Annotated in this window: 83 protein-coding genes and 2 pseudogenes (2 of these 85 cut by a window edge); 39 read left to right on the top strand and 46 right to left on the bottom strand. The window is 38.5% G+C overall.

Annotation, left to right across the window (positions count from 1 at the left end; translation table 11 throughout):
• From E6H07_13890 to E6H07_13900, 3 genes are all read right to left on the bottom strand, one after another.
• Positions 1-1,146: the 5' portion of a sigma-70 family RNA polymerase sigma factor gene (locus tag E6H07_13890; GenBank protein ID TMI62505.1), read on the bottom strand. It extends 123 nt beyond the left edge of the window; the window shows 1,146 of its 1,269 coding nt (coding positions 1-1,146); it begins with the start codon at positions 1,144-1,146; its stop codon lies beyond the left edge, outside the window.
• A 29-nt stretch (positions 1,147-1,175) separates the two neighbouring features.
• Entirely contained in the window at positions 1,176-1,628 is a 453-nt protein-coding gene (locus tag E6H07_13895; GenBank protein ID TMI62506.1) for a DinB family protein, read from the bottom strand.
• A gap of 95 nt (positions 1,629-1,723) precedes the next feature.
• Positions 1,724-2,059: a hypothetical protein gene (locus tag E6H07_13900; protein TMI62507.1), complete on the bottom strand. Its 336-nt coding sequence runs from the start codon at positions 2,057-2,059 to the stop codon at positions 1,724-1,726.
• A gap of 140 nt (positions 2,060-2,199) precedes the next feature.
• On the opposite strand from E6H07_13900, the gene pulA reads away from it, so the two are divergent.
• Positions 2,200-4,161, top strand: a complete 1,962-nt coding sequence (gene pulA, locus E6H07_13905) for a type I pullulanase (GenBank protein ID TMI62508.1) — start codon at positions 2,200-2,202, stop codon at positions 4,159-4,161.
• A 5-nt stretch (positions 4,162-4,166) separates the two neighbouring features.
• Here pulA and E6H07_13910 read toward each other — a convergent pair whose 3' ends face one another.
• The 5 genes from E6H07_13910 to E6H07_13930 form a co-directional block, all read right to left on the bottom strand.
• Positions 4,167-4,415, bottom strand: a complete 249-nt coding sequence (locus E6H07_13910; GenBank protein ID TMI62509.1) for an NAD(P)(+) transhydrogenase (Re/Si-specific) subunit beta — start codon at positions 4,413-4,415, stop codon at positions 4,167-4,169.
• A gap of 67 nt (positions 4,416-4,482) precedes the next feature.
• On the bottom strand, positions 4,483-5,106 hold the full coding sequence (gene tmk, locus E6H07_13915; GenBank protein TMI62510.1) for a dTMP kinase: 624 nt from the start codon (positions 5,104-5,106) through the stop codon (positions 4,483-4,485).
• 71 nt (positions 5,107-5,177) lie between these two features.
• Positions 5,178-6,206 (bottom strand): DUF3472 domain-containing protein, encoded by a 1,029-nt coding sequence (locus tag E6H07_13920; protein TMI62511.1) that lies wholly within the window; start codon positions 6,204-6,206, stop codon positions 5,178-5,180.
• 47 nt (positions 6,207-6,253) lie between these two features.
• Positions 6,254-6,820, bottom strand: coding sequence for a hypothetical protein (locus E6H07_13925; GenBank protein ID TMI62512.1), 567 nt, complete (start codon positions 6,818-6,820; stop codon positions 6,254-6,256).
• A gap of 130 nt (positions 6,821-6,950) precedes the next feature.
• Positions 6,951-7,784 (bottom strand): MBL fold metallo-hydrolase, encoded by an 834-nt coding sequence (locus tag E6H07_13930; GenBank protein ID TMI62513.1) that lies wholly within the window; start codon positions 7,782-7,784, stop codon positions 6,951-6,953.
• A 128-nt stretch (positions 7,785-7,912) separates the two neighbouring features.
• Between E6H07_13930 and E6H07_13935 the strand changes: the two genes are divergently transcribed.
• A complete protein-coding gene (locus tag E6H07_13935; GenBank protein TMI62514.1) occupies positions 7,913-9,097 on the top strand; it encodes an acetyl-CoA C-acyltransferase in 1,185 nt (394 codons plus the stop codon).
• A 28-nt stretch (positions 9,098-9,125) separates the two neighbouring features.
• Complete coding sequence (locus E6H07_13940; GenBank protein TMI62515.1) at positions 9,126-9,644, top strand: GNAT family N-acetyltransferase; 519 nt, start codon at positions 9,126-9,128, stop codon at positions 9,642-9,644.
• A gap of 35 nt (positions 9,645-9,679) precedes the next feature.
• On the opposite strand, the gene E6H07_13945 is transcribed toward E6H07_13940, so the two are convergent.
• The gene (locus E6H07_13945; protein TMI62516.1) at positions 9,680-10,783 is read right to left on the bottom strand and encodes a hypothetical protein; all 1,104 of its coding nucleotides are present in this window, start codon (positions 10,781-10,783) and stop codon (positions 9,680-9,682) included.
• 239 nt (positions 10,784-11,022) lie between these two features.
• On the opposite strand from E6H07_13945, the gene E6H07_13950 reads away from it, so the two are divergent.
• From E6H07_13950 to E6H07_13965, 4 genes are all read left to right on the top strand, one after another.
• Complete coding sequence (locus E6H07_13950; GenBank protein TMI62517.1) at positions 11,023-12,012, top strand: pyruvate dehydrogenase complex E1 component subunit beta; 990 nt, start codon at positions 11,023-11,025, stop codon at positions 12,010-12,012.
• Between the two features lie 67 nt (positions 12,013-12,079).
• Positions 12,080-13,240, top strand: a complete 1,161-nt coding sequence (locus tag E6H07_13955; GenBank protein ID TMI62518.1) for a sigma-54-dependent Fis family transcriptional regulator — start codon at positions 12,080-12,082, stop codon at positions 13,238-13,240.
• A 127-nt stretch (positions 13,241-13,367) separates the two neighbouring features.
• Positions 13,368-14,927, top strand: a complete 1,560-nt coding sequence (gene lepB / locus E6H07_13960; protein ID TMI62519.1) for a signal peptidase I — start codon at positions 13,368-13,370, stop codon at positions 14,925-14,927.
• Positions 14,928-14,993: 66 nt separating this feature from the next.
• Positions 14,994-15,485, top strand: coding sequence for a cytidine deaminase (locus E6H07_13965; GenBank protein TMI62520.1), 492 nt, complete (start codon positions 14,994-14,996; stop codon positions 15,483-15,485).
• Positions 15,486-15,488: 3 nt separating this feature from the next.
• Here E6H07_13965 and E6H07_13970 read toward each other — a convergent pair whose 3' ends face one another.
• From E6H07_13970 to E6H07_13985, 4 genes are all read right to left on the bottom strand, one after another.
• The gene (locus E6H07_13970; protein TMI62521.1) at positions 15,489-15,986 is read right to left on the bottom strand and encodes a methylated-DNA--[protein]-cysteine S-methyltransferase; all 498 of its coding nucleotides are present in this window, start codon (positions 15,984-15,986) and stop codon (positions 15,489-15,491) included.
• A 2-nt stretch (positions 15,987-15,988) separates the two neighbouring features.
• The gene (locus E6H07_13975) at positions 15,989-16,321 is read right to left on the bottom strand and encodes a tRNA-binding protein (GenBank protein TMI62522.1); all 333 of its coding nucleotides are present in this window, start codon (positions 16,319-16,321) and stop codon (positions 15,989-15,991) included.
• A 93-nt stretch (positions 16,322-16,414) separates the two neighbouring features.
• Positions 16,415-17,800, bottom strand: a complete 1,386-nt coding sequence (locus E6H07_13980) for a 2-oxo acid dehydrogenase subunit E2 (GenBank protein TMI62523.1) — start codon at positions 17,798-17,800, stop codon at positions 16,415-16,417.
• A gap of 208 nt (positions 17,801-18,008) precedes the next feature.
• Positions 18,009-19,268: a competence/damage-inducible protein A gene (locus E6H07_13985; protein TMI62524.1), complete on the bottom strand. Its 1,260-nt coding sequence runs from the start codon at positions 19,266-19,268 to the stop codon at positions 18,009-18,011.
• Positions 19,269-19,329: 61 nt separating this feature from the next.
• On the opposite strand from E6H07_13985, the gene E6H07_13990 reads away from it, so the two are divergent.
• Both E6H07_13990 and E6H07_13995 read left to right on the top strand, forming a co-directional pair.
• The gene (locus E6H07_13990) at positions 19,330-20,799 is read left to right on the top strand and encodes a D-alanyl-D-alanine carboxypeptidase/D-alanyl-D-alanine-endopeptidase (GenBank protein TMI62525.1); all 1,470 of its coding nucleotides are present in this window, start codon (positions 19,330-19,332) and stop codon (positions 20,797-20,799) included.
• A 44-nt stretch (positions 20,800-20,843) separates the two neighbouring features.
• Positions 20,844-21,278: a hypothetical protein gene (locus tag E6H07_13995; protein ID TMI62526.1), complete on the top strand. Its 435-nt coding sequence runs from the start codon at positions 20,844-20,846 to the stop codon at positions 21,276-21,278.
• Here E6H07_13995 and E6H07_14000 read toward each other — a convergent pair.
• Genes E6H07_14000 through E6H07_14010 form a run of 3 tightly spaced genes read right to left on the bottom strand, consistent with a single transcriptional unit; the run spans position 21,275 to position 23,133 of the window.
• The gene (locus tag E6H07_14000; protein TMI62527.1) at positions 21,275-22,282 is read right to left on the bottom strand and encodes a hypothetical protein; all 1,008 of its coding nucleotides are present in this window, start codon (positions 22,280-22,282) and stop codon (positions 21,275-21,277) included. The two genes, E6H07_13995 and E6H07_14000, sit on opposite strands and share 4 nt — an antisense overlap.
• 16 nt (positions 22,283-22,298) lie before the next feature.
• The gene (locus tag E6H07_14005; GenBank protein ID TMI62528.1) at positions 22,299-22,712 is read right to left on the bottom strand and encodes an acyl-CoA thioesterase; all 414 of its coding nucleotides are present in this window, start codon (positions 22,710-22,712) and stop codon (positions 22,299-22,301) included.
• Positions 22,713-22,722: 10 nt separating this feature from the next.
• Positions 22,723-23,133 carry a DoxX family protein gene (locus E6H07_14010; GenBank protein ID TMI62529.1) on the bottom strand — a complete coding sequence of 137 codons (411 nt, stop codon included), beginning with the start codon at positions 23,131-23,133 and terminating at the stop codon, positions 22,723-22,725.
• Positions 23,134-23,365: 232 nt separating this feature from the next.
• Between E6H07_14010 and E6H07_14015 the strand changes: the two genes are divergently transcribed.
• From E6H07_14015 to E6H07_14030, 4 genes are read left to right on the top strand one after another with little or no spacing between them, the layout of a single operon-like run.
• Entirely contained in the window at positions 23,366-26,401 is a 3,036-nt protein-coding gene (locus E6H07_14015; protein TMI62530.1) for a tetratricopeptide repeat protein, read from the top strand.
• 27 nt (positions 26,402-26,428) lie between these two features.
• Positions 26,429-28,093: a TonB-dependent receptor gene (locus E6H07_14020; GenBank protein TMI62531.1), complete on the top strand. Its 1,665-nt coding sequence runs from the start codon at positions 26,429-26,431 to the stop codon at positions 28,091-28,093.
• Complete coding sequence (locus E6H07_14025; protein ID TMI62532.1) at positions 28,093-28,734, top strand: hypothetical protein; 642 nt, start codon at positions 28,093-28,095, stop codon at positions 28,732-28,734. The genes E6H07_14020 and E6H07_14025 overlap by 1 nt, the downstream gene beginning before the upstream one ends.
• Before the next feature lie 55 nt (positions 28,735-28,789).
• Positions 28,790-29,686, top strand: a complete 897-nt coding sequence (locus E6H07_14030) for a class I SAM-dependent methyltransferase (GenBank protein ID TMI62533.1) — start codon at positions 28,790-28,792, stop codon at positions 29,684-29,686.
• Between the two features lie 3 nt (positions 29,687-29,689).
• On the opposite strand, the gene E6H07_14035 is transcribed toward E6H07_14030, so the two are convergent.
• Positions 29,690-30,499, bottom strand: coding sequence for a glutaminyl-peptide cyclotransferase (locus E6H07_14035; GenBank protein TMI62534.1), 810 nt, complete (start codon positions 30,497-30,499; stop codon positions 29,690-29,692).
• 239 nt (positions 30,500-30,738) lie between these two features.
• Here E6H07_14035 and E6H07_14040 point away from each other — a divergent pair, with 239 nt between their 5' ends.
• The gene (locus E6H07_14040; protein ID TMI62535.1) at positions 30,739-31,998 is read left to right on the top strand and encodes a T9SS type A sorting domain-containing protein; all 1,260 of its coding nucleotides are present in this window, start codon (positions 30,739-30,741) and stop codon (positions 31,996-31,998) included.
• Between the two features lie 137 nt (positions 31,999-32,135).
• Here the strand turns inward: E6H07_14040 and lpdA are convergent, their stop codons facing one another.
• The gene (gene lpdA / locus E6H07_14045) at positions 32,136-33,539 is read right to left on the bottom strand and encodes a dihydrolipoyl dehydrogenase (GenBank protein ID TMI62536.1); all 1,404 of its coding nucleotides are present in this window, start codon (positions 33,537-33,539) and stop codon (positions 32,136-32,138) included.
• A gap of 186 nt (positions 33,540-33,725) precedes the next feature.
• Between lpdA and E6H07_14050 the strand changes: the two genes are divergently transcribed.
• The 6 genes from E6H07_14050 (at position 33,726) to rimO (ending at position 39,310) form a co-directional block, all read left to right on the top strand.
• Positions 33,726-36,158 (top strand): TonB-dependent receptor, encoded by a 2,433-nt coding sequence (locus tag E6H07_14050; protein TMI62537.1) that lies wholly within the window; start codon positions 33,726-33,728, stop codon positions 36,156-36,158.
• A 137-nt stretch (positions 36,159-36,295) separates the two neighbouring features.
• Complete coding sequence (rpmB, locus tag E6H07_14055; GenBank protein ID TMI62538.1) at positions 36,296-36,532, top strand: 50S ribosomal protein L28; 237 nt, start codon at positions 36,296-36,298, stop codon at positions 36,530-36,532.
• 12 nt (positions 36,533-36,544) lie between these two features.
• Complete coding sequence (gene rpmG / locus E6H07_14060; GenBank protein TMI62539.1) at positions 36,545-36,727, top strand: 50S ribosomal protein L33; 183 nt, start codon at positions 36,545-36,547, stop codon at positions 36,725-36,727.
• A 23-nt stretch (positions 36,728-36,750) separates the two neighbouring features.
• Positions 36,751-36,924, top strand: a complete 174-nt coding sequence (locus E6H07_14065) for a DUF4295 domain-containing protein (protein ID TMI62540.1) — start codon at positions 36,751-36,753, stop codon at positions 36,922-36,924.
• Positions 36,925-37,024: 100 nt separating this feature from the next.
• Positions 37,025-37,987 carry a signal recognition particle-docking protein FtsY gene (gene ftsY / locus E6H07_14070; protein ID TMI62541.1) on the top strand — a complete coding sequence of 321 codons (963 nt, stop codon included), beginning with the start codon at positions 37,025-37,027 and terminating at the stop codon, positions 37,985-37,987.
• Positions 37,988-38,002: 15 nt separating this feature from the next.
• Positions 38,003-39,310 carry a 30S ribosomal protein S12 methylthiotransferase RimO gene (rimO, locus tag E6H07_14075; GenBank protein ID TMI62542.1) on the top strand — a complete coding sequence of 436 codons (1,308 nt, stop codon included), beginning with the start codon at positions 38,003-38,005 and terminating at the stop codon, positions 39,308-39,310.
• Between the two features lie 12 nt (positions 39,311-39,322).
• On the opposite strand, the gene E6H07_14080 is transcribed toward rimO, so the two are convergent.
• The 3 genes from E6H07_14080 to E6H07_14090 all read right to left on the bottom strand — a co-directional run bounded on the left by E6H07_14080 (position 39,323) and on the right by E6H07_14090 (position 40,511).
• Entirely contained in the window at positions 39,323-39,673 is a 351-nt protein-coding gene (locus E6H07_14080; GenBank protein TMI62543.1) for a DUF2200 domain-containing protein, read from the bottom strand.
• A 198-nt stretch (positions 39,674-39,871) separates the two neighbouring features.
• Positions 39,872-40,261 (bottom strand): glyoxalase, encoded by a 390-nt coding sequence (locus E6H07_14085; protein ID TMI62544.1) that lies wholly within the window; start codon positions 40,259-40,261, stop codon positions 39,872-39,874.
• Positions 40,262-40,268: 7 nt separating this feature from the next.
• Positions 40,269-40,511, bottom strand: a complete 243-nt coding sequence (locus E6H07_14090; protein TMI62545.1) for a hypothetical protein — start codon at positions 40,509-40,511, stop codon at positions 40,269-40,271.
• A gap of 207 nt (positions 40,512-40,718) precedes the next feature.
• On the opposite strand from E6H07_14090, the gene ppk1 reads away from it, so the two are divergent.
• Positions 40,719-42,797: a polyphosphate kinase 1 gene (gene ppk1, locus E6H07_14095; GenBank protein ID TMI62546.1), complete on the top strand. Its 2,079-nt coding sequence runs from the start codon at positions 40,719-40,721 to the stop codon at positions 42,795-42,797.
• Between the two features lie 39 nt (positions 42,798-42,836).
• Here the strand turns inward: ppk1 and E6H07_14100 are convergent, their stop codons facing one another.
• From E6H07_14100 to E6H07_14130, 7 genes are all read right to left on the bottom strand, one after another.
• A complete protein-coding gene (locus E6H07_14100) occupies positions 42,837-43,415 on the bottom strand; it encodes a DUF1211 domain-containing protein (protein ID TMI62547.1) in 579 nt (192 codons plus the stop codon).
• A gap of 45 nt (positions 43,416-43,460) precedes the next feature.
• The gene (locus E6H07_14105) at positions 43,461-43,934 is read right to left on the bottom strand and encodes a DUF1572 domain-containing protein (protein ID TMI63073.1); all 474 of its coding nucleotides are present in this window, start codon (positions 43,932-43,934) and stop codon (positions 43,461-43,463) included.
• A gap of 315 nt (positions 43,935-44,249) precedes the next feature.
• Entirely contained in the window at positions 44,250-44,558 is a 309-nt protein-coding gene (locus tag E6H07_14110; GenBank protein TMI62548.1) for a hypothetical protein, read from the bottom strand.
• Positions 44,559-44,590: 32 nt separating this feature from the next.
• Positions 44,591-45,865, bottom strand: a complete 1,275-nt coding sequence (locus tag E6H07_14115) for a hypothetical protein (GenBank protein ID TMI62549.1) — start codon at positions 45,863-45,865, stop codon at positions 44,591-44,593.
• Positions 45,866-45,909: 44 nt separating this feature from the next.
• Positions 45,910-47,001 (bottom strand): hypothetical protein, encoded by a 1,092-nt coding sequence (locus tag E6H07_14120; protein ID TMI62550.1) that lies wholly within the window; start codon positions 46,999-47,001, stop codon positions 45,910-45,912.
• Between the two features lie 118 nt (positions 47,002-47,119).
• A complete protein-coding gene (locus E6H07_14125; protein TMI62551.1) occupies positions 47,120-47,791 on the bottom strand; it encodes a hypothetical protein in 672 nt (223 codons plus the stop codon).
• Positions 47,792-47,898: 107 nt separating this feature from the next.
• The gene (locus E6H07_14130; protein ID TMI62552.1) at positions 47,899-49,785 is read right to left on the bottom strand and encodes a gamma-glutamyltransferase family protein; all 1,887 of its coding nucleotides are present in this window, start codon (positions 49,783-49,785) and stop codon (positions 47,899-47,901) included.
• Between the two features lie 120 nt (positions 49,786-49,905).
• Here E6H07_14130 and E6H07_14135 point away from each other — a divergent pair, with 120 nt between their 5' ends.
• From E6H07_14135 to E6H07_14145, 3 genes are all read left to right on the top strand, one after another.
• Positions 49,906-51,036: a tetratricopeptide repeat protein gene (locus tag E6H07_14135; protein ID TMI62553.1), complete on the top strand. Its 1,131-nt coding sequence runs from the start codon at positions 49,906-49,908 to the stop codon at positions 51,034-51,036.
• Positions 51,037-51,104: 68 nt separating this feature from the next.
• Positions 51,105-52,004: a dihydrodipicolinate synthase family protein gene (locus tag E6H07_14140; GenBank protein ID TMI62554.1), complete on the top strand. Its 900-nt coding sequence runs from the start codon at positions 51,105-51,107 to the stop codon at positions 52,002-52,004.
• Positions 52,005-52,142: 138 nt separating this feature from the next.
• Entirely contained in the window at positions 52,143-53,615 is a 1,473-nt protein-coding gene (locus E6H07_14145; protein ID TMI62555.1) for an aldehyde dehydrogenase (NADP(+)), read from the top strand.
• A gap of 56 nt (positions 53,616-53,671) precedes the next feature.
• On the opposite strand, the gene E6H07_14150 is transcribed toward E6H07_14145, so the two are convergent.
• The 4 genes from E6H07_14150 to E6H07_14165 all read right to left on the bottom strand — a co-directional run bounded on the left by E6H07_14150 (position 53,672) and on the right by E6H07_14165 (position 57,291).
• Positions 53,672-54,694: a hypothetical protein gene (locus E6H07_14150; protein TMI62556.1), complete on the bottom strand. Its 1,023-nt coding sequence runs from the start codon at positions 54,692-54,694 to the stop codon at positions 53,672-53,674.
• Positions 54,678-55,292: a hypothetical protein gene (locus E6H07_14155; GenBank protein ID TMI62557.1), complete on the bottom strand. Its 615-nt coding sequence runs from the start codon at positions 55,290-55,292 to the stop codon at positions 54,678-54,680. Before E6H07_14155 ends, E6H07_14150 begins: the two co-directional genes overlap by 17 nt.
• Positions 55,282-55,836 (bottom strand): sigma-70 family RNA polymerase sigma factor, encoded by a 555-nt coding sequence (locus E6H07_14160; protein ID TMI62558.1) that lies wholly within the window; start codon positions 55,834-55,836, stop codon positions 55,282-55,284. The genes E6H07_14155 and E6H07_14160 overlap by 11 nt, the downstream gene beginning before the upstream one ends.
• A gap of 171 nt (positions 55,837-56,007) precedes the next feature.
• Positions 56,008-57,291: a sterol desaturase family protein gene (locus E6H07_14165; protein ID TMI62559.1), complete on the bottom strand. Its 1,284-nt coding sequence runs from the start codon at positions 57,289-57,291 to the stop codon at positions 56,008-56,010.
• A gap of 36 nt (positions 57,292-57,327) precedes the next feature.
• Between E6H07_14165 and E6H07_14170 the strand changes: the two genes are divergently transcribed.
• The 8 genes and pseudogenes from E6H07_14170 to bshC all read left to right on the top strand — a co-directional run bounded on the left by E6H07_14170 (position 57,328) and on the right by bshC (position 71,412).
• Entirely contained in the window at positions 57,328-59,649 is a 2,322-nt protein-coding gene (locus E6H07_14170; protein ID TMI62560.1) for a hypothetical protein, read from the top strand.
• Complete coding sequence (locus tag E6H07_14175; protein TMI62561.1) at positions 59,650-60,705, top strand: 4-hydroxyproline epimerase; 1,056 nt, start codon at positions 59,650-59,652, stop codon at positions 60,703-60,705. It abuts the gene before it with no gap.
• A 111-nt stretch (positions 60,706-60,816) separates the two neighbouring features.
• Complete coding sequence (locus tag E6H07_14180) at positions 60,817-62,796, top strand: glycoside hydrolase family 127 protein (GenBank protein ID TMI62562.1); 1,980 nt, start codon at positions 60,817-60,819, stop codon at positions 62,794-62,796.
• An 11-nt stretch (positions 62,797-62,807) separates the two neighbouring features.
• Positions 62,808-65,204 (top strand): DUF4965 domain-containing protein, encoded by a 2,397-nt coding sequence (locus tag E6H07_14185; GenBank protein ID TMI63074.1) that lies wholly within the window; start codon positions 62,808-62,810, stop codon positions 65,202-65,204.
• Positions 65,201-67,506, top strand: a pseudogene (locus tag E6H07_14190) (glycoside hydrolase family 127 protein). Before E6H07_14185 ends, E6H07_14190 begins: the two are co-directional and overlap by 4 nt.
• A 64-nt stretch (positions 67,507-67,570) precedes the next feature.
• The gene (locus E6H07_14195) at positions 67,571-68,824 is read left to right on the top strand and encodes an FAD-binding oxidoreductase (protein TMI62563.1); all 1,254 of its coding nucleotides are present in this window, start codon (positions 67,571-67,573) and stop codon (positions 68,822-68,824) included.
• A gap of 73 nt (positions 68,825-68,897) precedes the next feature.
• Positions 68,898-69,749 carry an ATP/GTP-binding protein gene (locus tag E6H07_14200; GenBank protein TMI62564.1) on the top strand — a complete coding sequence of 284 codons (852 nt, stop codon included), beginning with the start codon at positions 68,898-68,900 and terminating at the stop codon, positions 69,747-69,749.
• 58 nt (positions 69,750-69,807) lie between these two features.
• Positions 69,808-71,412 carry a bacillithiol biosynthesis cysteine-adding enzyme BshC gene (gene bshC, locus E6H07_14205; GenBank protein TMI62565.1) on the top strand — a complete coding sequence of 535 codons (1,605 nt, stop codon included), beginning with the start codon at positions 69,808-69,810 and terminating at the stop codon, positions 71,410-71,412.
• Here bshC and E6H07_14210 read toward each other — a convergent pair.
• The 7 genes from E6H07_14210 to E6H07_14240 form a co-directional block, all read right to left on the bottom strand.
• Positions 71,409-72,026 (bottom strand): hypothetical protein, encoded by a 618-nt coding sequence (locus E6H07_14210; GenBank protein TMI62566.1) that lies wholly within the window; start codon positions 72,024-72,026, stop codon positions 71,409-71,411. The two genes, bshC and E6H07_14210, sit on opposite strands and share 4 nt — an antisense overlap.
• Positions 72,027-72,107: 81 nt before the next feature.
• On the bottom strand, positions 72,108-72,641 hold the full coding sequence (locus tag E6H07_14215; GenBank protein ID TMI62567.1) for a hypothetical protein: 534 nt from the start codon (positions 72,639-72,641) through the stop codon (positions 72,108-72,110).
• A gap of 12 nt (positions 72,642-72,653) precedes the next feature.
• Positions 72,654-73,166: a 5-(carboxyamino)imidazole ribonucleotide mutase gene (purE, locus tag E6H07_14220; protein TMI62568.1), complete on the bottom strand. Its 513-nt coding sequence runs from the start codon at positions 73,164-73,166 to the stop codon at positions 72,654-72,656.
• Positions 73,167-73,189: 23 nt separating this feature from the next.
• Positions 73,190-74,584, bottom strand: a complete 1,395-nt coding sequence (locus tag E6H07_14225; protein ID TMI62569.1) for a TolC family protein — start codon at positions 74,582-74,584, stop codon at positions 73,190-73,192.
• 38 nt (positions 74,585-74,622) lie between these two features.
• Entirely contained in the window at positions 74,623-77,727 is a 3,105-nt protein-coding gene (locus E6H07_14230; protein ID TMI62570.1) for an efflux RND transporter permease subunit, read from the bottom strand.
• 26 nt (positions 77,728-77,753) lie between these two features.
• Positions 77,754-78,821 (bottom strand): efflux RND transporter periplasmic adaptor subunit, encoded by a 1,068-nt coding sequence (locus E6H07_14235; protein ID TMI62571.1) that lies wholly within the window; start codon positions 78,819-78,821, stop codon positions 77,754-77,756.
• Between the two features lie 128 nt (positions 78,822-78,949).
• On the bottom strand, positions 78,950-80,071 hold the full coding sequence (locus tag E6H07_14240) for a 5-(carboxyamino)imidazole ribonucleotide synthase (protein ID TMI62572.1): 1,122 nt from the start codon (positions 80,069-80,071) through the stop codon (positions 78,950-78,952).
• A gap of 732 nt (positions 80,072-80,803) precedes the next feature.
• Here E6H07_14240 and E6H07_14245 point away from each other — a divergent pair.
• From E6H07_14245 to E6H07_14265, 5 genes are all read left to right on the top strand, one after another.
• Positions 80,804-81,403, top strand: coding sequence for an RNA polymerase sigma-70 factor (locus E6H07_14245; GenBank protein TMI62573.1), 600 nt, complete (start codon positions 80,804-80,806; stop codon positions 81,401-81,403).
• A gap of 85 nt (positions 81,404-81,488) precedes the next feature.
• Positions 81,489-82,700: a DUF4974 domain-containing protein gene (locus E6H07_14250; GenBank protein ID TMI62574.1), complete on the top strand. Its 1,212-nt coding sequence runs from the start codon at positions 81,489-81,491 to the stop codon at positions 82,698-82,700.
• A gap of 165 nt (positions 82,701-82,865) precedes the next feature.
• Complete coding sequence (locus E6H07_14255) at positions 82,866-85,544, top strand: hypothetical protein (protein ID TMI62575.1); 2,679 nt, start codon at positions 82,866-82,868, stop codon at positions 85,542-85,544.
• A 601-nt stretch (positions 85,545-86,145) separates the two neighbouring features.
• Complete coding sequence (gene hppD / locus E6H07_14260; GenBank protein TMI63075.1) at positions 86,146-87,279, top strand: 4-hydroxyphenylpyruvate dioxygenase; 1,134 nt, start codon at positions 86,146-86,148, stop codon at positions 87,277-87,279.
• A 149-nt stretch (positions 87,280-87,428) separates the two neighbouring features.
• A complete protein-coding gene (locus E6H07_14265) occupies positions 87,429-88,631 on the top strand; it encodes a hypothetical protein (protein TMI62576.1) in 1,203 nt (400 codons plus the stop codon).
• Here the strand turns inward: E6H07_14265 and E6H07_14270 are convergent, their stop codons facing one another.
• The 4 genes from E6H07_14270 to E6H07_14285 all read right to left on the bottom strand — a co-directional run bounded on the left by E6H07_14270 (position 88,632) and on the right by E6H07_14285 (position 96,442).
• Entirely contained in the window at positions 88,632-89,894 is a 1,263-nt protein-coding gene (locus E6H07_14270) for an aspartate kinase (protein TMI62577.1), read from the bottom strand.
• Positions 89,895-90,118: 224 nt separating this feature from the next.
• Entirely contained in the window at positions 90,119-92,026 is a 1,908-nt protein-coding gene (gene nagB, locus E6H07_14275) for a glucosamine-6-phosphate deaminase (protein ID TMI62578.1), read from the bottom strand.
• A gap of 68 nt (positions 92,027-92,094) precedes the next feature.
• Positions 92,095-94,509 (bottom strand): beta-N-acetylhexosaminidase, encoded by a 2,415-nt coding sequence (locus E6H07_14280; protein TMI62579.1) that lies wholly within the window; start codon positions 94,507-94,509, stop codon positions 92,095-92,097.
• 67 nt (positions 94,510-94,576) lie between these two features.
• On the bottom strand, positions 94,577-96,442 hold the full coding sequence (locus E6H07_14285) for a CocE/NonD family hydrolase (protein ID TMI62580.1): 1,866 nt from the start codon (positions 96,440-96,442) through the stop codon (positions 94,577-94,579).
• A 62-nt stretch (positions 96,443-96,504) separates the two neighbouring features.
• Here E6H07_14285 and E6H07_14290 point away from each other — a divergent pair, with 62 nt between their 5' ends.
• Complete coding sequence (locus tag E6H07_14290) at positions 96,505-96,975, top strand: nuclear transport factor 2 family protein (GenBank protein TMI62581.1); 471 nt, start codon at positions 96,505-96,507, stop codon at positions 96,973-96,975.
• A 75-nt stretch (positions 96,976-97,050) separates the two neighbouring features.
• Here E6H07_14290 and E6H07_14295 read toward each other — a convergent pair whose 3' ends face one another.
• The 3 genes from E6H07_14295 to E6H07_14305 form a co-directional block, all read right to left on the bottom strand.
• Entirely contained in the window at positions 97,051-97,956 is a 906-nt protein-coding gene (locus E6H07_14295) for a pirin family protein (protein TMI62582.1), read from the bottom strand.
• 6 nt (positions 97,957-97,962) lie between these two features.
• The gene (locus E6H07_14300; protein ID TMI62583.1) at positions 97,963-98,679 is read right to left on the bottom strand and encodes a pirin family protein; all 717 of its coding nucleotides are present in this window, start codon (positions 98,677-98,679) and stop codon (positions 97,963-97,965) included.
• A 94-nt stretch (positions 98,680-98,773) separates the two neighbouring features.
• Positions 98,774-99,346: an NAD(P)H-dependent oxidoreductase gene (locus tag E6H07_14305; GenBank protein ID TMI62584.1), complete on the bottom strand. Its 573-nt coding sequence runs from the start codon at positions 99,344-99,346 to the stop codon at positions 98,774-98,776.
• A gap of 148 nt (positions 99,347-99,494) precedes the next feature.
• Between E6H07_14305 and E6H07_14310 the strand changes: the two are divergent.
• Positions 99,495-100,117 (top strand): annotated as a pseudogene (locus tag E6H07_14310) (N(4)-(beta-N-acetylglucosaminyl)-L-asparaginase) (it continues 407 nt past the right edge of the window).

The following is a 100,117-nucleotide window of genomic DNA, read 5'->3' on the forward strand; positions in this document are numbered from 1 at the left end:
GCCTAATGTTGCATGATAAAGATAGAATTGTTGTAACCCGTCTGATGGCTGAATTTCTTTTATTGATTGAATACCGACTTCAGCGCCATGTAATTCTGCAATGCCAATAGCTCGATTGAGGGCAATAATGGGAGTGGGGTTTAATTGATAAAGCAGGTTATAAAAATTGATGATATGTTCCCAGTTTGTTTGTTCATAACTGGCCGCAATGCTATGCTCGTATGCAATAGCGGCTTCGAGCAAATAGGTATTTACTGTATTAAACAAACCTGCTTCTTTAATGTATTCAACTCCTTTTTCTATTAAATGCTGATCCCATTTCTTTCTGTCTTGAGCAGGTAATAATAAAATATTCCCTTCAGCATCGAGTCTTGCATTACTTCGGGCATGTGTAAATGACATTAATGCAAGCAATGACAGTACTTCGGAAGTTTTTGTTTCGGAGTTTTTACGTAACAGTTCACACAATCGGTATGATTCTTCTATCAGATCTTTTCGGATCAGGTCTTCATGTTGAGTTGAGCTATATCCTTCGTTGAATAAAAGATATATAGCTGTAAGAACATTCTCAAGCCGCTGTTCTTTTTCATTCCCGGTTGGAATTTCAAATAGGATTTTTTCTTCTTTCAACTTTTGACGGGCACGGTATAATCTTTTCTCTATAGTGTCATTATTGCTGATAAAAGCTCTTGCTATTTCTGTTACACTAAAACCGCAAAGTGTTTTTAATATCAATGCTACCTGCGATTCCATATTCAATGCGGGGTGGCAGCAGGTAAACATCATCCTCAACTGATCATCATCAATATTCCCGGGGTTCATATATTCAGTCACTGTGCTTGTCAGCGAATATTCAGATCTCAATAGTGGCGAAACGGTAGCTGTAAACTCTTTATGCCTTTGTTCTTTTCTTAATATATCAAGTGCTTTATTACGGGCAACTGTAAATAGCCAGGCAGAAGGATTTTCCGGCAAGCCATTAATTTTCCAAGTGCCCATCGCTTTGAGCAGGCAATCCTGTGCAACATCTTCGGCGAGTTGCAGGTTATGAGGGCCAAAGATCTTTGTCAATACAGCTACCAGCTTTCCTGATTCATGACGGAAAAGATGTTCAACAATATGGTTTATTGGTGCAGTTGGTTGCAAGGGGTTTTAGTTTATGCAAAGCAACAAATTTATGGATAAGCAACCGGCTCCATATCCAAGACTGCATGCATATGATGTTTTAAGTGTTTTACATAATCGGCCGCAACCCATTCGATAGTATGCAACTGCTCTGTCATGCATGTACGTTGCCATAAGTGTTCAGGAGTATTTTCAAGTATATGGCAGATATGTTTATTGAGTAATGCCCAGAGATGAATCAGTTCGTCTGTATTATAAGATTGATAAGCAGATGCGACTACCCATTCGACCTGTGCATATACAATTTTAGGAGCTTCCTCATATTGGGCTACGATGAATCTTCTTGAATTACTAAGAGCTGAATCAATTAAATGACCAATGATCTCTTTCTTGCTCCATTTATCCGGTGGCGGTTTAAAAAACAGCACATCCTCACAAATATTTTTCATTAACGGAACGTATTCGTTTACGAGTGTCTCCAGTTCTTTCGCAGTTTGTTTCATAGTCGAAGATTAGAAGGACCTAAAATTAAAACAGAATTCATACAAATAAATACCGGTTACTGTGTTTACAGCAACCGGTAAAATAATTTTTTGATTTACATCTTCATTACTTGTCTTACCTGCACACTGCAGCCGATCTCAAAATCGGGACAATCTTTTGACATTTCAACCGCTTCATCCATCGACTCAGCATTTACAATAAAAAAACCACCGACTACTTCTTTACCCTCTGTGTAAGGTCCGTCGATAACTGGTTTGTTTTTGCCAGAAACTAATTTGCCACCGGGGAATAAAGGTTCTCCGGCAACATATTTACCTGCTTTAGCTAAGTTATCGATCCATGCGATCCATTTACCCATATGTGCCTGCATAGCCTCGGGGCTTCTTTCAGTCGGCTCACTCCCTTGAAAAATGAACATAAACTTTTCCATCTTGTTTGATTTTAGTTTTGAAAATTAAGTTACAGCATAATGACGAACAGGGATCATCATTCCGGACAAACGGCAAAAAATTATTTCCAAACCCCGAAAACAACCGGCTAAGAACTATTTTCGCAAGCAGGATAAATGTTATGAAGAAAATAATTTTAATATTGAGTTTGATAGCCACTACTATGGCCAAAGCCCAGAAATCTAAATATGACAGTTACCCGGTTTATAACGGAAATGATTTAGGTCTGACTTATAGCAAAGCCAAATCCACATTTCGTATCTGGGCACCCACAGCTAAATCAGTCACTCTAAATCTCTACACTGGAAATATTGAAATACCCGTCAGGAAGGAAATGCGAAAAGACCTGAATGGAACATGGACATTTACATTGGGAGGGGATATGAAGGGGCTTCAGTATGCATTCCAGGTAAAGAATGACAGCAGCCAGCTTCATCCTGTTCCCGATCCTTATGCAAAGGCCGTAACTGTAAACGGTCATAAGGGAGTCGTATTGGATTTAAAAGAAACCAATCCAAAGGATTGGCAGAAAGACAAAAGCCCGGTATTTAAAAATAAAACTGATGCTATTATTTATGAACTGCATGTAAGAGATGCAAGTATCGCTGCGGGTTCTGGTATCAGGAATAAAGGAAAGTTTCTGGGACTTACTGAAACCGGCACAAAAAATAAAGATGGTTTAAGTACAGGCCTTGATCATTTAAAAGAATTAGGTGTTACACATATTCATTTGCTTCCTTCTTATGATTTTAATTCGGTGGATGAATCAAAACCTGATTCTGCACAGTACAACTGGGGTTATGATCCACAAAATTATAATGTGCCAGAAGGTTCTTACTCAACCAACGCAGCGAATCCTGTTGCAAGAATAAAAGAATTTAAACAACTCATTCAATCGTTTCATTCAAACGGGTTGCGGGTAGTGATGGATGTTGTATATAATCATACTGCATTAACAGAGGAATCAAATTTCAATCAGTTAGTGCCGGGCTATTATTACAGGCAAACAAAAGATGGAAAATTTTCTGATGCAACAGCCTGCGGCAATGAAACTGCAAGTGAAAGACCAATGATGCGAAAATTTATTTTGGAATCGATGAAGTATTGGGTGCAGGAATATCATATTGATGGCTTCCGTATTGACCTGATGGGTGTGCATGATATTGAAACGATGAATATCATCTCAAAAGAACTACATAAGATCAAACCAGATATTTTATTATATGGTGAGGGATGGACAGCAGGTGCATCGCCATTGCCTGATTCATTAAGGGCATTGAAGAAATATGCTTACAAATTAGATCGCATTGCCGTTTTTAGTGATGATATACGTGATGGAATAAAAGGAAGTGTATTTGAACATGAAGACAAAGGTTTTGTCAGCGGCAAACCCGGCATGGAAGAAAGTATAAAATTTGGTGTTGTAGCTGCCTGCAAACATCCGCAACTGGATTACTCAAAAGTGAATTATTCAAAAGCTCCTTATGCGGCCGAACCTTATCATACCATTAGCTACACCGAGTGTCATGATAATCATGTTCTATGGGATAAATTGAAGATTTCCGCCAAAGACGCAAGTGAAGAACAAAGAAAAGAGATGCATAAACTGGCATTGAGTATTGTGCTTACCTCACAGGGAATTTCATTTTTACATGCAGGTACAGAGTTTTTGCGAAGCAAAAAAGGAGTGGAGAATAGTTTTAAATCACCTGACAGCATTAATGCTATTGACTGGGATTTGAAATCAATAAACAAAGATGTATTTGATTTTGTAAAGTATTTAATACAAATGAGGAAAGAACATCCTGCTTTCCGGATGAAGACAGCAAAAGATATCGCTGCAAATATTCATTTCAGGATGGATGCAAAACCCGGTACAGTTATTTATGAAATAAACGGAGCTGCTGTTCATGATAGATGGAAGAAAATACTTGTCTGCTTTAATGGAAGTGATAAGACACAGCCCGTATCAGTTGGTAGTACCTGGCAGTCTTATATATTGAATAATCTGATTGTACAAACAGAAAAAGTAGTAAACAATATTCTATTGGCGCCGCATAGTTGTACAATTCTCTTTCAATAATTCATTTAGGCAGCGGTATCCATGCGGTGACCAATATAATAACCGATAGCTCCTGCAATTACTACACCTGCTATAATGCCGATAGTATTTGAGCCTACTGTCAGGTAAACAATAAGCAATCCTGCAATGCCGCCGATGATAGCCAGCGGCCATGTTGATTTACCTTTTTTGGAAATGCCTGCTACCTGTTCACGGCGATGCTGAAAATGCTGTAAATGTTCTTTGTGTTTTTTGCGGTGATGTGACTGGGCCATGATTTTTTCTCTTCAAGGTACAAAAACGGAATTAAAATAAATGCTCCTGCGTCAAAACATTTATCATTCAAATGATTGAGCTGACTTTTGCCCCAATTTCAGCAAAAATTTCATCAACCGAGCGGTTACCATCAACAATAAAGATTTTTTCCCGTGATTTTTCTTTTTCAAAAGCTTCGAAATATTTATCACGGACTGCTTTTAGGTTATCCAGCGTTTCGTAGAGTTGAATCTGGCTTCGGTTGCTATGTAACCTTTCTATTGCAACTTCGGGAGTAATGTCAATGAAAATATTCAGGTCAGGCCGTAGCATATCAGCACTGATAGAGTTGGCGGTTATTACCCAATCCTGGGACATATGAGTGCCCTGGTAAGCATAAGATGAAAAATAATAGCGATCCGTTATAACTGTATAGCCTTCTTCTAATTTTTTCAAAATACCATTTTCTGTATTTGTAAGATGGTTTATCCTGTCAGCCACATAAAGCCCGGCAATGGTACGATGATCGGCTTCTATTTCATGACGAAAGATTTTTCGTATTAATGTGCCGATATAACTGTCGGTAGGTTCGAAGGTGTGATAAACTTTTAAGCCATCGGCATTCAGTTTTTCTTCCAGCATTTTCGATTGGGTGCTTTTGCCGCTTCCATCAATTCCTTCAAAAGCTAAAAATAAATTCTTCTTACTCATTCCATTTTTTATTGCAGGGTAAAGATAAGGGAATGAAAAAGAGCTATAATACCCGAGTGCTTCTTAAATAATTATTTTCCTTCTTTGGCTTCCAATACTTCGATCTCAAATACAAGAATACTGTTGGGAGGAATCTTTGGAGCTCTTGTTCGGACAGAATAGCCAAGACCTGAGGGTATGACCAGTTTTATCTTGCCGCCAACTTTGCACAGTGGCATACCAACCTGCCAGCCTCTTATCAACCGTTTTAATGGAAAAGTTGCAGGCTTCTCTTTTGTCTGATCAAATACAGTTCCATCGCTAAACAAGTATCCTTTATAAAAGATAGTTACAGTATCTGTTAATTGTACCTGTCTGCCTGTTCCTTCTTTTAATATTGTATAATAAAGACCTTCATGGGTTCTGCCGGCATCTGTTTTTCCTGAAGCGATCGCATTGCTTATAACCTGCATCTCATCGTTTGCTTGCTGGGTACTGTCAATATGAGGATATAAGCTGACTACTGGTGCTGCCGAGTTTGTTTCATCAAGTTTTTTCCATGAACCATTATTGCGCTGGCACCAGCTATTGGTGAAATGAACTGTAGGTTGATCCTTTTTTAAAACAGTAAAATATGTAGAAGGATTTTTTATTGTGCCCCAACGGCCCGTTATTTTGCATGAGCCGATCAGTTTCCATTTATTTTCTTTTGCTAAAAAAACATAACCCGAATAAATGATAAAGTTCTCTGCTGAGTCAGATGCAACAGCCAGCATTAGCTTATAAGTTTCTCCAACCGACCAGTTATAATTCCATTCTATTTCGCCTTTTTCTTTTGCATCTGCGCCTATTCCACTTGCTGCGATCAGAGCTGTTCCAGGAAAAGCAAACACTAATTCTCTTTTATTCTTATCTGCTTCTATGGAAATTGAAACGGCCCCATCCCGGATACCTGCGAGATATTCTTTGCGGGTATTCAGCGATTCAATTTTTATATCTGTAATAAATGTAACAGCCTTTATACTATCAGGTAAAAAATAATTTACAACCGAATCTCGGTTGTTCGCTTTAGTACTTATCGCAATAAAACTAAAAGAAAGAAATACAAGTATTGATTTCATAAACGAAAACTGGTTAGAGTAAAATTAGTTGAGAAAGATACTGAACCTTACATCAGTTTCATTTTAAATTTCCCCGATCGGATAGCCGAGCCACCACCTGGTGTTCTGTATCCAAAACCACTGAATGTGCCCGAAGCAAGCCTTGTTTGATGATTATAACTGTCGATGATGACTGTAAAAGGATTTTGTTGTTTACTCATATAGATATATGTCTGCCCAACATTGTCATAATAGTAAAACGCAGCAAAGCGGGATGTAATATTGGTCAGATCACGGTTAAGATGGATGGTGTCAAATATTATTGTCATCACTATCCCGGTATCAGCTGAGCAGGCAGAAGGGCCATAGAAAGTAAACCCTGTTCTGTCGGGAGCAACAATTGCTGTATCTATTATTCCGCAGCGAAGCAATGTGTCGTCACGCATACTCCATTTATTTTCTATAAAGGTTTCGTTGCCGGGGCAGGAGGGGCACACATAGATTGCTACTGGTGGTTGTATGGTGTCAATAATAACTGGTGGAACTCCTTCTACACTATATTCTTTTATACAACGGAAAAAGATAATGCAGATGCAAACTAAAATTGAGACAGTATATTTAAATGTGTGCTTCAAATACTATTTCTTATCGGTCATTAAGACTAAAAAGTTGCCCGGTCGGACTTGGCTTAAAGTTATGAAATAATCATTTCTTAAATAGGAAAAGGAACCACTAACTCTTAAATATTGCTTTGGTTTAGTGACTTTAAAATAAACTCAATTGCTGTTTTGATTTTTCAACCTTCTTCTTTTGTTTTTTACCATTGATCATCTGGGGTTGAATAAAGTAAACTTCGCTTTCTTCAAAACGGGAAGCAATAATGATCTTCGTACCGTTTGCATGTGGAGTAAATAATTCTTTTACCAGTTCTGGTTTATTATTATTGGCAGAAAGATGTGATAAGATCAAATGACTCATAAACGAAGGCCGGTGATTTAAAAACAGATCCAACGCTTCATCATTTGATAAATGTCCGCTGCCATCGCTAATTCTTTTTTTAAGCACCTGCGGATAACTTCCATTCATCAACATTTGCTTGTCATAATTTGATTCAAGAAAAGCAGCATGACACTTTTTAAAGTGGCTGATAAATTTTTTACAGACAGTGCCGATATCCGTGAAGATGCCAACAGTTACATCGTTGTGTGTAACTGTAAAACTATGCGGATGTGCAGCATCATGCTTTTTTATAAAAGGCATTATTTGCAGCTCACCTATTTGTATTGCAATATCTGTTGTAAAACGGTTGATGCGTTCTTTCTCTAGCCATATTCTTCCTCCTTTATGTGTTTCTTCAGTTATATAAACCGGTAACTGGTGTTTTTTAGAAAGCCGTACGAGTCCGCTGATATGATCACTGTGTTCATGCGAAATAAAAATGGCTTTCACTTTTTTCATATTCAGGCCGAGCCTGAGCATTCTCTTCTCTGTTTCCCGGCAGCTCAGGCCAGCATCAATTAAAACTGCGTCGTTTTCGTTGCCGATATAATAGCAGTTTCCATTGCTGCCCGAATTAAGTGAAGAAATGTATAATGACATAAAGATTAAAACTGGGTCTTTTTCAGTAATGCAAAAATAAACAGGTAGAAGTTCCCGTCTCGGCTTTTTTATTTATTAGTGCTTTGCCTTTGGCTTAACTTTGCTGTTCTATTTAAATTAAAGTTGCTATGCCAAAAGAAGTTTATATCATTTCAGCAGTTCGTACCCCAATGGGCAGTTTCGGTGGCTCATTAAAAAGTTTATCAGCTACGCAGTTAGGTGCTATCGCTATAAAAGGAGCTCTTCAAAAAGCTGGAGTAAAACCAGAATTAGTGCAGGATGTATTGATGGGTTGTGTATTGCAGGCTAATCTTGGGCAGGCACCTGCACGACAGGCAGCAAAGTTTGCCGGTTTACCCAACGAAGTGAATTGTACTACGGTGAATAAAGTTTGCGCCAGCGGTATGAAAGCTATTGCGCAGGCTGCACAAAGTATCTTGTTGGGCGATGCAGATATTGTAGTTGCCGGTGGAATGGAAAGTATGAGCAATGTTCCTTTTTATGCTGATAGTCTTCGGTGGGGAAATAAATATGGAAACACATCAATGACAGATGGGCTGGCGAAAGATGGTTTAACAGATGTGTATGACGGCAAAGCAATGGGCAATGCTGCTGAACTTTGTGCAAGTACATGCGGGATCAGCCGTGCCGACCAGGACGCATTTGCAATAGAAAGTTATAAACGCAGCCAGGCAGCATGGGAGAATGGCAAGTTTGCTAATGAAATAGAACCTGTTGTTATTCCTCAACGTAAAGGCGATCCAATCGTGTTTTCAAAAGATGAAGAACCTTTTAATGTAAAGTTTGATAAGATCGCAACTCTAAGCCCTGCATTTGTAAAAGATGGAACTGTTACCGCTGCTAATGCAAGTACGATGAATGATGGAGCTGCTGCATTGGTATTGATGAGTAAAGAGAAAGCAAAAGAACTCGGTTTGAAACCTATTGCAAAAATTCTTTCCTATGCCGATGCTGAGCAGGCGCCGGAGTGGTTTACTACGACACCATCACTGGCGGTACCAAAAGCAGTTAGTAAAGCAGGATTGAAAATGGAAGATATTTCTTACTGGGAATTGAACGAGGCTTTTGCTGTTGTGGGTATTGAAAATACAAAACGAATGAAGCTTGATCCTGCAAAAGTAAATGTACATGGCGGTGCAGTTTCATTAGGTCACCCGTTGGGTTGCAGTGGCGCAAGAATAATTGTCACGCTGCTCAATGTGCTAAAAGCAAATAATGCGAAGTATGGCGCTGCTGGAATTTGTAATGGCGGAGGTGGTGCAAGTGCAATGGTTATTGAGAATGTAAACTAATGATTTAGTTTTTCATTAGATTGCGGCCATGACGTTAACCATTCGATTCGCTACCGCTGAAGACGCGGAACTCATCGTTGATATAAGCCGGAAAACTTTTTATGAAACTTTCGGCTACCTGAATACGAAGGAAAATATGGACCTGTTCATGAACGGGCCCTTCAGCCGGGAAAACCTGATAGATGAAGTAAGTAAGCCCGATAATATTTTTTTACTGGTATTTGATGAAGACACACCGGTGGCTTATGCAAAAATGAGACACGGAGAAAAATATCCCCAGTTTGAAGACAAAGATTCAGTAGAGATTGCCAGGCTTTATGTGATCAACTCTTATATCGGTGCAGGAGTAGGACAGGAGCTGATGCGAAAATGTATTTTCCTGGCTAAGGATATGAAAAAGGAAATCCTCTGGCTGGGTGTTTGGGAAAAAAATGCAAGGGCTATTAAATTTTATACCAACTGGGGTTTTGAAAAATTTGCCGAGCATCCTTTTGTTTTGGGTGAGGATGTGCAAACAGACTGGTTAATGAAAAAACAGTTGCAATAATGCAACTGCTTTTCTATAAGTAATAAAACTTCTATTTAGTAAACCTGTAAAGTTCCGGTTCCAATTGTATAACCTTCTTTGTTCCGGAGTTTATAAAGTACCAATCCTTTTACATGAAGCAATGCGGATGTTGAAACCGTTCTTCCTGCACTGGCAGATGTTCCAAGCAGTTGTCCGCCCGGACTATAATAATCAACCATGATAAGATCACCATTCAGGTTTGTTATATTCATCTCAGTCCCTTTTATCCAGGGATTCGGATACAGTACAACGTTTTTACCACTACTGAAATGAACGGCTGCAATTTTTGAATAGGTTACTCTGCCGTCATTAGCTATCATTTTCAACCGGTAATAATTTACACCTTTGTTAGGATGTTGATCACTTGATGAATAATTCGCAGTGTTAGCCTGGTTGCGACTGTTAATATTTTGAAGTGTTGTAAATACTGTTCCATTAACTGATCTTTCTACTTCATAATGATTCATATTTGACTCATCAGTTGTTACCCAGTTAAGATCTACAACTGATCCGTTTTTCTGTATTGTGAATTCTGAAAGTCTTACAGGCAGAATAAGGAAGCTATAATATACGGTAATACGAATGTGATCAATACGACCGGCGTTAGCATCAGGAGTGGTAGAGGTGCGGACAGCTGCTACCGCCACACCAAAATTTAAAGAATTGATATCAGCAGCGGTCCAAAATTCGCCCCATAAATCAGAAGAACTACCATAGGATTGATAAACATCTGTCGCAGGATATGCAATACCTGTCGATCTTTCCGAATTCCCTATACTGCCGCCTTTGACTATTCTTACTCTATAATCAGCTGTACGTTGATTTGGATCTGAACGTTCAATTTCAACAACGATACCTTTGATAGTGACTCCGCCTGGTATTGAAAAACCATAACCAGTAGTTTTCACATAATCACTGTAGGAAGGATCCGAACCATTTAATGAACCATAGGTTGCATAAGTATCATCGCTGCCGCCGAGCTTAAAATTTGCCCAGCTATTACTTGATCCGGGAATAGCGACATTTGTAAAAAAGATCCCGCTGTTAGGTCCCTGCGTTTGTGCAAAGACAACAATTGTACATAATAATGTTACAGAAGAAAGTAATGGTTTCCTCATAGATAGTGGATTGTCCGGTAAAGTTTGCGTTTTATTACTACATATTATAAAAACACTCCTTCGCTATTCACATATTTTACCCAGATAGCGTAAAACCGGCTAGATATTTTACGCATAAACTAGTTTTTAGTAATTACGAATCAATTTGGGGTTCGACGAGTTAATAGCTCGCTGTTTTACTCCTTTTAGGTTATATCCTTCATCTCATATATTTTTGCCACTCTAAAATTTGAAATAATATGGCAAGATCGATAGCACTCCGTGAAGCATTGCGTGAGGCAATGAGTGAAGAAATGAGACGTGATGACAAGGTTTTTTTAATGGGTGAAGAGGTTGCTGAGTACAATGGAGCATATAAAGTGAGTCAGGGTATGCTGGCTGAATTTGGGCCTAAACGAGTTATTGATACTCCTATCTCTGAGTTAGGGTTTACAGCTCTTGCTGTTGGTGCTGCGCAAAAAGGATTAAAACCAATTGTTGAATACATGACCTGGAACTTCGCAGTGCTGGCTTTAGATCAAATTCTCAACACAGCTTCTAAAATGCTGGCAATGAGTGGTGGTCAAGTGTCTTGCCCTATCGTTTTTAGAGGTCCAAATGGTTCTGCAGGTCAGTTAGGAGCACAACACTCCACAGCTTTTGAAAGTTATTATGCAAATATTCCCGGTATCAAGGTTGTATCACCCAGCAATGGTTATGATGCAAAAGGCTTGTTGAAGCAGGCCATCCGATATGAACAAGACCCGGTAATTTTTATGGAAGGTGAAACTACATATGGAGATAAAAGCGATGTGCCCGATGAAGAGTATTATATACCGCTTGGAAAAGCTGATGTAAAAAAAGCTGGTCGTGATGTGACTATTGTATCATTTAATAAAATGATGAAAGTAGCATTGGGCGCAGCCGATGAATTAGAAAAAGAAGGAGTCAGCGCCGAAGTAATTGACCTGAGAACTATTCGTCCGCTTGATTGGATGACGATATTGGAAAGTGTAAAGAAAACAAACCGTTTGGTAATTGTTGAAGAACAATGGCCATTTGCTTCTATCTCATCAGAAATATCTTATCGTATTCAAAAAGAAGGCTTCGATTATTTGGATGCACCTATACGCCGTATTACTGCAGCTGATGCACCGTTACACTATGCTCCTAATCTTGTTGCTGCTGCACTGCCGGATGTAACAAGAACAGTAAAGTTGGTGAAAGATGTGATGTATATGGCAAAGTAGAGATTGGTCGATAGTCAACAGTTTCTTTTATGAATACTAAGTACGCTAATACTAAATACGTTCTCCCATGCCTGATATTCTGCTGATAGAAGATGAAAAAGCAATTCGTAAAACCCTTTCTGAAATTCTTTCTTACGAAGGTTATAAAATAGATGAAGCCGGTGATGGCGAAGAGGGCCTGAAGAAATTCAAAGAGAAGACATATGATATGGTGCTTTGCGATATCAAAATGCCTAAGATGGATGGCATTGAATTTTTACAAAAGGCTGGCGAAGCAAATGCAGATGTTCCCATCATCATGATCTCCGGTCATGGTAATATTGAAACAGCGGTAGAGGCAGTAAAGAAAGGGGCGTATGATTTTATTTCCAAACCACCGGATCTGAACCGCTTGCTGATCACCATCCGCAATGCGCTGGATAAAACCAATCTTGTTACCGAAACAAAATCGCTTAAACGCCGCATTGGAAAAGTGCAGGAAATGATAGGTGACTCAAACCCTATCAAAAAGATCAAAGACACTATTGAGAAAGTAGGTCCTACCGATGCAAGAGTTTTAATAACCGGCGACAATGGTTCGGGTAAAGAACTGGTGGCCCGCTGGCTGCATGAAAAAAGCAACAGGCGGGAGGGGCAGTTGGTAGAGGTAAACTGCGCAGCCATTCCGGGTGAGTTGATCGAAAGTGAATTATTTGGCCATGAGAAGGGCTCATTTACTTCAGCTATCAAACAACGTATCGGAAAATTTGAACAGGCAAATGGCGGTACTTTATTTCTTGATGAGATCGGGGATATGAGCCTGAATGCACAAGCTAAAGTTCTCCGCGCATTACAAGAAGGGAAAATAACAAGAGTCGGAGCTGATAAAGATATTAATGTTGATGTTCGTGTTATCGCAGCAACTAATAAAGATCTGCTAAGTGAAGTGGAAGCAAAAACTTTCCGTCTTGATCTCTATCATCGCTTAAGTGTTATTATTATTCATGTGCCATCGTTGAATGAAAGACGGGATGATATACCGATGCTTGTTGATAGTTTTTTAGACAGTATATGCGCTGAATATGGCACTGTAAAAAAATCAATAGATCCAGCAGCTGTTACAGCATTGAAAGAATATAACTGGACAGGTAATATCCGTGAATTGCGTAATGTGGTGGAGAGGCTTATTATCCTTTCAGGGAAGAGCATTACTACTGAAGATGTAAAAAACTATGTAACCCCTAAATAAGTTTACGAACCGATTTTGCATTTCATCGGCTTGCAGCAACCGTTTACACTTTTTGTCAAAATCTTTAAAATGCAGGGTTTTTTGCTATGGGTTATTCAATTACTTTTGTCGCCATTAAAATGATGATATGCCGCTAAATCACTTGTTCGTTATTTATCTTATCCAGGTTTTGCTTGTCTTTCTTCCTTCCTTTGGTTTAGCAAAGCTTTTTCCTAAAGCAGGCATTCCTGCATGGAAGGCCTATGTACCTTTTTATAATACCTGGGAAATGCAAAAAGTTGTAAAGCGGCCTATGCATTGGGTATTCTGGCAATTGATCCCAGTAGTTGGCTGGTTTATTACTCCGGGCATTTTTATAGAGTTCGCAAAAGTCTTTGGAAGATTTTCAATACCGCATCATACAGGGGCAGCTTTATTGGCTCCTTTATACTTTCCTTATATCGCTACGAAAAAAGATACCCGGTTTATTGGTGCAGAAGGAGTGAAGCATCATAAGAAAGGGACTGGAAGAGAATGGTTTGATGCAGCCATCTTTGCTGTAGTTGCTGCAACGCTTATCCGCACATTTGTTTTTGAAGCGTATGTTATTCCTACAAGTTCAATGGAAAAAACTTTACTGGTAAAAGATTTTTTATTTGTAAGCAAACTAAGCTATGGGCCGCGAATTCCTAATACACCTCTGTCTGTTCCATTTGTTCACAACTATCTGCCTTTTGGTTCATCAGGAAAATCCTATTCAGAAGCAATAAAGATTCCTTACTCCAGGTGGTTTGCTTCACCGGTAAAGAGAAATGATTGTGTGGTGTTCAATTATCCTGAAGGGGATACGGTTTTTAATAAACCCGGCTATCAATCAGCAATGCCCTATTACGACCATATTAGAAAAGATGATGGAACTTTTGATGCGAAAGCAAGGGAGTTTTATTTAAGTAATCCAGGAGAATGGCCTATAGCAGTTCACCCGGTTGATAAAACAGATAATTATATAAAAAGATGTGTGGCAATAGCAGGAGATACCTTGCAGATCATCAACAGTGTTCTTTATATAGATGGACAACCAGCTTACGTTTCTCCTACGCAGTCTACATATTATACTTTTAAAGCAAAGAACTCTGTTATATCAGAAGAGGATCTGCGGGATGCGGGGATCAATTTGAATATGAAGGAAGAAAGAATCACATCAAATGATTTCTTTTCAGGAACCGATAATCTATTTCATGCTAATCTTACTCATAAGGAACTTGATTTGCTTAAAACAATTCCCAATGTTGACACCGCAAGTATACAACAGGATTATGCACTGACACCCGGTGGATTGTTTCCTCATGATACAAACTATTTCAAATGGTCGGTTGATAATTTCGGACCGTTGTGGGTGCCAAAGGCAGGAGCAACAATTCAACTCACCCCTCAAAATGTTTCTATCTATAAAAGATGTATCGGTTTTTATGAAGGCAATACGTTTGAAGAAAAAGGCGGCAAGTATTTTATCAATGGAAAAGAAGAAACCAGCTATACTTTTAAAATGAATTATTACTGGATGATGGGGGACAATCGTCATAAATCACAAGATAGCCGCTACTGGGGTTTTGTATCTGAAGACAGGGTAGTAGGAAAAGCATGGATGATATGGATGAGTTGGGATGGTGGACCAAGATGGAAACGATTATTCAAAATTGTAAAATAATTTAGAACCCCTCCGAAGCGAGGGGTTTTTTGTGTTTGCAAATATTTATTGGTATTTTGTATTGAAATGAAAACAGCAAAGCTCGAATTCAATTATGAAGTTTATAACAGCAGTAAAGAACTGAACACTGCTGATGCTGCTTTATTAAATGCTGCAAGAAAAGCTACGAAGAATTCTTTTGCCCGTTATTCAAACTTTAATGTTGGTGCTGCTGCAAAACTAAAAGATGAAAAAGAAATTATGATCGGCAGCAACCAGGAGAATGCTTCATACCCGGTTAGTATTTGTGCAGAGCGGGGGTTAATGGCTGCTGTAGCTGGAAAGTTTGGAAAGAAAGTGATTGAGACAATGGCCATCAGCTATGTAAATAAGAACAAAGGAAAGAAAAGCAGTGAACCCATCAGCCCATGTGGTATGTGTCGCCAGGCTTTGGTACAATACGAAGAAAATACAAAACATCCCATTCGTTTAATTCTTAGTGGTAAGTCTGGGAAAGTATATGTGATCGCAGAAGCAAAGCATTTGCTCCCTTTGCAGTTTGATGGTACAAAACTGTAACTCCTAAAACAAAGTTTGAATTCCGTAAGTATGTTTGGCTTCAAGTTCCAGCAGCCATTTTTTTCTCCATAATCCGCCGCCATATCCAACTAAATCACGGTTACTTCCAATAACACGATGGCAGGGAACAATAATAGCAATATTGTTTTTCCCATTTGCATTAGCTACGGCTCTTGTTGCTTTTATATCACCAATCATTTTTGCAAGATCAAGATAGCTGATGGTTTTACCATATGGGATAGTAAGCAGATCACTCCATACTTCCTGCTGAAATTTTGTGCCGGGTTGATTGAGTGGTAATTCAAATACTTTTCTTTCACCATTAAAATACTGTATCAGCTGTTCAAGACAATGAATGATCATCGGAGGCAAATTTTTCTTCCGCCCCTTTTGCATCTGTGTCTTATCATGAAAAGAGACTTCACAAATGTATTCATCTGTTCCTGAGATTTTCAGGATACCCACAGGGGAGTGATAATATGTAGAAACAGGTTCGGTCATGTTTATCCAACCTTCATTCCGTTTGTTACGCTGCGCTCAGGAGCTAATAAAATTACATCTTTGTTCTCATCATATACACCCAGTACAAGGCATTCGCTTATAAAGTCAGCTATTTGTTTTGGTGGAAAATTTACCACAGCGATCACTTTCCTGTTCAGCAAATCTTCTTTTGTATAAAACTTAGTGAGCTGTGCCGATGAATTTTTAATACCTAACTCACCAAAATCAATTTTCAATTTATAAGCCGGTTTCCTGGCTTTTGGAAAATCATTCACTTCAATAATTGTTCCTGCCCGCATATCCACTTTTTCAAAATCGTCCCAGCTGATTGGCATAGATAAAATTTAGAGGAATAAATATAAGCAGAACAGCAAAGAAAAATCCCGCCATCAGCGGGATTATAAGCGAAATCATTTATTGATCTTCAATTATATCTCCCTTGTTCCATTAAAATTCTCCAACTCCTTCGCCACAGCCGTGAGGAAAGTAGCTCCGAGGCTTCCATCTACAATGCGGTGATCATAACTCATACTCAGGTACATCATATGGCGTATAGCAATGCTGTCACCGGCAGGAGTTTCAATTACAACAGGACGTTTCTTAATTGCACCTACAGCCAGAATTGCTACCTGTGGTTGATTGATGATCGGTGTACCCATCAAACTACCGAAGGTTCCTACATTAGTCAACGTAAATGTGCCGCCTGTCGTATCATCTGCTCTCAGTTTGCCATTTCTTGCACTATCTGCCAATGCATTTACTTGTTTGGTGAGGCCAACAAGATTAAGCTGGTCAGCGTTCTTAATAACAGGAACAATAAGATTACCACTCGGCAGGGCAGTAGCCATACCTACATTAATATCTTTTTTGATAATTATCTTATCGCCGTCAAGGGAAGAATTTATCAGTGGGAATTTTTTAATACATCTAACGATCGCTTCAATAAACAAAGGAGTGAATGTGATCTTTGTTCCTTCACGTTTTTCAAAATCCTTTTTCACTTTATCCCGCCATTGAACCAGGTTGGTTACATCAGCTTCAGTAAAGCTCGTTACATGCGGGCTGGTATGTTTGCTGCGAACCATATGTTCTGCGATCAGCTTGCGCATACGATCCATTTCAATGATCTCAACATTGCCAGTATAAGTTGTGAGTTGATTGTTAGTTGTTTGTTGCTGACTACTTGTTGAAGGTTCTATTCTCGAAAGAGGAACAACCATCGTTTCGCTTCTTACTCCTGACTCCCGACTCCTGACTCCTGACTTTCTTTCACTCACATACTGCAGAATATCTTTCTTAGTTACTCTTCCTTCATTACCGGTACCGGGAATATTTTCAAGTTCACTCATACTCACACCTTCGCTGGCTGCAATATTTAATACCAGCGGTGAATAAAAACGACCTGCTCCATTTCCATTTGATGTTTGAGGTCTGCTCGATGAAATTTCTGTGTATGCTGGTTTGTATGTTGTATGTTGAGTTGAAACTACTTCAGCTACAGTTTCTACCTGTGGGTGATGAACTTCAGTTTTCGGTTGTGCTGGTGTGATCGTTGGAGTAACAGTTTCAGCAGCGCCGGTTTTTATCCGTGCAATCACAGTACCGATAGGTACTACATCGTTTACATTAAAAAGAATTTCAGCGATCACTCCTTCAGCTGTACTAGGTACTTCGCTATCCACTTTATCAGTTGCGATATCCAGTACCGTTTCATCCATCTTCACAGAATCACCGGGTTGTTTATGCCATTTAAGCACGGTAGCTTCCATGATACTTTCGCCGAGTTTGGGCATTACTAAATCTACAATAGCCATATCCGATTGAATGTTTTAGATTTTAAATTGAAGATTTGCGGCCGGGCTAAATATTTTTTGTAACCAACAACATTACTACTATCAAGGTCTGTTGTGTCACTCACTTTTACGTTCAGTAATTCTATTCAGCAATTTCGAAGTGAACTAGGCTGGCAAGCAAATCTCACATCGGGGTCAAAGGTAAATGTTTCCCATTAATCCTGTTTACTTAGTTCTCCAGTATAAACTTTCTCAAAATGTTCAGTGCATTCTGAGCCGTCATTTCAATATTCCGATGCCTGTCAAAGCGAAATTGAAGCTTTGTTGTTTCTGTTTTTTCTTTATTACCAATAGCCACCCATACAAGCCCAACCGGTTTTTCGGGAGTTCCACCATCCGGTCCCATAATGCCTGATACAGCAACTGCATAATCAACATCAAGTTTTTTAATTACACCTTTCACCATTTCAGTAACTGTTTCTTCGCTTACTGCGCCAACTGTATTCAATGTACTTGCAGAAACACCCAATACATTTTCCTTTACGCTATTTGAATAACTCACAACACTGCCATTAAAATAAGCAGACGAACCCGGAACAGAAGTAATGAGATGAGCAATATAGCCACCGGTACAACTTTCGGCGGTAGCTATTGTTTTATTTTTCTCTTTCAAAATTTTACCGATCACTACTTCCAGGCCTTCGTCAATATCACTGACGAGAATATCTTTTACTTTTTCTTTCAACTGTTCAAAAAAAGGTATTACCTGATCTTCTGCGATTTCATTAGTATCAGCGGTTATTGTTAACCGCAATCTTACCATCCCATAATTAGGCAGATAGGCCAGTTTGATAGTATCGGGCAATGATGCTTCAAGATCAACAAGCCGTTCAGCGATCATCGATTCACCCATACCAGCCGTGAATGCAGTTTTGTGAACAATTGCAGGCAGCGAAAATTCATTTTGTATCAACGGAATAACTTCAGTTGTTATCAGCCCCTTCATTTCATGTGGTACACCGGGCAGTGAAATAAATATCTTCCCGTCTTTTCTGAACAACATGCCCGGCGCAGTTCCTCTTTTATTAAACAACACAGTACATACATCAGGTACTTCGGCTTGCTTCAGGTTTCTTTCAAGCATCGGCCCGGGCCTGCGAAATACTTTTTCAAAAAGGTACCGGACATGATTCTCCACTTTCTCATCAACTATCAGTTTGCCGCCAAAGTATTTGCATAGCAACGGCTTTGTAATATCATCAGCAGTAGGACCAAGGCCGCCAGTGATAATAATAATATCAGAAAGTTTACTTTCATCATCGAGTGCATTCCAAATGTCATCCCACACATCACCCACCGCTGTACGGTGACGAACCCATACACCAATTTTATTTAACTCCTGTGCAATAAATGCAGAATTGGTATCAATGGTTTGTCCAATCAGCAGTTCATCACCAATCGTAATAATCGAAGCATTAACTTTTTTCATAGCAGGCAAAGGTAACAGTTGCGTAAATTTGAAGTATTAATTGTTCAATAATCAATTTTCAATGAAAACAATTGCCCTGATTTTTCACTTTTCACTTTTGATTTTTCACTTACCTGCCCAAACGGTAACTCAAAAATTACAGAAAGCCTTTACTGCTTTTGAAAAAGATACACAACTGACTCATGCCATTAGTTCTCTGTATGTAATAGATGCCCAAACAGGCAGTGTTGTGTTTGATAAGAATTCAAGAATTGGATTGGCACCGGCATCTACACAAAAGATTATTACAAGTGTTACTGCTTTTGAGTTACTGGGGAAGGATTATCGTTATAAGACAGATTTTATAAAAAGTAAAGCATCTCATTCTGATGGAGATCCAAATTTAATAATAAAAGGTTATGGAGATCCTACGTTTGGCAGTTCAAGATATCAGTTTACAAACCCCAATTCAGTATTTGATAGCGTTTTAAAGAAAATCAGACAAAATCAAATGTTGAAAATTACTCGTATCGAAACTTATCAATCAGTACAGGATAATAATCCAATTCCGGGGGGTTACATTTGGGAAGATATTGGAAATTATTATGGTGCTGGGACTTTCAATTTTAATTGGCGAGAAAATCAGTATGATATGATTTTAGAATCTCAGGCCGAAAATGCTACGCCTCCTGGAATTATTTCTACTGAACCAATACAGACAGATATTACTTTTTATAATTTTCTCAAAACTGGAAAACCTGGTAGCGGTGATAATGCTTACATTTTTTCTGTTCCATTTTCAAATGAAATATTCGTAAGAGGAACAATCCCACCTATGCAAAAAAGATTTGTAATATCAGGCTCTATGCCGTTTCCTACAAAAACATTTTCGGAAGAATTATATCATTTTTTGAAAAAGAAAGAAATTTCATTTGTGAATACATACTCTGCTGATGGCAAAACAATACTCAAAAAAGATTCTTTTTTCATTCGTCGCGACTTTACCAGTTTGGGCGATGCAATTGATCAATTAAGGAGGGAATCAGGTTCATATGAATCAGACACAATCTACACTCATTATTCCCCTTCCCTCGACTCCATCATCTACTGGTTCAATAAAAAAAGCATCAATCTTTACGGAGAAGCGCTGATAAAAACATTTGCTCACGAAAAGCAAGGTTTTGGTTCAACTGATAGTGGCGTTGCAATTGTTCAAAAATTCTGGAAGGAAAAAGGACTTAGCGATAAAGAATTAAATATCGTTGATGGATCAGGACTTTCACCACTCAACCGTGTTACCACACATGCACAGGTAGAGATTTTAAAATATGCAAAAAATAAAGATTGGTTTCCTTCTTTCTATAATTCATTACCTGAATATAATGGCATGAAAATGAAAAGCGGAACTATCCATGATGTAAAAGGTTTTTGCGGTTATCATAAAGCAAAGAATGGTAAAGAATATATTTTCTCTTTTCTTGTAAATAATTATAACGGTTCTGCCGGCGACCTGGTTAAGAAAATGTATACGGTACTTGATAACCTGAAGTAGGCAAAAGTTTCGCTATATTCGACAATAATCTTAAACAGAATAACATGAGCGAACAAAACGCAAAAAGCCACGGACGTTATATTCCTTTATGGCATTATATTACTCCGTTAATAATAGCTGTTATACTTGGAATGTCAATTATAAACCTCAGGCATACTGATATGCATGCAGGCGATCTGCATATGTGGCTGCCCATTATTTTGATCCCGGTTGTAATGCTGATACTCTGGTGGTATGCCCGTGTATTTGCATTGATGGCACAGGACAGAGCCATTCGTGCAGAAGAAAATTTTCGTCATTATATATTAACTGGTAAACCCTTACCGACGGAATTAAGAACCCGGCAAATCATAGCCTTGCGTTTTGCAAGCGACCAGGAATTTCCTTTGCTGGTAAAACGTGCCATTTCAGAAAATCTTTCTTCAAAACAGATCAAAGGAGAAATTAAGATCTGGAAAGCTGATCATTACAGGGTTTAAAATCTAAACTGGTTAAAGAATGTCATCTCCATTTCCAGGATAAAGGGTGCAGCAATTGAAGCAATCCAAATCAGGAAAATAATTATTTTTCCTGCGATTGATAGATCCTGTATCAGGTGCCGGTGTAACATACCTTGGATAGCCGTCATTATTTTTTCCTCGTTGCGGTCGTACTCATAAGGTGGGGCAGGAGGTATATTTTTAAATGATGAATGATTGGTGACCAAAATATTTCTCGCCTTCCAGTAATCTTCATCTTTCAGGTTTTCATAATCACAGTTCAGGTCAATACCTTCTTCTTCCATTTTATTTTCAACTGTCACTGTTTGTTTGTCTGTTCTTAATCGCATCAGCATAAGTGCAGGAAATATGGCCAGTATCCAGAGATTCGATTTCCACGCAATCCAAAGCATAAATGCGGCGGATAAGTAAACAAATAATTTACTTACCCAGCTTTCTTCTTCAAGAAAAACCCGGTTCAATAACTGCCCGCCATCTAATGGATAAACCGGAAAGAGGTTCAGCAAATTCAGAAACACAAAAAGATTACCGATAGTGTAATAGGATATCCCACCTAAACTCAAATAAGGATTTGCTTCAGCAAGAAAATAGAACAGTATTCCGAAAATTATTCCGGGTAGTGGACCCGCCAGTAGGATGATGGCCGACTGCAATTGCGAAACTTCTCTTTTGCTACCGGAAACATAGGCCCCAAGCAATGGGATGAAAAATATACCGAGATCTTTGTACCGAAATGCTTTCATCGCAAGAAAGTGGCCCATCTCATGAATGATAACAATTAATGTTATTAAAATAAGTATGTTAAAACTTTTAAAAACATAATAGCCAAGTACAATGTACAAGGCCAGGCTCACCAGTGATCTCAGCCATATATTCGAAACTGCTTTTTCCGGTGTTGCTGGCTTTGGTGGAAAAAAAACAGTTTCACTATTGGCACCATAGATATTGCTTAGTTCAGGATTATATGATTGGTTTTCTTCCAAAGGAATTGGGAATTTATTATTGATTAAAATAGAGTTGCAGTTTCTCCAGCATTTCGGCTGGCATACTTGTACGTCTCATTGTTTTCATTTCCATAAAATATAAAATGATCTTGGCTGAAGCCAGCAATTCTTTTTGTTCATTATACACTTCCTGGAAGAATTCGATCTTATGATGAACGGGTAATTCTTTTAAAGTTGTATTCACAGTCAGCAATTCGTCATACTTCGCAGACCGTAAATAACGGCAATGTACGTCTACAATGGGCATTATAATACCCATATTTTCTATATCTGCATAAGTGTATCCGAGGCTACGGATCCATTCAGCTCTTGAGGATTCGAACCAAGGGAAATAATTGCTATGGTAAACAACTCCCATCTGGTCGGTCTCTGCATAGCGAACTCGTATTTGTGCATCGTGTGAATACATTCCTGGCGAATTATTTTCCAATTAATTTATCAATACTCCACTTACCTGGCCCACAGAACAAGATAGCTAAAAATGCAAGCAGAAAAAGTATAGCCATCTCTTTTTGTTTCAGCGGATCATGTTTATGATATACCAGTATGAGTACGCCAAAAAAGATGACCAGTGCCAACGCTGCCAGCCTCGAAAGCAAACCAAATACGATCAGTAATGCACAAAACACTTCAGCAAAAATTGTGAACAAGAGGCTCGGCGTATGCCCGATACCCAGCGGGTCTGCAAAACTGTCTTTTCGCTGATCAAAACTCTGAAGTTTACCCAAACCATGATTGAAGAATAATAGAAACCCAAAGCCTGCACGCAGCAGTAACATTCCGAAATTAAAAGCTGCGTCGGTGTAATTAGTACTAAAGAGTTTTTTCACTAGATTAAAATTTCGAACTGCAATGTTACTGAAAACTGGCGAGCATTTTTGCTGCTGGACCCGAGTATCAGCGATGCTTCGATCAAGCAGTTTAACAATGCTGATCACCACCTAATTGTTAAAGGTTTCTTTAATTGTTGGTTATCCACAACTGTTTGGAATGATGTTTGGCTTCAGATGAAATAAGTTCAATATTTACGGCGTTTCAAACCAGGATATAAAGTTCACCAGCATGAAGAAAAGATTTCTACTCATAACAGCAGCTTCGCTTAGCATAACCGCATTCGCACAGCAAACTGCTTTTTACAAAGACCCCCAGGCAACATTCAAAGAAGCAAAAGAATATTTTCAGAAAGACCAGTATAGCCTTGCTTTTCCGCTTTTTAAGGAATTGCAGGAGCATTCAATGGAAACCGACAGAATTAACCTGCCGGTTACTTCACAGGAGATCGAATATTACTTCATCGTTTGCGCACTGAAACAAAATGAAGGCCGTTCAGAAGATAAGGCCATTAGTTATATTGATGTAGAAAAAAATACAGCAAGAGTGCAGATGTTGAATTTCCACCTCGGTGAATATTATTACCGGAATCAAAAATTTTCTGATGCAGCAACCCGGTATGAGGGAACGAATATTGTAAACCTGAGCAACCGGGAAATTGCAGATATGAAATTTCACCAGGGTTATTCTTATTTTACCCTGCAACGGTTTAGCGAGGCAAAACCATTGTTCAATACTATCAGGAAAGAGAAGGATGATCCGAACTATCTCGATGCAAATTATTATTACGGGTATCTGGCTTTTCGTGACAGACAGTTCAACGATGCATTAGAAAGTTTCAGGATCGTTGAAAACGAAAAGGATTATGCGAGTGTAGTACCGTTTTATATTGCTCAGATATATTATATACAGGGTAAAAAAGAGGAAGCTATTGAATATGTCAGAAATAAACTGAAAGGCGGGAATGCACAATATTACGAAACGGAGCTTAAACAACTTATCGGTCATGCTCATTTTGAAAGAAAGGAATATGCAATGGCCTTACCTTATCTTGAAGATTATATAAGTAAGACAAAAAAAGTAAGAAGAGAAGAATTGTATGAACTTGCTTATTCTTACTATCAGGCTAACCAGCTTACAAAAGCAATTGATGGGTTTAAGCAACTTAGCGGAAAAGAAGATTCATTAAGCCAGCATGCAATGTACTTGCTGGGTGATGCGTATTTGAAAACCGGTCAGAAAACAAATGCGAGAAATGCTTTCCTGTTTTGTGCATCAAATAGCAGCAATCCTACACAGAGAGAAATTTCAAGATATCAATATGCAAAACTTTCATATGAGCTCGGCTACCAGGATGAAGCGTTGAACAGTCTTCGTTCTTTCCTTGCTGATTATCCATCTTCAACTTATAATGCCGAGGCTAGAGAATTGCTGGTAGATGTTTTAGCCAACACAAATAACTATCGTGATGCACAGGTTTTACTGGAAGGGTTATCAAATCCTTCCCCCAATGCAAAAAGATTATACCCGAGAATTTTATATGGCCGTGCTACTGAGATGATCAATGATGGAAGATTGGCAGAAGCCGATGCATTATTGGATAAAGCATTGAAAGATCCAAACAATGCTTCTGTGCTTCCATTCCTTAATTTCTGGAAAGGTGAGTTAGCTTATCGTAATGACAAATTGGATGATGCGATCCGCTACTATAATGCTTATAAAGATGCAGGTTCTCCGGCAAATGGTGAAACCAATGCAAATACGATACGGTACAACCTCGGATATTGTTATTTACGAAAAGAAAATTATCCTGCAGCATTGACTTTCTTTGAACCATTGGGAAGAAACCCGGCACTAAACAGTGACCAACTTTCACAGGATGCTTATATCCGCACAGCAGATTGTTATTATATGAGCCGTGATTTTGCAAAAGCAAAATCGATGTATGAGAATGTGATCAAATTTTCATGGCCGGCAGAAGATTATGCTACTTTCCAACTCGCCATGATCGCAGGCGTTAAAAGCAATAATGAAAAAGTTACTTTGCTTAATACGATGAACCGCAAGTTTCCAACTTCGCCGTTGGTAACTGATGCAAATATGGAAGTGGCAAACACCTATTTAGCTGATCAGCGTTACAGGGACGCCATTCCTTTTTTAAATAATGTGATCAAAGGAAATAATACAGGCCTCAAACCACAGGCTTACCTGAAAACCGGTATCGCTTATTATAATCTTGATAATAACGCAGAAGCAATAAAACAGTTTAAAACACTTGTATCACAATATCCCAATTCACCGGAAGCAGAAGATGCATTGGATAATGTAAGAGTGATCTATGTAGAAGATGGAAAGCCGGGTGAGTATGCTGATTTTATGCGGCAGGCAGGTAAGCCGATCAGTGTAAGTACAGAAGATTCGCTGACCTATGGCGCGGCATTTAAATTATACCAGGAAGGTTCCGTAAATAATGCTTTGAATTCATTAAATACTTATCTCCAACGTTTTCCTGATGGTTCTTTCAGCATCGATGCTAATTTTTATAAAGGAGAGATCTATAACAGTAAAAAAGACTGGAACAATGCACTGGCAGGATATGAATCAGTAGCAGCCGATGCGCCTAATAAATTTGCTGAGAAAGCCTTAATAGGGGCTTCAAGGATATATTTCTTTGAATTGAAGAACTATAACCAAAGCGAAAAGTTTTTTGGATTACTGAAGCAATATTCCAGCACACAGGAAACAACACTGGAAGCGATGCGTGGTTTATTGCGCAGCCAGTACCAGTTAAAAAATTGGGATGCTGCGGAAGCTAATGCAAAAGAACTGGTAAACGCAAAAGGCAGCAGCTCGGATGATAAAGCATTAGCAAATATGGCAATTGCTAAAAATTACCAGGTGAAAGGCCAATATGACCTGGCAATTGCAAACTATAAATCTGTCGTACTACTTAATAAAGCTGCACTGGCAGCAGAAGCCCGTTACGAAATTGCCAATAGTTGGTTTACTGTAAGCAAGCTGAATGATGCAGAAAAAGCAGCATTTGAAGTGATCAATAAATCCGGTTCCTATGATTACTGGGTAACGAAAGCTTATATACTGTTGGGCGATGTTTATTATGCACAGAAAGATTATTTCAATGCAAAAGCAACATTCCAAAGTATCGTAGATAATAGTATCAACCCTGAGTTGAAAGGAGAAGCGCAAACAAAATTAAATAAGGTAATAGATGAGGAAGGCAAGGCGAGTAAAGTGAATGGTAATTGAATTAATAAATAACAATTAATAATGTCGATGAGCAGAAATAATAAAATAGTATTTGTAGTTGGGATGATGGCCCTGTTAGCAGGTAATTCCGCTTTTGCGCAAAGGGAACAACGAGACACCAGCAAAAGAGATGTTACGATCACCTCTGCATTCAAGCCAATGTTGAAAGATGCATCGAAAATTAATTTTAATCCAAGTCCACCAGTGGCTGATACTACAAAACCAAAATTGAATTATACTATCCCTAACCAGAATATGTTATTCCCATACCAGCCGGGTTCGCTGAAACCACTTGCATTGAGTATTGACAGCGGTGGTAAATTTGATAACAGCAATTATGTAAAAGTGGGTTTCGGAAGTTTGAGAACGCCTTATGTACAACTTGGTCTTAGTTTGGGTGATGGCAAAACAGCAGGAGCAAATATTTTTGCAAAACATGTTTCTTCTGATGGTAAAAGAGATTTCCAGGATTTTACCAACACACAGGTGAAGCTGAGTGGTTTTTTTCAAACAGCTAAAAGCCTGGAATGGAATGTTGGCTTTGGAATGAGGCAGGATAAAACATGGAAGTATGGGTACCAGCCGCCTACTTTAGTATTTTCGGATGATTCATTAAAACAGAGTTTTAATACATATTCAGCCAAAGTTGGTTTTCACAATATCAATAAAACCGGGTTTGGAATTTCTTATGCTCCGGAAGTAAGAATTGATGTGATGAGCGATGATAATAAGAATAGTGAAAGTAATACTGTGCTTAATCTTCCGCTTGAAAAAGCCATCGGCAATCAGTTCTCTGTAAAATTGGGAGTAACATTTGACCTGACAAGACTTTCGCCGGAAAACAAAGCGGCAATAAACAATACGATGTATTATTTATCACCATCGGTAGTATATAAAACATCCAAAATAAATATACAGGCGGGTATCCGTCCATCATGGGATAATAAAACATTTAAGATGTTTCCAAATATTATCGGTGATATAAGTACAGAAGATAACCGGTTGACCCTGCAAGCCGGCTGGACTGGATATGTAAGAAAAACAACTTACCAATATCTTGCTACACAAAACCCGTGGCTGGATATGCCAGCTTCATTTAATAATACATGGGTAGTGGAAAGGTTTGCCGGTTTTAAAGGCTCGGCTGGTAATCATTTTACTTACAGTGCCAAAATTGGTTTTAATGAACTGAACAATCAACCGCTGTTTGTAAATAATTATTCAATAGACGATGGTGGCAAAACTTTTATAGTAGTAAATGAGCCCAGGATAAAAGTGCTGCATATGGGCGGTGAAATTGCTGTTACCGTCCAGGAAAAATTTTCATGGGAGGCAGGGTGGCAGGCAAACCAGTATTCAGGCCTGAAAGTAAATGATAAAGCATGGGGTTTGATACCTCTTGAATTTAGATCAGGATTGAAGCTGCAGGTAATAAAAGATCTATGGCTTAAATCTGATCTCTTTGCCTGGAGCGGCCCTAAATACCAGAAGGCAGATGGCAGTGATGGAAGTCTGAATGGCGCATTTGATCTGAATGCCGGACTGGAATTCAAGATCACAAAAGCCCTGAACCTATGGACACAATTCAATAATCTTACTAACAAACAATACCAGCGGTGGAATCAATATCCTGTTTATGGATTCAACTTTGCAGCCGGAATCGTATTTTCGTTTGCACAATTGACTAAATAATGTACCAGGAGTTATATCGTTATTTCATTCAGCATAAAAGTCTTCATCTTCCCGGCATTGGTAGTTTTATCTTAGAAAGGAAACCTGCCGAAGCGGATTTTATTAATAAATGTATTCATCCGCCTGTTTATTCTATCTCACTTGAAAAAGACGACGTAAAACCTTCCTTAAAATTTTATGCATGGTTAGGGGCGGCGTTTGGTATTTCTGAAAAAGAAGCTGTTATCCGGTTCAATGATTTTGTTTTTGATTTTAAAAAACAAATTAATGATGGGGGTAAAGTGGAATGGAACGGAATAGGAACAATAAGTAAAGGTCTGGGCGATAGCATCCGTTTCAATAATGAAGCCTATGGATCGCCGCTTCGGGCAGTTCCTGCTGAAAAGGTGATCCGTGAGAAAGCTGAACATGCTGTACTGGTAGGAGAGAGAGAGAGAACCTCAGTGGAAATGACAGAATACTTTAGCAACCCGGATGCTAAAAAAAGTTATTGGTGGGTTGTTCCGGTTACAATTGCATTGCTTGCTTTCATGTTTATCGGTTGGTATTTGTCAGATAAAGGAATGAATACTTCAGGGGTGAGTAACAGTGTTAAACTTTCACCTGTTACAACTGGTGAAACACATAAAGAAATACGCTAGTGATAATATTTCTGATACCGCATCATCCTTCTTATTTTTGCCCACTTTATTTTTCATGAGCAATCGAATTCATTATTCACATTGTCCTGTTTGTGGAAGCGATAAACTTTCATCAGCATTGGAGGCTGTTGATTATACTGTAAGCAAACAGAAATTTGCCATCTGGCATTGCAATAGTTGCACATTTCGTTTTACGCAGGATGTTCCCGCCGCTGATTCGATTGCGCCTTACTATCAATCGGAAGAATATATATCACATTCAGATACCGGTAAAGGAATTATCAACCGGCTTTATCACCAGGTCAGGAAAAGAACTTTGGGCGGTAAAAGGAAATTGGTTGAAGGAATAACAGGAGTGAAGCGGGGGAATATACTTGATGTAGGTGCCGGTACAGGAGCATTTTTAAATGAAATGAAAACTACGGCCTGGCATATTACAGGGTTAGAGCCTGATGCCGGTGCAAGAACAATGGCAGATAAGCTCTATAGTTTATCATTCAACACCCCCGATAAGCTTTTTGAATTACCACAGGATAATTATGACGCCATTACGATGTGGCATGTGCTCGAGCATGTGCATGATCTTAATGGATATGTTGCGCAATTTAAAAAGCTATTAAAGCCAAATGGCAAATTATTTATAGCTGTTCCTAACTATACTTCATATGATGCTGCATCTTATCAAGAGTATTGGGCTGCGTATGATGTGCCGAGGCATTTGTATCATTTTGCACCGGCATCTATGAAGAAATTGATAGAAAAGCATGGACTGAAAATAATTTCTTATAAGCCTATGTGGTACGATAGTTTTTATGTTTCGCTGCTTAGCAGTAAGTATAAAAATGGCAAATCAAATTTCTTTGGAGCAGGTTTGGTCGGTTTTGTTTCAAATCTGAAAGCATTGTTTGATGTGAAGAAATGCAGCTCTGTGATTTACATTATTTCTAAGTAACGATTATTTGCTGAACTGGATCTCATATAAAGCTGGCCAGTTTTTTCCTGTGATATAGATCTTCTTTGTGGTTTCATTGTAGGCAATTCCATTCAGCACACCCGCCTGTGGGTACGTGGCTATTACTGCTTCCTCTTCTTTTACAAGGTTAGCGGTGGCTACTATTTTTCCATCAGCCGGATTGATCTTAAAAATATAGGAAGCCTGCCATTGATTAGCATAAATATATCCATCAATATATTCGAGTTCATTTAAATTATAAGCATCTGCACCAGCTTGTGTAACAGCGACTGATTTTATTTTGGTAAAAGTAGACGGATCATAATAATCCAGGTTGTTGCCTCCGGAGCTTACGATCAGGTTTTTCCCGTCATGGGTAATGCCCCATCCTTCAGTATTGATCGTGAATTGCTTTACTTTTTTAAAATCTTTCACTGTATAGACGAATACAACATTATTCTGCCAAGTAAGTTGATAGATCGTGTCATTCAGAATTGTGATGCCTTCGCCAAAATATTTATCTTCTAGTTTTAGTGACTTCTCTGCCTTGCCACTTGATAAATTTACTTTCATCAGTTTTGATTTTCCTGGCAAGCCGGTTCCTTCGTATAATTCCCCTTTATAAAATGCAAGACCCTGTGTGAATGAGGAAGTATCATGCGGATAAGCAGGTGAAATGATTGAGTAGCTTAACATGGCTGGCTGTTCAGGTGGATTTGAGATCGGGCCATCGGGAGTAGTGGTTCCGTTTGAGTCATTGTTTTTACAACTGATCATTGCCAATGGGAAAAGGAGGATCAAAATATTTTTCATACGAAATTTTATTCCAGCAAATGTAACAATTGAATTTTATTGATTTGACTAAAGAAAATATAAATACGGGTAGATTTACTATGGCTATAAATTTTGAACCTATGATTATATGTTTATCTTTGAGAATCAAACCATCGTTAATCCTTTCTCACCTTCTTTAGAATCCCTTCCTTTTAATAACCAGATCCTTTACTCCCCTGAAGCCCACGTTCTGATCTGTTACAGTTTTAATTATTAAAATGAAGGGTTTCATTAGCTTGCTTCTATTATTTGGACTCTGCACCCAGATAAACTCACAGAAAAAATGTGAAACGGCTCAATATTATAAAGACGAAATACGCATCAACCCTGATGCGGAAAAGAAATATAAGGCAGTAGAAGAGTTCACTAACCATTATATCAATTCACAGAATAATGATCAGCAGGCAAGAATTGCAGTTTCTTCTGTGATCAAAATACCGGTTGTTGTGCATGTATTGTATCATAATCCAGGCAATAAAATTTCAGATGATCTTATCCGCTCTCAAATTGATGTGCTGAATCAGGATTTCCGACGCAGAAACGCAGATACATCTTTAACTCCCGCCGCTTTTCGAAATGTAGCAGCGGACTGCGAAATAGAATTTTACCTCGCCACATCAGATCCCAGGCAATATTCTACTACAGGCATCATACAGAAATATACACCTATTAAAGATTGGGGAAAAGACAATTATAAAATGATGTCAGATGAAGAATATGGTTCCAGTACATGGGATTCCAAAAGCTATCTTAATATTTGGGTGTGTAATTTGAGTGGCGTCGCAGCTTATTCAACGATTCCGGGATCTGATCCAAAAAAAGATGGAGTTGTTATAGACTTCAGCGCATTTGGAGTAAATAAACAAAACAGCGGATACGATTATGGTAGAACAGTAGTTCACGAGATCGGACATTGGCTCAATTTAATGCATATCTGGGGAGATAGTAATTGTGGTGATGACGGTGTTTCTGACACACCCCCACAAGCTAATTATACGATGGGTTGCCCGACTGAAGTAAGAACTTCCTGTAATAATGGTGCTGCGGGAAATATGTATATGAATTATATGGACTTTACGGATGATGCCTGCATGAATATGTTTACCAAAGGACAAAAAGCAAGGATGCGTTCTTTATTTGCAGCAGGGGGGGCAAGAGAATCAATGCTCAATTCAAAAGGACTAAACCCGCCATTATTTATTTCAAGTCCAACCGAATTGCCTGATCCAAAATGGTTGTTTACAAAAATTTATCCTAATCCCGCTATCGATAAAATGATAATTAATGTTGAACACGATACAAGGTGGATAGGGAAAACGATTAACGTTACAAATATGAACGGAGTGCTGTTAATGAAAATTTTAATAAGTTCTGCCAACCAGGAAGTTAATATCAGCAGTTTGCAAAGCGGTGTTTATATTTTATCTGCTAAAAAAGAAGATGGTGAGATCATCCGTCATAAGTTTTTAAAAATGTAATTGGACCTGAGAGACCAATAGTGAACAGCAGCCCTGCATTTGCGGGGCTGTTTTATTTTGGACAAGAAAAAGTCCGCATTGTTTGCGGACTCATATTATTTGGAACCTGCCTGCCGGCAGGTTTGTTTCTTAAAGTTTTACAAATGTATAGCCTCACCATACGCCACTTCAATTGCATCTTTCACACTTTCACTGATAGTGGGGTGGGGGTGAATACTATTTAATACTTCATGATAGGTAGTTTCTAATTTTCTTGCAGTAACCGTTTCCGCAATTACTTCGGTTACATTATAACCAATCATGTGTGTGCCGAGCCACTCGCCGTATTTAGCATCAAAAATTACTTTGATAAAACCTTCACCATGTCCGGCAGCGGAAGCTTTACCACTTGCACTTAACGGGAACTTACCTACTTTAATATCAAACCCTGCATCCTTAGCTTGTTTTTCCGTATAGCCAACCGATGCAATTTCAGGATAGCAATAAGTACAACCTGGTACATTGCCATAATCTAATGCCTCTGGCTGATGATTGTATTTCTTTTCGTTGTAACCGATATTTTCAATGCAAATAATTCCTTCTTTGCTTGCAACGTGAGCAAGTGCTTGTCCCGGAACACAATCACCAATTGCATAAATACCTGGAATATTGGTTTGATAAAATTTATCAACCATTATTCTTCCTTTATCAGTTTTAATTCCGACTTCTTCCAAACCGATTCCTTCAATATTAGCAGAAACACCAACTGCGCTTAGTAAAACATCTGCTTCCAGTGTCACTTCACCATCTGCCGTTTTTACTTTTGCTTTTACACCGGCACCGGATGTATCAACAGATGTCACTTCGCTATTCAACATTATTGAAATTCCACTCTTTTTAAAATTCTTATCCAGTTCTTTTGAAATTTCTTCGTCTTCAACCGGAACTACTCTTGGCATAAATTCAACGATCGTCACTTTCGATCCCATTGAATTATAGAAATAGCCAAACTCAACACCAATAGCCCCACTGCCTACCACGATCATCGATTTTGGTAATTGAGGTAAAACCATCGCTTCACGGTAACCAATGATTTTTTTACCATCAATCTTCATTGCAGGCAATTCACGACTGCGTCCACCGGTTGCAATGATGATATGTTTGCCTTCAACTGTTTTTTTAGAACCGTCTGCTGCAGTCACTTCAATTTGACCTTTTGCTTTTAATTTGGCGGTACCCATTACCACATCGATCTTATTCTTCTTCATCAGAAACTGCACACCTTTACTCATTTTGTCGGCAACACCGCGGCTCCTTTTTATCACTGCTTCAAAATTGGGAGTGCCAGTGGCTTCAATACCGTAATTTTTTGAATGCTTAATGTCTTCCATTACCTGGGCACTTTTCAACAGTGCTTTTGTTGGGATACAGCCCCAGTTCAAACAAATACCTCCGAGACTTTCTTTCTCTATCACTGCGGTTTTAAAACCTAATTGTGAAGCCCTGATTGCTGCTACATAACCTCCGGGGCCGCTACCAATAACTACTACATCGTATGCCATAATTAAAATGTATTATTTGATTCGTTAATAAGCGATTTGGTAAGGAGGTGCGAAGTTATTTGAAAAGAAGCAAACCGGCAAAATGAACGGACTATGGCATTGTCTCACATTTATCTGCTTATGATACCGTTGAAACAAATTTTAAAAGACACTTCCAAACTTCTGTTATTTTAGCTGATTGTAGCTATGAAAAGTATATTTGGATTTATCCTTTTAACGATCAGTTCTGGTATTTGCTTTGCCCAATCACAGGCAAAGTCAGTTAAAGTCACGGTTGTTAATGAAGCGCAGCAACCTTTAGCCGGAGCCACTGTGCAGCTTTTAAAGATGGATTCTTCAATTGTAAAAGTGCAGGTGTCTGACAAACTTGGGGTGGCCGAATTTGATGATCTTTCAGAAAATAATTACCTGGTACAGGTAAGCTATACTGGATTTACGCATGTTATACTTGATATTAAAAATCTTCAGCAAAAAGAAGAGTCTAGTCATGTCGTTACATTGCAATCAATTGTTGCTGTGCAGAATGAAGTGACAGTAACCGCCAAAAAACCGTTTGTACAATTTGCCCCAGATAAAACTGTCATAAATGTAGATGCAGGTATTACAAATGCTGGTACTTCTATACTGGATGTACTTGAAAAGTCACCGGGAGTAACTGTAGGCCGGGACGGTACTATTAGTATGAAAGGCAAACCCCAGGTAATGGTCCTGATCGATGGAAAACAAACTCAATTAAGCGGCGCAGATTTGCAGACTTATCTTTCCGGTATCAGCGCTTCGCAAATTGACGTGATAGAATTAATTGATAACCCAGGTGCCAAATATGATGCGGCTGGTAATTCAGGTATCATAAACATTAAAACAAAAAAGCTGAGACAAAAAGGTTTTAATGGTTCATTGAGTTTGAGCATTGGCCAGGGTATCTACACAAAATCAAATAACAGTCTTAATCTTAACTACCGTAATGGGAAAATAAATGTATTTCTTAATTATGGTAAAGGACTCGCTACAGAAACGATGAAGATGTACACACTCAGGAAGTACTTTGATCAAAACCGTAACGATTCTTTGCTGCTTCAACAGCCTAATTGGACCAAAAGCGACATAAGGGCTGATAATATAAAAGCAGGACTTGATTTTTTTGTATCGAATAACACTACAATAGGCCTGACATTCACAGGTGCTTATTCAGATAGAACAACCAAAAGCGTAAGTACCATTGATTGGATGACACCGGATTTTGTAATTGATTCCACTATCAATACCTGGGGTACGAGATATAGTAATTTCAAAAGGTCTGGAATTAATGTTTATGCCAATCATACTTTTTCAAATAAAGATGTGCTTTCTGTTGATGTTGATTTTATAGGTTTTGAAATTAAAGCAGGACAGTTTTTTGAAACAAAACTAAGTACACCCGGAAGCATTACGACTGGTACCGAAGGCAATGTGCCTTCATCCCTGGATATTTTTACTGCAAAGCTGGATTATACAAAAAAGGTTAAGAAATATTTGTGGGAGGCTGGTATGAAAACAGCGAATACCAAAACCAATAACCTGGCCGAATATTCATTTTATGATGGCATGAACTGGTATGAAGACCTCAGCAGGAGCAACCACTTTTTATATGATGAGAGGATCAGCGCTGTATACAGCAGTTTAAGTACTGACGTCAAAAAATGGCAATTCCAGGGAGGTCTCCGTTATGAAAATACAAGCTATACTGCCAATCAATTGGGCAATGCGGTAGTAAAGGATTCAATGACACGAAGAAACTACCATAGCCTGTTCCCTACTGCCTTTATCACTTATCATGCGGATTCAAGTAACAATTTAACCTTTCGTTTTGGCAGGAGGATAGATAGGCCACAGTTTCAAAACCTGAACCCGTTTCTCATTACCATCAATAAATATACTTATGAAGGAGGCAATCCTTATATAAGGCCTCAATACACATGGAATTTTGAACTCATACATTCATATAAAAACATAATTTCAACAGGCATCTCATACAGTTATCTGAAAGATTATTTCTCGCAGATATTCGTTATTGACTCAAACGCAAGTAACGTTAATCAAAATGTTATCATTTATACCCGTGGAAATGTAGGAAGTTTTCAAAGTTTCGGAGCGACAGTAACCTTACAACTTCCGGTAACAAAATGGTGGAACTTTACGACTGTTGTGGTTTATACACATAAGATCATTAAAGGCGTAGTATGGGAGCCGATCGAAGCAAGGGTAGACCAGGTAAATATCAGTACTAATAACCAGTTTCCGTTTAAAAAAGGCTGGGCTGGGGAGCTGAGTGGCTATTATCAAAGTAATAGTCAGATCGACTTGCAGGAAAGCCTGACACCGCGGGGCGAAATGGGTTTTGGCATTTCTAAACAAATTATGAAAGGCAAGGGCACCCTGCGACTAAACGTAAGGGATATCTTCTATACCCAGAATTACTCAGGATATTCATTATTTGAGAACTCGGATGAGCCTTTTACAGTAAAATGGGACTCCAGGGTGGTCCGAATTGCCTTCTCCTGGCGGTTTGGTAAAGCAATGAAGGCCATCAAGAGATCGTCTGGCAGTGCTGCTGAAGAAACAGATAGGGTGGGGAATTAAAAGCCATTATTTAAGTAATTGTTTGCCAACAGGCAACAAGCCATGGGTTTTTCACATATGGGTAAAAAAAAATCCAAATCGCATAAAAAAATCTACTGCTTTCCCTTACCTTTGCCGTCCCTTAAAAATCAGAAGTCATGGCTAGAGTATGTCAGGTAACAGGTAAAAAACCAATAGGTGGAAACAAAGTTTCTCACTCAAATATCAAAACAAAACGCCGTTTTCTGCCCAATCTGCAGACAAAACGCTATTACCTGGTTGAAGAAGATAAATGGATCACATTGAAAGTTTCAAGTGAAGCGATCCGCACCATTAACAAGAATGGTCTTTTCAACGTGGTCAAAGAATTAAGAAAACAAGGTCAACACATTTAAATCGAATAGACAATGGCAAAGAAAGGAAACCGTGTACAGGTAATTCTGGAATGTACTGAGCACAAAAACAGTGGTCAGCCTGGTACCAGCCGTTACATTACTGTAAAAAACAAGAAGAACAATCCTGAAAGATTAGAGTTGAAAAAATTCAACTCGATCCTGAAGAAAGTGACTGTTCATAAAGAAATCAAATAACCTGATTTAAAAAATAATTTACTATGGCAAAAGCAGCTAAAACCGCGATTAAGAGCAAAGACCAGAAAGCAGCATCAGATGCAAAAAACTGGACTAAAGTAATCCGTTCTGTACGCAGCCCGAAATCCGGTGCTTATACTTTTAAAGAAGCAATCGTACACAAGGATAAGATCAAAGAATTCCTCGCTCAAAAATAATTTCATGAGGTAGAAAAAATATTAAAAGCTGTCCGCCGTAGGCGGATGGCTTTTGTTTTTAGTTGGAATTTGGTTTTTGTTATTTGTAATTTTCATCATTATGGGTTTTTTAAATAAGCTATTTGGTAAAAAAGAAAAGGAGAGCCTTGACCAGGGTTTGCAAAAAACCAAGGAAGGCTTCTTTGCCAAAATAACAAAAGCAATTGCTGGAAAAAACACTGTTGATGAAGAAGTGTTGGATAACCTGGAAGATGCCCTGGTTAGCTCTGATGTAGGCATTGAAACAACAATCAAGATCATTGAGCGGGTAGAACAAAGGGTAGCAAAGGATAAATATTTTGGAGCTTCAGAACTTAATAGAATTTTACAGGAAGAAATTGAGTTAATGCTCGTTGATGCTCCTGCAGCTAATAGCTATGCCTTTGATTCAGAATTTCCGGCAAAGCCTTATATAATTTTAGTGGTAGGTGTAAATGGTGTTGGTAAAACAACCACGATCGGCAAGCTTGCTTATAATTTCAAAGCGGCAGGAAAAGAAGTATTACTTGGGGCTGCAGATACATTTCGTGCAGCCGCTGTTGATCAACTTACAATATGGAGTGAAAGAGTAGGTGTTCCAATAGTGAAGCAAGCAATGGGTAGTGACCCGGCTGCTGTGGCTTTTGACACAGTTCAAAGTGCGGTAGCAAAAGGTAGTGATGTTGTACTCATTGATACAGCCGGACGTTTACATAATAAAGCCCACCTGATGGATGAACTGGGTAAAATAAAAAGAGTGGTTCAAAAAGTAATTCCGGATGCCCCGCATGAAGTATTACTGGTGCTTGATGGAAGTACGGGTCAAAATGCACTTGAACAAGCAAAACATTTTACAGCAACAACTGATGTTACAGCATTAGCAATAACTAAACTTGATGGCACAGCAAAAGGAGGTGTTGTTCTTGCAATCGCTAATCAATTTAAAATACCTGTAAAATTTATTGGTGTTGGTGAAAAAATGGAAGACCTGCTGGTTTTTGATAAGCATGAGTTTGTGAATAGTTTATTTAATCTTGAAAAATAGGATTGTGTTCTTAGAATGAAAACAAAAAAGCTACATAAAGACAAAGTGAACATCATCACCCTTGGGTGTAGTAAGAATATGGTGGATAGTGAAGTGCTGAGTGGTCAGTTGATGGCCAATGAGATTGATGTAGTGCATGAGAATAAAAAATCTGATCACAATATAGTTGTAGTAAATACATGTGGCTTTATTGAAAAAGCAAAAGAAGAATCTATCAATACTATCCTCGACCAGGTTGAATTAAAAAATCGTGGTAAGCTCGATAAAGTGTATGTGACAGGTTGTTTGAGTCACCGATATAAAGATGAGCTGGAAAAAGAAATACCCGGAGTGGATGCTTTTTTTGGAACAATGGAACTTCCATTGATCTTAAAACAGTTCGATGCAGATTATAAAACTGAACTGCTGGGTGAAAGATTATTAGCTACGCCGCAACATTACGCCTATCTGAAAATTTCAGAGGGCTGTAACCGTACCTGTTCATTCTGTGCTATTCCGCTTATGCGTGGCGGACATGTAAGCAAATCAATTGAAGAAATTGTAAAAGAAGCCGAGGGTTTGGTAAGACGTGGTGTAAAAGAAGTGATGCTGATAGCACAGGAGCTTACTTACTATGGTCTTGATATTTATAAAAAGAGAATGTTGCCGGACCTCTTACATCGCCTGGCTGATGTAAAAGGTTTGGAATGGATCCGTTTGCATTATGCATATCCATCAAAATTTCCATTGGAGATTTTAGATGTGATGCGTGAACGGGAAAATATCTGTAACTATCTCGATATGCCGTTGCAGCATGCTGCAAACAATATGCTGAAAGCAATGAAGCGTCAGATAACAAGAGAAGAAATGGAAGATCTGATTGTTGCAGTAAGAGAAAAAGTTCCTGGTATTTGTTTACGTACGACTTTAATTGCCGGGTTTCCCGGTGAAACGCAGGATGATGTTGATGAACTGAAATTATTTTTACAGAAACAACGTTTCGATCGTGTTGGCATTTTTACATACTCACATGAAGAAGGAACATCTGCTCATGATTTGATTGATGATGTGCCTGCAGATGAGAAGGAGAGAAGGGCACAGGAGATAATGGAAACACAACAGGAAATTTCATTTGAATTGAACCAGGAAAAAGTAGGAAAGGTTTTCAAAACACTTATTGATAAAAAAGAAGCTGGTCGCTATTTAGGCCGTACAGAATTTGATTCGGTGGAAGTAGATAATGAAGTGGTGATTCATTCTTCAAAGAAATTACCCATCGGTGAATTTGTTAATGTGAAGATCACAAAGGCTTTTGACTACGATCTGGAAGGAGAAGTGGTTTAGACCCTTGTCATCTTACTCTCTTAAAATCTTCTCCATTTTCTTTCCTTTTGCCAACTCGTCCACCAACTTATCCATATACCGGATCTGTTGCATGAGTTTGTCTTCGATGTCTTCTACACGGTATCCACAAATTACGCCGGTGATCTTTGAAGCATTTGGATTCATTTTGGGAGCCTCGGCGAAAAAGGTTTTAAGATCACTTTTCTTGTCGATCTGCTTTTGCAATGTTTGCTTGTTGTACCCCGTTAGCCAAAAGATAACAGTTTCCAGCTCAGCCTTTGTGCGTTCCTTTCCCTCTACTTTTTTTATATATAAGGAATAGATACTGGCAAAACTGTACGCAAATACTCTTGTATAATCCATTTTATTTGTTGTTATTTTTTTAGTTGATTTCTTGTAGTCAACCCCAAGTTCTCATTTCAAATTTAATTAAATCCCAACGTATAAATTAGGAAGCATTAAATAATTATGACCTAAAGCAATTGATAGGGGAGGCAATTATACACTTGCTTAATCTTCGGCTGAGTGAAGGCAATGTTATGGGTTGATTTTTATTTGATTTTAACCTTCATACTTGTGAAATTCACTTATTGTCAAATAATATCCGTCTGGATCTTTAATTGAAAATTCCTTTTTCATTGAGTTTGGATTTAAGTGAATATCTTCTTCAATAGGCCAACCTGTTTTTTCAACATTGTGGCGTATAAAATTCATATTCCCTGTCCTGAAATAAATGATTAGCCCATTGCCAGGGGTAATATGTGGGTTTGCCATTGTAGGATGCCCGTGTTCTCCCCATTTGTGAAGACAAATTAAGACCTCATCTTTTTCAGAGATCAAAACATCAAATTCTTTTCCTCCGTGCATGCTTCTGCAATCAAACATTGATTGATACCATTTAGAACTGGCTTCAACATCTTTTACAGCTATTATTGGGTCAATTTTTGTCATCGTTGATTTATGCCTTTGGATTTTGTATGTCCAAAGATTGACGATATTTTACACAACCTTTTATAAATTCCGACCATTCAGGCACAGAAATTTTTGGATCTATTTTTTCAGGCAACAGGGACCAAAGCTCTGGATGGTGCCAACATAATTCCTGGCCAGTGCTGTCCCGATGTTCACGTATTCCTGCTCTCAGTTTTTTTATTTCTTCTATGAGCTGGTCTCTACTCATTTGCTGTATATCTTCATCCATTATTTTAAATTAAAGTAGTTTTTGTTATAGGTTTAAACAATTGTCCATTTTTGCATTGCGCCCAATCTGCTTATTGCCGCAAGTCTTGTTCCAAATTTAATTAATTCCCAAAAGCCGAAATGAACAGGTAATACTATAAATACATTCCGGATTCTTAATCCTCCAATCCCAGACAATCCATTATCTTAGTCAATCTAACCAAAGCATATGGCCGATAACCAATTTACTTTCCTTAACCGTGACCTGAGCTGGCTTAGTTTTAATCATCGTGTGCTGCTGGAAGCAGGTGATGAATCGGTGCCACTATACAGCCGCATCCAGTTTCTATCTATTTTTTCTTCCAATCTCGATGAGTTCTTCCGGGTTCGGATGCCATCAATTTTTGCTTTTACAAGTATTAATGCAAAAAAGACTCCTTTGCGTGAAGAATATCCTGAAGACCTGGTGATGACGGTGAAAAATATGATCCAGAAACAACTGGAGGGTTTTGGAAAAATATTAAAAACACAAATACTACCAGGGCTTGAGCAAAATAATATTCATTTGTATTATGGTGATGCCATCAGGAACGAGCATAAAGAATCCGTGAAGGATTATTTTCTTTCAAAGGTTCTCTCTTTTATACAACCTGTGATCCTGAAAAAAGAAAATCAGCTAAATGTTTTTCTCGAAAATAATTATCTCTATTTTATTGTACATGCAGAAATGTTGAATGAACCGGGTCAGCCGGTTTATGCATTGCTGAATATTCCATCCGACCAATTGCCGCGGTTTTCCGAATTGCAAAAATTGGAGGACACAAACTACCTGCTTTTTTTAGATGATGTGATACGGGAGAATATCACTGAAATATTTTCGGGTTATAAAATTCAGGGTGCCTATAGTGTGAAGCTAACCCGTGACGCAGACTTGAATCTTGAGGATGAATTTGCCGGTGATATTGCAGAGAAGATCGAAAAGCAATTAAGCAAAAGAGATATCGGTTCTGCTACCCGTTTTTTATTTGATGGGCGTATGCCTCCGGAAATAAGAGAGTTTGTAAAAAATTATTTCAAACTGCCGGAAGATGAAATGGTGGAAGGTGGTCGCTATCATAACCTGAAAGACCTGGGAAGCCTCCCGAATCCTGGTGGTAAAAAATTGAGTTATGAAAACTGGCCGGCCATACCACATGCCGGTTTTACGAATGACCGGCCCATTTTTGAAATTATAAAAGATGGCGAAAAGCTTCTTCACCTGCCATACCAATCTTACAATTATATTCTGAGGTTCTTTAATGAAGCAGCAATAGATCCGAAAGTAAAAGAGATCTATGTAACGCTTTACCGGGTAGCTGCCAATTCACATATTGTAAATGCACTTATCAGCGCTGCAAAAAATGGAAAGAAGGTAACAGTGTTTGTTGAATTGAAAGCAAGATTTGATGAAGCCAATAATATCCGCTGGAGTAAAAAGATGAAAACAGCAGGAGTAAAGATCGTGAATTCTATTCCGGGCTTGAAAGTGCATGCAAAGGTTGCATTGATAAGCCGCTATGAAGAAAGCCAACTAGAGCATTACTCTTTGATGGCTACTGGTAATTTTAACGAATCCACCGCTAAATTTTATACAGACCATGTTTTCTTTACCAATAAAAAAGAATTTAGCGATGAGCTGCAGGAGTTATTTTATTACCTGCAGTCAAGATCTCAACCTGGGCAGTATGGGAAAATTAATTTCAAGCACTTGTTGGTTTCCCAATTCAATTTGGTGAAACGCTTCCGTAAAATGATTGACAGGGAAATTGAAAATGCAAAGGCGGGTTTGCCAGCAAATATTATTATTAAAGTAAATAACCTGCAGGAAAGGGAGATGATCGAAAAATTGTATGAAGCAAGCAATGCGGGAGTAAAAATTCAATTAATAGTTCGAAGCATTTGTTGTGTAGCGCCGGGTATTCCCGGACAAAGCGAAAACATAACCATACATAGAATTGTTGACCGCTATCTTGAACATGCAAGAATTTTTATGTTTTATAATAACGGCCAGCCGGAGTTTTATATGGGTAGCGCCGATTGGATGAGTCGTAACCTGTTTAGCCGCATCGAAGTTGTATTTCCTGTTTATGATGAAAAAATGAAAGAAGAGATCAGCAACATACTTCAATTGCAGCTCAGCGATAACAGTAAAGCAGTTTTACTCAAGGCTGATCTAAGCAATGAAAAAATTGATCCGCAAGACAAAGAACCTCTTGCTTCACAGGAAGCTATTTACAATTTTATAAAAGAAAGAAAACACGAGGCCTAATTCGTTTACGTTCCTGTCAACACACCCAGACGTGGCTGGTTATTCTTTTGCTGCTCTTTCAATATTCCTGTCCGGTATCAGCCACATAATGGCAACAAGGAGGATAAGGATACCGCCAGCAAGAGCATTATAAAGTGCTGCAATCATTGCGATCGTGTAAATAATACAGGAGATAGATCCTTTTTTAGACTGCTTTCTAAGCAATTCAAGCAAAGCTTCATTATTCCGGTTACAGGCTTTCATTACCATTAGTAAGATGTAATAAGCAACGCCGCAGAGATTCTCCAGCAATGCATAAACAGCAACTGTTTTTTTCTCAAAATGATTTTCACCCATCCAGCCGGTGGCAAAAGGAATAAGTGATAGCCAGAATAATAAATGCAGGTTTGCCCACAAGATGCTGCCTCTTACTTCTTTTATTGTATGAATGAGATGATGATGATTACCCCAATAAATGCCGAGCATAGTAAAACTTACTATGTAGCTTATGAAAACAGGCCAGAGTTTTAATAAAGCATCCCATGTAGCTTCATGGGGAACTTTTAACTCAAGTACCATGATGGTAATAATAATAGCGATTACACCATCGCTGAACATTTCGAGTCTTGCTTTGTTCATTCTGCGAATTTAAGGAAACTGGATTTGCGGAAGCGGCAATCAGTATTAGTTTTTGTTTGCCTGTAAAAGAATTTTCTTTATAAGAACAATTTGTCCCAGGTGGTAATGCGTATGCTCAATAATGCCATGAAGATTCCTGTGATAGGTCCCGTATTTTTCATCCGAGAAGATTTGGTCAAGCTTGCTATCGGGTAACTGCTCGATCAAGCTGGCAAATTTTTCAGCATCAACCCATGTTTTGTTCAGCAAATTTTCCCAATCTCCTTGTGATTTGATCGGCGGAAGATCAAAACTATATTTATCATGTGCATCCAATGGTTGTCCGTGTAATACTTTCAACACAACGCCTACATAATAGTTCATATGGAAAACCAATACAGCAATCGTATTAAAAGTATAAACCTTTGCTGTGGCTTGTTGCCATGATACATCAGCCAATGTTTCCTTAAGATTTACCGACGTCCAGTTGCCACCGAAATAGACTTCGCGGAAATGTTTGGCTATTTGTACAGATAAAATATTCTTGTTCACACCTTTTTTTGTTTAAAAATTGAAGACAGCCGTTCAATTACAAAAGCGTAAAAAATAATATTTAAAAGTAATCCCAAATAGAAAGTTGCGGATGTTCGGCTGAAAAAATCCCAAAGTAATGTGTGTGTTGGGAAACGAAATATTTTATAGAAGGAGACAAGGATTGAACTGTTTCCCGTTCTTTCATCGAAAGCCCAAGCCCCAAAAAAAGATAATATTGTCAAAAAAACAATAACAAAAAATGAAATTACCAGGGATGCAATATTGATAGGTCGTTTAAGCATCGTTGATGGAATTATATAATTAATCCCGGTATAAAATAGTTATTGATTCTATTTCTTCATGAAAATGCCGGTCAAGAAATCCTAAAAATGAATGCAGCAGTTGCCAGTCATTAGTTTCAGTTGATCTCATTTTCAATTCAAAAATTGAAATATCATTATTTGCTTTATGATAATCAATTTGCCCACTATAGCTAACATGTTTCCATCGGTTAGGCTTAACCCTATGAAGAGTTCCCCTGTTCTTCTTTCTTAGTTCAATCTCTTTTCTCCTCATCAGGGTGTAAAGATTTTCACTACCCGGTTTTGAGACAACTTGTACGATTCTCATAATTGTAATTTTAAATTAATTAAAATCAACTCTTACTCATTCTTTATTACTTCACCGTCTTTCATTACAAAATGAACTTTCTTAATTGCATCTATATCCTCTGCAGGATTATTTTTAAGTGCAATAATATCTGCCCGATAATTTTTTTCTAAAACGCCCCTGCTTTTATCTGTTCCCAATAATTCAGCAGCATAAATAGTCATGGTTTGTAAAATATAGGAGGGAGGTATTCCTGCGGCTTTCCAGTTTTTTAAAATCTCCAGGTTAGATTCAACCCTGTTTTTCCCTGGCAGATCAATAATAACGTCTGTGCCAAAAGCCATCTTAGTTCCAATTTTATAGGCCCGCTTAAGACGATCAACTATACGATCTGATATTCCTTTTGCTGATGAAGAATCAATTCCATAAGCATAAAAATTATTAAACGTAAGATCTGTTCCAACTAAAAAAGTTCCTTTATCTTTCATCAGTTGCAATAAACTGTCTTCTAAAAAAAGTCCATGCTCAATAGCATCAGCACCACCCATAATAACATTTCTCGCTGCTTCGCCTTCAAAAACATGACATGTTAATTTCAAACCTGCCCGGTGAGCTTCATTGGCCGCTGTCCGGATATTTTCTTCAGTATAAAAATATCGCTGATCACCCTGCACAATTTTAATAGTATTTGCTCCAAAATAGATGTTCTTACGGATAGCTTTGATTATTTCATCATCAGTATCAGCATCCAAATATTCAAATCGCCAGAGACCTTCATTTTCGGGATTAATACCATTTGTTTGCCCGCCATAAGGAGCAATGATCTTGCCGGAATAAAAAATAGTCGGCCCTTTTACCCAACCTTCTCTTATTGCTTTTATTACATCAGCAGTAGCATAGTTAGCATCATTGCCAATATCTTTTATAGTGGTAAACCCACTTTTTAGCAACAGCTCTGCATTATGTGCTCCCCGTAATGATCTGAAACCAGAACTTTCACGGATATAGGCGTCTTCCATTCCATTAAACTTTCTATGTGGATAGTTAGAAGTTATATGAACATGGCAATCCATAAGTCCCGGTAATACCCATGAGTTGGAGAGATCGATTACGTTGTCATTTTTTTCATATTTTAAATTTGAACCGGTTTGTAGTATTCTGCCCTGCTTGATAATTATGATTTGATTATCTAAAAACTTTCCAGTTCTGGAATCAAATAAATGACCTGCTTTTATAACTGTATTCTGTGCCTGGCTAAACAAACTCATTATTATAAATGCCAGAGTAAAAGCAGTTGGTCGTATTATTTTGTTTAATAGTCTTTTCATTTGGTTTAAAAATTATTTTATAGAATGTTATGCCCGGTGAGGTTTCATCTTCCGAACGCTTCACCTATGCGAAACGTAATACTGTAGTCGCCTTTACCCACAGCCCCATCAATACCAATATTTACTTTTTCTTTAGGTAGCATTTTGAAACGAATACCAGCGCCTACTCCGGGAAGTATATCATTATCGGGAATGTCGGAAAGTTTTTCCACTGCACTGGCAACGCCAGCAAAGGCTACCAAACCCCAGCGTTTATAAAAATTCCAGCGATATTCTGCCTGCAAGGTATATACCTGGTCATTCCGGTATTGTCCTTGTGAATATCCACGAATGTCGTCGCTACCTACTACAGTTTGTCCTTCAAAAGGCACATCACCAGTAGCGATGTTGAGGCTGGCCCGCAAGGCTAGTATTTTCTTATCATCTTTTTTGTTAAGCTTAATGAATTGATTGTACGTAAGTAAATATCTTTCAAATTCATAATCGCTACCGGCCCAGCTTCTGTAAAACTGATTTTTGAAATTGAGGAAGATTCCTCGTGTAGGATTTTGAACATGGTCCCGCGTATCGTTGGAGATAATATAACCGATATTGTTCAGGGTGCTTTTGCTTACTGAATCTTTTCCAGACACATCCGGGAAACCAAAGGTGGTGGTTGATTTTATAAATGAGGTTGTAGGACCGAAGTATAAACGTTTAAAAATATTGCGTTGTACTTGTAATACCAGGAGGTTTGCTTTTGATGAATAGTCATAAAAATTACCTGTTGAAGCAGCAGGTTCTTCCAGGTAGAATTGGAAGTTAATATCCATGGTACCTGCCGCTGCCGTTACACGCCAGCGATCCTTAGCAAAATAGAGTTTCGAGAAACCTAATACTATATAGCTTTTCTGCCCGGTGTACATACCAAAGATGCCGGTGTTGGAAGAAGGGGAGATGGTATCCTTATTATTTAGTTTATAGTATTTAGATACAAGTGCTCCCACAATAATGCCCTGGGTACGGTTATAATTGATCATGGGAATGGCTGCAATACTGCGTTCCTTTTTCTTTTTGACCGCTGTGTCTGAAGACTGGCCATCCACGAAAACAAATGCAAAGAGCAATAAGAAAAGAAGGGTTATGGTTTTTGGCATTATAAAAATTTAGTTTGACATCTTGTTTATGACATACCAACAACCGAAGTTAAAGAAGTTTTGGTTGTTGGTAGTCGGCGTAATGCCTTGTTAGCGGTAGATTTTTGATTTCATCCTTTCACAATTTTGAGAACATATTTGCCGTTCCTTTTTTGTTAGCTTTTCCAAGTCTTAAATATTTCCTATCAAACTTAAAAGGGATTAGAGTTTCAATACTTTCAATATAATTCCAAAATTCTGTGTCAGGTTGTAAAAAAGGGAAGCATAAACTTGGGCTTACACAATTACTTCCTGTCAGCCAAATTAGTAAACTTGATGCATATTGTTGATTAGGCAATTCGGTTCTCGTATTTGTGTCAATAAGTTTAAAGTCATAAGAGATTATGAGTTCTATTGGCCCTAAATTATATTTCGGTAATGGTTGAAGTTCACTTATAAATTTTATTGCTTTGTCTAAATCTTTAGCGGTCAATTGCCAAGTTGTTTTTGTCTGTCGAAGCGGTGTATTTGCAGGATACAAATAACCAATTGGTTCAGTCGTCCCTGTTCCAAAAACATCTTGGATCTTTTTTAATAGTTGTTCGGCTGGATATGGCTTTTCTCCATGGTCTTCGTCAGCAGTAAAGCCTGTCAAATAAATACTGTTAGGATTTTTCAAGTCAGCATTTGTACAAGTCGTCAAAAAACGTTGAACATTAGCCCAAACTTTTTCAATTTTCCCACCGGTCAATGCTTGAGTTGTCCTGCTAATTGGCAATGTGTAAATAATATATGGTCTTTCTGCAATCATTTGAGTGGTCTTGTATAATTACCGCTAACTTTTGCTTTACGTAAGTCCTTGTTCAAAATTAATTTGATTAGCAAAAAGATATTGGAACAAATTTTTTTATAAATGTGCTACCATCCAATCCCATAATCCTCTCCATTGTTAGAACTGCCTCCCCAAAAACTTCCATGCTTCCAGTCAAAATAGATTGCATTGATAGGACCGCTTGTTCGGTTGCCTGTTTGTACTTTGTATCCCATCTTTATTAATTCATTCTTCACATCATCTTTTGTTATACTGCCAACCAAAATTTCGCCGGGATGTGGTTTTCGTTCACTTGTTTTTGTGCCACCCAATGAGAGCCACAGCTGATTTGAATTGATATTAGCCGCTTCACATGCTTGTTGAATGGTCATTCCAAATTCAACAACATTTAAAAAGCATTGCAACAGATTTTGATCCTGTGTATCGCCACCTTGTACAGCCCAACTCATAAAAGGCTTACCGTCTTTTAACGCAAGCGTTGGAGTTAATGTTACTCTTGGTCTTTTACCGGGTTCAACAACATTGAATGGATTGTAAGAAGGGTCTAACACAAAACTTTGAAAACGCTGGCTCATACCTACACCGGTTTTACCAGCAATACATGCAGGCAACCAGCCACCACTTGGTGTAATTGAAACAACCCATCCATCTTTATCTGCCGCTTCAACAGATGTAGTACCTCTCCACATTCTGTCCATATACTCATTATCATTAAATGCAACTGTTGAATCGTGTGCAGGAACAAAATTCCGGTTGCCATCTGCTGAAGGCGCATTTAATTTTTTTATAAGATCAGTATAAGGATTTGTTTTTCCTTCAAAAGGGTAGGGGTCACCGGGCCCAACATTCGGATCATTCATTGTCCAGTTTATTTGTCCAGCTCTTTGCTTTGCATATTCTTTACTCAGCAAACCTTTCATTGGTTCTTCAGGAGCAAAATAAGGATCGCCATAATAGAAATCACGATCGGCAAATGTGAGGTTCATTGTCTGGTAAATGGTATGCATATATTTTGCACTGTTATATCCCATTGCTTTCAGGTCAAAATTTTCAAGAATATTTAATGACTGCAAAAGCATCGGGCCTTGTGTCCATTGCTGCAGCTTGTATACATCAATGCCTTTATAATTTACATGCATCGGTTCTTCTTCAATAGGTTTCCATTTTGCGAGATCTTCCATCGTTATCAATCCACCCTGTTCCTGGCAGCCACGTACAAATTCTTTTGCGATATCGCCTTTGTAAAACCTGTTATAGGCCGCCATGATCGCATCTTTGCGGCTCTTCTTTTGTTTGAGAGCATTTGTTTCAGCATCTATCATTTTCTTAAGCGTTTCCAGCAGATCTTTTTGTACAAAAATTTCTCCGGGTTCAGGTGCTTCTCTTTTCTCACCGAGATGCGGATAGAAAACTGCTTTACTGTACGGCCATTGTTTTAGCCATGTTTTATTCCTACTCGATTCCATTGAGTTTGCAGTTTGCGCATCTATCGGGTAGCCAGCCGCCAGATCCATTGCGGGTGTCAGCACTTCTTTTAAACTCATAGTTCCATAGTTGGCCAGCATATAACACAAACCTCCAACAGTACCGGGAGTAACTGCGGCAAGCGGTCCGTATTCAGGAGGAAATTCATAACCCTTGCTTTTATAAAATTCAGGAGTGGCACCGGTTGGTGCAACGCCCAATGCATTTATAGCAATTACTTTTTTTGTCTTGGGATTATAAATGAGAGCCTGCGTTTCGCCGCCCCAGCTTAATACATCCCACATAGTGCAGGTAGCTGCAAGCATGGCACAGGCTGCATCTACAGCATTCCCACCTTTTTGAAAAACGATCGAACCGGCTGTTGCTGCTAAAGGTTTTCCTGTAATAGCCATCCAGTTTTTTCCATGAAGCGGTGGCTTTTGAGTTGCCTGTGCAAAGATCCCTAATACTGTAACAATCAGTATTACAGTTATAATAAGTTTTTTCATGCTTTAATTTTGTGGTTACCAAATATACTTAAGCCGCGAGTGCAGCGTTTAAAATATTTAATGAAATTTATCAACCTTTTAATTTAAAAAAGCATCATTAGTTTTGCAAAAACTTAGTTTATGAAGCCCCACCACCTTTTAGCCATCTTTACATTTATCATTCCTGTTATATCCTTTTCGCAAACTGCGGAAGATCTTTATGACGAGGGTAGACAGCTCAAGGACGAAAAAAAATCTGCAGAAGCTATTAAAAAATTTCAAGCGGCCTTAGACCTGAAGCCGGGATATACAGAAGCACGGTACGAAATGGGCTGGTGTCTGAATGATACCAAGGATTATACCAAAGCCATTTCTACTCTCAGGATGGCAAGAGTTGGTTGGCCCGCTGTTCCTAAAGTATGGTTCGAGCTGGGTTATGCATTTGAAAAAACCAATCAGAACGATTCGGCTGTTGTCTGCTATAATAAATGCATTTCACTGAAACCTGATTATTCGCTTGCCTATAAACAGCTTGGTTATATTGATTATATAAATGAGAATTATACTTCAGCGCTGGAGCGTTTAAAAAAGTTTGCTGAGTTGAAAAATGGAACCGTAGAGGATTACCTGTTTTGGTACAGGAAAGGCTTTATGGAAAATGCAGCAAAGGATTACAATGCTTCAAAGGTTTCTTTGAATAATTCTGTGAAGTACAAAACTGATTATATCAATACCTGGCTTGAATTGGGTTTTGCATGTAAAAACCTGAAAGAAAATGATGAGGCAATTAGTTATTATAATGAAGCAATGAAAATTGATCCTAAAAGTCATATTCCATACAATGGTATTGGTGAGGTTTACAGGGATAATTATAAGGATATGACCAAGGCAATGGAATGGTACCAAAAGTCATTAGGTGTAAAAAAAGATGAACGTAAAGCCTGCTTTGGCATGGGTTATTGTTATAATAACTTAGAAAAATACAATGAGGCTATTCCATATCTTAAAAAAGCAATTGAACAGGAATCAACTTATACGGCTGCTTATACCGAGTTAGGGTATAGTTATTATATGTTGAAAAACAATTCAGATGCTCTTATTAACCTGAATAAATCCATTTCGCTTAATCCGAACGGTGCAAACCCTTATTACTATGCCGCATTGGTATATATTCAACTAAAGGATAAAGCAAAGGCACAGGAAATGGTAAATGGGTATAAGCGGGCAGGTAAAGATGCCACTTCGATCCAGCAAAAGGTTGATGCTTTGTAAATCGCATTAATTATACAGATAATTCTCTCCTTATAAATTTCAGCCCTTAGATTTGCTGAAATTTTTTTATGCAATTTGAATGGAAAGGTGTTTTCCCGGCACTGCTTACACCGTTTACAGCCCACGACGAACTGGATCTTCCTATGTTTGAAAAAAACCTGCAGGCACAACTGGATGCGGGAATACATGGAGTAATAATCGGCGGCACTTTAGGTGAGGCAAGTACATTAATAGCTGAAGAAAAAGAACAACTCGTTAAATGCGGAGTTAAATTCCTTGCAGGAAGAATTCCCGTGATCATGAATATTGCAGAATGTACAACAAAAGATGCGGTACAACAGGCAGCAAATGCTAAAGCATGGGGAGCTGATGGTATTATGCTATTGCCCCCGATGCGTTATAAAAGTGATGACAGGGAAACCGTAACTTATTTTAAAACTGTTGCCAACTCTACTGATCTGCCAATTCTTATTTATAATAATCCTGTTGATTATAAAATCGAAGTGACGTTGGATATGTTTGCAGAGTTGATCGAATGTAAAAATATAACAGCCGTAAAAGAAAGTACAAGGGATGTAACGAATGTAACCAGATTAAAAAACCGTTTTGGTGATCGTTTAAAAGTTTTATGTGGTGTAGATACTGTTACATTAGAAGAATTATGCGCCGGTGCTGATGGGTTGGTGGCCGGGTTGGTAGATGCATTTCCGAAAGAAACCGTGACGATCTATAACCTGGTAAAAGCTGGAAAGATTGCAGAAGCAACAAAGATCTATCGCTGGTTTATGCCTTTGCTGGAACTCGATATTCATCCTAAGTTGGTACAGTATATAAAAATGGCAGCTACGCAAACAGGAATAGGAAGTGAATTTGTAAGGGCGCCAAGATTGCGGATAGAAGGTGAAGAAAGGGAACGAATTTTGAAGATCATTAATGATGGGATAGCAACAAGGCCGGTCTTGAAATGATTTATTGCTGGGCTTTAGCCCATTCAAACATAAATAGATTATTTACCCCAGCCTTAAGGCTGGGGTAAATGAACATAAGACCAGGTTACCGGGCTTTAGCCCATATTCTGAAATCGGTTTATACCTAATCAGTAAAACATGTTTAAAGACACATCACTTTCAGAAATAGATAGCATCATGCAAAAAGCATGGACTGCATTTCATGTTTATCGTAAAATGAGTTTGAAACGCAGAGCAGGTTTTATGCGTGCCATTGCTGTTGAGCTAGAAGCCTGTGGCGATGAATTGATACAGGTTGCCATGAGTGAAACGAATTTACCTGAAGCAAGATTGAGAGGAGAAAGAGGAAGAACAATTTTTCAATTAAACCAATATGCCGCTGCATGCGAAAATGGTGAATGGCTTGAAGCAAGAATAGATACTGCAATACCTGATAAGAATCCACCCAAACCCGATATAAGAAAAATGCTTGTGCCGCTTGGCCCGGTTGTAGTTTTTGGGGCAAGCAATTTTCCATTTGCCTATTCAACCGCTGGTGGCGATACAGCCTGTGCCTTTGCTGCGGGTTGTCCTGTTATAATAAAAGCACATCCTGCTCATGCACAAACATCGCAGCTAGTTGCTGATGCAATAATGAAAGCCGCTGCTAAATGCAGTATGCCCGATGGGATATTTGGACATGTACACGGCGCATCTTTTGAAGTCGGCAAAGCATTAGTTACACATACAAATACAAAAGCAGTTGGCTTCACCGGTTCTTACCTTGGAGGGAAGCAATTATTTGATTGGGCTAATCAACGTAAAGAACCTATTCCTGTTTTTGCAGAAATGGGAAGTGTGAATCCTGTTTTTTTATTTCCTGAAAAATTAAAAGAGGCTTCTGCTGATATTGCAAAAATGTATGCTGGTTCCATTACATTAGGAGTTGGACAGTTTTGTACAAATCCCGGGTTAATTATCGGGATAGAAAATGAAGCGTTGAGATCATTTACACATGACCTGGGAAAAGCTATTCAACAGGTTGCTCCGGGGCCAATGCTGCATACAGGAATTGTAAAAGCATATAAAGAGAAAAAGGAAATGGCTTTGCTGCAGGAAGAAGTCCATCTTGTTGCAGAATCAGAAACAGCAGTAAAAGAAAATGAAGGGTTGCCAACTATTGCTACTGCAAGTGGGCAGGCGTTTTTAAATAATCCTGTTTTACACCAGGAAGTATTCGGGCCCTATTCGTTGATCATTCGCTGCAAAGACATGAATGAAATGATTGATGTGGCCAGGTATCTTGAAGGACAACTTACTTCAACTTTAATGGCAACAGATAATGATATTAAGAATAATGATGAACTGGTTGAAGCGATAAAAAATATCTGTGGTCGTTTTATTCTTAATAGCGTACCGACAGGAGTGGAGGTTTGTTTAAGCATGCATCATGGCGGGCCGTTCCCTGCTACAACCGATTCAAGATTTACATCTGTTGGTGCAGATGGTATCAAACGTTTTGCAAGACCGATCTGTTATCAAAACTGGCCTGACAATCTCTTACCTGATGAATTAAAGAATGAAAACCCTTTAGGTATCTGGAGAATGCTGAATAGCGAATTGAAGAAATAACTAATTAAAAAAGGCTGTCTCATTGAGGCAGCCTTTTTTAATTGGCAAAAGAATTGTCAGATAACCTTCGATTTACTTTTATTTTTTCCTTTCTCATGCTCGGTCAACTCGGCTTCAGTTGCATCACCTAAAATGATGTTACCAAAACTTGATCTGATATCAATCTTTGAGGAGCCTGAGCCGGATTTACCTTCATAGGTCTTTTCTGAATCCGGTCCGTAACGATCAGGTTCATCTGTTCTTTTTATTTCAGCGTTGGTTTTGTTTTTAAATGATCCAAAACTGGTTTTAATATTATAGCTGGCTGAAAAATTAGCAGCTGGTTTCAGGTTAATGGTGCTATATGATTCTTTCATTGAAAATGATGTCAGGTCGCTAGCTAAACCGATACGGCTTGCACTGCAAAACTCAATATTCACTTTACTGCTTCCACTCATATTTCCCACATTGATCTTTGAAAATTTGAAAGTTGTATTGGCATTATTGATACTCTTGATATCTGCTTTGCCAAACTCTACATGTACTTTTTCAGATTTTGGTAAACTACCGGCAGTTAATGAACCAAATTTACTTACGAGTGATACAGTGCCGGTATAATCGGGTATTTTAATATCGCCAAACGAATTTTCAATATTCAACGAAGTTCCTGCCGGTAACTGCACCGTATAGTTTATCGACATTGAACTATTACAGTTCTTACAGTTGTAGCCTTCATTGTCATTTTTATTTGTGGTGGTTTTGAATTTTACCTGGTTGCCGCTTTTGCTGTCAGTCACATCAATATTGCTGAATATTTTTTCTGCATGCTCTTTATCCGTAGAACTTGCTTCGATATGGATGTCCACTTTTATTTCACTGCCCCCGGTCGTTACGATCACATTACCGAAGCTGTTATCAATATTCAATGTATTACCCGATGCCGGGTATGTTTTTGAAATATTTCTTTCTTTGAAATGCTCATATCTTTTTTTCTCTTTTTTCTTATCCTGGTCGTCTTGCTGGGCCAGCAATGGCACTACAGCGAACATCAGCATAATAATTAATACAGGCACTAAGAACCCGTTAAATAGTTTTTTCATCTTTTTGATTTTGATTTTGAGTGTTTTTATTTCCTTTAATGTCTTTAATGATCAGCAATTGACGGCCGAGTAATTCCGCCTGCAGTTGCAGATTCTGGATCATGGCCTTGATGAGCACATCCCTGTTAGGAGTATGTTCAGCTTGATTTTTTAAAGCGATGAAAGAGCTGTCAAGTACTTTCAGGTCTTCTTCAAACTGTTTGTAGAGTGAAGGTTGATTGGTTGTTGCTTTTTTCAGTTCTTCCTGTTGCGTTTCAATCGTCTCGTTAAACCTTTTGAACTGAACGGCATATTCCGGAGCTATGCCGTCAAGTTCTTCAGGCTTTGCAGAATCAGGTCTGTTTTCAGTACCTATTCCTGCAGTTGGGGTTTCATGGCTATTCTTCTCTTTTATATAAATAAAATAAACAGAAGTCAATGCGATAAACAACACGGCAGCCGCTGCGCTCCATTTAAGAACATCATTCATGGAAAAACGTTTGGCTTCTTTCTTCACAGGGATCGTTTGTTCGATCTTGTCCCATACTTTTTCAGAAGGCTGTTCGGTATCAAAGTCCTTCCTGTTTTGCTGAATAAATCTTTCAAAATTATTGTTCATGTGCAGCACGTATTTTTAAAAGCGTTATTAATTTTTGTTTGCCCCTGATATACTGGCTTCTTACAGTTGAATGAGCCAATCCCAATGTTTCAGCTATTTCTTCATGATCATATCCTTCAAAAAGCGAAAGCGATAAAACCGTTCTGTATCCGTCGGGCAGTTCCTTTATACTTGCTTTGATCGTATCTACTGTATACCAGATCGTTTCTTCTTCTCCTGTATCCGGCATATCACCGGTATTTTCCATATCTAAAAAACTGATCCTTTTCTTCTTTAAAAAATTGATGCTCTTATAAACAACTATCTGTTTTAACCAGGCCCCGAAAGTTGATTTGTTTTCAAAACTTTTCAACTGGAGGAAGGCATCTGTAAATGCTTCCTGCAAAATATCTTCTGCATCGGCTGCCGAGTTCACTATTCGAAGAGCTGTGTTATACATTGCTTTTGAATAGCGGTCGTATAACAGGCGATAGGCTGATACATCCCCATCGAGGCAGCGCCTTACAAGCAACTCAGCGGAATTTATGACAGCGGTTAGAGACAGAAAAGTTGGTTTTATATAAAGTAAAGCAAGTTGAGAAAATGTTGCATGGCAGGCTCAACTATTTTTTTGAACGGGAAAATTTGGCCCACAGAGAACCACAGAGGTATTGAGTTGCACAGAGTTAACTCTGAGGTTCTCTGTTAGCTCAGTGGTCCTCCGTGACCCCAAAAATCAGCCTTGTGCAAGTGACAATCTATCTTCTTTCAAATGTTTGAGGATAAAAGTTACCGTAACAATTTCAGAAGCAAGGAAATACCCCGAAAGAATGTATTTAAGCGAACCCAGAAGCAGAATATCTGACCCAAACCAATCACCTATATAGTAAAGAATAGTAAGGCCAGCTACATTTTTAATTGTTTCCCAGATAATAGCATAACGGCTGCGGTCCATCAATTCAGTAAGTGCATACACAAACAGGAAAATAAAACCGCCGTAATAATAAATATAGCCGTCGTTAAGGTTATCGATCGGGGCAATATTTCCAAACAGGTAGCTGATTAATAATAATAAAGCAACTAACTGTACCCAGCACCACACATCCAAAGCAAACGATGATTTGGGATAATACTTTTCAAAATTGTAAACATCATTGATCTTATACACCGGGTATTTTTCCATCACATCTGCCGGGCGATAACCTGTAGGTTTGAACCAGAGTGCAAATTTATCTTTCCAGTTATTTGTCCGCCAGGCATCTTTCATCATCAGCCAGAGATGCTGAAAGTTTATTTTAACGGGGTTCCAGGTACGAACGGGTCTTGTGATTCCATATACACAGGGCACATCGGGCAGTTCTTCCTGGAAAGTGCCAAACAATTTGTCCCAGATAATGAAGATCTGCGAAAGATTTTTATCAAGGTACTCTTTGTTGATAGCATGATGCACACGATGGTGGGAGGGGGTAACAATTATTTTTTCAAGAATCCCCATTTTGCCAATATGTTGTGTATGATACCAGAACTGCGCAAACAAATGTAAAGGTGCCACAACGGCAATCACATTTGCAGGTACACCCAGCAGGGCAGCAGGGATAAGCAGGAAAGTAAAAATGTTTACAAAATTTGAAATGCTTTGACGCAATGCACAAGCCAGGTTAAACTCTTCGCTGCTGTGATGAATGATATGCAGGTTCCAGAAAATATTAATGTGATGACTCCAGCGATGAACCCAGTAACCGGCAAAATCCAAAACTATAAAAGCAATTAAATAAGTAAGCCAGCTTTCTTTTATTTGCATCAGTGCAAGATTATTCACCAACCAGCTATAAGCGATAACGGTTACAGCTAAACCCAGCACATCTTTTGTAACATTTGTAACACCACTTGCTAACGAGGAAATCATATCCATATTTCTAACCGTATCTTTTCCTTTATTCCACCCGTACCATTTTTCAAAAAGTACCAGTGCAAGGAAGATTGGCATTGCAATCAGCAGTATCTTTCCGTAGGTTTCCATATTGGCGTTCTATTTTTCAAATTTACAAAAACAGACATGAGAAAAACAGTTTTATTAAGTTCTTGTTTGCTGCTTTTTAGTTCAAAAATTTTGCAGGCACAACCAACCACGGGTGCCGAAAAGCTGGCTGCCTGGGAACAGCAAAAGCAAATGCTGGCAAAATCTCCATATAAAAATATTGAATGGCGGTTGACAGGGCCTGATAATAAGAGCGGTCGCAGTACTGATGTGGAAGGAATAACCGATAATCCTAATATCATTTATGCAGCATTTGCAACGGGAGGTTTATGGAAAACAGAAGATGCCGGCAATACCTGGAAACCGATCTTCGATAAAGAGGCAACACAATCTATTGGCGATATTGCGATGGCGCCATCTGATAAAAATATTTTATACGTAGGCACAGGCGAGGCAAATATTTTCCGTGCATCTCTGCCCGGAATTGGTATGTATAAATCAATGGATGCCGGAAAAACATTTAAACATATTGGATTAGAAAATTCAGGTACGATTGCAAGAATTATTGTTCATCCGAAAAACCCAAACATCCTTTATGTAGCCGCTAGTGGAAATGAGTGGACCTATAATAAAGACCGTGGCGTTTATAAATCAACGGATGGCGGTAAAACATGGAAGAATATTTTATTTGAAAGTGAAAAAAGCGGTTGTATTGATCTGGTGATGGATCCGAAAGACCCGAATACGATCTATGCATCATTCTGGAGTCGTACACGTAAAAGATGGAGTGATCCCATTCCTGAAGACGGCGATTATATTTATAAAACAACTGATGGCGGCAAAAACTGGAAGAAGATTGTAAACGGTTTACCGGATACAAAAAATACAGGTCGCATAGGTATTGCCATTGCAAGATCAAATCCTAATGTGTTGTATGCATTCGTGGATGATCATAATAAGAAAAGAGACCCACGACCAAATGAGTTTGATAGTTATGAAAGAAAAGTGCAAAAGGTTGTAATTGGCGGAGCCATTTATCGTAGTAATGATAAAGGAGAAACATGGCAGAAACAAGCGGAGATACATGATTTCTTTACGCCATTCTCAGGTACATATGGCTGGGTTTTTAGTCAAATAAGAGTTGACCCTAAAGATGAGAATGAAGTATATGCATTTGGTGTAGCAAAAGGAGTGAGCAGGGATGGAGGAAAGACATGGAAATCATGGTTGCCAACAGATACAACAACTGATGATACGCATGGCGATAACCATGCAATGTGGATCGATGAAGAAAATCCTGACCGGATGATAGTTGGTAATGATGGTGGAGTGACATTGACATATAACGGCGGCGTTAAATGGAAAAATTTCTTTGATAAAATTCCTACTACCCAGTTTTATACTGTTACTTATGATATGAAGACTCCTTTCAATGTCTTTGGTGCAGTGCAGGATGAAGGAACAATGAGCGGAAATATCACTAATAAATTTGGAACAAAGCCTGATACATCTTTACGTCCCTGGCGGATGGCGCCGGGCGGTGAAGGAACCCAGATACAAGTTGATCCTATAGATCCAAATATTGTTTACTCTTCTACATATTATGGCCGCCTGATGAAAACGGATATGAGTAAACCAAGACGTGAAGGTGTAAGAAGATTCTCAATCTTTGATGTAGGAAGGATTGACTCATTAAGAGGTGAGTGGTTGGCCGCTACATTGATGAGCAGGCACGATAATAAAATCATTTATCATGGTCTGCAGCATTTGTATAAAACAACTGATAGCGGTGCTACCTGGAATAGGATAAGTCCAGATCTTACTTATAACACCGACGCAGCGAAAGGTGTTTATCCTTATCTCATTTATCACCAGGCTATTACCGCTATTGCAGACAGCGATGTGCCGGGTATTTTAGTTGTTGGCACTGATGATGGCCGAGTATGGTTTACTATGAATGATGGAGGAAATTGGCAGGAGATAACAAATAATCTCCCCAAAAATAAACATGTAGCAAAAATTTTTGCATCTGCTGCATCAGGCCCGCCTAATTTGTATCTCGCATTAAATGATCGCAGACAGGATAATCATACAAACTGGTTATATAAACTCAGCAGTGATGGAAAATTTCAATGGCAATTGATCTCATCTAACTTACCGCCTTCTCCTGCGAATGTGATCATCGAATATCCGGATGTAAAAAATGTTTTGTATTGCGGAACTGATATGGGAGTTTATATAAGTAAGGATGCCGGCAAATCGTGGATTGCTATCAACGGGAACCTGCCAGCAGCTGTTTCAGTAAATGATATGTTTATTCATCCGAGAGATAAGAAACTGGTGATTGGCACCTACGGAAGAGGTGTTTATGTATTGGATGATTTAAAACCACTTCGTTAGATGAAAACAAAGCCTATTACAAAGAAATATCCGAACTCATCACTGGATCGTTTTGGTGGCTGGACATTTCACTGCATCGATGCACATACATGTGGCAATCCTGTTCGTCTCGTTGCTGAAGGTGGCCCTGAACTGGAAGGAAATACCATGAGTGAAAAGCGTCAGCATTTTTTAAGAGAGTATGACTGGATCCGTAAAGGCCTGATGTTTGAACCCCGCGGACATGATATGATGAGTGGAAGTATTTTGTATCCTCCGCATGATCCACAAAATGATTTTGCTGTTTTATTTATTGAAACGAGTGGTTGCCTGCCGATGTGTGGCCATGGAACGATTGGAACAATTACAATGGCTGTTGAAGAAGGACTTATTACTCCAAAAGTTCCCGGATATATTCGTATGGAAGCCCCTGCAGGATTGGTTAATGTAGAATATAAAATGCAAAATGGAAAATGTAAATCGGTTAAACTAACTAATGTACCGGCTTATTTAGATCAAGAAGGAATCACTGCTGAATGTCCCGAACTTGGCGAACTAGTAATTGATGTTTCTTACGGTGGAAATTTTTATGCGATAGTTGATGTGCAGAAAAATTTTAAAGGGCTAGAACATTATCCTGCTGATAAATTGATTGTATGGGCAAGAGAATTGCGTAGGAACATCAATGCAAAATATCAATTCGTTCATCCTGATGATCCGACGATCAATGGATGCTCTCATATTTTATGGGCAGGAGCAGTGTTGGATAAAACATCAACTGCACGCAATGCGGTTTTTTATGGTGATAAAGCAATTGACAGAAGTCCCTGCGGAACAGGTACAAGTGCAAGAATGGCGCAATGGTATGCAAAAGGTAAATTGAAAAAAGGTGATGAGTTTATTCATGAAAGTATTATCGGCAGTAAATTTATCGGCACGATCGAAGAAGAATTGACTGTTGCTGGTAAACCTTCTATTCGTCCGGGTATTGAGGGTTGGGCGAAGATCTATGGATACAATACGATCTCAATTGATAAAGATGATGATCCGTATGCGTATGGATTCCAGGTGATCTAGGAAATGATGAATTATGAGTTATGAATGATGAATTTTAAATTCCTTCGATGACTTGCTCCGGGCTTTAGCCCGGAGATAAAAAAAATTAATAGAATTACAAAAGCTGGATAAATGAAAAAAATAAATTTCGTACTTATTGCAGGTCTTGTTTCTGTGAGTGGGTTTTCACAAGTTCCAATGCAGAAAATTGAACCTGTAAGTTTTTCCCAGGTGAACATCACCGATAATTTCTGGAAACCGAAGATTGATAAAGTCGCAACTAAAACTTTAGCTGCTTGTATTTATCAAACTGAAGTGGCTACTCCGCGAATAAAGAATTTTGAAAGAGTCGCAAGGGCAAAAGGAGAACCGCATGAAGGAATTTTTTATGATGACAGTGATGTGTTCAAAGCACTGGAGGCAATGGCTTATTCATTAAAAACACATCCGAGTGCAGAGATGGAAAAGAAATGCGATGAGTGGATCGATAAAATTGCAGCGGCCCAACAACCGGATGGTTATCTCAATACATGGTATACGTTGAAGGGTTTGCAGGATCGCTATACAGACATGAGTATGCATGAAGATTATAATGCAGGGCATATGATCGAAGCAGGAGTTGCATATTTCAATGCTACCGGTAAAAGAAAGTTTTTAGATGTATGTATCAAATGGGCAGATCATTTTGATGCATTGTTTGGACCGGGTAAAAGAGATTGGGTGACTGGTCACCAGGAACTGGAACTGGCATTAGTGAAACTCTATAAAGTAACTAAGAATGATAAATACCTGAAGTTGGCTGATTGGTTATTGAGTGAACGTGGTAAAAAGTTGGCAAAGGGTTATACATGGACAGATTGGAAGGACACTGCCTATGCGCAGGATGTTTTGCCGGTGAAACAGCAGAAAGAAATTACAGGACATGCCGTTCGTGCCATGTATATGTATACAGGTGCGGCTGATGTAGCTGCGCAAACGGGTGATGCAGATTATATAAAAGCAATGCGGACTGTTTGGGAAGATGTTGTATATCGCAATATGTATATCACGGGGGGTATTGGCTCAGCAGGAAGTAATGAAGGTTTTTCGCAGGACTATGATCTGCCAAATGAACAGGCTTATTGCGAAACCTGTGCAAGTGTTGGAATGGTATTCTGGAACCAACGAATGAATGCAATGACAGGCAATGCAGAATATATTGATGTACTGGAAAGAAGTTTATACAATGGTGCATTGGATGGTTTGAGTTTAAGTGGTGATCGGTTCTTTTATGGTAACCCACTTGCATCTCGTGGGCAACATCAGAGACGTGAATGGTTTGGTACAGCTTGTTGTCCTGCTAACATTGCAAGAATGATCGCTTCATTAGGCGATTATATTTATGCAAAAAGCGATGATGCTATTTATGTAAACCTCTTTGTTGGAAGTAATACAACGATTCCTTTGAAGAGTGGAAATGTTGGAGTGAAGATGGAGACGAATTATCCGTGGGAGGGAAAGGTGAAATTGAATATTGATCCGGTAAAGAGATCTAAATTCAAAATTCATCTTCGTGTACCTGGTTGGTATACGGGAATAATTGCACCAGGAGGTTTGTATAACCCGGATTATTTTTTAAGAAAAGATATAAAGGAACATTTTGATCCATCTGTGAGAGTTAATGGAAAAGAATATATAACTAAATATGAAAATGGATATGCCGTGGTAGAAAGTGATTGGAAAAAAGGCGATATCGTTGAAATAGATATTCCACTAAGATCTCAAATAGTAAAAGCAAGACCTGAACTAAAGCAAGATTCCAATCGTGTTGCTATACAAAGGGGACCAATTGTCTATTGTATTGAAGGCGCAGATAATAATGGCAAAGCATGGAATATTATCATTCCTGAAAACACAAAGTTTGAAGCAATAGATTACAAAGTACAGGATGAAAACATAAAAGCATTGACCGCAGAAGTGCCGGTTGTTTCGGTAGGAGAGGATGGCTTATCAATAAAAACAGAAAAGAAAAAAATTATTGCTATACCATATTATACTTGGGCAAACCGGGGCAAGAATGAAATGCAGGTTTGGTTGCCAACAAAAATCACTAATATAAAACTGAATTACTGATGATAAAAAAAATGATTTCACTTTTCACGTTTACCGTTTCATTTTTCACAACGCAAGCCCAGGTAAATAAGGCCCCTGCTTATCCGTTGATTACACATGATCCTTACTTCAGCATCTGGAGTACTACAGACAAGCTGAATGAAAGCACAACCAAACATTGGACAGGGAGAGATCATTCATTACTTGGTTTTTTAAGTGTGGATGGCAAACTCTACAAATTTCTTGGTGAGCCGGCTAAAGAACTGAAAGCATTAGTTGCTGATGCCGATTTTCAATCTTATAGTTGCCGGTATACTGAAACAAAACCTGGTACTGATTGGTTAAATGCTGACTATGATGATTCGAAATGGCAAACAGGACAAGGTATATTCGGAACAAAAGATGCCGGTTCAAAAACGATTTGGACCAGCCGTGAAATATGGATACGCAGAGTGTTTGATCTTCAATCTGTAAATGTGAATGAACTATTGCTGCGTACCAAGTATGACGATAATGTAGAGATATATCTGAATGGTGAAAAGATCTTCAATGCGGGTTGCTGTTCAGCAAATAAAGAAGTGCCTCTATCAAAAGAAATTACAAAGAAACTAAAAAAGGGAAAAAATGTGCTGGCTATCTATTGTGAGAACACAGGCGGTCAGGCTTATATAGATGCAGGGTTGTATGAATTATTACCCGGCCCACATATTCAACAAGCTGTTCAGAAATCAATTGAGATAACAGCTACACAAACAAAATATGAATTTAACTGTGGCCCTGTTTCTCTTAAAGTCGATTTTCTTTCACCATTGCTTATGAACGATCTGGATTTGTATTCACGACCTATTACTTATATCAGTTTTAATGTAATGTCAACTGACGGCAAGCAACATGATTTGAAATTGTTTTTTAATAGTTCGCCGGATATTGCACGCAACAGGGCCTCGCAGACGGTTACAGAAAAATTCTATAAAAAAGATGGAATTCTCTTTCAGCAATCAGGCACTCAAGAACAGCCTGTACTGAAAAGAAAAGGTGATGATGTAAGAATTGATTGGGGTTATGCTTATTTGGCTATAGAAGAAAAAGCTGGAATTGATCTCAGGGCACCACCCACTGTATCGCATATGCCAGCCGGAGCGTTTATGGTAGGTAACTTAGAAATTGATTATGGGAAAATAAAATCTGTTCCAATTGAAAAAACAATCATTCTGGCTTATGATGATCTGTATTCCATTCAATACTTTGGTCAAAACCTGCAGGCATGGTGGAAGAAGAAATTCCCAACAATCGAAGATCTAATTAAAACATCATTTGATGAAGCCGGACAAATTACAGAACGCTGCGATAAGTTTGACAAAAAACTATATGAAGATGCTGTAAAAGCCGGTGGCGAAACTTATGCAAAACTTTGTGTGCTGGCTTATCGTCAATCTTTAGCTGCACATAAATTAGTAAGAGGCCCGAATAATGAAGTTTTGTTTCCACAGAAAGAAAATTTCAGCAACGGCTCAATATGGACAGTAGATGTTACTTATCCTTCTGCACCCCTTACTTTAATTTATAATCCTGATCTGTTGAAAGGAATGGTAGAGCCGCTGATGTACTATAGTGAAAGCGGTAAATGGACAAAACCTTTTCCTGCACATGACCTGGGAACTTATCCATTGGCGAATGGACAAACATATCCTGAAGATATGCCGGTAGAAGAAGCAGGAAATATGATCATTCTTACAGCAGCTATTTGCAAAGCCGAAGGCAAATTTGATTTTGCCAGAAAACATTGGACAGTGTTGAGTCAGTGGGTTGAGTTTTTGGTAAAAGATGGATTTGATCCGGCCAACCAATTATGCACGGATGATTTTGCCGGGCATCTTGCACGGAACGTGAATTTGTCAATGAAAGCAATTATGGGTATTGGAGCTTATGCGCAAATGGCAAAAGGATTAAACAAAAGGGGAGAAGCAGGCAATTATCACAACATTGCAACAGACTATGCGGCTAAATGGATACAAATGGCTGATGATGGCGACCATTACTCACTGACCTTTGATAAAAAAGGAACATGGAGCCAGAAATATAACCTGGTTTGGGATAAACTGCTTGGCTTAAATCTTTTTCCTCAATCTGTTTACGATAAAGAAATAAAATACTATCTCACCAAACAAAATGCATTCGGTTTGCCGCTTGATAGCCGCAGGACCTACACAAAATCGGATTGGATAATCTGGACTGCAACGCTGGCAAATAATCAAAATGATTTCGAGGCATTGATCAAACCCATATTTAAATTTGCAACTGAGACACCAACAAGAGTACCACTGTGCGATTGGCATGAAACGACGGATGGTAAGCAGGTCGGTTTCCAGGCACGCAGTGTAGTTGGTGGTTATTTTATCAAGATGCTTGAGAATAAATGGAAAAAATGAGAAAACTATTTTTATTGCTCCCGGTTTTTTGTGGCACATTAATCTCTGCACAATCCTATGTTCCGGAAATGAATAACAGTAAGATGAAAGTAAAACCTGTTGTTCCAATCAAAGCTTATTCATTTTCAGTCATGCTATGAGTATGGACAGTGCTTATCTATTGCTCATAAAACCTGATAGATTATTGTACCGGTTTTATAAACATGCAGGCTTGCCTGTAAAAGATTCGATTTATGGTGGCTGGGAAAAGGATGGAATATCGGGTCATACCCTCGGCCATTATTTATCAGCTTGTGCAATGATGTATGCGAGTACGGGTAATAAGCAATTTAAAGATAAAGTTGATTATATCGTAAAAGAGTTACGAACATGCCAGTTGGCCCGAAAAACGGGTTATATCGGCGCTGTGCCTAATGAGGATACGATTTTTGCCCAGGTAAAACGTGGTGAGATCCGTTCAGCTGGGTTTGATCTGAATGGTGGTTGGGTTCCCTGGTACACTTTACACAAAGTATTGGCAGGTTTACTCGATGCTTATTTGTATTGTGATAATAAAACGGCTTTGACAATTTCGATTGCTGCTGCCGACTGGGCAGGAACGATCGTAAATGGATTGACAGAAGAACAACGTCTTAAAATGCTGAACTGTGAACATGGCGGCATGAATGAAGCACTGGCAAATATTTATGCGATCACTGGTGATGAAAAGTATTTAGCATTATCGAGAAAATTTCATGATGAGTTTGTATTGGGTAAATTGGCACAGCGTATCGACCCAATGCCGGGTAAACACAGCAACACCAATGTTCCAAAGGCAATTGGTTGTGCAAGGCGGTATGAAATAACAGGTGATGAAAGAGATAAAACGATCTCGACTTTCTTTTGGGAAACAATGGTGAATCATCACACTTACGTTATCGGCGGTAACAGTAACTATGAATATTGTGGTAAACAGGATTCGCTAAGTGAAAGACTAAGTGATGCAACCTGCGAGACATGCAATACTTACAATATGCTTAAGTTGACAAGGCATTTGTTTGCAATGAATCCTTCCAGCAAGTTGATGGATTATTATGAACGGGCTTTGTATAATCATATTCTTGCTTCACAAAATCCTGAAAATGGAATGACAACTTATTTTGTTCCGCTACGGATGGGAACAAAAAAACAATTCAGTGATTCGTTCAATACATTCACCTGTTGCGTGGGAAGTGGAATTGAAAATCACTCAAAATATGCTGAGCAGATTTATAGTCATGATGGAAATAGTTTGTATGTGAACCTCTTTATCCCATCGGTACTTGATTGGAAGGATAAGCGAGTCAAGATAACTCAGCTGAATTTTGTCCCTGAAACAAAACAAGTAAGATTGAAAGTTGATTGCTCAACTCCAACGAGTTTTACTTTAAAAATCCGTAAACCTTTTTGGGCTCAAAATAATCCTGTTATTTACCTAAATAGAAGTTCAGTTAAAACAGAAAATGTTGATGGGTATCTTATTGTAACAAGAAAGTGGTCGAATGAAGATATTATTACAATTGATTATGAAATGAATCTTTACACTGAATCAATGCCTGACAATCCAAACCGTATTGCATTTAAATATGGCCCAATAGTATTAGCAGGTCAATTAGGAAAAGAAATGCCTGACCCTGTTTACGGCACTCCTGTTTTATTGACTGATAATAAAAACATCAATGACTGGATCAAACCTGCATCAAACCTGGAGTTTCAAATGAAAGGAGTAGGAAAACCTTTTGATGTAAAGCTTACACCTTTTTATAAAACCTATGATCAGTATTACAGTGTGTACTGGGATTATTTTACCAATGCTGACTGGGCTGCAAGACAGGAAGAGTACGAAGCGGAAAAGAAAAAACAAAAGGAAATTGATGATAAAACGATTGATAATTTTCGGATAGGTGAAATGCAACCCGAACGTGACCATAATTTAATTGCTACAGAAAAAAGCTATGTAAGCGATGCTATCGGCAGGATGGGAAGAGAGGCGAGGGGCGGTAATCATTTTACATTTGAAATGAAAGTGGATGAATCAGTAAAAAACTCTTTACTGCTTACTTATATCGGCGACGATAGAGGAAGAAAGTTTGATATAATAATTGATGGAACCAAAATAGCAACAGTTGATTGGAATGGTGGAAAGACCGGTAAGTTTTATGATGTGGAGTATGCTTTGCCTGCTGAATTAATAAAAGGCAAAAAGAAAATCATAGTGAAGATCGAAGCAAATCAGAATAGAACTGCCGGAAGGGTTTTTGGAGTAAGAATAATTAAATCGTGAAAGGTGAAATGTGAATCTTTTCACGTTTGATGTTTCACTTAGCTAAAATAAAATATTTACAAAGATGGGAAAGGCTTTAGTAATCGGAGGCGGGATCATTGGATTGAGTTCTGCATTCTATTTAAAAAGATCGGGTTGGGATGTAACTGTATTGGACAAATCAGATTTTTTAGATAACTGTTCTTATGGCAACTGTGGTTATATATGCCCCAGTCATTTTACCCCGCTGGCTACCCCGGGTATTGTGAAAAAAGGATTGAAATGGATGTGGAATTCAAAAAGCCCTTTTTATGTGCAGCCAAGATTGGATTGGAACCTGATAGACTGGGGTTTGAAATTTATGCGCATCGCAACTACCAAACATGTTGCAGATTCTGCTGTGCCGCTTCGTGATATTGCATTATTGAGCCAGCACGAATATGTGAACTGGCTGAAGATATCGGGTTTTGATTTTTCATATGAACATAAGGGCTTACTAGAAATTTTTCAAACAGATGAAGGCGGAGATCATGCAAAACATACCTGTGAGAAAGCACATGAACTTGGCCTTACGGATACAACAATGCTTACACAGGATGAACTCAGGCAACTCGAACCGCAAACTACTATCAATGCAAAAGGGGCAATGTGGTTTAAATGTGATGCGCATTGTTATCCTGATAAACTGATGGCAAACCTGATCGCATATCTTAGAAATAATGGTGTGGAGTTAATTTCAAATGCTGAAGTATCGGGTTTTGAAAAAAGTAATGATAAGATTTCGAAAGTTATCGCTGGTGCCCGATCATATGAAGCAGATGAGATCATTATGGCCACTGGTTCATGGGGAAGGCAAACTGCAGCATTAATGGATTTGAAAATTCCTTTGATGCCCGGACGTGGTTATTCTGTTACATTAGAAAATTCTCCGTATAAGATCAATTATCCATCTGTGTTGATCGAAGGAAGGGTAGCATTAACACCAATGAACGGAAATAAGATCCGTTTTGGTGGCACAATGGAAATTACTTCTCATAAAACTCCACCGCGGATGAATCGTGTACAAGGAATACTGGATGCGGTGAAAAAATATTACCCGGATTTTGATGTGCCACTGCCACCAAAGGAAAAAGTTTGGTATGGCTACCGTCCCTGTTCGGCGGATGGGTTGCCTTATATTGGCAGAATTAATAAATACAAAAACGTTACGGTGGCAACAGGGCATTCTATGCTGGGATTAAGCCTGGGAGCAGGTACCGGAATGATCGTGGATGAAATTGTCAACAGCCGTACAACAAGTATGGATATAAAACCATTTGCTGTTGAGCGGTTCAGCTAAATTATCATTGGTAATTTTAAATTGCAGGCAGCTAAACAGAGTTAGTATATTTGTTAACTCAACGACACATTCTATGATAAAGAAATTAAAACTTGCCACATCACTGTTTCTTTTCACCTGTTTAAGTCCTGTAGTGACTCTTTCTCAAAATCATAAGCTGGTAAAATTATGGGAGACGGATTCTGTATTCAAGGTTCCGGAATCAGTCTTGTTTGATAAAGCCAGCAACACACTTTTTATTTCCAATATCGACGGAACAGAACCCTGGGGAAAAGATGGTAAAGGTTCAGTTGGTAAAATGAATGCTGATGGAAAAAATATAACGGTTGAATGGGTAACAGGGTTAAATGCGCCGAAAGGAATGGGATTATACAAAGGGAAATTATATGTAGCGGATCTTACCGAATTGGTTGTAATTGATGTTGCTTCCGGAATGATCGAAAAAAGAATAAGTGTTCCCGGGGCTGACCGGTTAAATGATGTAAGTATTGGCAAAAAAGGTGTTGTATTCGTATCAGACTCCAGGGGTAGAAAAGTATATGAAGTAAAAAACGAAAAAGCAGATGAATTGCTGGATAGTTTTAAACTTAAAGGCCCGAATGGTGTTTTAAAACATAAGGCCGATCTGTATGTACTGGATGCAGGTACAATGTATAAAATGAATAAGGATAAAACACTTATTAAAATAACGGAAGGAATGGATGGCGGAACAGATGGAATAGAAAATGTGAAAGGAGGAGATTTTATCGTTTCCTGTTGGGCAGGTACTGTTTGGTACGTAAATGCTGATGGCACGAAAGAACTGCTGCTCGATGGAAGACCTGATAAAAAGAACTCTGCCGATATTGGATTTGATGCAAAAACCAAAACTGTGTTCATTCCTTCATTCTGGAGAAACACAGTAGCTGCTTACGAGGTAAAGTAACGTTAAATCAAGTGAAGGGTTTTTCAAATAAATTAATGTAGTTGTATTTTTCGAAATTATGGATTGTACTGCAGACAGGATACCATACCGGCAAACTGGCAACTTCAATAAGATTGTTGTTGACTACGTTGACCAGCTATCTTCTTTAAAGGATTTCTTTGTATATACCCCAAGTTTGGCGGGAATTAAAAAAGCAATTGAGGAAAGAAAACAATTTCCTTATAATCGCAGTATTCTTGTCCAGGAATTAAAAAAACAATATGAAACGGTTACTGCTTCTGATGCTGTGAACAAAAACATTGAAGCATTATCATCAGCAAATACATTTACTATCACAACGGCTCATCAAAACAATATTTTCAGCGGCCCGCTATATTTTATTTATAAAACCCTTCATGCTATCCGCTTAGCAGAACATTGTAAAACATCTTTTCCTGAATACAATTTTGTGCCGGTATTTTATATTGGCAGTGAAGATGCTGACCTCGATGAACTCAATCATATTCATTTAGGCGGAGAAAAGATTATTTGGAATACTAAACAGAAAGGTGCGGTAGGAAGGATGAAAATAGATAAAGAATTAATTAAGCTAATTGGCTTGATCGAAGGACAGCTTTCCGTTTTGCCGGCAGGTAATGAAATTGTAAAACTGATCAGGGATTGTTATAAGGAAGGAGATACTGTACAAAATGCAACATTTAAATTTTTACACAGCTTGTTTGCTGAATATGGATTAATAGTATTCCTGCCCGATAACGCCGCATTGAAAGGACAAATGATAAAACTGTTTGAGGATGATCTACTCCATCAAACAGCTTCAGACACTGTTGAGAAAACAGCCGCGGATCTTTCTGCTGCAGGTTATAAAGTACAGGCCAACCCAAGAGAGATCAATTTATTTTATTTGAAAGATGATATTCGTGAGAGGATAGAGAAGGTGAATGGCGAGTGGCGAGTGGTAAATGAAGGATTAAAGTTTAAGAAGGAAGAATTACTTAATGAGCTATCTGAACATCCGGAGCGTTTCAGCCCGAATGTTATCCTGCGTGGATTATACCAGGAAACAATTTTACCCAATATTGCTTTTATTGGTGGCGGAGGTGAACTGGCTTACTGGCTACAGTTAAAGGATTTGTTTGCGCATTATAAAGTTCCTTACCCGGTTTTAGTGTTGCGTAATTCATTTTTGATCGTTGAAAAGAAATTGCAGGAAAAAATATCAAAACTCGGATTTACTATTGAAGATTTCTTTTTATCCGAACAGGAATTGGTAAATAAACTGGTAGCAAGGGATTCAAAAAATAAGATCAAATTAAATGGCTCTTTTTCCGATGCGGAAAGTTTTTATGAACTGATCAAAAAACAGGTTACTTCAATTGATACATCACTGGAAAAGCATGTAGATGCTTTAAAGGCCCAATCATTTCACCGGTTAAAAGAATTGGAGAAGAAAATGCTAAGGGCTGAGAAAAGAAAATTTGCTGATCAGCAAAGACAGATACATTCAATTAAAGAACATCTATTTCCTGACGGTGGTGGTCTGCAGGAACGTTACGATAATATCAGCTATTATTATGCAAAATGGGGGAGTGACGTTATTAAAAAAATATATGAACATTCTCTTGCTCTGGAAAATGAGTTTGTTATTTTAAGCGAAGCTTAGTTGTTCCTTACTCTTTCATTTTTCAGCCATTCAATATATTCACTTAACTGTTTCAATGGAAGCATGCCTTCCGCTTCAGGGTCTTCAGGTAGTTTATCAACATCAAGATATTTTATATCCAACGACGTTATTTTTTCTCCTAAACCTGCATCAAGAATAAGAAAGCTCGCATTAAAGAAGTCATCTCTTTTTGACTCGTCATAATGGGGATAACATACACGGATACCCAGGTCCAATGGCCTGCTTTCAAGTTCGAGGGGCTGAAACCATGTTTCTGCAGGATCAAAATTCAAACCATTGTAATCAATTGAAAATTCAAAACCCATTGCTGGTTTAAAGGCAAGAATTTCCCAATCTTTCAATAAAGGGGCAACAGCTACCAGCTCTTCTACTTTATCAAAATAGTTTACATCGCCATTGGCTGTTATCACAAATTCCTGTTCTGATTTATCAGGATGATGGCCTATTTCAAAAAAAAGTTTATCGTTGTATTTATGCAGCTCGGCGAGTAGTTCTTCAAGTATTTGTTTTTTTACTTCCTCATCAATATCGTTTAGGAAAAGATATTTGGTGTTGTTAACTTCAAACCATTGCCAAAATTCTTTTGCAGTCATAGTGAAAAGACTTAATTCCTTTAGTAAAGTACTGTTTTTTTCAAGATTACTGTAAACAGGTTTGCCATAATAAAAACTATTTTAACTGATTTTATATCCTGTTTCTTTGTCCAGTATAAAATCTCTCCATCCATCCGGAGGATCCCATTGGCCACTTCCGTTAATTTCCTGATCAGTAAAGTCGGAAATGAAAACACCATCAATTCCCAGTGTGTTATTTCGCCACAAGATTCTTGCCCTATTGTTGAAACAGTAAATGCTTCCTGCATCAGATACATAAAACTTATCACCGTCAATGTAGATATGACCGAAATAGCCGGAAATTTCCATTCTTAAAATGGGGATACTTTGTAAAAGATCATAGATATAAACGAACTGGTAATGGCCGACAATAAGCAGGTTATTAAAGATCACAGCTTCTTTATACGGCCCGCCTGAAGTTGAATACCTGATCTCAAAAACTTTTTGAATCTTATCATTTTGCTTCAGCAGAACAAACTCATGTCCCTTTTCATTGACAGATTCTTTTCCTGAAATCAAAACAGGTAGTTCATGATAATCGCCGGGAGCTTTCTTTGTAAAGGCAAAGAGTATTTCGGAATCCTGTAATGCCATAAGTTGTAAAACTCAATCAAATTTATTTTCCCATCCCGCTTTCTTCATATTCTCTACTTTTTCGATCACTTCATTGTTCAGGGAATTTTTATAATCGCTTACCTTCTTCGAAATAGCATCATCAAATGAACCGATTATTTCAGCAGCTAAGATGCCTGCATTTTTTGCTGCATTCAATGCAACAGTAGCTACAGGTACACCATTAGGCATTTGTAAAATAGAAAGAACAGAATCCCAACCATCAATACTATTCGATGATTTAATAGGAACACCAACAACAGGCAGGGGAGTGATAGAAGCGACCATACCCGGCAAATGTGCAGCGCCACCTGCACCCGCAATGATCACTTTCAATCCTCTTTCTTTTGCTTTCTGTGCATACTCAACCATACGCAGCGGTGTACGGTGTGCAGAGACAACTGTTACTTCATGTGGGATTTCAAATTGCTTTAAGATGTCAGAAGCAGCTTGCATGATATTTAAATCGCTATCGCTGCCCATAATGATGCCAACCATTGGAGTCATAAATTCATTTTCACAAAAATAAACTATTTCACCAGTTCGCCTTTCAATCTTAATAATTCAGTCTCGGCCAATTTGGTATTGTAGCGGGCGGCGATCAACCTGTTGTAGGCATCTTCGAGGCTTTTCTGGGCTTCTCTTAATTGAAGATAGGTTGCTGCTCCGAGTTTATAAGTTTCAAGTATGATAGAAACATTTTCTCTTGCCAGCAAAATATTTGCTTCTTCCAATTCAAGAGATTGTTTTTGCAATTCATAATCTTTGAAAGCATTTATTACACCCACATTGATAATAGATTTCTGATTTTCATAAATCAATTTCTGGTAGTCGACATTCAATTGTGCCTGTCTGACCTGCCGGTTAACATTGTTGTTGTTAAAGATCGGCAGCGTTGCAGAAATTCCATAATTTAAACCCCGGTTACGGCTGTATAATGGGAAAGCAGGGTTTATGGTAACATCATTATCAGTCCTGTTAAGATTATAAGCAGAATTCAAAGCAAGTATCGGGAATCGATCAGCTTTCCTTTCCTTCATTGTCAGGGTTGCAATATCAATATTTTTTTTCTGTATCTGCAATAGCGGATTTTCAGTGATCGCCTTCGACTGTATTTCTCCGAGTGAAAGTGTTGTGTTCAGCGGTATTGAATCACTTACTTCGTAGTTTACGCCTGTTGGTACATTCATTACCTGGTTAAGTGTTTCTTTCAATTGTTGGATCAATATCTGTTGCCGAAGCTGTGCAGCTTTTTGCGCATTCAGGTCTACTTTGCTTTGTAGCACATCCGGTTTGGCACCAACGCCAATATCCAGTTTGCGTTGTGAGAGATCAACCCTGGTCTGGTTGATGCTCATTTGTTCTTCTACCGCTTTAAGCTGTTGTTTCTGGCGGACTATATCATAATAGTTATTTACTACGATCGCTATGGTATTGATGACCTGATTTTTTATTCCCAACTCACCCAAATGAATAAGCTCTGCGGCCTTATTTCTTGTAGCAAACATTTTTAAACCATCAAACAATGTCCAGTTAAGGGAGACATTACTGGTATAGTTATCTGTTTTAACGTCGCCTTCGCGGTTATTACCGGTTATAAATACCTGCTTCTGGTTACTTCTTGTAAATATGAGTCCTGCATTAGCATTTACTCTTGGGAAAAAAACAGAATTGCGGTAAGAGTAATCCAATGTTGCTACGGCAGAATCATTTTTGGATAACTGGATCTCATAATTGTTCTGGAGTGCTGTGGCAATAGCTTCCTCTACGGATAAAACCTTTTGTGCACTCACTATGTGTGATGCTAATATAAAAACTGAACAATGGATCAAAAGTACAAGAGTGCGACCCTTCGGCAAGCTCAGGGTAAACTGCGACTTATTAGTTGAAGTAACAAAAAAACGGGAAATAGTGTGTCGCAACATAAGCTGAACAAAGATTTTAGTTGGTTTCCAAATTAAAATTAATCATGTGCTTCTTTCATATCCGCCAAAGAAATTTCTGTCTCCAATGTTTCTGTTTTCTTTTTGGTGGATAAATAAGAATACAGTGCCGGTACAACATATAAAGTAAGTATTAAGGCAAATAACATTCCACCGACAATAACTATACCCAGTGGAATACGGCTTTTGCCGGCCGAACCGATAGCTAGTGCAATGGGTAATGCACCAAGTGTAGTTGCCAGCGTAGTCATTAAAATAGGACGAAGCCTCGCTACAGACGCATCAATTACGGCAGGGATTTTCTTTTCCCCTCTTTTTCTTTTCTGGTTAGCAAATTCAACGATCAGGATACCATTCTTGGTCACAAGCCCGATAAGCATGATGACTCCGATCTGTGAAAATATATTCAGTGTTTGTCCGAATAGTTCCAGGCTTAGTACAGCACCGGCTATTGCAAGCGGTACGGTGATCATAATAATGAATGGGTCTATAAAACTTTCGAACTGTGCTGACAGTACTAAGAATATTAAGATCAATGCAACGATGAATGCAAAGGAGGTATTCGAAGAGCTTTCTTTGAAATCGAGTGAAGCTCCGCTTAGTGCAGTATTAAATGATTCATCCAATACTCTTTTGCCAATGCTTTCCATTTCTTTTATACCATCACCCAATGCCATACCAGGTGCAAGACCTGCAGAAATGGTGGCACTTTTAAAGCGGTTGAAATGATAAATCGTTGCAGGGCTTGTCGATTCCACCATTTTAACGATGTTATCTAATTGTATCAGCTCACCTGCATTATTGCGTACATAAAAAGATTTGATGTCAACTGGTTCATCACGATCATTTCTTTCTACCTGCCCGATCACCTGGTATTGTTTTCCGTTCATGATAAAATAACCAAAACGACGGCCACTTAATGCAAGCTGCAACGTATTGGTAACATCCAAAACAGAAACACCCAGTTCATTCGCTTTTAGCCTGTCAATAGTGATCTGTAATTCCGGTTGGTTAAATTTCAGGTTTACATCAAAACCCTGGAACACTTTACTTTTAGATACTTCATCTAAAAATATAGGCACTTTCTCTTTTAATTTATCAAAATTGAGATTCTGTAAAACAAACTGTACAGGAAAACTTCCCCTGCTCCCCATACCCACTGAAATAGTAGGTTCCTGTATGGCAAATGCTCTTACATTATTATACCTGCGGAAAATGCGGTTTGCCTGTTGTGCGATCTGATCCTGTGTTCGTTTTCTTGTACTGGCTTCATCCAATCCCATGCTGATAAATGAGGAGTTGGAACTGCCGCCGCCAAAACCTGCAGGAGCAAAGGATAAGGCAAATGATAACTCAGGTATTGAGTCTAACAGTTGCTGATTGATATCATAAGTAACCTTATCAATGAAATCAAAATCGGCACCTTCGGGACCTGTTAAACTTGCACGAACACGGTTCCTGTCTTCCATAGGGGCCACTTCCTGGGGAAGACCTCTTCCAATAAGAAAAATAGTGGCAACGCAAGCAAGCACAATAATAAATGCAAACCAGCGCAGTTTCATAAACCCTCGCAGAGAAGAAAGATAAAAACTTTCCATGCCGGCAAAAAAGGGTTCTGTAATACGATAAAACCAGGAGTGCTTATGTACATTCTTTTTAGTAAGATAAATATTCAATACAGGTGTAAGTGAAAGCGAAACAAATGCAGAGATCATAACAGCTCCGGCTAACACAATTCCAAATTCACGAAACAGCCTGCCGGTAAAGCCTTGTAAAAAGATAACTGGTAAAAACACAACAGCCAATGTGATGGAAGTGGCGATGACAGCGAAATAAATTTCTTTAGATCCTTCCAGGGCTGCCTTATGCTTATTCATGCCCTGCTCCATTTTCTTAAAAATATTTTCTGTTACCACAATACCATCATCCACTACCAGCCCTGTGGCAAGCACTACTGCCAGAAGTGTAAGTACATTGATGGAAAAACCCATTAAGTACATAATGAAAAATGCACCGATCAATGAAACAGGAATATCTATCAATGGCCGCAATGCCAATGACCATTCACGGAAGAAAAGAAAGATGATCAATACAACTAACCCGATAGCGATAAGTAGTGTTTCCTTTACTTCACTTACAGCTTTGCGGACAAAGCCAGAACGATCATACCCAACATTAATATTAATATCATCAGGCATATCCTCCTTGATCTGATCCAGTCTTTTGTAAACCTCATCTGCTATTTCAATTTGATTGCTGCCTGGCTGTGCTACCACCCTTACACCAACTGAGGATATATTATTTACTCTTGAAGAAAATTCGTCGTTGTCGCCTGAAAGTATCGCTTTGCCTACATCCTTGAAACGGATGATACGACCATCAATTTCACGAATGATAAGATCATTAAATTCAGTTTCAGTTGTCAGCTTACCATAGGTATTCACAATTAACTGTGTGGCATTCCCACGGATCTTACCTCCCGGTAATTCTATATTTTCACGATCTAAAGCGGCCCGGATATCTCCTATGGTTAATTTATACGCAGCCAATTTTGCGGGATCGATCCACATCCGCATGGAATACTGCCCGCCAAAAGAACCTGCTGAACTTACACCCGAAATTGTTTGTAAACGTTCCTGCACTACGTTCTCAGCAAAATCAGATAATTCGAGTAATGTTTTTTTCTGACTTTGGATAACGATAAACATGATAGGGTCAGAGTCAGCATCAGATTTATTTACAGTAGGAGGGCCGTCAATATCTCTGGGCAGGTTTCCGGCAGCCTGGCTTACTTTATCTCTTACGTCGTTAGCTGCTTTTTCCAGGTCAACACTTAATTCAAACTCCACAGTTACATTGCTGCTGCCTTGTGCACTGTTAGAGGTAATATTTTTTACACCCTGTACGCCATTGATCGCTTTTTCAAGCGGCTCTGTAATTTGTTGTTCTACGATCTCAGCACTTGCACCAACATAGGAAGTCCGTACGCTGATAACCGCAGGGTCAATGGCAGGGTATTCCCTTACACCTAAAAAAGTATAACCTATAGCGCCAAACACAATGATCAGGATTGAACATACTATGGCAAATACGGGTCTTTTTAAACTAAGTTCTGATAAATTCATAATTGTGAGTTGTCAGTTGTGAGTCCTTACTTCTCACTGATAATTTTGGAAATTTTTACATCACTACCTTGCTTGAGAAACAACAGACCGGTTGTTATAACACTGTCTCCTAAATTCAACCCGGTTAAAACCTGAATCTTATCAGAGTCACGTACGCCGGTTGTAATTTCTGTTGTTTGCGCTTTTCCATTTTTTAAAAGATAAACTTGTTTTTTACGTCCCAACGGCACGACGGCTACTGTTGGGATCATAATTGCTTTATCGTTTCTACCCAATTGAATTTTTACTTTGGCAAATGCACCGGGAACTAAAACTGCATCCGGCGTTTTTACAATTGATCTTACTGAAAGGCTGCGGGTGTTTTCTTCAATAAAAGATTCCGATGCAGAAACAGTAGCATGAAAAGTCTTGTCTGAACCATCAACTGTGAAATCGATCAATTGCCCGGTTTTAATTTCCGAACTGTATTTTTCTGGAATAGTGAATTGTAGTTTTAATTGACTTAACTGGCTTACTGTGCAAATAATATTGGCAGGAGTAACAAAGGCGCCAGGACTGATACTTTTAAAACCAATTTTACCACTGAATGGAGCCCGTATCTCTGTTTTACGGATAGCCTCATTAATAATATTAATATCTGCATTAAGATTATGTACCTGCAAAAGACTTAGATCGTATTCTTGCTGGCTGATGCCTTGAATTTTTAATAATTGTGCTTGCCGGCTTTCTGTTTGCTCCGCAATTTTCAATTGTACTTCAAGTTTATTTTTCTGTGCCAGTAGATCTCCGTCATACAATTTTGCCAGCAATGCTCCTTTAGATACAAAACTTCCTTCCCTCACATTCAGTTGAACGAGTTTGCCGGAAACTTCCGGACGGATCTCTGTTGATTCATTTGCCAGCAATGAGCCCGGAACTTCAATATCTGAAACCAGCACCTCTGTCTTTGTAAGAATTATATCAACGGAAACTGGAGGCTGTTTTCCTGCGCCACCAGACATGTTGGCAACTGGTGGCTTTTTCTCTTTGCATGAAAATAAAAAAAGGGCTGCAATAAAAACCGCAAGCCGGGAAATAGATATGTGTGTGTTCACAAAAAAGTATTGAGTGTTAGGTGCTAAAGATAAATGATAATCACCAAGATTAGATGCAGGAAAAGCATTGAACCTTCGGAAAAAAACGGGTTTATTTAAGTACGGTTGAGATTGCAGATAAATGGCAATCAGGTCTTTGCCTTTAATGTGTGTTTAATCTTATTGGACTTATGAATCAGGTCTTGTTTCTCTTTGCTCAAGATAGTCACATGCCCCATTTTACGGCCGGGTTTAGTTTGTTTTTTTCCGTACAAATGCACAAAAGCATTTTCAATTTTCAGCACTTCATCCAAGCCTTCGTATTTCACATCCCCGTTAAAACCGTCGGAGCCGATAATATTGACCATGATAGAAGGTAGGATGGGGTCAGTGTTTCCCAGCGGATACCCAAGCATTACTCTCCACAGCATGTCAAACTGCGATGAGTAATGCGCTTCGATGGTATGGTGACCGCTGTTATGAACCCTCGGAGCTGTTTCATTTACAAGCACAGTCCCCTTTTTATCAATAAACATTTCAACCGCAAATATGCCGGGTGATTTAAAATTTCGGACAACAGTTAAAGCAATTGCTTCAGTTTTATAAAGCGTTTGTGTGTTCAGTGCTGCGGGGCAGAGCTGGTAGTCTAGTAAGTTTAACCGGTGGTCAAATAGCATTTCAACCGGGGGGTATAAAGCCGTTTCACCTTTTTCATTAATGGCTACCATTTGGGCTATCTCTTTTTCAATTTCTACCATTTTTTCCAACACACCGGGTTCATCAAATGCTTTTTCCAGGTCCTCTTTTGTTTTTAGCAATTGAACACCGCGACCATCATATCCGCCTTCGCCCAGTTTATGTACAGCAGGTAAAAATGTAGTATTGTCCTCTGTTTCCTTTTTGTTTTGAGTGATCACAAATGCTGCAGTTGGTATTTGATGCTGTTGGTAATATTGCTTTTGTAAAATTTTATTCTTGATGGTTCTGAGTACGGAAGGCTTGGGATAAACTTTCACTCCTTCAGCTTCCAATTTTTCCAATGCCTCCACATTCACATTTTCTATTTCGATAGTGATGGCATGAAGCCCTTTTCCAAAATTGTAAACAGCATCGAAATTTTTGATATCGCCTTTTGTAAAATGATGACAAAGATGTGCGGCAGGGCATTCATTATCATTTTCCAGTACATAGGTTTCAACAGGATAATTGGCTGCTGCCTGTAAAAGCATTCTTCCTAATTGTCCACCTCCGAGGATACCGATTTTTTTCATGGCGCAAAGATAAGAGAAGCGTTTTTTAGCTTAATAAAACGAAAACCAAACCATCAATGAACAGCCGTTTCATAGCCCCATTATTAATTTGGTCAATTGAAATTTGAGCCTGGTATAAAAGTCAATCTTTCCCCTGAAATGTGCCCGGAAACGGAAAAAAAAATAAAAATGAGCAGAGGAAGAAATTTGCAGAATCGTATTGGATTTATAAGAATAACCATTAACTTCAAATAACCATTAGTTGTTTTAGAGCAGAAACCATTAAACCATGTCACAGTATAACTGTACATCCTTATATCAAATCGACACCCGATTTTGGACTTTGAAGTCGTCTGAAAGAGTCGGTAGTCCCGTGACACTCCATGATATTCCCCATTCTGAATTAGATAAGTTTTGCAGATCAGGTTTCCAGTGGATACCTGACTACTCCTATATTACAAGTGATGATATGATAAATTTTTTTTTGGCCCCCAGGGCCAGGACGGTTAGAACTTTCTCAAGCAGTTAGTTAGTAGTTCTCATGTAAGCAGATAGTTTTGGTTAACGCCTCTTGTTTCTACAAGAGGCTTTCTTTTGGTTAATTTGATCTGAATAGATCGCTGCCTGAAAAAGCATTTGCTTGCTGACCGCTGCTGATATACCGGTTTTGTATGGTAAAAATAAAAGAGGCTTTTCCCTTACAATTAAGACGGAAATGATAAATTCGTGTGTTAACCAAAGCCGTCTAACCAAGTGAACGATATTTCTCCTCGTGATGAAAGAGAATTACTCTTGCTATTAAAGCAGGGTAATGAGCAGGTATTTGAAAAAATATATAACCTATATAGTCCCCGGATTTTTGGAAACATATACAAGATGGTGAAGTCGAAACCGGCTGCCGAGGAAATATTGCAGGACGTCTTTATAAAAATTTGGTCTAACCGTGCCAGTATTGATCTCGATAAATCTTTTCGATCTTATCTTTTCCGCATCGCTGAAAATAAGGTTTATGATTTTTTTCGAAAAGCAGTAAGGGATAAAAAAATACAAGTTGAGTTGTTTGCAACTGCAACGGAAGAATATGAACATATCGAAGAAATGATTTATACAAAAGAGAATGCCTTACTCCTTCAAAAAGCTATTGATTCTCTTTCTCCACAACGGCAACAGATATTTCGATTAATTAAACTTGATAATAAAAGCTATAATGAGGTAAGCTCGCAATTAGGCATATCTGTTTCAACAATAAGTGATCATATTGTCAAAGCAAATAAGGCAATTCGTGAGTTCATTTTTACTCATAATGGCATGACGATCATCATTTTTTGCCTTTTATTAAGTATTAACAAATAAAATAATATACAAGGAGCAGAGGAAGATCTCCATTCCTCCGTATTAAATTATTGTTAAGTCACCCTTTTGATTACGTACCATTATAATGCACGAACTATTTAAAAAATATCTGGAAAATAAATGCTCCCCTGAGGAATTAAAATTATTATTGAAAGAGTTTGATGTTGAAGACAACGAAGAATCGCTCAGAACTTTAATTACCCAAGAGCTCGAAGTTGAACAGGAAACAAGTTCTTTTACAACAGAAGAGCTGCAGGATGTTTTGGCAGGAACATTTAATGCAATTAAAACGAAACTTGATTCAGAAAAAATAAATGTAGTGGCACCTGTTGTGCCATTTACAAAACGAAACTGGTTCCGTTTGGCAGCTGCTGCTGTATTTGTTCTTGCTGTAATAGGAGCATACCTCTTAGTCAACCAAACTCCGGTAGAAACGCCGGAAGCAAATAATCGGCATATAACAAATGACATACTTCCCGGTGGTAACAAAGCAGTGTTGACTCTATCAGATCGCTCTGATATCAACCTGGAAAGTGTTTCAAACGGAACCATTATTACAGAAGGCGGTACAAAAATTTCGAAATTAAACGACGGACAACTTGTCTATAATACATTAGAAGAAAAACCAACACAAGTTCTTTACAATACGGTTAAGACACCAAGAGGAGGACAGTATCAATTAATACTTCCAGACGGATCTAAGGTTTGGCTGAACTCTGCCTCTTCTATCCGCTTTCCTGTTTCTTTCACCGGGGATACAAGAAAAGTAGAAATATCAGGTGAAGCATATTTTGAAGTGGCGAAGAATCCTTCCATGCCGTTTAAAGTTAATATTGACGGTAAAAAGGAAATAGAAGTTTTAGGAACGCACTTCAACATTCATTCTTATGGGGATGACGGCACATTAAAAACTACATTGCTTGAAGGCAGTGTGAAAGTAACATCACTTAAAACAGGTGAATCAAAATTGATAACTCCTGGTCAGCAGGCTCAATTAAATGCAAATGGGCAGATCGCAATAAACAAGGCAGATATTGATAAAGTGATGGCATGGAAAAATGGATATTTCAATTTTGATGGAGCAGATACAAGAATTGTTATGCAGGTTATTAGCCGCTGGTATGATGTGGATGTGGTTTACGAAGGTCCAATACCCCAAAGAGAGTTCGGAGGAGAAATAGAAAAGAACCTGAAACTGTCACAACTGTTAACGATCCTGGAGAAAAGCGATTTGAAATTCAGACTCGAAGGAAGAAAACTAGTGGTATTGCGAAAGAAAATGGCGCAATTACCATAAAACAAAAAATAATAATAAGCAGAGGAAGAGTTGTTGCTGATCGTATTAGTATATTAATAAAAGGAAAAAGCCAGAAATGCTGAAACATCTCTGGCCGGCGCTTAAGTTCGGAATAGTTAGTTAGATACCATTAACCATTAGCCTTTACCCAAGCATTGCTAATTTATGCAATTATTTGTGCGGACACAAATTGTCCGCACAATAAACTTGGGTTTCATGAAAAGGTCGCTCCTTTTAATAACTGCTGCATTTATACTTTCCTCCTCAAAGGGGTACTCCCAAACCATTAATTTCTCCGGCACAAATGTTCAATTGACCAAGGTCTTTTTTGCAATTAAATCTCAAACAGGTTATGTTTTTTTCTATGACGCAGCCGTTTTACGGGAATCCAAACCTGTTACCATTGACTTGAAAAATGTATCTCTTGAAGAAGCATTAAACCAAACACTCCAGCACCAACCATTGGGATGGCTGATAGAGAACAAAACAATAACGATCATAAGAAAACCACTGCCCGTTGTACATGTGCAGGAAGCCAATCCTGATCCACCATTCACTGTAACCGGAACGGTAATGGATGAAGAGAATAAACCAATTGCCGGAGCTTCAGTAATGGTGAAAGGAACGGGACAGGGAACATCGACGAATGAAAATGGAGTATTTGCAATTGCTGTAAACAAAGGGACCGAGTTGATATTTTCATCTGTAAGTTATGCTGAAAAGCAAGTCAAAGTAGATGGGAAAAGGCTTGCAATACAACTCCACTTGGATCATAAGCCAATGGAAAAATTTATAGTGGGTGGAAATCTAATGACCATAAAAAGAAGAGCAGCTGTATCGCCTATTGATGTAATTGATTCCAAAACATTAGAAAGTCTTCCTTACCAAACTATCGAGCAAATATTCCGTGGCACAGTGCCGGGAACAAATAATATACAACCGGGTCATGAAACATATCAATATAGCTACGGATCAGGTACGGTAAGTATTCGTGGTTCAGCCGGGTTTGGCGGATATGGATTTGTGAAAGTTTTTGTGGATGGAATTCCTTATGCAGGCGATTCGTATTATATAAATGCCCTTGATAAAAATAATATCGATCATATAGAAGTGGTGAAAGGGCCTTCGGCATCTACGCTTTATGGCAGCGGCTCAAACGGAGGTGTTATTCTTGTGTACACAAAAAAAGCATCGCTAAACAGCACAAATATTGATCTTACTACCAGTGCCGGCTGGTATGATTCGAAATGGCAGGAAGAAAAACCGTTCAGGCAGATCCATTCTTTTAATGTTAAGCAAGGCTTTAAAAAGATTTCTTATTTTATCGGTGGAGATATTAATACCAACGAAACTCATATGCCGGATGGCAAGCAAAACAGGTATTCTGTTTCCGGTGGTGTTACTTATACTGCAAATAATTTAAAGATCATCGTCAGCGGGCAGCATTTTGAAAACAATTACATTCCTGAAAGAAATGCTTTTTACGATACTTCTTCCAACCCATATTTTAAAAGAGCCGGGTGGCAATTACCGGATACGGCGCAGGGCATTCTTAAATCGAATATGATAGGAGCAAATATAACTTACCGGGCAAATGGTTGGTGGACACATAATCTTGTTGTTGGATGGAATGACAATTTCAAAGGGTTGGAATCCTATGTCCGGACTGCACCCTATCTCAACAGAGATGTAAAGGACAAAGTTGGATCTCTTCGTTATTACAACAGTATTTCTTTTGGAGCAGGTTCCGAAATCAAAGCAACCCTGCTGACAGGGTTTGAATATTCAAATGCTTATTCCACTGGATATACAGTAAGAAGAACCACAACAGCCTACAATGTGACAGTTGATACTTTTGATATTCAAAAGAACACTGGAGTTTTTGCTCAACTTAACCCATCCTACAAGAACAAAATATTTTTAACGCTGGCTGGCAGGTATGAATTCAACAAGAACTTTGGATCTTATTTTAATCCAAGAATTGGAGCGACCACAAATTTTTTGATAGGCAAACTTATTTTAAAACCACGGATCGCCTGGGGAAGAGGTATAACAGGAGTTTCCTGGTTTTACAAACATTATCCCACGGTTCAGGGGCTAACTTACTCACCTACCGATGAGCTGAAGCCTCAGCAGCAAGAAGGATGGGATTATGGGCTGGAAGGCTATTTAGCAAATGATCGCCTCAGCATTGAAGTTTCGGGGTATAACGCCATCCTCAAAGATGCCATTTATATCTATTCGCAAAGTTCGCCAGGTGGAATTATCGTTAATACTATAAATGCAGGAAAAATTGAAAACTCCGGGTGGGAGTTCTCAGCCAAGTACAGATTGAAAAACCTGGACTTTTCCGGCAGTTATTCCATCATGAATTCAATATTACAAGAGCCTTTGAATGGCGATTCGTCATTCAAGGATCGGACTTACCCCGGTGAGCAAATGCTATTCATACCAAAAAATGCCGGAGGGCTCACAATAGGATACGGTTTCCCAAAACTATTTGGTCATTCGGATCGGCTTTACACTTCTGTAAATATGACCTATACAAGCGGATCTACCGCCATCGATCAAGCGAGAAGTAATTATGATAGGTCAAAGAATCTCTACCAGGCTAATATCAATAGGTATGGTGAGAGGTACTATAATACTCAGCTTCCATCTATAACAAGGTTCAATTTGAATCTGGAATATACAATGCGTAGAGATCTGAGGTTTTTTATGCAGCTGTCTAATATAACAAACAATACAGACCCTGAATATTTCAATGATTTTCCCTCTATAGGTCGTGGTTGGATGTTTGGGCTAAAATATAATTTCAGCAAAACAGTAGATACAGGTCAATAAAGAAAATTCATAGCTCCGATCCTTAAATTGGTCAATTGGAATTTGAATTTGGTATAAAAGCCAATTTTTAGCCTGAAATGTGATCTATCTTAACATCTTGAAACGAAAAAAAAAATAAGAATGAGCAGAGGAAGTGTTCCTGATGGTCGTAATAGCTTAGGAAGAATGAAAGAGAATCAGTAGTCGAATTTTATAAGCGAGGGCAGAGTCAAAATGTTTATAATTTATTAATATTCTAATAGCCAGATAAAGTTTTTCTCATGTAGTAAGAATTCTCATATAAGCAGTTAGTTTTGGTTATACCTCCTGTTTCCACAGGAGGTATGTTTTTTATGTGATTGCGTTAAGGTTTTTTCTAACTTTGCGATATGCTTCCAGATTACCCTCACAAGTTGTTTATTGACAAACGCAATCACTTCGAACTGCTAATGGAAACTCTGGCAATGCGAACCCCAATCTGCCACAGCAGCCTTGTATGACGCTTCATTTTTGTTCAGCAAAATTACAGAACGTACAAGTGAGCAATTTGAGTGGCAAAGCAGCAAATTGGAAACAACAGGTTATGAAGAGCATTAATATCACTGATCACAAAAAAATAATTATGACATCTACTACAACAACCGATAAAAGACAAAATGTACAAACAGACTTTCTTCCCTTACAAGGAACTGACTATGTAGAATTCTACGTAGGTAATGCTAAACAATCAGCACATTATTATATCACAGCTTTTGGTTTTCATCCGTTGGCATATGCAGGACCCGAAACTGGAGTGAAGGACAAAGCAAGCTATGCTGTGCGGCAAAATAAACTCACTATTGTTTTAACAACACCATTAAGACCTGGAAATGAAATAGCCGATCATATCTATAAGCATGGAGATGGTGTAAAGGCACTTGCACTAAAAGTAGATGATGCCACCAGTGCCTGGAATGAAACAACAAAACGCGGTGCTAAATCATATATGCAGCCGCAGCAATTAAAAGATAATGATGGGCAAGTTGTAGTAAGCGGCATTCATACTTATGGTGATACAGTGCATTTGTTTATTGAAAGAAAAGATTACAATGGGGTTTTTATGCCGGGTTTCCGTGCCTGGAATAATCCTTATTTTAAAACAAAAGAAACCGGTTTGCAATATGTGGATCATTGTGTAGGAAATGTTGGCTGGAACCAGATGAACCCATGGGTGAAATTTTATGAAGATGTGATGGGCTTTCGTAATATCCTTACGTTTGATGATAAAGATATTTCTACCGAATATTCTGCACTGATGAGTAAAGTGATGAGCAATGGAAATGGCTTTGTAAAATTCCCGATCAATGAGCCGGCAGAAGGAAAGAAAAAAAGCCAGGTGGAAGAATATCTTGAATTCTATAACGGAGAAGGCGTACAACATGTGGCAATGGCTACGAATGATATTGTTGATACAGTAACTGAGTTACGCAACCGGGGTGTTGAGTTTTTAAAAGTTCCAACTACTTATTATGATGATCTACTCGACAGGGTAGGGAAGATCGATGAAGACCTGGAACCACTTAAAGAATTGGGTGTATTGGTAGATCGGGACGAGGAAGGGTATTTACTTCAAATATTTACTAAACCGGTTGAAGACAGGCCAACTTTATTTTTCGAGATCATACAACGTAAAGGCGCCAAAAGTTTTGGTAAGGGAAATTTCAAAGCATTATTCGAGGCGATTGAGAGAGAGCAGGGAGAGAGGGGAAATCTGTAATTGTTAGTTAGTAAATACCAGTTTGAGGAACTATTTAACGGTTCCCTTGATACCCGATTCCCTGTTTTCAACATATCTTTACAAATAATTTAATATTCCTATTCTCATAAACGCATCTTTGCGTCGTTAGTAAAAAGAAGTATATAAGCATGAAAAGCCTGGTTCTATTTTTTGCCCTTTTAATTATCACATTTTCATCGTATGCCCAGCCACCGTACAAAGGCGGGCCTTCTGCTGTTTCATTTATTGATTACCAGAAAACATTTACCCGTCCCGCAGATGCGTTGAAACGGAAGGCCGATACATTACAAAGCCAGTTCAAGCAAAAAGGTCTTGAATGGCCGGCAAAATATTTATACTTCCGCTCATTCAAATGGGATAGCCAGTTTGAGGTATGGGTAAAGAATGATATTAACGATCAATTCAAATTATTCAAGACTTATAAAGTTTGTGCACTGGCCGGATCAATGGGACCTAAAAGAATGGAGGGTGATTACCAGGTACCCGAAGGATTTTATTATATCAATGAGTTCAATCCCAAAAGCACTTACCATCTTTCATTGGGATTAAATTATCCCAATGAATCGGATAAGATGCTTAGCGATGCGCAGATGCCAGGTGGTGATATCTTTATTCATGGCAGTTGCGTTACTGTAGGATGTATTCCTTTAACTGATGATAAGATCGAGGAGGTATATATTCTTGCTGCAATGGCCAAGGATGCCGGGCAGGAGTTTATACCTGTACATATTTTCCCTATTAAGTTTGATGTACAGCGAAGCAACGATTACTTTACTAATCTTATAAAAGAAGATCCCGCATTAAAAAAATTTGCTACTCAACTGGAAGACGCCTTTTATTATTTTGAACGATATAAGCAATTACCCGTGGTGATGATCGATGATAAAGGAGCTTATAAAATTCCAGGCACTCCTCCCAGGAAATCAGCAGCCGTTTCAGAAAGGCTATTGGTAAAAAAATCGACGGCACAGCATCGTACAAGAAATATTCCTGTACTTGCAGATGCCGTGCATCAATGGCCACAGTATGAAGGTGGCGCCAATGCATTGATGCAATATCTTGATAACCTCGGCAGGGAAATGGTTGAGTTATTACCTAATGGAATTAATAAAGCTTATGTGCAGATGGAGTTCATAATTGATACGGATGGTGTGCCTGTAAACTTTAAAGTGCTGCGTGGGATAACCGATATTGATTTTATTGATGAGATAATCAATCGAATGGAAAAGATGCCCAATTGGCAACCCGCCATGCTTAATGATAAACCTGTTGCTAAAAAAATGGTGCAGACCGTAACGGTTGAACTTCCCGTGAAAAAAGAAGATTGGTAACTACTGCATCAAGGATTGAACAGTATCTGGCGTCCTTTGCTGCAGTATAATTTTTTTTCCTTCAGCTAATTTTTCAAACACTTCCCTTGTATAATGCCTGATGGTGAGTAGTGAAAGATCCCTGGTGACCTGCACGTCAAAAATCTCCGAAGCTTCGAGTGCAAGCTTTTCAATTTTCTCTGGCCAATTGTCCAATACGGCAGTAAAACTGATAGCCCCATTCTGCGTCAGGTTGGGTTTGAGCTTGTATTTTTCAAATAGATGGTAGAGTGTTCCGGTATGCTGTTCGCTTACAAAAGAGAAATCCCTTGAACTCATTTCCATCATCACCTGGTTCTCTTTAAGCACAATAATCGGTGGCAAACTCTTTACGGAATGACTATGAATTACAGTGCCTTGCAGCCTAGGATTGAGAAAGCATTTTACATACATAGGAATCCCCTTATTCTGCAAAGGTTTGATGGTTTTAGGGTGAATGACCTGTGCTCCATAGTATGCCATTTCAATTACTTCGTTATAATTCAGTTCATGAATAGGCTGAGCTTCCGGAAATTTCTTTGGGTCAGCATTCATTACACTTTCCACGTCCTTCCAGATGGTAAGGCCATCGGCATTTAGCATATTAGCAAATACAGAGGCGGTATAATCACTTCCTTCACGGCCCAGGGTTGTGCTTTCATTTTCATCGGTTGAGCCGATAAAGCCCTGTGTTAATACAATATTGGTTTTTTGAAATAAGGGGTTAATTAGCTCATCAATTTTGTGGCTGGTTTCTTCCCAGTTAATCGTTGCTTCACGAAAATTATCATCTGTTCTTATTATATCTCTTACATCAATCCATTGATTGGTTACGCCGGCTTCATTTAAATAGTGACTTACAATGGCTGTTGAAAGCATTTCGCCACAACAAACAACCTGGTCATAATAATAATCATACTCACGAACCGGTTTGTCGTGCAGCAGCCATTCCACTTCAGTAAAAAAATCAAGTAATTGTTGTTCGCATGCCAAAGCATTTTGTACCAACAGGTATTTTGCAGTTGTAAGATGTTGCTGTTTTACCTGTTCAAACAAACTAAGGGCTTCTTCATTTTTATTATTGCAGAATGCTTCCACCACTTTTTCCAAAGCATTGGTGGTTTTGCCCATAGCGGAAATGACTACCAGAATCTTTTTATCATTGTATTGCTTTAATATGCCGGCTACATTTTTAATCCTGTCTACACTATTGACTGAAGCACCACCGAATTTAAAAACCTGCATGAGTTATTTAATGTTTGATATTGAAGACCTGCTTACCGTCAGGCAGGTTGTGTATTTGTAATTTGCAAAGATAAGATGCAATTGCTACTGAGATTCGAAAAGGAAATGAGTTTTCAAATATGCTGAATAGAATTGCTGCAGTACAAGAGTGCGACGCAACAAAAGTATAATAGTAGCGGTGAAGTTTGGTACAATTCATTCATCATTTATAATTCATAACTTCCTCAGTAGTGCCATCTCACGAATGCTTCCATCGCTGCATAGTGAGTAAGGCCGAGGTCGGCATAAAGATTCGCTGTTGCTGCATTACGTTCTTCAGCCCGTTGCCAGAATTCTCTTGAATCGCTTCCCTGGAAGGGAACCATATCTTTTTGTGACTGATGAATAAAAATTCCGAAACGTTTTTTGAGTACCTGGTCGGGACTCATCGGTATGGCCATCTCAATTTCTTCAATATTCCATTCCTGCCATGCGCCTTTATAGAGCCAGAGCCAGCAATCATTGATCCATTCGTCGCCGGCAGCTTTAATTCGTTTTAATGACTCCACTACCACATTGAAGCAAACAATATGTGTACCATGAGGATCTGCAAAATCACCTGCACAAAACACTTGCTGCGGCTTTATGGTGCGAAGCAGTTCCATGGTAAGCTTCACATCTTTCTCACTCATTGGTTTTTTCTCTATCGCCCCGGTCTCGTAAAAAGGAAGATTTTGAAAATGTATATTCTCATCTTTGATACCTACATAACGGCAAGTTGCTTTTGCCTCACATTGCCTGATCAATCCTTTGATTGAACGGATGGTTGGTGTATCCATCTGGTTCGATCTTTTGCGGGAAATATATTTTCTTGCTTCAACCAAAATCTTATCAGATTTATTTGTATCAATGCCGGCTATTGCTTCAAAGCCTACTGCAAAATCAAGAAATCTTGTTACGAATTCATCTGTTACTGCAATATTCCCTGAAGTTTGATAAGCTACATGTACATCATTGCCCTGGTCATGCAAACGCTGAAATGTACCACCCATACTAATGATATCATCATCGGGGTGAGGGGAGAAGATAACACAACGTTTGGGATAGGGCTCTGAACGTTCAGGATGATGGGGAATATTTGCATTCGGTTTTCCTCCCGGCCACCCGGTAATGGAATCACGCAACATATAATAGACTTTAAGGTTGATCTCGTATGCATCACCTTCTTCCACCAGCAGATCACTAAGACCATATTCATTATAATCACTATTCGTTAAACTAAGTACTGGTTTTTTTAATTTCAATGCCATGTTCACCACAGCTTTCTTGATCATTTTTGGTGTCCATTCACATTCACCGGTAAGCCATGGTGATTTAAAACGTGTCAACTCTGACGCAGCTGCTTCATCAATATAAAAGGATACATCATCATGATTTTGTAATAAAGATGCGGGCACAGATTCGGAATCATCATCTTCAACAGATTGTTTTATAACCGCCGCCTTACCAGAACCCCATGCCATTAAGATGATCTTTTTTGCTTTCATTATCTCGCCAATACCCATAGTGATGGCAAGACGGGGGACTTCTGAAATATTTGCAAACTCGTATGCATTTGCAATACGGGTGGAGTTATCAAGTGTAATTAATCTTGTTTTGGAATAAATGCCTGAACCTGGTTCATTGAAACCGATATGACCATTATTACCAATACCGAGGATCTGTAAGTCAATACCGCCTGCATCTTCAACCATTTTTTCGTATTGGCGTGAATGTTCCTTTATTTTTTCTTTTGGTATTTCCCCATTAGGGATATGAATGTTTTTAGGATCTATATCAACATGATTAAAAAGATGTACCCGCATGAACCGGTTATAACTCTGCAATGCATTATTATTGATCGGGTAGTATTCATCAAGATTAAAAGTGATGACATTTTTGAAACTGAGTTTTTCTTCCTTATGCATTCTTACCAGTTCAACATAAAGTGTTTTTGGAGTAGAGCCAGTAGCAAGTCCTAATACACATTTTTCTTTTTTTGATTGCTTGTCACGGATCAGTGCAGCAATTTCTTTAGCTACTTCTACAGAACCTTTTTTTAGATCAGGGAAAATCTTAACCGGGATTTTTTCGAATGAATCAACCATGCTCATGGTAGCAATAATTTAAGTGTAAAAATACAAAATGATAAGTCAATGGTCGTGATAAACTGCTGCAAGGCTTAATTCACTTCAATTTCACTAACAAACAGCCATGCTTTGTTACCAGCACCGGGATTTCCTTCCGGTATTCCGCCCCAGTTTCTTAAAATCACTTTTATATACCGTGCATTTCTTTCAGCAAACTCCACTTTCATTGTACCAGTTTCAAGTCCTTTAATCTTTACATTAAAATCATCCGTTAAACCAACTGATGTAAAGTCAGTGCCATTTTCTGAAACAAATACTTCAAATGTCTGAGGTTGCCATATCCAGCTTCCTTTCTCTCTTAAAACATGTGCCACCACATTTTTAATTTTTTGTGATGATCCAAGATCGATCGTGGCTTCGCAATTACCACCAGAGAAGCCAAGGTATTCACGGCTTTTTGTCATTCCTTTTTCATTCACCACGCCATTTACTAATGTAAATGCGCCATCACCTGGATAACTTTGGGATGGTTCCATTTTTAAATCGATCTTCTTCCCGGTTGCTTTATTAAAACTGAATGTTTGATATACAGGATTGCTAATTGATTTGCTGCCTGACATTGTTGTTGCTGCTAAGATCATAGAACTATTTACTGGTACTGGCGTTGTATAAGTTTTTCCATCCTTATATGTCGGCGCCGCAATCATTCCGGCTGTATGTGTGATATATTTAATTTCAACACCAGGTTGTTTTGATTCAAGTTTCCATTGCACGCCATTATTATCAAGCGAAGGAATTACTGAAGATTTAATATCAAACAAAGCTTTGCTATAATTTGCTTTCCAGAATTCATATCTTTTGAGTTGATCAAGTAACCTCGGTTCAAATTCATTCCAGTCTCTTTTTTCTTTAGGGCTCCACAGCACTTCACTTAATGCAGCTAATCTTGGAAATAACGTGTATTCCACTTTCTTAGGGTTCGTTATGTATTCTGTCCACAGATTGGCCTGTGCTCCTAAAACATATTTTGCTTGATCTGCATTTAGCTCTTTTGGTACCGGTTCATAAGCATATACTTTTTCTATGGGGTTATAGCCACCAAATGTTACCGAATCTTCATTTTCGCTTTGGCTATGATCAAAATAAACAGGATCACCCGGTGTCATGATCACTTCATGTTTTTGTTTTGCTGCTTCAATTCCACCAGCTTCACCCCGCCAGCTCATTACAATTGCATTCGGTGCTAATCCGCCTTCGAGTATTTCATCCCAGCCAATTAATGTTTTTCCTTTTTTATTCAGGTATTTTTCCATTCGCTGTATAAAATAACTCTGCAGCTCATGTTCATCAACCAGCTTATTCGCTTCCATTCTTTTCTGGCAGGAGGGACAACGTTTCCAGTTTTCTTTAGGAGATTCATCACCCCCAACATGAATATATTTTCCGGGAAAAAGCTGAACTACTTCATCAATTACATCTTCCAGAAATTTAAATGTTTCTTCTTTGCCTGCACAAAACACATCGTCAAACACTCCCCAAGTTTCCTGTACCAGTTTACCGGGCTTTGATGTTACCATTGGCGAGATCAGCATTGAACTTTTTTGAGATATCATACCGGGCGGAATCTTTGTTGATTCATCCGGGAAACAACTCAGTGAAGGATAAGCAGCAATAGCAGCGCTGCCATGACCGGGCATTTCTATTTCAGGTACTATTGTTACGAAACGATCAGCAGCATACTTTACTACTTCCTTTATTTGTTCTTGAGTATAAAAACCAGTATGTGGAATATTATCACTGCCGCTACCCGGAAAGCGGCCAATAATGGATCCATTTCTGACTGAACCAACTTCAGTCAATCTTGGATATTTTTTTATTTCAATTCGCCAGCCCTGGTCTTCTGTTAAATGCCAATGGAAATAATTCATTTTATGCAATGCGATATAGTCAATATATTTTTTTATAAAATCAACAGGCATAAAATGGCGCCCCACATCCAAATGCAAACCACGATAGACAAATCGGGGGTAATCTGTGATTGTTAATTGTGATATTGAAAGTTTTATTGTCTGTGGTGTTTTGGAAGGAGTGGGTATGGGTAATAACTGAATCAGGGTTTGAAAACCATAAAATAAGCCGGTTCTATTCCTGGCAGAAATGGAAATATGATTTTTTGTAACTATTAATGAATATTTACCCTCAATAGTATCGCTGGATGGTAATGGACTTCTCGAGATCATTATCGAGTTATTTATTATTGAACTATCCTGCCTTCCATATACTTCTAATTTTAGATTATAGAACTTTTTAAGATATTCATTAAAAAAATCAGCTTCTTTTTCAAGCCCATATCCATGTCCAAAAACAATTTTTGTTTTACTATTTATGGTAAATTTTTCCGGGGCAGCAGACACAAATAATTCCACCGGTTGCGGAATAATTTTTATACCCTGCGTTAATGAATTTATTGAAAACAGGAATACAGATAAAAGCAAGCAAATTCTCATTCTAATTCTTTTTACAATTGTATAAAAAAAGTCCCGCTGAAAACGGGACTGTAATTTAGGAAGAAATTTATTTCAATACAGGTAAACTAATACTGCTGCTGTTGGTACCGTCATGATAGAGACGAATTGTTGCTTTCTGAAAATCAGCTTCACTGCATTCATAAATATTCACAAATTTCTGTGGATTGCGGTCTGCTAATGGGAACCAGCTGCTTTGCACCTGTATCATTAGCCTGTGTCCTTTTTGAAAAGTATGAGCAACATCAGGCAAATCGAATTTTACTCTTTCTATTTTATTCGGTGTAAAAGGAGAGGGGGTCTCAAAACTGTTCCTGTATTTGCCACGCATTATTTCGCCACGAACCAGCATTTGATAACCACCCATTAAATAACTACCAGTTCTGGGAGCCGGATACTGAAAGTCGTCAGGAAAAACATCAATGAGTTTTACAACAAAGTCAGCATCTGTTCCTGTAATGCTTACTAATAGATCTGCAATCACTGGACCTGCCAATGTCAAATCTTCCGTCAGCACATTAGTTTGAAATGTAAGTACATCTGTTCTTCGTGAAGCAAACCGCTGGTCATCGGTCATATATGCAGCAGTTCTGTTTTGATGCACATCTTCTGTATAAGGAACCGGGTGAGCAGGATCACTTACATATTCGCTGAAAATATTTTTACCAGCCTGTTTATTCCAATCCAGTTTTCCATTGGCTCCAAAATAAATTGGTGTTTCATTCATTAATGCAGGTGGCCATTGAGGTAATTTTTTCCATTCATTAACTCCGCTGAAAAATATAAGAGCTTCTGCAAAATTTGGATTCGAACCTTTTCCTTTCAGATAATAATTAAAGAAAGGAATTTCAATATTGTTCTGATACCAGATAGAAGTATTGGCGCCAAACCTCACATTACCAAGTTGACTTCCATCGCGGCTGCTCCATTGTCCGTGGCTCCATGGGCCCATTACTAATTTATTATCTGTACCCGGACTTTGCTTTTCAATCGCTTTATAAAGATTCCATGCACCATAACAATCTTCTGCATCAAACAAACCACCTACAACAAGCATAGCTGGTTTGATATTATACATAGCCGTTCTTGCATTTCTTGCTTTCCACCAATCATCATAGTTGGGGTGTTTATACATCTCATGCCAGAATTTAATACTGTCGCCAATCATATTAGCCAGGTTTTTCAATGAGCCTGCTTTTAAATAAAATTCATAGTTGTCTTTTATCTTAAAATCATATCCCGGTGAACCCATTGTGGTTGGCTTAGGTCTTGGTTTTCCAAAACTGGGATAAAAGCTAAAACCATCCATTTGGAAAAATGCACCATTATGATGGAAGTCATCTCCTAAAAACCATTCGGTAACCGGCGCCTGTGGACTGACTGCTTTCAACGCAGGATGACCTGAGGCAGCAGCCATCGTAGAATAAAAACCGGGATAAGAAATTCCAAATACACCAACATTGCCATTATTATCGGGTTGATTTTTTATCAGCCAGTCAATAGCATCATAAGTATCACTTGCTTCATCTATATCAGTATTTGTTTTTTTGTCTTTTATAAATGGTCTTACATCTTCAAATTCACCTTCACTCATCCAACGGCCACGAACATCCTGTAATACGATGATATAATTTTCACGCATATAATATTTCCAATGACTACCCCAGAATCCCCGCCAGTTACTTTCACCATAGGGTGAACATGAGTAAGGTGTACGGTTCATCAGAATAGGATGTTTTTCACTTCTGTCTTTTGGTGCGTAAATGGAAGTGAATAATTTTGTTCCATCCCGCATGGGTATGTAAATTTCTTTTTTTGTGTAGTTGTCCTTTATCCATGCACTATCCTGGTCAGTTTGTGCATTAGAAAGAAAGAACGAAAATAAAAACCCAACGAGAAGTAGTTTGCGTAGCATGATAGTTTAGTTTTACCCGGTTAAATTAAGCCAATCTGTTTTTACACCCATAAAATATTTTTATGAGCGATAATAAGCAAGTCATTGAACGATTTTATACAGCTTTTCAGCAATTGGATTATAAAACAATGCAGGATTGTTATAGTGATGATATTGTTTTTAGTGATCCGGTATTTTTAGTGCTGCATGGTGATGAAGCAAAAGCGATGTGGGAAATGCTGTGTAAAAACGCAAAAGAGTTTTCATTGACCTTTTCTGATATTGAATTGCTGGATGAAGAATATGCAACCTGTAAATGGGTGGCCACTTATACTTTTTCAAAAACAGGAAACCGGGTTGTAAATAATATCAAAGCATTCATGAAACTGAAAGACGGAAAAATAATCGAGCATAGTGATGCTTTCCGTTTAAGTACATGGATCGGACAAGCCTTAGGTTGGAAAGGTGTATTATTCGGCTGGGCTGGTTTTATGAAAAGAGCTGTTCAGAAAAATGCAAGGCGCAATCTTGAAAAATTTATGGAAAAGAAATAACGTAGCTAAGTATATAAAGTAAAAAGGTATATAGAAAAGCCTCCTATATACCTTTTATACATTTATACTTAAAAACTAATCCTGCAGTACTCCAAATTTTCCTGCATTCACATCATTAATTGCTTCTTCCACTTCCTGCCAGGTGTTCATCAGGAATGGGCCATATGCTGCAATAGGCTCTTCAATCGGTTCGCCTGATAAGATCAATACAACTGCATCTGTTGTTGCTTCAATAGTAAACTGTTCACCATCATTCTTCAGTAAAACAAAATTATCATTCAACACTTCCTTGTCCCGTCCGACCGGGTCATCCGGGCGGGCATTTACTTTTATTGTTCCTTCTATGACAAGTAGTCCTGTATTAAAATTTGCAGGCAGATTGAATTCAGCAGATACTCCTTTATTCAGCTTCGCATTATAAACCTGCATAGGTGTAAACGTAGATGCAGGACCTTTCACTCCTCCGTATTCACCGGCAATGACCTCAATAAAACTTGTTTTATCATTTAAGTAAGCTTTACCCATTGCACTATTAGTGATCTCCTGGTATTTGGGTTTTACTTTTTTGTCTTTTGCAGGAAGATTTACCCATAACTGTACCATTTGAAATAAGCCTCCGGTTTTGCTGAATTCCTTTTCATGATATTCTTTATGCAGTAATCCTGAGCCTGCAGTCATCCATTGCACATCACCTTCGCCAATGATACCGCTGTTACCTGCACTATCGTGATGGGCTATTTTGCCATGATAGGCAATAGTCACTGTTTCAAAACCTGCATGCGGATGCACACCTACACCACGTGGTTCATCAGAAGGGTTGAACTCGATCTTTGAACCATAGTCCAGCATAAAGAAAGGACTCATCCTTTTTTTATCAATGAACCGGCTATTCGGAAAAAAATTATGTACACGAAACCCATCACCCACCATATGCGGTGGAGGAGGGGCGATGATCACATCTATTGATTTTTGATTGCTCATACTGTTTTATTTAAGAAGCGGAACTTCCATTAATAATATTTCAGCATCTGTATCTGCCAAAATTTTTAATTCATTTGTTTCGGTAATGCCTAACCCATCCCGCTGATCCAACTTTTCGTCATTTACAGAAACTGAACCACTAATTACAAATGCATATACTCCACTATTCTCTTTCTTTAGTTTATAAGAAGTCGAAAATCCTTTATCCAGTTTACCTAAACTAAACCATGCATCCTGGTGAACTTGTACGCCACCATCATTTGTGCCGATGGGAGAAACAACGGTTAATAGTTTATTGTGCTTGTCAGCATCAGTAAAATTTTTCTGATCATAACGGGGCTCAACATTTTTCTTATTGGGAAAAACCCAGATCTGGAAAAACTTTACTGGTTTGTCCAGGTTCTTATTTTTTTCCCCGTGCTGAATGCCTGTGCCGGCACTCATCACCTGCACATCACCTTGTTTTATTACCTGCACATTTCCCATGCTGTCCTTATGTTCTAAAGCACCTTCGGTAGGTATCGAAATTATTTCCATATTATCATGCGGATGTGTTCCGAAACCCATCCCGCCGGCCACTGTATCATCATTCAATACCCGCAATGCACCGAAATGCATTCGTTGTGCATCATAATACCCCGCAAAACTAAAAGTATGATAAGAATCCAGCCAGCCGTGACTGGCATGACCTCTTGTAGCTGCTTTATGTAAAATCGTTTTCATATACCCCAAATCCGCCTCGGCGGAGCTTTTAAAACCCTAAAGACATAAAGTCTTTACTGGTTATGATTAATAAATTGTTTTCAAATTTCTTTTTTCAGTTGCTCAAAGTTAAAGCTGGTTGTTTTTCAGCAATTACTTTTTCTGCCAACCATAAAAATTCTGAAATAAAATTATGAACAGATTTGTAAAATGACTCATCAGTAAGATTTCCTTCCTCATCAAATTTTTTATCTACCTGTGGTACTATCAACAGGTAAGGTGAAGCTATTCCAAATAAGGCAGGTACCAATTGCAATAATTGTTGTGATGCCCTTATACCACCCATTACACCCGGAGATGCTGTTACAATACCAAATGGTTTGTGATGCTGTTTCGGAAAATGATCCAGCAGGTTTTTCATTGCCGGGGAATAGCTGCCGTTATATTCCGGTGTTACCAAAATAAAAGCATCGGCATCAAATATCCTTTCAGCAAGAGATCTAAATTCTGCTGGTGTTTTATCCGGTGATACAAAAACAGATTGAACAGGAGGGAGGTTCCAATCCCTCAGATCAATAATATCAACTTCGTGTTCAGTATTTTCAATGATCCAGTTCTTTAAATTTATTGCCACCCTGCGGGTTACACTGTTTACCCTCGGACTGCCTGATATAATTTCGATTCTCATTATTGACTCCTTTCGTTTAAATTTTATAACACAAATTTCCGATGGATAGCCGCAGTGACCATTGATTTATGGTAAGTAACCCCGCCTGAAATAATTCTACTCATAATTTTAACTTATTGCCTAAATTCGAAATTCTTAACCTACAAGCATGATTAACAGGAGAAAGTTCATAAAAGGCTCGGCACTAACTTCTATTTCAACATTGATAGGCTCGGCAATATCTGCTGAAAGCACAATTGAAACTATTACAGGAAACCCTGTTGTTATTTCAACATGGGACACTGGATTAGTGGCTAATAAAGCAGCATGGGAAATATTGGGTAAAAAAGGAAAGGCTATTGATGCGGTGGAAAAAGGAGTAATGGTGATTGAAGACACTCAGAATTGCTGTGTAGGGCTTGGGGCTAACCCTGACAGGGATGGCTTTGTAACATTGGATGCCTGCATTATGGATGATAAATTCAATTGCGGTAGCGTTGCTTTCCTCGAAAGGATCAAGCATCCCGTTTCCGTTGCCCGCAGGGTAATGGAAAAAACGCCGCATGTGATGCTGGTAGGTATCGGGGCACAACAATTTGCCGTTGCAGAAGGTTTTCCCCTGGAGGAACAAAAACTCTCTAAGAATGCACAGGAAGCTTATGACAATTGGTTGAAAAAATCGGAGTATAAACCACCGGCGATAAATGTTGAGAATAAAAACATGAAAGGACATGGCCCTTTTGCACCAGCTATATTAGAAAGCGGTGAATGGAACCATGATACGATCGGTAT

It is taken from the genome of Bacteroidota bacterium, assembly GCA_005882315.1.
GTDB lineage: Bacteria > Bacteroidota > Bacteroidia > Chitinophagales > Chitinophagaceae > VBAR01.

Excerpts from the sequence above, each read along its gene's own strand:
- lepB (TMI62519.1), top strand. The coding sequence starts at position 13,368 with ATGCCGCTAAATCACTTGTTCGTTATTTATCTTATCCAGGTTTTGCTT.
- E6H07_14130 (TMI62552.1), bottom strand. The coding sequence starts at position 49,785 with ATGAAAAAACTTATTATAACTGTAATACTGATTGTTACAGTATTAGGG.
- E6H07_14145 (TMI62555.1), top strand. The coding sequence starts at position 52,143 with ATGTTTAAAGACACATCACTTTCAGAAATAGATAGCATCATGCAAAAA.
- E6H07_14050 (TMI62537.1), top strand. The coding sequence starts at position 33,726 with ATGAAAAGTATATTTGGATTTATCCTTTTAACGATCAGTTCTGGTATT.
- E6H07_14065 (TMI62540.1), top strand. The coding sequence starts at position 36,751 with ATGGCAAAAGCAGCTAAAACCGCGATTAAGAGCAAAGACCAGAAAGCA.
- E6H07_13995 (TMI62526.1), top strand. The coding sequence starts at position 20,844 with ATGAGCGAACAAAACGCAAAAAGCCACGGACGTTATATTCCTTTATGG.
- E6H07_14285 (TMI62580.1), bottom strand. The coding sequence starts at position 96,442 with ATGCTACGCAAACTACTTCTCGTTGGGTTTTTATTTTCGTTCTTTCTT.
- E6H07_13910 (TMI62509.1), bottom strand. The coding sequence starts at position 4,415 with ATGGCCCAGTCACATCACCGCAAAAAACACAAAGAACATTTACAGCAT.
- lpdA (TMI62536.1), bottom strand. The coding sequence starts at position 33,539 with ATGGCATACGATGTAGTAGTTATTGGTAGCGGCCCCGGAGGTTATGTA.
- E6H07_14290 (TMI62581.1), top strand. The coding sequence starts at position 96,505 with ATGAGCGATAATAAGCAAGTCATTGAACGATTTTATACAGCTTTTCAG.
- E6H07_13935 (TMI62514.1), top strand. The coding sequence starts at position 7,913 with ATGCCAAAAGAAGTTTATATCATTTCAGCAGTTCGTACCCCAATGGGC.
- tmk (TMI62510.1), bottom strand. The coding sequence starts at position 5,106 with ATGAGTAAGAAGAATTTATTTTTAGCTTTTGAAGGAATTGATGGAAGC.
- E6H07_13945 (TMI62516.1), bottom strand. The coding sequence starts at position 10,783 with ATGAGGAAACCATTACTTTCTTCTGTAACATTATTATGTACAATTGTT.
- E6H07_14170 (TMI62560.1), top strand. The coding sequence starts at position 57,328 with ATGAGAAAAACAGTTTTATTAAGTTCTTGTTTGCTGCTTTTTAGTTCA.
- E6H07_14020 (TMI62531.1), top strand. The coding sequence starts at position 26,429 with ATGAGCAGAAATAATAAAATAGTATTTGTAGTTGGGATGATGGCCCTG.
- E6H07_14025 (TMI62532.1), top strand. The coding sequence starts at position 28,093 with ATGTACCAGGAGTTATATCGTTATTTCATTCAGCATAAAAGTCTTCAT.
- E6H07_14200 (TMI62564.1), top strand. The coding sequence starts at position 68,898 with ATGATAAAGAAATTAAAACTTGCCACATCACTGTTTCTTTTCACCTGT.
- E6H07_13955 (TMI62518.1), top strand. The coding sequence starts at position 12,080 with ATGCCTGATATTCTGCTGATAGAAGATGAAAAAGCAATTCGTAAAACC.
- E6H07_13940 (TMI62515.1), top strand. The coding sequence starts at position 9,126 with ATGACGTTAACCATTCGATTCGCTACCGCTGAAGACGCGGAACTCATC.
- purE (TMI62568.1), bottom strand. The coding sequence starts at position 73,166 with ATGACTCCAATGGTTGGCATCATTATGGGCAGCGATAGCGATTTAAAT.
- bshC (TMI62565.1), top strand. The coding sequence starts at position 69,808 with ATGGATTGTACTGCAGACAGGATACCATACCGGCAAACTGGCAACTTC.
- pulA (TMI62508.1), top strand. The coding sequence starts at position 2,200 with ATGAAGAAAATAATTTTAATATTGAGTTTGATAGCCACTACTATGGCC.
- E6H07_13930 (TMI62513.1), bottom strand. The coding sequence starts at position 7,784 with ATGTCATTATACATTTCTTCACTTAATTCGGGCAGCAATGGAAACTGC.
- E6H07_13970 (TMI62521.1), bottom strand. The coding sequence starts at position 15,986 with ATGACCGAACCTGTTTCTACATATTATCACTCCCCTGTGGGTATCCTG.
- E6H07_13980 (TMI62523.1), bottom strand. The coding sequence starts at position 17,800 with ATGGCTATTGTAGATTTAGTAATGCCCAAACTCGGCGAAAGTATCATG.
- rimO (TMI62542.1), top strand. The coding sequence starts at position 38,003 with ATGAAAACAAAAAAGCTACATAAAGACAAAGTGAACATCATCACCCTT.
- E6H07_14140 (TMI62554.1), top strand. The coding sequence starts at position 51,105 with ATGCAATTTGAATGGAAAGGTGTTTTCCCGGCACTGCTTACACCGTTT.
- E6H07_14030 (TMI62533.1), top strand. The coding sequence starts at position 28,790 with ATGAGCAATCGAATTCATTATTCACATTGTCCTGTTTGTGGAAGCGAT.
- E6H07_14265 (TMI62576.1), top strand. The coding sequence starts at position 87,429 with ATGAAAAGCCTGGTTCTATTTTTTGCCCTTTTAATTATCACATTTTCA.
- E6H07_14195 (TMI62563.1), top strand. The coding sequence starts at position 67,571 with ATGGGAAAGGCTTTAGTAATCGGAGGCGGGATCATTGGATTGAGTTCT.
- E6H07_14175 (TMI62561.1), top strand. The coding sequence starts at position 59,650 with ATGAAAACAAAGCCTATTACAAAGAAATATCCGAACTCATCACTGGAT.
- E6H07_14125 (TMI62551.1), bottom strand. The coding sequence starts at position 47,791 with ATGATTGCAGAAAGACCATATATTATTTACACATTGCCAATTAGCAGG.
- E6H07_14090 (TMI62545.1), bottom strand. The coding sequence starts at position 40,511 with ATGGATGAAGATATACAGCAAATGAGTAGAGACCAGCTCATAGAAGAA.
- nagB (TMI62578.1), bottom strand. The coding sequence starts at position 92,026 with ATGAGCATGGTTGATTCATTCGAAAAAATCCCGGTTAAGATTTTCCCT.
- E6H07_14215 (TMI62567.1), bottom strand. The coding sequence starts at position 72,641 with ATGGCATTACAGGATTCCGAAATACTCTTTGCCTTTACAAAGAAAGCT.
- E6H07_14120 (TMI62550.1), bottom strand. The coding sequence starts at position 47,001 with ATGCCAAAAACCATAACCCTTCTTTTCTTATTGCTCTTTGCATTTGTT.
- E6H07_13990 (TMI62525.1), top strand. The coding sequence starts at position 19,330 with ATGAAAACAATTGCCCTGATTTTTCACTTTTCACTTTTGATTTTTCAC.
- E6H07_13965 (TMI62520.1), top strand. The coding sequence starts at position 14,994 with ATGAAAACAGCAAAGCTCGAATTCAATTATGAAGTTTATAACAGCAGT.
- E6H07_14180 (TMI62562.1), top strand. The coding sequence starts at position 60,817 with ATGAAAAAAATAAATTTCGTACTTATTGCAGGTCTTGTTTCTGTGAGT.
- E6H07_13895 (TMI62506.1), bottom strand. The coding sequence starts at position 1,628 with ATGAAACAAACTGCGAAAGAACTGGAGACACTCGTAAACGAATACGTT.
- rpmG (TMI62539.1), top strand. The coding sequence starts at position 36,545 with ATGGCAAAGAAAGGAAACCGTGTACAGGTAATTCTGGAATGTACTGAG.
- E6H07_14225 (TMI62569.1), bottom strand. The coding sequence starts at position 74,584 with ATGTTGCGACACACTATTTCCCGTTTTTTTGTTACTTCAACTAATAAG.
- E6H07_14110 (TMI62548.1), bottom strand. The coding sequence starts at position 44,558 with ATGAGAATCGTACAAGTTGTCTCAAAACCGGGTAGTGAAAATCTTTAC.
- E6H07_14250 (TMI62574.1), top strand. The coding sequence starts at position 81,489 with ATGCACGAACTATTTAAAAAATATCTGGAAAATAAATGCTCCCCTGAG.
- E6H07_14240 (TMI62572.1), bottom strand. The coding sequence starts at position 80,071 with ATGAAAAAAATCGGTATCCTCGGAGGTGGACAATTAGGAAGAATGCTT.
- E6H07_14005 (TMI62528.1), bottom strand. The coding sequence starts at position 22,712 with ATGTATTCACACGATGCACAAATACGAGTTCGCTATGCAGAGACCGAC.
- E6H07_14155 (TMI62557.1), bottom strand. The coding sequence starts at position 55,292 with ATGAACAATAATTTTGAAAGATTTATTCAGCAAAACAGGAAGGACTTT.
- E6H07_14210 (TMI62566.1), bottom strand. The coding sequence starts at position 72,026 with ATGACTGCAAAAGAATTTTGGCAATGGTTTGAAGTTAACAACACCAAA.
- E6H07_14100 (TMI62547.1), bottom strand. The coding sequence starts at position 43,415 with ATGAACAAAGCAAGACTCGAAATGTTCAGCGATGGTGTAATCGCTATT.
- E6H07_14015 (TMI62530.1), top strand. The coding sequence starts at position 23,366 with ATGAAGAAAAGATTTCTACTCATAACAGCAGCTTCGCTTAGCATAACC.
- E6H07_14305 (TMI62584.1), bottom strand. The coding sequence starts at position 99,346 with ATGAGAATCGAAATTATATCAGGCAGTCCGAGGGTAAACAGTGTAACC.
- E6H07_14150 (TMI62556.1), bottom strand. The coding sequence starts at position 54,694 with ATGAAAAAACTATTTAACGGGTTCTTAGTGCCTGTATTAATTATTATG.
- rpmB (TMI62538.1), top strand. The coding sequence starts at position 36,296 with ATGGCTAGAGTATGTCAGGTAACAGGTAAAAAACCAATAGGTGGAAAC.
- E6H07_13975 (TMI62522.1), bottom strand. The coding sequence starts at position 16,321 with ATGCCAATCAGCTGGGACGATTTTGAAAAAGTGGATATGCGGGCAGGA.
- E6H07_13985 (TMI62524.1), bottom strand. The coding sequence starts at position 19,268 with ATGAAAAAAGTTAATGCTTCGATTATTACGATTGGTGATGAACTGCTG.
- ftsY (TMI62541.1), top strand. The coding sequence starts at position 37,025 with ATGGGTTTTTTAAATAAGCTATTTGGTAAAAAAGAAAAGGAGAGCCTT.
- E6H07_13900 (TMI62507.1), bottom strand. The coding sequence starts at position 2,059 with ATGGAAAAGTTTATGTTCATTTTTCAAGGGAGTGAGCCGACTGAAAGA.
- E6H07_14035 (TMI62534.1), bottom strand. The coding sequence starts at position 30,499 with ATGAAAAATATTTTGATCCTCCTTTTCCCATTGGCAATGATCAGTTGT.
- E6H07_14040 (TMI62535.1), top strand. The coding sequence starts at position 30,739 with ATGAAGGGTTTCATTAGCTTGCTTCTATTATTTGGACTCTGCACCCAG.
- E6H07_14085 (TMI62544.1), bottom strand. The coding sequence starts at position 40,261 with ATGACAAAAATTGACCCAATAATAGCTGTAAAAGATGTTGAAGCCAGT.
- E6H07_14280 (TMI62579.1), bottom strand. The coding sequence starts at position 94,509 with ATGAGAATTTGCTTGCTTTTATCTGTATTCCTGTTTTCAATAAATTCA.
- E6H07_14300 (TMI62583.1), bottom strand. The coding sequence starts at position 98,679 with ATGAAAACGATTTTACATAAAGCAGCTACAAGAGGTCATGCCAGTCAC.
- E6H07_14165 (TMI62559.1), bottom strand. The coding sequence starts at position 57,291 with ATGGAAACCTACGGAAAGATACTGCTGATTGCAATGCCAATCTTCCTT.
- hppD (TMI63075.1), top strand. The coding sequence starts at position 86,146 with ATGACATCTACTACAACAACCGATAAAAGACAAAATGTACAAACAGAC.
- E6H07_14080 (TMI62543.1), bottom strand. The coding sequence starts at position 39,673 with ATGGATTATACAAGAGTATTTGCGTACAGTTTTGCCAGTATCTATTCC.
- E6H07_14115 (TMI62549.1), bottom strand. The coding sequence starts at position 45,865 with ATGAAAAGACTATTAAACAAAATAATACGACCAACTGCTTTTACTCTG.
- E6H07_14185 (TMI63074.1), top strand. The coding sequence starts at position 62,808 with ATGATTTCACTTTTCACGTTTACCGTTTCATTTTTCACAACGCAAGCC.
- E6H07_14230 (TMI62570.1), bottom strand. The coding sequence starts at position 77,727 with ATGAATTTATCAGAACTTAGTTTAAAAAGACCCGTATTTGCCATAGTA.
- E6H07_14295 (TMI62582.1), bottom strand. The coding sequence starts at position 97,956 with ATGAGCAATCAAAAATCAATAGATGTGATCATCGCCCCTCCTCCACCG.
- E6H07_14270 (TMI62577.1), bottom strand. The coding sequence starts at position 89,894 with ATGCAGGTTTTTAAATTCGGTGGTGCTTCAGTCAATAGTGTAGACAGG.
- ppk1 (TMI62546.1), top strand. The coding sequence starts at position 40,719 with ATGGCCGATAACCAATTTACTTTCCTTAACCGTGACCTGAGCTGGCTT.
- E6H07_13920 (TMI62511.1), bottom strand. The coding sequence starts at position 6,206 with ATGAAATCAATACTTGTATTTCTTTCTTTTAGTTTTATTGCGATAAGT.
- E6H07_14255 (TMI62575.1), top strand. The coding sequence starts at position 82,866 with ATGCAATTATTTGTGCGGACACAAATTGTCCGCACAATAAACTTGGGT.
- E6H07_13950 (TMI62517.1), top strand. The coding sequence starts at position 11,023 with ATGGCAAGATCGATAGCACTCCGTGAAGCATTGCGTGAGGCAATGAGT.
- E6H07_14135 (TMI62553.1), top strand. The coding sequence starts at position 49,906 with ATGAAGCCCCACCACCTTTTAGCCATCTTTACATTTATCATTCCTGTT.